Raw genomic sequence first — 115,343 nt, 5'->3', positions numbered from 1 at the left:
GGTGCATAAAGTTTTTTGCTTGGAAGACATATCACTCCTCTATTTTTTCAATAATCACATTATGATTTGTATAAACACATATATCAGCAGCTATCTTCATAGCCTTTTTCGCAATTTCCTCTATTGATATTCCTTTAATGTCAATTAAAGCTCTTGCTGCAGATAGAGCAAAATTTCCCCCAGAGCCAATAGCTGCGATTCCATCTTCAGGTTCAAGAACATCACCTGTTCCCGTAATTACTAATGAAATAGATTTATCTGCAACAATCATCATAGCCTCTAATTTTCTTAGATATTTATCCATTCTCCAGTCTTTTGCAAGTTCAACACATGCCCTCATTAATTGCCCTGGGTGCTTGTCAAGTTTAGATTCTAGTCTTTCAAAGAGAGTAAATGCATCGGCTGTTGCTCCAGCAAAACCGGCAATTACAGAATCACCAGAAAGACGCCTAACTTTTTTTGCTCCGGATTTTATAACAGTGTGGCCCAGTGAAACCTGTCCATCACCTATTACCACTACGCTTTCACCCTTTCTAATTGATAATATAGTAGTGCCATACATTTTACTGTTGTCGTGTTGAATCATTTTTCTATCACTTTAAATAAGAATCTCATTATACTTTAATCTTTAGTCAAATTTACTAAATATGTTCAACTATAGCTTATAATATAATACCTTCCTTATAACATTTAAAGTGCAGATGCAAAACATAATTCACCCAGATTTGGAAAAAAGTATAAATAATTGGTTCGAAGCAAAATTTAATGGCCTTACATCGCCATTTTATAGCTCTATAGATCTTAGAAACTCCAGCTACAAAATTGCCCCAGTGGACGCTAATTTATTTCCTGCAGGATTCAATAACTTAAGTGAAGAATCAAGAACAATGGCAGCAAGATTGATAAAAAGCTACTTTAAAAGACACCAATACAAAAAGGTTCTTATAATACCGGAAAATTATACACGCAATAAAATGTATATAGAAAACGTATTTGTTATAGAGAAAGTACTGCAACTCGCAGGTTTTGAAACTAGAATTGGCCTTTTACATAATGAAGTATACAATTTAATAGAACAGTATGAAACTGTTGTGAAAGAAAACTCTCTGCTAAAGACAACTTCAGGATTTGTGCCTGATGTTATTATACTGAACCGTGATATGACGAGCCACATTCCAGACACGCTGAAAGACGTAAAGCAAGATATAGTACCAAGCCCACTATACGGTTGGCATAGCAGGCAGAAATTTAAGTATTTTGAAATCTATCAAGAATTAGCATCTGAGTTTTGTGGCGAATTTAAAATAGACCCATGGCTAATTTCTGTGCTTACAGAGAGCTGTGATGGAGTTGATTTTGATGATGATTTGTCACTAGGAGCAGTAGCAACTAAAGTTGACCAAATATTATCTCTAGTGCAAAAAAAATATGAGGAATATGAAATAAAAACACAACCTTACGTTTTTATCAAAGCAAGCAATGGCACATATGGGATGGGCATTATAACAGCAACAAGTGGAGAGGAAATATTAAACCTCAATAAAAAAAAGCGTCATAAAATGAAAAAGATAAAAGAAGGAATAGCAATCAATAGCGTTATTATACAAGAAGGTGTACCAACCATTGACATGTTTAAAAGCAGTTCTGCAGAACCGCTAATATACTATATAGGAGATACTCCAACATGTTACTTATACCGATGTAATAGCAGAAAAGATGTATATTCTAGCTTGAATGCCACTGACTGTGAGTTTCATGATGTTAGCCAGGTTGTGGAAGGTAAAATTCTGTCACTTTGGAGTATTGTTAGCAAATTAGCAGTACTAGCGTTGGCAGTAGAAATAAAATCTTTTCACCTCTAACCCTTACATTCCCACAGCGTTACCATCGGGCAGATCATTACCATCATTACCGTGCTGAATATGGTTATGGCCAGCACTATCAAGTTCAGTGGAAGGATCATCATTGACAGGTTGTTGAAACAATTTGTCAAGCTGAACTGCCAGAAATACTGCACTATATATTATGCTAACTGTTACGCTTAAGTTGAAATTATAGATTATACCATTACCTAAGTTTATTGGTATGGTTGCAGTCTCCATTCTTTTTAATATGAAGTTTAACAAACCTAATGACAAAGTTAATGTGCTGATAATAAGGTCCTTCTTACACTCAGCAGACTTTTCAGGATCCTTATTATCTAGGTATTTTCTCCATGAATAATAGTAGCTTATAGGTTCCGAAATAAACAGAAATAGGATCGTTGATGTTAAGTGAATGTGACTTATTACGTCTGCATTACTCCTAGTAAAAAAATGGATGACTTTCAACATCATCAATGCTTCTATGATGCTGCTTGCAAGATTAGCCGATTTACCCACAATTTTTGCCAGCTCTTTTTTACTCTCAGGGTTTCTGTAATCCTTAATTAGATCCTGTAGAGTAAATGCAGAATGGGCAATGTATAGAATAGATGTCGGAAACTTTACTAGTCGAGCAACATTCCGTATAAGAAAGATATTGGATCTATTATTGTCAATGAACTCGCAGCAAAATTGCAGTGAAATCTTACACAATAGGGCTGTTAAACCTGTTGTGATGCAGATTACCTTCCTGAAATCATGATCATAAATATCATGCACCTTTTGTGCGAGTATGTTAGATTTCTTTTTTAGCTTCTTTGACATGAAATAGTTAATAACTTTCTGTTATTCTATCACATAAAATCCTAAAAGAAAAGCCCTATGAATCAGAACTTTAAGGGAGATTTATGCATAAATCAGCCAAGCATTTAATAAACAAAGAATCGGCACTGAGAGTTGGCACACGAAAGTAATATCCATCCTTGATAATTGCTTTATATTCTACATCAAGTTCAACTAGAGTTTCTGAATGCTCAGAAACAAAAGATATAGGTGATAGAACTACAGGTACACCATCAATTTTTGCGCGTAATAGCTCACTTTCAGTGCTTGGCTCTAGCCAGTTTACAGGACCAATCTTACTCTGATAACATATTGACCAATCTAAGTTATTAATAGCTAACTTTTCTACTATTAACTCTACGCTTCTTTCTACCTGTGAAGCGTAAGGGTCGCCTTTTTTAATAATACTAAGAGGTAAGCTATGGGCTGAAAATAGAACTCTTGGTTTACCGATTTTGCTAGCCAATTTATAGTACTTAGCTATCAGATTAGCGTGAGCTTCAATAAAATCTTGGTTATCATAATAACGGTAAATCATTTTTGTATTGCATTTTAGGCCATACCGTTTAGCATTTTTTTGCCAATTCTCGATGGATGACAGAGTTGTGGTAGTTGAATATTGTGGATACAGTGGCAGCAGAATCACTTCATCAGGATCAAACTGTTTTACACTTTCAATAACTTCGTCAGCAAATGGACGCCAATAGCGCATGCAGATGAATACCTTGTGTACATGGTTTCTATTTTCGTTTAATTTTAGTTCTAAAGCATTAGCTTGCATTTTTGTATTCTCTAGAATTGGCGATTTACCTCCAATTTCCTCGTATATTTTTCGTGCAGTATTTTCTCGTTTCGCAGATATAAACTTTGCTAAAAGAAACCGAAAGGGATTCGGTAGATTGATTATTCTCCTGTCATAAAAAAGGTTGAATAAAAAAGGACGGACCGCATTTAGTGAATCAGGCCCGCCAAGATTAAATAAGATAACTGCCTTTTTCACCTACGCACTACTACAACAAGTTACTTCTGGGATGCCTATAAAATTAGCTACACACTCATCAAATTTAGTTATAGGCACTAAATTTCTTACACTGGCATACAATAAGTGGCCTGATCTCTTCAGGTTACTCTTGATGGATGTGAAGTTCCAATCGAAAAATGTATCGACAAAAAGACTTGGTACCGTTTCAAGAAGTTCAACAGCAGCTAAAGATAGCATTATACAACTTTGCAGGACATTCAGAAGAACCTTGAGGGGAAAAAGTAAAACTTTAACGAAAAGAGAGGTGCTACTTGTTTCATCCAGTAGTCGCCCTGAGTTAGGCGAATTATACTCGGTGTGTTTTCTATTTTGATCAAAGATAGGAAATTTTATAGTATCTTTCTTAAATTCCGCGTCTATTTCTTTTCTACTATGGTTAGTGATTTTTTCCATTAACTTCTCACGCAGATGAAAAGTTCTGACAATAAAACATGTGGCAATCATTAAGGCAGCACATAAAAGTGCGCATTGCATGAGGCTCATACTGCCTAGCATAGCTGGCAGTGCAAAACAAACAAGCGGTGCTATGATTGTCATTTCAAGAAATGGAATAGTGTTTCTTTTCATTGCAAAAGCAGCACCTTTTTTTAATTCTGTATTATGATGTAAGCTATATTCCAAAAAGCTTAAAAATGCCAAATTAAAAGTCAAAAATCCTTTTGTTCCACAAAAAATTGATGACTTAAGATTATTTGCTAGTTTTTTACGACAGTAACCCATACAATACCTCCTTGATGGTTTATTCTTAACTATAAATAAAAAACTGCTTTTATCAAATCAAAATTTACAATAAAATAAATCTATAAATATACTATTTTATATAAGGAAATAATATGGCAATTGAGAGAACACTTTCGATATTAAAACCTGATGCAGTAAAAAATAATATTACAGGCAAGATAAATTCATACATTGAAAGCTCTGGGCTCAAAATTATAGCACAAAAAATGATGTTACTGACAAAAAAACAAGCAGAGCTGTTTTATGAAATTCATAAAGATAGGTCTTTTTTTGGGGAATTGGTAGAGTTTATGACTTCTGGTCCTGTGATAGTTCAAGTTTTAGTTGGTGAAAATGCAGTAAGTAAATACAGACAAATCATGGGAGCTACCGATCCAAAGCAGGCAGATAAAGGTACAATCAGGGGTGATTTTGCTGATGACATTAGTGAAAATAGAGTTCACGGCTCAGATAGTCTAGAAAATGCTCGTAAGGAGATAGCTTTCTTTTTTGCTGAATGTGAGTTGGTGTAGTCAACTCAGATTGGCGTCATCCAAGTAGCTGACAACATAGAAACGAAAAAACTTCCTTGACAAACCTCGCCAGCCCCCTTATCATGAAACTGAAGCTATTTATTTATCTTCGCAATCTCTGCAGTGGATTAATGACAAAAAACTTAATGTATTTGGCGTAAATCATGCTTAATTTTTTGCACTATGTGCACCTCATGTCTTTATAAAACTTTTAGGTTTCTACCTATACAAGCCGAAACGCGCTTATAAAGCGTTTAAGACAGTAAAAGACGTCAAATAGACAAGGGAGAACTTGAATACTAGCTACTCTAGGGTTTCTTTGCCTTTTTTTCCGCTCAATAAATTTCTTAACGTTTATAATTTAGGTTGGTGCATTTAAAAGCAGCTAAATTGCTCTTAATCAAGCGTTTTAGAATAAAAAAAACGCCGATATTTTAGTACATAGTAAATAGCCAACCACCACGGGGCTTCTTTTGCCTTTTTTTTCATTTGGTAAATTTCTTAATATTTATAGCTAAAGTAATTTAAAAGTCCGTGAAGGGTGTCATGCCAGTGCTTGACACTGGCATCCAGTTTTCCATATAATCTCATCAAAAATGTTTATTTTCTAGCTACTTTTATACTTATCAACCCAGTATGCTTACTTACAATTAAAATTTTTGGATCCCAGTGTCTGGGCACTGGGATGACAGCTAGCCTGAAAACCGTCATCCCGCTACTTGTTAGCGGCCGAGATACCGCGAATGAATCGCGGTATGACGGTTCGTGGTGGTATGACGGTTAAGTAATTCGTCATCCCGCTACTTGTTAGCGGGATCTAGAGATACCGCGAATGAATCGCGGTATGACGTAGGACTGCTGTCATTCCAGTCTGGAATCTAGTTCTTATTGTACATTTACTTGGTAGAGTTAAATTTCCTGGATCCAAGTAGTCGGCTACTCGGATGACAGGAGAAGGTACTGCCGTCATAAAGGAACCAGTGTCAGCTACTTGGATGATACCTTTTTTCTACTTAGTTTGGGTTATGCAAGAAGTCTATTATAATCAGGCTTTAAGTGTGCGGAAGTAATTTTTTTCGTTAAAGTAAAAAATTTTTTCTATAGCTAATCAAAGTGGATCAAGAGAAACTTACCACTTTCTTTACAAAGGGTTTGATGTTACCATTTGACTGCCTATTCTGAATTTATTGAATGAACGTTAACATAAAGAATCTAGTTCATGCTTTCTCTAAATTGCCAAGTTTAGGGCCATCATCATCACGCAGGTTAGTTATACATTTACTCCAAAACAAAGAAAAAGTTATGCTACCACTTGCATCTTTGATTAAAGAGCTAGCAGATCTTATAATAGAGTGTGAAGTTTGCGGAAATCTAGATACTAAGTCACCTTGTTCTATTTGTACTAACCCAAAACGTGACACTAAGTTACTGTGTGTAGTAGAAGAATTGGGTGATCTATGGGCGTTTGAAAAAGGAAATATATATTCAGGTTTATACCATGTTTTGGGTGGCAGATTGTCTGCGATAAATGGCATAGGTCCAAAAGAACTCAACCTTGATACTATTCTGAAAAGAGTGACAGAGTCTAAAATTGAAGAGATAATTATCGCAATTAATCCGACATTAGAGGGTCAAGTTACTGCACAATATATAATTGAATTGCTAAAAAATTTGGATGTGAAAATATCACGTCTTGCTTGCGGCATACCAATGGGCGGAGAAATTGACTATCTTGATGAAGGAACGCTGAGGATAGCACTTACTTCAAGACAAGAATATGAGTTAAATATAAAATAAGACATGTGCTTAAAAAAACTTATATCGCTAATAACATTCAAAAAGAAAGAAATAGCGCCACCACTTAAAGTGGTGGCTTGGGAAAATGACCGTCTAAACTATAAGCAATTTTCAGGTAAATTTAACAATATAATTAAAACAATTGATCAGTCTTTTACAATAATATCTTTGGAAGGATATGATGGATGGGGCAAGACGTTTTTTTTGAAAGAATGGGTAAAAGAGTTAAAACAGCAAAATGAAATTGCAGCTTATTATAGTGCATGGGATATCAATGCATTGGACCAACCACTGCCTTCTTTTTTAAATTTCCTATTTGAAGATTTATTTGTATCGTATAAAGTAAAAAGAAGTGTTATACAACAGTTCAAGAACATAAACCAAGAGCTATTTTCTCTAAACACACTAGGAAAGCTGATCAGTAAATCTCCACTTGCTATGCTTTCAGTATTTCTTGATGCTGCAAAAGAGGCTGATAAAAAAGACATAGGTTTTGTCTTGAGTGAATTAAGTCTTCTCCAAAGAAGAAAAGAGAGTACTAGAGATTTTAAAACAAAGTTAGCGGATGTGGTTAATAAAATCAGAAAAGACAAAAACATTTATATAATGGTGGATAATCTTGATGTGTGCCGTCCTAAATTCGTTGTCGATTTTTTGGAATCTATAAAGTATATGCTTGATGTGGAGGGGCTGGTTTTCATTATTCCTGTAAGTAAAGATAAGAGTAATGTACAAAGAGCAATCAGCACAATACTTGGACCAAATTTTGACCTAAAATCTTTTACTGATCTCTCTTTACATTTGCCAAAACAACCGATAGAAAAATTTACAAAAGAACTATTTGAAAATATTAAATTACCGAAAAAATCAAAAAGTTTAATTATAGATAACTTTATATTTTATGCAGAAAGCCTCTCATTGTCATTGAAGGAAATACAATACTGCGTAAAAAAAATAAAACTATGTCTCCTGAATTACACAAAGGAAGAGTTACCTGATACGAATTTGTTTTCATTTTTGGTAATACTACAATCGGTAGATATTGACGCATATGAGGAACTAGATTCCTCATGTCAAAGAGCATTGGAAAAAATTGAAAATGAATATAAATCTTTAATTTTAACCCACATAAATGGCCAAGAGGAATGGGAAAAACTTAAAACCTCTCTAGAAACTGCCTTTGCAGAGAAGGAGTCAAAAATTAACAAAGCTATAAAGGATATACTATTTTGAAAAGATACCCTACCTTTGCATATACAAGGATAGGGTAACATTTGATTAACGCCCTTTTACTATGTCATTACCTTGTTCAAACTTTCTGATTAATTCTCTTACATTAACATTAGATAATTTTTTGCCTGCAGATTTGTCATTATGTGAAGCATCAGGTTTACGAAGGTCTTCCTTACTGTTACTCCTAGTAATATTACATCTGACAATATTTGAATTATTAGACTTATCGCTTATATCTGAAATACTACTTTTTTCACTGCATGAAGACGAGTTGCTTGACATATTGTCTAAACTAAAACGCTTTTTACCTTGATAGATTGGATTCCAATCAAGTGGATTATAAGCTTTAGCTTTTTTATCAAGAGTGCTGCTACTAACATCACTGATACCACTATCCCCTGAATCACGGCGTTGTTTGTTAGGAGTGCTATGAATATTGTCTTCCATGAGTTTTCGCATTATTGGGCCAAATGTTCTTCCAAGATTGCTACTCACTGTTTTGTTACTATCATTTGCTTGGAAATGAGATGCATTTTGCTCAAAAATTGCTTTTATTCCAGCAAATCTAGCCTGGGGAGATTTCGGAGGAACAGGTGGGGCAACCATGCCTTTTGAGTTTTCATTTTTAGGAAAAATTTTTGAATTATTTTTTTCTACTGTAGTATTCATTTTTTTACCTCTAAGCCTATTAACTAATAAAAGTATAAACTTAGAGGTATTAATTTTGTAATAACAATGCTAATAGATTACCGAAGTTTCAATAAGCATCACCAGAGGATTCTCTATATAATGCTTAAAAGCATTTAAAAACTTTGCTCCGAGTGCCCCATCAACTGCTCTATGGTCAACAGAGAGCGTTACTGTCATTATTTCTGCTATTTCTATTTTCTCATTCATAACAATTGGTTGTTTTTTAGATGCACCAACTGCCATAATGCAAGATTGCGGCGGATTGATTATAGCACTGAAGGCTTTTATACCAAACATCCCTAAGTTGGAGATAGTAAACCCTCCTCCTTGAAACTCTTCAGGTTTCAATTTTCCAGATCTTGCTCTGCTTACTAAATCTTTCACTTCTTTTGATATAGATAAAATACTCTTTTTATCAGCATTTTTTACTATAGGAGTAATTAGCCCATCTTCAAGTGCCACAGCGATTGAAATATCTATATTTGAATATCTCAGTATTTTATTATCTATCCACGAAGAATTTATATCAGGAAATTTTTTCATGCTGAAAGCTGCAGCTTTTATGATTAGATCATTAATTGTTACTTTATTGTTTTCATCTGCTGAGTTAATCTCGTTTTTTAACGATATTAACTTATCAACCTGGCAGTCTACAGTTAAATAAAAATGTGGAACATTCTGTTTTGATTCAGTCAGGCGCTGTGCTATCACTTGGCGCATGTTGCTTACTTCAACTATGGTATCTTTCTCAGGACTTTCAGTATGTATACCACTGCCTAAAAACTCCAACACATCAGCCTTAATTATGCGACCATATGGTCCTGTACCTTTTAATTGCTGCACATTAACCCCTTCATTTTGAGCTATTTTCTTAGCTAAAGGGCTTATCTTTGTTCTACCTTCTGTTCCTTCCTCTTTTCTAGATCCCAGTGTCAAGCACTGGGATGACATTGGAGGATTGGATGACATTGGAGGGTTGGATGATATTGAAGAGTTGGATGGCACTGAGGGATTGGTTTCAACTTCTTTCTTAGCTTCAATATTGGTGGCAGAAGCTGAAACATAGTTATCGAGTGCACTTTCACCTTCTCCTTCTTCCAGCATTAAAGCTATTGGTTGATTTACAGGCACGCCACTTGTTCCTTCTGTTACTAAAATTTTTGCTATGACTCCTTCATCCACAGATTCAAACTCCATTATGGCTTTATCAGTCTCTATCTCAGCAATTACGTCGCCTACTTCAACTTTATCTTGTTCTTTTTTATGCCACTTTACAATTTTTCCTCCAGTTTTGCTCATTGTCGGTGAAAGAGCAGGCATTAATATTTCTATAGACATTGATTTTGCATTTAAAGATCTATTCAATTTTTAATTTACTCTTTATCTTATGTCAACCTAATCGTGAATTATGATGAATAAGTCTGTTACACTACCCCTCACGTCATCCCAGTGCGTGACACTGGGATCTTGGTTCAGTACTATTATCCTATTGTTTTTATTATTTAGCCATAGCTTGTTTGCTAATAACTTTGTTTCAACAAAATCAAATAAGATCAACATGAGAACGGGGCCAGGGTTTCACTATCCTGTAAAATGGATATACACTTGCAAAAATCTGCCCCTGAAAGTGATAGAAGAGTTTGAGAGTTGGAAAAAGGTCTGTGATATACATGAAGACTGCGGATGGATAAAAGGCAATCTTCTTAGTGATAAGCGCTACGCGATTGTAAAAGAAGATACTTATGGATATCAAAAACAGAGTGTAGACAGCAAGATTACTATGAAAATAGACAAGTTTGTTGTGATGAAGATAGAAAAATGCAACGAAGAATGGTGCTTTCTTTCCACCCCAAAACGCAAAGCATGGGTACAAAAAAAACATATATATGGGGTTGATTAGGTTGACAAAAGATCTGAATTAACACTAGTTTCTGGGCCTTCTGTAGCATGCTCTTCAGATGAAGCAGAGGGTTCTTGAGGCTCTGGAGACTGTACAGGGCTATCACAGAAACTCCTTAACATCTCCTCAGCGGATAAATCTAAAATTTGTACAATAGACTTTTCACTCTGCTCTTTTAGCGATTGATCCATTCTAGAAATCAACTCAGAAAACTCGCTACCTGATTTTTCAGCTTCATTTTTTATTTTACTTTCTATGCTTGCAATATTGCCTTGTTCAATTTCTTCTTTTGTTATGTTGAACGAATTTGCAGCATCTTGATATCCAATCTTGCAATTTCCACAACCAATTATGCAAAAAGCAATAGAATTAGATATTTCGCTTGCAGCCCACTTATGTATAGCGTAAGCCAAATAATTGTCATGGTATTTAATGCTAAATTGTTGTTCTATTAGCTCAGAAATTTTATTCTTTAGAGACATAAAGTACCCTCCTTACATTCGTTATACCTTTTTGTTAAGATACACCATTTACTACATGCTTTACTTTAATTAATTATTAAAACAAGAGCATCATTTCCAGAGCTATATCTTTTTACCCTAACAATTTTTTTTTGAGTTTCTCTATAATTATCTCAATTGTATTCGTGTCAAAATTACCCGTCAAAAAATCCCTAACCTTCCCGAGATCATGTCGATTTTTCATAATTCCTTCAGTAATATCATTGATTATGTTTTTGTCAAATCCCTTTATAATAGGCGTTATCTTCACATACCCTGCAGAGCCTTTACCATAAATTCCTTTGCTTTCATCAATGCAACCACCTGCACCAGGTTTATTGCTTCTCAAACCACTTTTACACTCTATTATTTCATACTTGATTTTACCATTTTCTATATATGCTATTCTATTATCTTCAGTAGACCCCGATTCATTTGTTGTCCTGATTCTTTTTTCTAACTCTAAACTCTCTCCATGAATTACTGTTTCCTTATAACTCTTACCACCGTATACTCTATGCTTACCTCCACCTGCAATGGTGATTAATTCCCTGCAACTCTGTCTGTCTAAACTACACATTTTTATAAACATAGGTCCTCCGTCCTTATCTGAGGAGTGCTGTTCCTGGTTACCTCCTCCCTCTGTACCTTTCACCGTAATTACAGGATAATGAGGATCAACTTTCAGTTTAGCTTTAATATAATCCCCTGGTATTCCTGCTCTACTTTCAGTGGAACATGTAAGAGGTTTGCAGTTAATAGGTGTATCTTTTATATGACCTGCTTCACCACTTCCCCATACTTCTATTTCAACATGGCCAGTTATCTCCATATCAGAATCTCCACTTCCAAAACCATAGGATTCTTCGCTCTTTTTTTCAAATTCTTGTTCCTGATTTTCCAGTTGTTCCTTGATTATCTCTTTTAATTTCTCTTTGAGACCTTCTAAATCGAACCTACACAATTTATCAGCGTAAAAAACCTCTGTTCTGTTTGCTTTAATCAGTTGATCTTTTAATTGTGTACACTTTCGTACTTCATTTTTTTCATCTCTTAATACTTTACCATCCTTATCTTTACAATCCACTTCCTCATACCTTAAGTAGAATGGCTTATCATCTTCATTTTTATTCAAATATTGTTTTGAACGGCTACACTTTCCATCAAAGCAGATGCAACCATCATCACCTTGCTCACATCCTTCTTTATGCTCTACATCCGTCAATTTGTATACTACTTTCAGTCCTTCACCAGATTTTAATTTTTCGTCTATTTTGCTATCTTTCTTCACACAATAACTGCATTCTCCCTTCTTCTGCTCATTTTCATCAGGGAAGAAAACATACTCTTGCTTATTAAATATTATTTTATCCAACCTTTCTTGAGTTTCTTTCAAAGGGTAAACTATTTCCTTGCTTGGAAGATAATAGAACTGATTTGATTCCTTGGAGTAAACAGCATTGTATTTAGTATATCTTGTTCCCATTAATTTTAGTGGTATTATTTTATTTTCTCTTTCAAGAACAAACTCCTCTGGTTCTGGCTGCCATCCAGAAAGACAAAGCATTTTACTGTTAGAATTTCCTTTATACTTTACTTCTATTTCTGGTTGTCCTAAGTTGTTCAATTTGCACTTATTCCCCTGAAACTCTTTACATTCCGTTTCAATATCAGGAACATAGCCATATTCTTTCAGAACTTTAAATTGTTGCGGATTACTTTCTAATATACCTTCTATAATATTATCAATGTAACTTTTTGTGTTACTACTGTCAGTCGTTTTTGCTACTATTGCTGGTTTTACTACTTTTAAAGATAGAAGGCCGATGTTCTTAGTAGAATTAGTGATAACATTGAAAGTACAGACACCATTGCTGTAGACTCCATGTGCTCTATAAGTACAAGTGCTCTCGCTCATCTTCATTTTTATTTCTAGCGTGTTTTCATTTGCTACCTTCACTATCTCAGGCTCTGGAGCAGGTGGTGCCGGGAAACAGCGGACGAACTGTGGATTTTTTTTGTCTATACTTTGAGTTCCATGGTATTCAGCGCAGAGCTGGCCCTTTTTTCTATAGGTTTTGAAGTAATAGCGAGTATCCTTATCTGTAACAGTATATGAGTGATTTGGAATGTTCTCATTATTTGAAACAACGTGTGGAAAACCTAACTCTTTTCTTTCCTCCAGTCCGCTAATTATCACCCCAACTCTTGGATCGAAGTAATCATTGTCTTTATCTGTTATAGGAACAATTCTAACTTGTGGAGGTGACATCGCAAGTTGCTCACAGAATGGAGGAGGGCCAGGTGCAAGTGGTACAGGAGCACATTTTACTGCCGTTTGGTAGCAGGTGTCACAAGCTTTATCCATATCTCCAGGACGAAAAATATTTGCTCCCGAAAACACTTTAGCACCCCACGAAGAAATTCCTGACATACAAGCCCCTTTTTGACTGCAGGCACATATCTTAGGAGAGTTAGCGAATCTTCTTTTTTCCTCATCAGTCACATCATCTGCCCACTCCCATCCAAGACCTTTCGCAATTCCTTCTTTGATTTTTTCACTGTTATCTGTCTTAATTGTTCCATCAGCTAACATTCTATTTCCTTCCCAATCAATGAAAGCTGCAGCAGAAACACCCCCACCTGTACTTTGTGTTCCATATATTTGGCGGCAGGATTCCCCACTTTGCAAGTCATAGCAGTAACTTTTTCCATCATAAGCACATACTCTAATTTTAGGATTAAAATAGCCAACCACTCCTTGATCTTTTATTGCTTTTACCTTAATTTCTTTTACCCAATTGCCACCAGCTATTGCCTCCCACCAAGTATTACTTTCTACAAATGTTGGACAATCAGCATATCCTTGGTACGAAAGACCAAATATCAATAAGAATATCAATAAGAAATTAAGCTTTACATTTCTCATAAAATACCGGTAACCACTCATTAACTTCTTCTCCTTTTTCTTTTATTGCCTCATACATATACTTTATAGTCTCTTTGTTAGCTGAAAGTACATGTATTTCTTGCATATCCTTCAAATCCAGATTTAAGGTTACTAATCCTTTGTACTGTTTTATCAAAAATAAACCTTCTTGTGTTGGCGTCTGCAGAATTATATTCAGCTCCTCTTTCGATAGAGAAAATGCTTTCATGTATAATCTATTTGCATTGACGTTCGGCATCAAGATTCTTGTATCAACATGTTTATCTAAATATTGAGTAAATTTGCTAGCAAATGCGAGATTTAAATTTTCAGTACTTAGGATTACTACAACATTTAGTTCTGTCATTCTTTGCATCCAGTTATCAAACTCTTTCTCTGTAGGAAAAATATTACTTATCTCCCATGCTTCATCCAAAACAAGTATTGCAGGCGAGCCATCACATTTTGCCTCAAAAGAATATAAAAAATAGTAAAGTATCACGGACATACATTCCTTTTTTTTTGTAAGGTTTGCGGTGTTGAGAGATATAATTTTTGTTTCCCAGTCAATATCTGATTCATCACCATCTTGAAATAAGTAAGCAAAGTCACCATCGTCACACCATCTACTTATCTTACCCCCAAGGAGCAAGAGCACCTCAGAAATTTGTGAAATAGAACGTGATTCCTTGGGTATAGCAAATATAGAATCCACAATTTTTCTTATCTTTTCTTCTACGTCCACCAAGCTCGTATCGGCTACCATTCTTCTGATCAGTTCAACCAACATATTGCGATTGGAAGCACTATCTTCAATGTTTAGTGGATTAAATTTTAGGCTTTTGTCCTTATATTTTGGATCGATTATGTAATATTTACCACTCACTGCTTTAGTAAAAATTATTGATTTTCCAGTGTTATCCAATATGACAATTCTTGGGTTAAACTTTCTTGATTCTGATAATAGAAAATTAATGAGTGAAGTTCTGCCTGAATTTGGAGCTCCGAGTATCGTAGTATGGCCATTATTTCTTTTTCCATGAAAATTAAAGAAGTAAGGATTTCCTTTTTTTGAGAAAAAAATCATTACCGCTTCTTTCCACCTTCTTCCTTTTAATGTACCTGACGTAAAATCGTGCAGCATAGCAAAGCTGCAAGCGTATTTTGTTAAGATATTTTTCGGTTGCGTAATAAAAGCAAAATTGCCTGGAAGTTGTGCCCAAAAATGACTTTCCATATGTAAATCAGTTCTAAACATCATGAAGCCAATCAATGACATTATAGAAGATAAATCACTAATACTTTCAGCTAACTTATTCCTATCATCTGCAAATATTGTAAAAATAATTTTCTGTTGGCAGAAGTCTATACTAGAGGTCTTTTCAAGCTCTATTATTTCTTCAATTCCTGAGCTTTTAAGTAAGGTATTATCCTCACTAATTTGCAGCATGTTGATTTGTTTTTTAAATTCTTTTATTGCTTTATTATTACTAGTAAATATCATTATTTCTGTAATGATAAATTCAGATTCAAGCTGCAAGCATCTATCTATATTACCTAAAGAGATTTCCCGGTATTCTTTTATGCTGAAAATAGAGCCAAATTTCTGTTGATTTTCAAATATTGTTTGAAACGTATTGAAACCAAAAGCTATTTTAAAATTTCTAATATATTGCGACAGGTCCCTTTCATGTATTGGATAATCTTTGTGCGTTAATGTAACAATATAGTGGAGAAATTCTATCATTTCAGAATATATTTTACCTTCACTAAACCTTAGACCCAGTTTTTTAGCTCCAAAAGGTTCTAAATCATTTTGAATTAAGTCAGTTATCTTTTGCAACTCCTGATGGCTTTCTTGTAAAGACAACTTATGCTTATTCTTTATTCTATTGAAAAAAAACGAATTATTAGTATGCTTGCCAAAATCGCTAAACAATATTACAATGTATAGTTCATTTATATACTGTAATTTACTATCAGTTAGTTTATTAAACCACGTTGAATGTAGGTTGTCAGAGAAGTCCTCAGTTTTATTCCATTTCAAGCTCAGTTTATTGCGCTTTCTAACGGTATGAATCCAAACGGTAAAATACAGGCTATTAATATTTTTTGATATGCTTTTTCTAATTTCAGTTCTGAGGTCGCTGTAGTTATCAACAGAAGAATAATCTTCTAACTTGATTATTTTTAACAATTCTCCCTGTTTTGTTAGTAAGGTTTCTTCATCGTAGTGACAAGCATAAGGAATAAAATCTAAATCGATGCTTTCTAGTAATGCTAAGTTGTTCTTTTTTTCAAGCTTATGGTTAATTGCTGGTACTTTTAGCTGCATATGCGTATTCAATAAAGATAATTAAAAAAGATAAAAATACTATCTTAATTTTTATCTTTTTTTTCGCTATCGGATTGTAATTTTATATCTTTTGTAAAGTTAAATTTTTCTTTTAAGTAATCTGTTGCTTTTTCTGTGCTACCAAACATTATGACTAACACACCAAACATTATCATAAAAAAGATCAGACCTCTAAACACTATTGCAAGTATCACCGCAGCTATACACAACCCTATGATTGTTGAAGGACTCATATTTTCTACAGTATCTTTAATTGAAAATGAAGAAATAAAATTTTTTACCGTTTCTTGTATACCCTTTAATTCATCACTCGCCGAACTTGCTTCGCTAGAATATGATGCAAAAATGAAACTTAATAAGGCTATAAAAACCAAAACTTTATTCAATTGAATGCGCATCAACTAAACACCTTTTAAACATTCCTCAAATATAACAACTTTTATATCAATAAGCAAGAACTGAATTCACTTATCCACTACAAGTAACACATATTTAATTTTTACCGCTGCGAACATGCTGTAAGCTCTTATCATCAACAAGAGGACTCACATTAATGGATGTTAATTTACTTGATAGGAAGTTTGAATGCAATTCAGCTACTGCTGCTATAGCAAACACTGCAGCCATAGCAAGTAGTCCTGCTCCTATCAATCCTGATGTCATTGCTCCTGCAACAATGCACCCTATTGTGGAGAGAGCACAACCTGCTACAAGTGCAACGTGAAGATTTCTGTTATTGGGTTGTTTTTCAAGTGGAGTATCTTCACCCTTTTTCTTATTCAAAGGAAATTTCTGCACGATTGTAACGGCGTTTTTTCTGTCCCTTTTTTCTTCGGGTTGCATTGAATCTTTTGCCTGGCTGCCTGTCATCTGAGTAGTTTGACTATTTGGATCCATACTTTCTTTTTCTCTGGATCCCAGTGTCACGCACTGGGATGACACCTGTGGCTCTTCTTCTGCAGTCTGCTCTGGTTGCATTTGATTCCCAGTATCTTCTTTTTGTGGATCGTTATTTTCTCCAGCAGAGCTTAATATTGAGCTCATACTGCTCCTTCTACTACTTATTGGTGATTCTAAACTTTCTTCACTCGGTTTGCGTGAACTTACTCCACTATCTGAGCTACTAGCACATACTTCTTCTTTAGTTGGACTTTCTACATTATTTTCTGTCATCCCAGTGCTTGACACTGGGATCTCTTTTTTTATGGAATTAATAGGTTGTTCTTCTATTTTTGAATCTTTATTGCTGCTCCTTTTAATAATCCCTGAAATTATTTCTAATATTTTCCCTCTTCTTGTTGGTGATCTTTGTAATTGTTCTCTTTCATTGTTAGATACTGAAAGCTCGACCTCTAATTTCATTACTTCTGTTTCCAACACTGGAAGAAATTTTTTGGTGTAATAATTATAAGATTCTTCTTGCTCTTTCAGTGATTTTTCTAATTCAATTAATACATTAGGATTAGCCTCTTTCTTGAACAACTCTATGCATTTTTTGATAGTTCTATCTCCATTTTTTTTTGGGCTTTCATGATTATGTGTTTTTTTTGTTACCTTTTTGTATATAGTGTCGTGCAATTGTTGGTTAATATCTTTTTTAGAACTTAGCATAGACTCCTCCATACATAACAAAATGTATAGATACCTCTTTAGCGTTAATTTTACATTAAAACTGGGCAATTATGCCATATTATAAATAATTGCGGCAACTTGCTTATTGGAAGGTCGCTTAACTATTTGCTTTCTGGGCTTTCTACTTCTACAGATTTGCGTTCAATATGATTGTTTGCTTGTTGAACTAATATATCTATCACTTCTTTCACAGGCTTTTCCCTATCAACCATGCCAACACTTTGACCGGCCATTAAAGATCCTGTTTCAACATCTCCTTCAATCACTGCCCTTCTTAAAGCTCCAGCCCAGAACTTTTCTATTTCAAGCTGCCCATCTTCTTTTGAGATCTGTCCCTTTTGGTATTCATCAATAACTTCTTTTTGACGCTTCATGAAGTCATCGCTTGCTTTGTTGGCTATAGCTCTTACAGGAATTACAGGAAAATCAGCACTTATCTGTACAGAAGGTATTGCATTACGTGCGGCCGATTTAATAAACACTTCCTTAAAATTTTTGTGGGCAATTGACTCATTAGTGCAGACAAATAATGTACCTATTTGACAGCCACTTGCTCCCATTTCCAGGTAATTAACTATCATTTCACCTCTTCCTATTCCACCTGCAACAAACACTGGTATTTGTTCATTTTTAAAATGAGGCAATATCTCTTGTGCAAGAACAGAAGTACTAACTGGACCTATATGCCCACCTGCTTCCATTCCTTCTATTATTAATGCATCTACTCCCATTTTTACTAACCTTTTCGCAAGGCTTAATGCTGGTGCAAAGCACATAACTTTAATGCCTGCACCCTTGATTTTTTCTATATTAGGCTTTGTTGGCAGTCCACCGGCAAGCACTATATGGCTCACTTTCGTTTCAATACACACATCTATCAACTCACTCAACTTTGGGTGCATATTAATTAGGTTTACACCAAATGGCTTGTTAGTTAATTTTTGTGTCTCTATGATTTCTTTTTCCAGTAAGTCTGGGAACATTGCACCACATGCAATCACACCAAAACCACCAGCGTTTGAGATTGCTGAGACCAAGTTTCTCTCTGAAACCCAGCTCATAGCACCACCCATTATAGCAAACTCACTGCCAAGAAAATCTGTTCCTTTTTTCCAGAGGCTACTTAACATATAACCTATATCATACGTTTAAAAATGTTTTGTTTATCTATAAATGTGTGTTTTAAGGCGCCAAGTATATGTAAGATTATAAAGAGTACCATAAAATATGCAAGCATCGAATGTAGCTCGTTAGCCGTGTTAGCTAGATCTTTGTTTTGATTAATCAACAAAGGGATATGAAAAAAATATTTGATCTGTTTGCAAGAAGCAGAAGACATGACATAGCCAGATAGTGGCATTAGCACCATTAAAGAATATAAACCAAAGTGTACTGTTTTACTTGCATTGATTACAAACCGAGAAAAATTTGCTGGAAGTGGTGGAACATAAGTAAAGACGCGAAAAAATATGCGTACTATGATTAATCCAAGAATAGTGATACCGCAAGCCTTATGAATAGCGTATATGTTGAACTTAATTTCATTGCTAAGTGGTAAGCTTTTCATATAAAGTCCAGAGCAAAGCATACCGATAATAAAAACAGCAATCAACCAATGGATAACTCTTAAACCTAGGCTATATTTATCGTCTTCCATTTTGATTACCCTAAAGTAGCATTTATATAATAGAAAAACTATTTTTCAATCAAAATTATTAAAGCAATTTAGATTTACTGACAATGTAGCTATACAAATTCGACCCAGCCGGAAGTCAAGGGCACCTAAGCCATAGAAACGGATTAAACGAAAAACTTACTTGACAAACTCCGCCAGCCTCCTTATCATGGTACTGAAGGTATTCAGTTATCTTCATCTGTGCAGATTAAACAGCAAGAAAACAACGTAGTTGGCGTCTTATTTTTAATTTTTTGCACTATGTGCACCTTATGTCTTCACAACATTTCTGGGTTTTTACCTATATAAGCTGAAACGCGCTTATAAGTCGTTTAAGACAGTATAGTACGCCGATTTGCAGGATTAGAGAGTGACAATTAGCTAACACTGGGTTTCTTTTGCCTTTTTTTCTGCTTAGTAAATTTCTTAAACATTTGCAGCATAGGTTAGTTGCAATTAAAAGCAGCTAAATTGCAGCGTTTAAGACTTAAAAAACGCCAATACTGAAAATAGACAATGACTAGGGCTTCTTTTGCCTTTTTTTTCATTTGGTAAATTTCTTAATGTTTATAGCTAAAAGAGCCCAAGAGAGGTGTCATTCCAGTGCCCCTTGTCATTCCAGTGCTTGGCACTGGAATCCAGGAATTTTATTAAGTTGGTGAGCATAAAAATAGCTGTTTTACGTTAAAATACAATGTTTTGATGATTATGGAAAGGCTGGATTCCAGTGTCAAGCACTGGAATGACACCATAGGGGCACTGCCATCATAAAGGAACCAGTGTCAGCTACTTGAATGACATCATAGGGGCGCTGGGATGACACCCTGACAATCGTCATCCCGCTGCTTGTTAGCGGGATCTAGAGATACCGCGAATGAATCGTGGTATGACGGTTCGTGGTGGCATGACGATAAGGTTCCAGTGTCAAGTGTTTGGCATGCAAATTTCCTTAAACGTTCGTAAGCTTAAAACTTTACTTTAGATCAAACTGCTGTATAGTGACTTTATAGCTTCAATTTTGTAATGAATATACCTAGTATAGAAAATTGTGATCTTCACAATAAAGCCGTCTTACTTAGAGTTGACTTCAATGTTCCTATAAAAGATGGAGAAATTCGTGATGTCACTCGTATTTTGAGAGCATTGCCTACTATTCAGTATTTAGTAAATGCGAGTGCAAAGATTATTATTATATCGCATTTCGGACGCCCAAAGGCTAGAGACAATAATCTGTCGCTAAAAAATGTAATTGACACTTTATCGCAGTTACTAAATAAAAAAGTGAAATTCATTGATGATTGCGTTGGTGAAAAAGTGCAAAAAGCAGTGAGTGCTATGGATGCAGGAGATATAATATTACTAGAGAATCTAAGATTTTATAAAGAGGAAGAGCAAAGTGACTCAAATTTTGCCAAACAACTGGCATCTCTAGCGGATATATATGTAAATGATGCATTTTCTTGCTCTCACAGAGCTCACGCTTCTATTTCACGCATTACAGAATTTTTACCTTCTTACGCGGGATTTTGCTTGCAAGATGAGCTAAAGTATCTTGAAAAAGCTGTATCATTTAAAGCTAAACCTATTACTGCGATAGTTGGGGGAGCTAAAATATCAACTAAAATAAAAGTGCTTATGAAGCTAACAGAAAAGGTTGATTACCTAGTTCTAGGTGGTGCAATAGCCAATAATTTTTTGTCATTTAGCAAAGTAAATATAGGGAAATCTTTCTTTCAAAATGGTGTTGACGACCTTCTACATAATATTGTTGAAACAGCAAATAAAAACAATTGCAAAATAGTTGTGCCAGAAGACGTTCTGGTTGCAGTAAACTCTGATTACAGCACTAGTATTTCAAGAAGAACTGAGTCCATTTTGGACGGTGATATAATTTTGGATATCGGACCACAAACTTTGAGTACAATAAGCAGTATAATAGCAAGCAGTAAGACTCTGCTGTGGAATGGACCTATTGGTGTTTTTGAACATTCAGCTTTTGCAAGTGGTACAATAGGGGTAATGAAAATCGTAAGTGACTTAACGCACAAAGGAAAGTTAACCAGCATAATAGGGGGAGGTGATAGTCTATCTGCAATAAGCGCTGCAGGCTTTACCGATAAGGATTTTACATATGTTTCCACTGGTGGAGGAGCATTTTTAGATTGGTTAAGTGGTGATGAAATGCCGGGAGTTGCTGCTCTGCAAAAATGATTAGATTAAAACTTTTTTAAATTGTTTCTTGTAAGCTAGCTTTTTTGTGAACATGATTATGTCGAAGACAGTTAAACTAATTTTGTGTTTAATAATACCAATAATAGGATTTATTTTTTATATTAAGGATCATTATTTTCACACCGGCTATGTAGAAGAAAATGTTGAGGTCAATTTTGAACCATTTTTCAGTTCACAACCAGCCACCGTTTCCAGAATTAACTGACTTCGATAGAGGAGTGTTGAAAGTTTGTGGAGATTGGGGAGCGCATCCAGATAAAGAAGATTTCAAAATTTTACTTAGTTGTCCGCAGCATCAAGAAGTAGTGAAAGAAATATATGATGAGCTTGATCATCAAATTGTCACACCAGATGCGGATTTGGAGCTATTTAAAGATGAACTGGCTAACATTTGGTTTACAAATAGTGGAAGTGAAAAAGAAACTATAGGGTTTGGACATATTTTTTGTGGTGAGCCAAACGATAAACTAGGTGGTATGCATTTTGTAGGTAGATATGTTGAAGCTCAAGAGGATAAATGGGCAGGTGCCCTGCGCAATAAATCAGATATTAAGCCGCCAGTTTATACATTTGGAATGAAATATTTGGGCAAGGATGGAGAAGTAAAAGTTAAGTGTCCAAATGGATATGCATATAACCTTCATGCCGATAATTTCTGCAACTAAGGCGTTTAAGGAATTGGGAAAAGATGGAATGTGCCTGTATAAAATGGAGGATGACAATTATCAATCAGTGTTTGTAAGAAAGAATGATGCTATACTCACGTTCTATCCTGACTTAACACCAAAATGTGATGATAAGAGTACTTATTGTAGTTGCAGTAAGTCTTAATTTCAAAACCAATAGGGTGAACAAATGATAAAAATGCTATAGGGTGTAGCAAATCCAAATGAGTTAAAATTTTGATTAAAGGGTTTTGTGAGTAATAATGAAGAAGGGCATTATTCGTCTAATAAAAGCAATTCAATACTCTTGTGAAGGAATAAAATCAGCTTTTATATCAGAAATTGCGTTCAGACAGGAGTTGCTACTTTTTATAGTATGTGTCTCAATTTTGTTTGTTTTGGATGTAAGTAATCTAGAACGTGCAGTAATGATAAGCAGCCTATTCCTGGTGTTAATTGTGGAAATTGTTAACACTGCTTTTGAAACGACAATTGAGCGTATTTCCAGTGAACAACACATACTTTCAAAAAAGGTGAAAGATCTAGGTAGTGCAGCAGTTTTTCTTTCATTAATTAACTTCCTGATGACATGGATGATAATATTGACAGGTTAATACGAATGTTATTAAGATATGTTGTCAAACTCACCAATTAAAGTTTTTATATCTTGCGGTAAATCAGAGACAAATTCCATGTATTTATTACTTTTTGGGTGGTATAAGCCCAGTGTATAAGCATGTAGTGCTTGTCTATTGAAATTACGAATGAAACTAGAGTTTTTAGCATATTTTGTGCTTTTACTACTATTTTTTCCGTAAACTTGATCACCAACTATGGAATGTCCTATGTGGCTCATGTGGACTCGAATTTGGTGTGTTCTGCCTGTCTCTAGAACACATTTGACTAAGCTTACTTGTCCTATAATTTTCTGCACCAAATAGTGAGTGATTGCTAATTTCCCGGTTGTTTTTGTAACACACATCATTTCTTTATTACCACGCTTTGGAGCAATGTTAGTTTCTATAGTTCCCTGCTGGGAAGATAATGCTCCCCAAACTACTGCTAAATATTCTCGCTTTATTTTACGATTTGATAACAATTCAGACAAAAAACCATGGGCTTCTTCATTTTTTGCAATTACCATTAGCCCACTGGTATCTTTATCGAGTCTATGAACAATTCCTGGTCTTACATCAAGGTAAGCGATAACTGCGTTCAAAAGCGTATCATTGTTTGTCCCAGCACCTGGGTGCACTGTTAATCCACTTTGTTTACTCAGAACTATAATGTCCTCATCTTCATAGACGATATCAAGTTTTATGTCATAATTAGGCTCAATTGATGTGGATATGTCAGGTTGAACGAGATGTACTATATACTCTTCACCTGGTTTTACTATGTGATCATTATTAATTATCGGTATGCCAAGTAATTTCACCTGCTCATTTTGTATCAATCTTTGAGCTTTACTGCGTGATATGTTGCACTTTTCAGCTACGTAGATATCTAGCCTTAATTTCTCTTTATCATTATTAACACTTAAGGTTATTACTGAGTGATCTATAGTGATTTACCCCGCGCCATTTCCCATGCTGCTTGAACATTTGGGTCTGTAAACATTGTTGCGCTAGACTCAATTTGCAGATCACCTTGTTTTTTAATATGGCAAATTGTTTGAGAGCCATCTTTCCAGTGGATCGTAACTTTATTATCAAAATTTCGTAATGTTGCCTCAACCTTTTCTTCTTTATTATCTTTTTCTTCCAGCTTAATAGATTCTAATAAATAATATAGAAAGTCACTTGGTTTGCCGTTGATTTTTTCTTTCCATTCATCTGTTTTTTCTTGTTCAGATTTTTTTTGCTCTAACTTTTCCTTCTTTTGCTGCAGCTTATTTTGTTCTGCTTCCAGCTCTAACTTTCTAACTGTGTCACGTAGTTCTTTGACTTTATTTTCTAATACTAATAATTTATTAGTATTATTTCCATTGTTAGCTTCTAAATCAGGCGTACTTGGTTGAGCTTGCTTCTTTTTTATTTCTTCTAATTCATTCCTTACTACGTTTAATTGCTCCTTCAATTCCGTTTTTTCCTCTTCTGTATCCTCTTTTAACTTTTTTCGCATGCTAAGGAACTCGTTATTATTAGACTGCGTAGTTGATTGAAGCCAGCCTACAAAGCGGCTTGGTTCAAATCGTTCAATCTTATCTTCAGCAATTTTAATAGCATTCTCTAACCTAGAAAAAGTACCTTCAATATCTAGTGAATGTGCTTTTTTTGTCAATTCTTTAGTGTTGTTTAAAACTTCTGAAATTTCTGCATGTAGCCAATCTAAATCTTTTTTGATGTCTTCTCTGATTTTTTTTAGGTGATCAAGCGTTTCTTTAATGTTAATATTTGCAGGCTTTAAAAGACTATTATCAAGTAAATCGCAAGCTTTTTTAAGGTTACTGTCAAATGAGTTGCAAAACGGACTAAGCAGTTCTTTCATTAGAGATATTAGTTCATTTTCCTTTTTACTAAGCTTATTTTCTATTACTGATACAACCATGCCCTTTCCAGACCAGTATGGAAGTAGAAGACCTAAAGAACTGTGTTTTCTAATAGTATGATTTTCATGATCCACGCTATTACTTATTAGATTGCTAAGTGTTGATATGATGCATAAAAGAATAGCGACTAATAAAGCTATTAATATTATTGGAGCATTAATGGATTGTGATATTGCTGAAACTACTATAATAGCACCAAATACATATGATCCTGTAAGCAAGAGAATCCTATTTCTATTTTCTGCTTCTATATCTTCTAGTATTTTTCTCTGCGTCTTAGAAATTGGTAAAACTATTGAAAGCTTTTTCCCCTTTTTATCTAAATTTGTTACAATTTCAATTTTTTTAGCTTCTTGAGCAATCTGGCTGTACTGTTCATCAACTTGATAGTTTCCTATTTTTTTATCTATCTCATTCTCTTTTATTTTTTGTGTATTTATAAAGTTTATAACAGCAGTAAATAAGAGAACTGTAAGAGGAATAAAGGCAAGAGTTGCTGGCGTGAACGCAAACCCAGCAATACTTACTGTAACAGGCTGAATAGAAAAGGCAGTAAATGCTATAAGAATAGCAATGGTACTTGCTATCGATATAGTACCAGAATACTTTCTTATAGAGCTCAAAATTCTACTGGGCTGGTCAGAAAGTTTTCTAAATCCTAAAAAATCAAAATAGTCTTTGAAAGGATCTTGAGTGTCTGTAACCATAACATTTTTCTAGTTTAAACTTATTTAGGTATACATTAACCAAACCTTAAAATCAAGTTTCTTAATTTTTCAACATGTGCCAAGGCCTATTGGAGCGCACTGTATTAATCTTTACGTAACGATTTGTTAACCAAACAGAATGTGTGCCATACGTTTCTAGATCAGCATGTTTAATAATTTTAGCGTTGCAAGCTGAATAGTCGAATTCACTTAATTGAATTATCAGATCAACACTATTACAGTTTCTCAAGATATCTTCTTCCTTATAAGCTAGCAACACTGATTTATTATTTCCTTTATTATATATGCAGCCATAATCGTTACACTTTAGCCTTTTATCTGAGTTATTGTATTTTTTATGATTCAAAATTTGGTTCTGCCCATTTTGCTTCGCCCATGTTTTGACAACAAAGTTCCTATTTTTCCTGGTGAGAGAATATAGTAAGTTATCACTTTCTTTTACAGCAACATTATCAGCATTTATTAGGATGTCGGGGGTTTTATATGCGGTGCTAAAGCAAATACCCAGCACAATAAAGAAAATTCCGAAGAAACGCCAATTTCTTTCCCACAAGCACAGCCACAATAAACCAAGTGTTATTATAATAATTGATGATGCAGGAAAAGTGCGAATGGGAATAACCAAATACTGAAGACTAGCGATAGCGTTTGTTATATACAAAATGCTGTCAATTGGGCGTTCTATAAGTGGCGCTATAATCCATTCAATACCGAAAGGAATCAACAAAACATAGATTATTCCAAGTGGAATAATAATTAATGTAACTATTGGTATAGCAACTAAATTTGTGATAATGCCACTAATTGAAAAATAATTAAAATTGTATATCGTATATGGAACAGTTGCTAAACTTGCTATTACTGAGCTAATCATTATCGACACAAAATATTTCATTATTTTTATTTTGAACAATTTATTAGCATTAATTTGATAACTGGCAACCAGTGCCAAAACAGCAGAAAATGACATCTGAAAGCCAGGCTTTAAAATTGCTTCTGGTTCTATGATAAGTATCACTGCAGCAGCAAACGCAATTGCTATTAACCCTCGATATTTTCTCTCTATCATTATTGCAACGAGTACTAAAATCACCATGATGTAGGCACGCTGAGCAGAAATTTGCATACCGGTAATCAACAAATAAAACGTGGTTGGCAAGATAGTAAGGAATGCAGATATTTTCTTGGTGTTATACTTAAGAGTCAAAGTTTCAGATATTGCGAATAAATTACGAAACACTACAAAAAACAGACCAGCAACGAATGATAAATGCAAACCAGATATGGCAAACAAATGTGCTATACCTGAATCTCGTATCGCGTCCATAGTTTTTTGATCTATGCCATCTTTTTTACCGATCAGTAATGCAGAGATTATATCCGCATGTGGTTTCTTGATATTTTGCTGCAGGTTTTCATAAATGTATTGACGGAAAGATTCTATATATTCTTGAAATTTCCTTGCTTCAGCCTTTTTGTGCAGGGCTATTTTGCTTGTTGCAAAGCCTGTTGCACTTATTTTCTGGTAATATGCTATTCTTGCAAAATCGTATGCATACTCCGAAGGCGCAATCTTTAGAGGGAAGAGTTTTGCTGATAATTTTACTTGATCGCCTATTTTAATGCCTTTTTCCACTTTGGTTCTAACTGATATTCTGATGTTATCTAGAGCTCTATCCGGTGTCATTCCAGCGCGTGACGCTGGAATCCATATCTTTTTTTTCTGGATCCCAGTATCAAGTACTGGGATGACAAAAGGGGGCACTGGGATAACAGGAGAGGATTTTGAGATAGTAGGGGATTTTTCAACAGAAAGCAGAAATTGCTTATATGAGCCCCTGTCGTTAATATCCTTCACTGTGGCAACGATATCTTTTACATATCTCTCTTTATCAAGAATTTGAGTATCAACTAAAGCTGTTCTTAATTTACTAGCTGTAAATCCTATGAGCACTGCAATTAAAGCGATACACAATATCGCGTACCTTTTATACAATATTGCAATCAAAATTAGTGTGGGTAAAAGCAAAAGAAAAATAGATATGCAGCTTGGTTCAAAACTTAGGGAAAAATAGGTTAAAATTCCTGCACACTGAAAAACAGGAAGCCACAGTATCAAGTTATATTTTTCATTATGACGTATATAACTAACTATTATGTCGAGAAAAGTTACAACCATGGGGTGATTTTGTTCTTTTATTTTCTATTATTGTATATATAATAACTAAATAAACAACGACGCGGGATGGAGCAGCTCGGTAGCTCGTCAGGCTCATAACCTGAAGGCCGTAGGTTCAAATCCTACTCCCGCAACCATTTTCCAACTGTGCGAATATTGTGGTTTCGGGTAGAAACTACTTGACACCCTTCGCCAGCCCCCTTATCATGAAACTGAAGCTATATTATTTAACTTCCCAATCTGTGCAGGTTAAAACGACAAGAAGACTTGTATTTGGCGTACTATTGTTTAATTTTTGCACTATGTGCATACTATGTCTTTATAAAAATTTTGGGTTTTTACCCACGTAAGCTGAAAAGCACTTATAAAGCGTTTAAGACATCACCCAACGTCAAATTTTAAAATAAAGAGTGGAATAACTAACTACTCCGGGGATTCTTTGTCTTTTTTTCTGCTTAGTAAATTTTTTAAACATTTAAACTAAGGTGAGTTGCATTTAAAAGCAGCTAAATTGCAGCGTTTAAGACTTAAAAAACGCCAATACTGAAAATAGATAGTAACCGGGGCTTCTTTTGCCTTTTTTTTATTTGGTAAATTTCTTAACGTTTGTAGCTAACATGAACAAACATTTAAGAGTAACTTCTGCTAGTAACACTAATGTGGAAAGTGTTGAGGATAGGCAACAAAAATGCTTATATAAAAAATTATTGCTCAAAACGGGAAAACCATGAACAAAGAGCATAACTAAACTACTAATGACTGCTGAGTGAACTCAATATCCAATATAGACTGCTTAGTCTTTAATACAGGCTCTTTACCACGAATAATGCATTGATAAATAACTGCCAACTCTTTTTTTGAGCATTCTTTTTCTAAGAACCTAAAAGCAGATGCAGCAAGATATTCTCTATTTTCTTCAAATGCTAACCAGTAGCGGTCTTCTTGCTCACATACAAAACCTGTTGTGTTAGAACCAGCAAAAATATCTAAAATAACGTCACCTGGTTGTGTTAGAAACCTAATAAAAAATTGAGGTAATTTAGCAGGGAATCGAGCTGGATGCTCTTTTACACCTAGTTCCTTACATGCAGCAAGATACTGGCTGTTAGACTCTGAATTGGGAATCTGCAAAAGATTTGATGGAATAGCTCCTCCATTATCTTTACCAAAGCTACTACCAATATTATGTCCTGATGGTCGTTCTTTTGGAGTATAATAAGCCTTTGGGTTCTCGATAAGTTTTTTCATGCGACCACTGTATTCCACTAGCACCTTTGTGACATCTGCTTTAGGCCACTCAGTTTTGCTGAACCACCATACTGTATTAACAGAATCTTTTGCTCTGATTTTTCTCTTATTTACCCATTCAATTGGACTTGGCAATTTAGAAGGGTTATACCAATAGAAATCTTCTGCAAGGAAGAAGCCTATATCATCACAGAAATGCATAAGCACTCTAAAATTATATAAACTTCTGGATGGCACGCCTTTTTCATAAGCTCCACCTAGATCAAGTACAAAACTGCCTGTATCTTTGAGTTTGCTATGTACTAATTTTGCAAATTGACCAAGCCAGGCAACATATTCGGCTTGGGATTCATTTCCGTATTCTTTTTTTCTTTGCAAAGCAAACGGTGGACTGGTTATTACAAGATCTAAGCTATTGTCTGGTAATTGCGGCAATAGGTTAAGAGAGTCTCCACAATATGCAGCTCCCCTATCTGTAGTATATGTAGGTTTATTATTAAATTTAAATTTTTCCAATATATGTACCATATGGAAGATACTTATAGTCTGTAGACTTATAATTGTCAACTATTATCTTACAAAGATGACAAAAATAAAAACACAACCTCTGCGATTACTTCTTTCCCAGAATATACGAAGAATAAGAAATATAAAAGGGCTTTCCCAAGAAACTCTTGCTGATTTATGTGAATTACACAGAACATATATAGGCTCCGTTGAACGTGGTGAGAGAAATATCTCTATAGATAATGTTGAGCGCATAGCAGATGCCCTTGGTGTTGAACCTACTGCACTTCTAGATCAGGATCAAGACAGAAAATGTCTGAAAGATATATTTCCTCATATACGGAAGTATCAAGAGTTTGCTGTTAAGCATGGTATAAATGATATCTTTCAGGACAACGGCGGAAAAATCCTACAAGTCTTATTACTAACTGGACTCACTATTCTTCCAGCACGCGAGGGAAATGATGCCATTGATGAGTATGGTAATGAATAATTGCAAAATACCGAAAGGTGGATTGGATATTTGCTATTTATGAAGGAATAGAGCTAAAAGAAATATATAAATTAACGCCGCAAGACCTTGAACCATATTATATTACATGGGAAAAGAAATGGCATGATACTGGTGGTAAAGACATCAATAATCCCAAAATTCCTTTAAAATACGTCAGAGATAAAGGTAAGCTTCTTTATCATTGTGATGAAAGAGTATGTGACCGCCACTAACTTCCTCCATCCCAGGTTGATTTTAAATTGTCCGGAATGCTGTATTATTTAAAATCCTAACATTTAACTCTTTTTTTGATAAACTTGTTTATTTGCTGTTTATTAAAATTTTCACTTCAAAATTTAACCTCACCAAAAGTATAAGAAGCCTGTCTAATGAAAAATTTGCAGTCCTTGACCTTCTATAGCTAACCCAAGAAAGGTTTCCCTATGTCATACCGCCGCGGTATCTCAGCATAGATTCCGCTAACAAGTAGCGGAATGACGAATTTGTTGTTTTTCAAATTATCGGTAAACCTAAGTCACTTTAGCTATAAAATTATAGGTTATTGATATTTTTGCTCTTTTTTATCCTTAATCCAGAATTCGGATTAGTAGGGTGTCATCCAATTCTCAATGGTAAATTAAGAAGGGTCTGCAATAACGAATGTAGCTAGGGATATAATTGTTCCACTTTCCAATCGCTTCCCTCAACAAGGGTGTATCTAAATCTAATATGCTTCCTATATTCACCTTCTTGCCAAAATTCAATTACTTTTGGGATTACGCAAAATCCCACCCAAAAATCAGGACGAGAAACTTGTGTATTGTGAAATTCTTTTTCCTTCAATTTTATAGCTTGCTCAAAATCCTGCCAATCTTTCAGAATGCTCGATTGTTTTGAGCACCATGCGCTAATTTGACTACCCAGCGCTCGAGAAGAGAAGTATTTGTCAGTTCTTTCATCGTTTAGAAGTTTAACCTCTCCTTCAATTCGCACTTGCCTAGCAAATTCTATCCAATGAAACACTAACGCAGCTTTGGGGTTCTCAGTCAATTCTTTCCCTTTTTTACTGTTTACGTTAGTGAAAAACACAAAACCTTCTTTGCTATATTCCTTTAGTAATACCACTCTTGCAGATGGAATACAGTCTTTGCTACAAGTTGCTAGCGTCATTGCAGTTGGTTGTCCACACGGAGAATTAAGTACTGCTTTGTACCACTTTGAAAACAAATCAAATGGATCTTTTTCAAGTGAAAATATCATATCAAAAAATAAAATCTTAATTCTGGCACGCGTTGCAAAAATAAGTGCTACGGCCATTTTGTCGTATAAGTGTTATGATATTATTGCAAATCTTGCAAGGTTTTTGAACTTTACCATATACGTAAAAGTTATTTTGAAAGTATCCAGCAGATCCAGATGGCTGTGCATAATCTTTCAGTGTTGAACCGCCTGCAGCAATTGCATCACTCAGAGTATTTTTTATTTCAGCAGCAAGTTTTTCGCACTCTCTATAGGTCAAGTTTTTTGCTGACCTGAGTGGTGATATACGGGCTCTAAACAAGCTCTCAGAAGCATATATGTTGCCTACGCCAACTATTGATTTATTGTCCATTAACGCTGATTTAATATTCACTTTTTTGTTTTTCAGCAACTCCTGTAAATAGTCTCCACTGAATTCATCCGTGAGGGGCTCTATTCCAAAATCGCTAAAAAAATCCGTTTCTTGTTCTTTATTTAAAACGATAACTAATCCAAATCTTCTTGGGTCATTAAAAATTATTGAAGTATTGTCGGAAAATAAAAATACCACGTGATCGTGCTTATTCCGCATTTGATCGTGGTCAGCATATATAAGCTTTCCGCTCATGCCAAGATGTATGATTACAGCCACACTACCATCTGTATTCCAGATGGTATACTTACCTCTACGCTTGATGTTGCGTATGACTTTGCCCTTTAGCATATCATCAATATTTTTTGTTATTGGGGCACGTAAATTCCAATTATTCACTATAACATTACTGATTTGCTTGTTTTTAATTTTATCAAGCAAAAAATTAGAGATTACTTCCACTTCCGGTAGTTCTGGCATGATACCTCCTTCAAAACTTAAGTTTCTGATGGTAATTTTGTCGTTCTCAAATACATTCGAGTATTCTGCGGTGCTTTCTCCTAAAAATTCCTCACCACAAACGAGTTTTGAAAGGGTTCTCTGTCTACTCTGTTGCTGCTTTTTTCTTTTCAAAATATTTTGCTTTAAAGCTTTCGCTAATCTTTTTTTCTCCTCTTCTTTTTCCTTATTCTTTTTTGTGTTATTCATTATCATAATATATAAACTTGCCGTTGTAGCTCAGGTGGTAGAGTACGTCATTGGTAATGACGAGGTCCCAAGTTCGAGTCTTGGTAACGGCACACTGATTATACTTATAATATTGCATAACTTGTAAGCAAGGCTTAGAAGAAAGTTACAGAGGTAAGTTGTCATGCTTTTTCCATATCCTTTCTACTTTCTTGTTTTTGAGTAGCTCTAATGCTTTACAAAAGTGATACCCTGTTTTACTTGGCACTATAATGTCATCAATGTATCCATATGATGCAGCAAAAAATGGGTTAGCAAATTTTTCTTTATATTCTTTAATTAACGTTTGCTGATCTTTTTCGTGTCGAAATATAATCTCAACTGCACTTTCAGGGCCCATCACAGCTATTTCAGCAGTTGGCCAGGCATAATTTATATCACCTTTTAGATGTTTCGAATTCATAACAATGTATGCACCACCATACGCTTTTCTAGTGATAAGGCTAATTTTCGGCACGGTCGCTTCAGCGTAAGCGTAAAGCAGTTTCGCTCCGTGTTGTATTATATTATTGTATTCTTGATTTGTACCCGGCAAAAATCCTGGAACATCAATAAGTGTGATGATCGGAATGTTAAATGCATCACAAAACCTTACAAACCTCGCAGCTTTTCTTGAAGAATCAATATCCAAACATCCTGCAAGGTGCATAGGTTGATTTGCAACAATACCGACAGTATTTCCTCCAATTCTACCAAAACCAGTTATGATATTACGAGCAAAATCAGGTTTCAGTTCAAAGAAATTCCTTTCATCACAAACTTTTTCAATGAGTTCATACATATCATAAGGAGTATTAGGATTGGTAGGAATTAGAGTGTTTAAGGATTCATCAATGTCGTCAACATCATTACAGATTGGTGCAGATTTTGGTGATTCCTGATTATTTGCTGGTAAGAAAGTAAAGAATTCACGCATTTTTAGCAGCATTTCAACATCATTATTGAATGCAAAATCCGCTACTCCTGTTTTGCTTGTATGAATTTTTGCTCCACCGAGGTCTTCGAAACTTACATCTTCGTAGGTAACCTTTTTTACTACATCTGGCCCGGTTATAAACATATATGAACTGTTTTTCACCATGAAAGTAAAGTCAGTTAATGCTGGGGAATAAACTGCACCTCCTGCACATGGGCCCATAATTAAAGAAATTTGTGGTATAACACCCGATGCATTTACGTTTCTTTGAAAAATTTCTCCATAACCAGCAAGAGAATTTACTCCTTCCTGAATTCTGGCTCCACCAGAATCATTTAGTCCGATAATTGGAACTCTGGCATTAATTGCCATATCCATAATTTTGCATATTTTTTTTGCATGTGACGCACCAAGTGAACCACCAAAGACAGTAAAATCCTGAGAATAAACAAAAACTTTTCTGCCATAAATAGTACCATGACCAATCACTACCCCATCACCTAAAAAATTAGCATTTTGCATGCCAAAATCATTTGCATGATGTTTTACGAATTTATCGTATTCTGCAAAAGAACTTTCATCGAGCAATATACTGAGCCTTTCTCTAGCAGTTAATTTCCCTTTTTCATGTTGTTTGGTAATCCTGTCAGAACCGCCTCCTTTTTCAGCTTCTAGTGCTTTGGTTTTTAGATTTTCTAGTATTTTAAAGTCTTGCATACAATAAAGTAGTTTTCAAATTAGTTGTATACTTTATTAAGTTTACAAACCCTACTAACTATACACATACACTATTGCTATATGCAACAATGTATGTATGATAATTGTTAATGCTCTGGTGATTCATGGTCACTACTTTGAAAATGTTGCAATGTGTCAACACTTTTCATATTAGAAAGAGGTGGACTAACTGCACTGCTTTTTGTTTGTGCAAAACTTTTAGCAGCTTCAACAACCTTGCTTATACGAGGTTCTTTTTCTAGCTCTTTTAGGTACTTTGAGAAGATTTCACAACTTTTGTCATCCATATGTACCATTATTTTACCAAAACTTTCAGCTTTTTCAGAAGATAAAATCATTTCGATCTTTTCATCGCCTACCCTAAAGGTCATTTTTACTTTGCCTTGCATATCATGATATTGCCAGCTTTTTATTCAGATTAGATTATCTCCTTCTCCTATTCGCAATGCACCATATTCTAAGTCCTTAAATTCCGGGGAGTTCATAAATTTTGCAGGAGTGATCACACTTTTTTCTGGACACTGTACATAATAAAATTTATTATCTCTTTCTACTACAATTTCTTTTTTTTTGTCATTTTCAATACTATCACTTACAATTTGTTTTAGACGTGACAAATATTCGCCGCGTTCTTTCAGTATATCTTCTGGCAATAATCTCCGAACTTCTTGGCTCACATCAGTGCCTGTTGAAACTAGATTAAACATTTCTAACATAAGAGGCCGTAGTTTTTCTTTTCCAGTCTCAGTAACATTTTTATCTTGCTCCATGAGGTGGTATAAGATCAGTATCGAATAATCTATTATTGATGACTTTTTTCTCCTTGGAATACATCAACACTAAACATGACCTTGTGCTTTTTTGCATCGTCTATAGATTTTTGAAGTCTCTTTGCTATGTTTTCGATAGCTTCATCATTAGGTAAGTGTTCAGGCAATGGCGTCAACTTAAGGAAAAATATCAGCGATAGTGTATAAAATTTCTCTCTAAATTTTTTATCATTAAATTATCCAAAGAGTGCAAGGGACAGCACTTTTGTTTCTATTTTATTGCAACAAAAAAGTTTAAAATGTGTCTTTTTTAGGTGAGGCATGCAAAAAGGAAAAGATCTTATCTTACAAATTAAAAATGCAATATACTCGAAAACTTTTCAGAAAATCCATTGTGTTGAGTTTTACACGAACAAGAAAACTTCCTTTTTCGACAGTATTTTCTATGATTTTAAAGTTAGTTAAAAAAAGTTTGGGAATAGAATGTGAACTTATGGAGCCATTGACATGTACCCTCAAAGCAAGCTTTTTCTAAAGCAAGGTATAAGATTTGCCATACAGGCTTTCAAGAATTTAAGCATCCAAACAGCCTATCAGGATGAACCTGAGTTGGAGAGGCTATAGACTTATTGCAGCAGATGGTTCTGGTATGAGATTACCCAGCTCTGGGGAAATTGTATCCGAGTTTGAACCAAATGGAACAACAGGCACCATTGGCAATTTGTTTGTTGATTTGTGTACTTCGCTGATTTGTAGTGCTCGTCTTGCAGCTTGGAATATAGGTGAACAAACGTTGGCGGCAGAGCAATTACCCGAAGTTATCACTCAAATGCGTTTATTAAATCAAGAGAAATTATTATTTATCTATGATCGTCTTCAGTAAAATTCATTCAGCAGCATTATGATTTGGAAGTAGATTTTATTTTTCGCTTGCAAAAAAGAAATTATAGTAAGCTATGGGAACGCTGGCGAATTAGATTTTGATTTTATATTAGAAAATGAAAAGCTAAAAAATAAAATGAAAGGACAGAAAGTAAGAGTTATAGTGCTGACATTAGCCAACTGAGAAACAGAGTTTTTGACCGAGACTTTGGAGCAAAGCTTATGTGTTAAGGTGGCACATAGAGGAAACGACTCAAAGTAGGAGCAGAGTTAGAGAATTTTTCTGGAGAGGCTGTATTACAAGAATTTTGGGCAAACTTGGTCATGTGCAATATATTATCGCTTCATATGTGTGATGCACAAGGGCCTTGGAACCCAGATCAAATTACTGAGTATCGTTTAAATTTTTCAGTTTTATTTGGTGTAATGAGGCAGAAACTCTATCAGGTACTTATTGCACCAAAAAACTTTCAAGCCCTTTTTAAGTATACGCGCTAAAGTTAAAATCCGACCGGGACAGCCGCAATAAAGTAGATAAGCCTAAACGCCATCATGTCTTTAGGAGAGTTTGCTAATGAAAGTTCTTAAGTTGACGCCATTGGCTGAACGGATACGGAATGACACCATCCTTTTTTTTGGATTCCAGACTGGAATGACACCTCTGGACACTTCCGTCGTAAAGGAACCAGTGTCAGCTACTCGGATGACACCTTTTTTCTACTTAGTTTGGGTTATGCAAGAAGTCTAATGAAGTGAAAATAAATTTATTTACCAAAATAGAGTTGCCTTGGTCTACAGATCTTAGTTTCTTTATCATTTATCATTTCATACCACTGAGTAACCCAACCAGTGGTTCTTGCAAGTGCAAAAATAGGCGTGAACATATTTGAGGGGATATCAATAGCATCCATTATTATACCTGAGTAAAAATCAACATTTGGATATAACTTACGCACGATAAAATATTCATCCTTTAAAGCTATTTCTTCAAGTTTTTTTGCAATCTTAAGCAGTTCATTGTTTTGTTCTAGTTTACTTAGAACCTCATGGCAAGCGTCTTTTAATATGCGCGCGCGCGGATCATAATTTTTATAAACACGATGTCCAAATCCCATCAATTTAAATGGATCTTTATCATCTTTAGCTTTTTCGATAAATTTATCTATATCTCCACTTTGCTCTATCTCTTTTAGCATATTTATAACTGCCTCATTAGCTCCACCATGTGCTGGTCCCCAAAGTGTAGCAACCCCTGCAGAGAGGCTTGCAAACAGATTAGAACCAGCCGATCCTACCAGTCTGACAGCCGCCGTAGAAGCATTTTGTTCATGATCAGCATGGAGAGTAAATATTTTATCCAAAGCTTTTGCAAAAAGGGCGCTTTTATCATTATCAACAGCATCGCCAAATATCATCTTTAAGAAATTTTCACTGTAACTTAATTCATTGTTAGCATTTATGAATTCCTGATTGTTGATATGCCTATGAATCATTGCAACAATTGCAGGAACTTGCGCTATTGCAGAAATTCCAAAGTCTAGATCTTCACCATTGACATTGTTGCCATGCTTTTCATAGTAAGATGCTGACAAACTTGCAAAACATGCAACTAAAATCGACATAGGGTGGGCAGTTTGTGGAAATGCTTTAATTACATTTGTAATTTGCTCTGATACTTTGGATAATTTTTGTATTTTGAGAAGAAATTTTTTGTGTTGCTCTGAACTGGGTAGTTCACCATAGAGTAATAAATAAATCACAGCAGTAAAGCTATTATTCTCTGCCAAATCAGCTATATTATGTCCCCTATATTTAAGCACTCCTTCATCTCCATCAATAAATGTAATCGAAGAAGAACATGAAGCTGTGGAAACAAACCCCGGATCGTAAGTGAATAATCCTGTTGTCTTATATAAGTCCTTGATATTTAACACGTTAGGACCTGTTGTTCCGCTTAATACAGGTAGCTCGATTTTTAATCCATTACTTAGTTCCAATAGCACTTTTTTATCCATCACTTAAGCTTAAATTTTATACAGAATATACAAACTGAGGAGTATATATTAATACAGTTAACTTTACATTAACCGTATTAAGCGGTCATCAATGCTTTTACTTTTGCATTTAAGCGACTTATTTTACGCGCAGCAGTATTCCTATGAATGACACCTTTATTTACACATTTATGTAAATTGGATTCAGCATTCCGAAATGCCAGAACAACATTTTCTTTGTCGCCAGACTTGATTATATCAACCAAATTTCTAATAGCAGTGCGAGTTTTACTTTTCCGCATCTTATTTATTAAAGTGCGCTTTGCTATTACCTTTATCATTTTTTTAGCACTCTTATGATTTGCCATATATTAATACCTAAAATACTGTACTTTTCTTTTAATTATAAAGCTTTTTTGTTAATTTGCAATATCAGTTTTTTCTGTGGTTAATTTACTACTTCTCTCTTCAATAATCTTTTCTAAACTTTGCAAGAATTCATTTTTGTTTAATCCAGGATATATTGGGGGCAATATTTCTATTACTGCCTTTCCGGGATTCTTTCTCAGAGAAAGTATGCTTTTTGGCCAAAACAAACCAGTGTTTAAAGCAACCGGTAACACAGGAACAGATAATATGCTATATAAAGCAGCAATACCTGGTTGATATTTTATATTTTGGTTTATAGTCGTTCTTGTGCCTTCAGGAAATATTATTATGCCTCTATTTTCTTTTATACGCATTTTTGCTAATTTAATGATATGACGCATAGAACTGATACCATCTGAACGGTTAATAAAAATCATTTTCAGCGCTATAAGATGTAAACCAATGAATGGAATCCATTTCAATTCACGTTTTAAAATAAAAACCGCTTTTCTAAATAGTAGTATAAAAATAAATGTTTCAAATGGAGATTGGTGTTTAGATGCAATGATAAAAGGTTGCTTAGGAATGTTTTCCATTCCCCTCACTTCATATTTAATGCCACATAATAAACGCAGCATGAATAATACAACTCTCACCGAACAGACGAGAAAAATGGTTATTACACACTCAGGAAAGAGAATTACAGGGAGAGTAATTAAAGTATAGAATACTTCCCATAATATAAGAAAGAAATTAAACAACAAACTTGAAATCACAAACTTACATAAACTTATTTTGAATTTAACTTTACTACAAATTAAAAGCAATAAGTTTAATTATTGATCATCTGAGTAATAGGATGCGAATCAGCTAGTTTGTCCTTTAACTTTTCGTTAGCAATATGAGTATATATTTGTGTTGTAGAAAGGTTAGTATGGCCAAGAATTTTCTGTATCAACACAATATTTGCCCCGCTATCCAGTAGATGGGTAGCAAAAGAATGCCTAATCACGTGTGGAGAGATCTTATTTTCATCAACATTGCATTTTCTTGCCAACTCCTTCATTAATTGACCGACCCTCTGCCTTGTAATTGGTTTATTGGGTTTATCACCTGGGAATAGCCAATCGGATTCCTTTTCTTTAGGGATCAGATTATCACGAACTGATAAATAATTTCTAAGGCTCTGTAATGCTTGTTCATTAAAAAGGATTTGCCTCTCTCTACCACTTTTTCCTTTTATTATTATATAGCATTCTTTGTTATTACTGTTTATTAAATGTGACACTTCACATAACTTCATATTAATTAGTTCAGAAACACGCATTCCAGAAGAGTAAAGGATATCTAAAATCGCACATAGCCTTTTACTGCTTATCTCTTTATTCGATTCGCTTGCTGATTTTCTCACTGTGTCCATTAGCAAAAATATTTCTTTGACACTTAAATACTTAGGCAAAGGACGAGAAACTTTTGGATTCTTTAATTCATCATCATTAGCCGGCGCTGGATTAAAATCTATTATTCCGTCATTAAATAGACACTTGTAAAAATTTTTCATAGCGGATATTTTTCTTGATATAGAGCTACTTTTATATTTTTTTTGTGTACATAAAGATTTCACATAATCTTTAATATTGGTTTTGTTTACACCAACCAAGGTAGTACCGCTTTCCAATAAAAATTCTTCAAACTGGTGTAAATCCGAACGATAACTTTCCAGAGTATTTTGTGTAGCGGACCTCTCTGAAGCTAAAGCATCTATGTAATATGTTATGTAAAGATTTTCTTTTTTATTTTGCGACTGTTTATTTTTCATTATCAGCTCCTATATTTATTTCTTTGGCTATAATTTGATTAGAAGTGTTCCCTGTGTTTCTTATGAGAAAATATGAGACAAATAAAGCATTTATCAATAGAGTGAACATCACAAACTTTTGCTTTAACCTTTTTCTTAAATTTAATCTTACTCTTATCATAGTTAAATTATAACGTTAAATCTATAAAAAACACCTTATAAAGTGAGCTCTACTATAAATATAGAATACTTCTTAGCTGTATCTATCTATATTTATTATAACATAACATTGATTATAATTCTAATATGGACAGATAGAGATTTCAATTACGTTAGTGTTATGGGTGTTAATAAATTTTTAATATACACCTTTACAAAAGAAGAAATCAAATGGCATCTTTCTTTAATAAAGTGCTAATAAAAGGAACGGTCACATTCGACCCTATAGATTCATTATCTATCTTCTCTATAATTTTATCAATGCTATAGAAAGAACGTTCTATTCTTGCTAAAATATAATTAATCACTTTTAAATCAATTTTTAACTGTTTATCTGAAAATCGTTTTATTAGCATAATTCTTAATAATTCCTCGCTTGCAGGCAAAATTTTTACGCTGATAGTTGATAATATTCGAGAACTTAAATCTCTTAATTTGAAGTTAAGCTTTTTTGGTGAAATTGAAGAAGTGATTAGCAGCCTCTTGTCGTTTTCTTTCATGTAATTGTAACAATGTAATAACATTGCTTCATCTTTAATGTTTTGTACGTCTTCTAAAATAAAAGCATCGCTATACCTAATCTCGCTTACGAAGTTATTCACATTGATAAAAATTGCATCGTTTATTGATTGCCAAATATGAGCAAGATGAGTTTTACCGGAGCTTTTAGGTCCAAAAAGAATCAGACATTTCCAAGATAAATCATTAACTACCGAATTATACACGTGCTTATTTTCATCTAAGACGATGTAATTTTGCCGACTATAATCAGCTTGATTGTTGTTAAATAAATTTAATTGCACGTTGAACCTCTTACGTAACCTCTTTCTGGTAGTAATTTTTGCGCAGAAATTTACTTACGCTCCTCAAATGTGTCAGGTATTCTGGGCTCATTTCTCCTCTTACCATAAATTGATTATGCAAAAGGTCTGTTAGCCGTTTTTATAAAGCTCACTTTTAAAATATTTATTGATTGCATATTCTACTGATACATTGAACATTGCTATTATTGGAATAAAAAGTAATATACCTATAAATCCAAAATATGAAGCGCATATAGTAATTCCCAGAATAATTACAGTTGGATGTATATGAACTTTTTTTCCTATTAATAAAGGAACTAATATGTTTGAATCTATTAATTGCCCAACACCAAATAATAGCAAAACAGCAGCACTTTCAAACCATCCACTAAATTGAGTGATAGCGCTCAAAAACCCAATAATGGTATATAATAATGGCCCTACGTAAGGTATGAACGTTAACATTCCTGATAAAATTCCAATAACAATAGAGTGTTTCAATCCTATTATGCTCAGGCTTACAGAGTAAAAGATCATCATGACAATACATACATTTACCTGCCCCTTTAGATAATTAGATATAATGAAATCCACTTTGAAAAAATAATCTGCAATTTTTCCCCTGTAAGGAATAGGGATTAATTTATTAGCTTTTTCTATAATTAAAGGCCAATCACGTAATATATAGAAAAACACTACAGGAGTAATCACCATTAATGATACCGTGTTAAAGCTTGAACTTAACACTTGGATTATAAAGTTACTAGCAATATCAAGAGCATTCATGAAATAAGATACATAGTTGCTGTAATTTTCTGCTAGATTTTTAGATAAGTGATCAAATAAGCTATCCTCGATTTTTATATTAAGAAATTCTAATACAGAGGGGATTACTTTAAGCTTTAATGAAGGCACTTTACTCACTAAGAAATTTAATATTGAAGTAATTTGAACATATATAATAGGTAAAACAAATGTTATGACTAGTATAAAAGCTATTAATAAAACAAGTATTATAAAAATTACAGAACATGAACGTGGTATTCTATACTTTTCAAACTTGACTACTAGCGGATTAAACAAATATGCAATAATAATAGATATTAAACATGGAAAAATCATAGGACGCATCAGGAATAACATCCCTATTATAAAAAGCAGTATGAAACAAATAGTTATATGACGTTTTTGCATGTGTTTAGCATAGCTAATTTACTGAAAAATATGCAATTTATTTTTCCTATGTTGAAAGTATTTTACGATTTGTAATACTATCGTTTTTTACTAAAATTTAGTTGTTTAATCCGCAGGCAAAGATAGATTTTGAGCTCTCTAAATATCTCTTTTGCTATTATAATTATGCTAGTTAATAGGGGAAGTAACTTTTATATGATGTCAGAAATTTTATTTTTCGGAAAGAATCTTGGATAGAGAGGAAAGCTTCTACAAAAAGAAATATGTGCGCTAAGAAATACAAAATAGCAGCATTAATAGTTGCAGCGGGAGTAGGCAGTAGATGCAATTCTACGATTCCTAAGCAATATATAAAACTGGCAGGTAAATCTGTTTTATTTCATACAATTAAAAGATTTCTGGCTAACCAATATATAGATTACATCAGAATAGCAATTAATAGAGACCATGAAAGTTTCTATGAGAAAGCTATATCACTAATTACAGACACTAAATTACTAAGCCCTGTATACGGAGGAGAAAACAGGCAAAGTTCAGTTAAACTAGGGCTTGAAAGCTTACAAAAAGTTAACCCAGATTTTGTAGTTATACACGATGCTTGTAGGCCTTTTGTGTCAGATGTTCTGATAGATAACTTGGTTGAATCTATGATTAATGATCAATATACAGGAGTAGTTCCAGCAATAGAAGTTGAAGACACTATGTCATTGGTGAGTAATAGTTTTATTGAATCTACGATTTCAAGAGGAAAGCTCAGAGCCATACAAACCCCTCAAATTTTTAATTTCAAAGAATTATTATCATGCCATCAATCAGTCAAAGAATTTACTGACGATTCATCACTAATGGTAGAGCACAAAAAACATGTTGCGATTATTAAAGGTGAGAAAAGCAATTTTAAGTTAACCACAGAAGAGGATATCAATATGGCAAAGCTTCTTTTTGAAGAGCCAAAATTTCGTGTCGGAGCCGGTTATGATATACATAAGTTCATTAAAGTTCAAAATGGTGCTGAAAGCTTTATAAAAATTTGCGGTGTGAAAATTGAACACAACATGGCAATAGAAGCGCACTCTGATGGTGATGTTGCAATACATGCAATCGTTGATGCAATACTCGGAGCACTGGGATGTGGCGACATAGGAGAGCACTTTCCTCCTAGTTCCTCTGAATGGAAAGATTGCAATTCATCTCACTTTCTTGACTTTGCTGCTAAAAAAGCAAAGGAAAAAGGGTACAGCGTGTCTAATTTAGATATTACTATAGTTTGTGAAGAGCCTAAAATATCGCCTTACAAAGTAGAAATGAAGAAATTCATATCAAAAGCATTAGAAATTGATGATGAATTTGTAAATATCAAAGCAACCACTGCAGAGAAATTAGGTTATATTGGAAGAAATGAAGGAATAGCAGTGCATGCTTCTGTGTTATTGCATACAAACTTTTATTGGGAATAGAAACGAAAAAACTTACTTGACACCCTTCGCCAGTCCCCTTATCATGAAACTGAAGCTATTTATTTATCTTCGCAATCTGTGCAGGTTAATGACAAAAAACTTAGGGTACTTGGTGTCTCATGTTTAATTTTTCGCACTACGTGCATCGCATGTCTTTAAAAATTTTTAGGTTTTTACCTATATAAGCCGAAACGCGCTTACAAAGCGTTTAAGACAGCAAAAAACGTCAAATTGACAAGGGAGAATTTGAATGCTAGCTACTACGGGGTTTCTTTGCCTTTTTTCCTGCTTAGTAAATTTCTTAAACACTTGCGGTGTAGGTTAGTTGCAAGTTAAAAGCAGCTAAATCGCTCTTAATCAAGCGTTTTAGAATAAAAAGAACGCCGATATTTTAGTACATAGTAAATAGCCAACCACCACGGGGCTTCTTTTGCCTTTTTTTCGTTTGGTAAATTTCTTAATATTTATGGCTAAACGACAATCGTCATCCCGCTACTTGTTAGCGGGATCTAGAGATACCGCGGCGGCATGACGTAGGACTGCTGTCATTCAAGTAGCTGACGCTGGAATCCAGCCTTGCTGTAATCTCATCAAGAACGTTGTGTTTTAACATAAGATCAGCCACTTTTATGCTTACCAACTTAATAAAATTCCTGGATCCAAGTAGTCAGGCTACTCGGATGACACCTTCATAAAGTGAAATGAGATCCCGCTAACAAGCAGCGGGATGACGAGAAAGGGGCTACTCGGATGACACCCTCATAAAGTAAAATGAGATCCCGCTAACAAGCAGCGGAATGACGGGAAAAGAGGTGCTGGGATGACACCTTCACAAAGTGAAATGAGATCCCGCTAACAAGCAGCGGGATGACGGGAAAAGAGGTGCTAGAATGACACCGTTTACTATGTAACATCTCATCATATCACAATGTTCGTACAGTTGTGGCGGTATGACGTAGAAAAACTGTTAACTTAAATCTATATTGACATGTCCCATTTTACGCTTATCCCTAACCTCTTTTTTCCCATATATGGTTAAACTAGCTTTTTCGTTGCTCAAATACTTATGAGAATCATATATATCATTACCTATTATATTTTTCGTCATACAAGGAAAGCGTAATACTACTTCCTGCATAGGTAACCCGAATATTATCCTAACTAGCTGTTCAAATTGACTAACGTTACATGCATCCAAGCTCCAGTGGCAAGAATTGTGAGGTCTGGGAGCTAGTTCATTAACTAACAATTCGTTATCTTTAGTAACAAAAAATTCAATAGCCAGAATTCCTATTACATCAAGCGCATTTGCTATTTTCTTTGCAGCTCGTTGTACCTCTTGAGTTAATTTGCTATCTATTTTAGCTGGCACTGTTGAAGTATCAAGTATTCCATCAACGTGGTAATTTTCTGCTATAGGAAAAAAAGCTACTTTACAGTTTTTATCTCTTGCAACGACTATTGAAACCTCTTTCAGTAAATCAACACTTGCTTCAAGAATGTACTCTGTATTCCAATCAAAGGAAGCAAATTGCTTCACTTCAGAATCATTCTCAAGCACATATTGTCCTTTTCCATCGTAACCCATTTCTGTTGTTTTCAGCCTTATTGGATAGCCAAAAGCTCTACTGCTTTTCAGTAGCTCATTATAATTTTGTATACTCTTATAGTTAGCAGTTTTTATACCCAAGTTTTTAATAAAATCCTTTTCTCTCAGTCTGTTCTGCGAAATGTGTAACGCTTTTTTACCCGGATAAAAATTTACATCGATATCAATTGCACTACATGGAATATTTTCAGACTCAATAGTAACTAAATCCACACTCTGTGCAAAAGATTCAAGAGCTTTCTTATCAGAGAAATCTGCTATTGTGAAATCATCAGCAACAGAGCAAGCCGGATCGTCTTTAGCACTGGCAAAAACATGTGTTTTTTGTCCAAGTTTTGTTGCAGCGATAGCAGTCATTTTACCTAATTGTCCACCACCTATTATTCCTATTACTTTTTTGCTAAGCGCATCTGGTTCGTTCATACTATAAATTGATATTTCCTAATTAAAGTATACTTGAAAAATCTATGAAAAAAGCATATAATTAGAATATTATCTTTTTATCATGAATATTCTATAATGATTCTAGAATACACATTGACTACCAACTTTGTTGAAGTTACAGTTTTACCAATTTACATTGAAGAGCAATCCATTCCTTATGAAAATTGCTATGTATGGATGTATAACGTTAAGATAAAAAACAAAAGCCAATCAACTATTCAATTGTTAAGTCGTCATTGGCAAATAATAGATTATAAGGGCAAAGTAAATGAAATTGCCGGAGTTGGTGTTATCGGAGAACAGCCTGTGATAAAATCTGGAGAGGTATTTAAATACACAAGTGGAACATACTTAAATGTACCGTCAGGAATAATGCAGGGTAAGTATGAATTTCTGAATGAAGAAAGCATAAAAGTTTTTGAAGTTATGATACCACCCTTTTCTTTGGATAGTCCATACATCAAAACTAGACCCCATTAACTGTCAAAATAGTTTATTTGTAACCAGACTGCATTCTGTGATTTTTAGCAAAGCACGATCTTTCATTTGAGCTTTCTTCAATTTAAAATAAATACAGAAACTAGCTATCTTCAAAAATATGGTTGAATAATTGTGTGTATAATTATTAATATTTTCAAGCATTTTTGCCATGGCTCTTTCGAAATTTCTCGATCCTCGCAATGATTTGTGTTTCAAAAAAATCTTTGGAACGGAAAAAAATAAGAATATCCTGATCCACTTTTTGAACGATATTTTAGGGTTTACTGAGATAAATGCAATACAAGAAGTTGAGTTTCTTAGCACTATTATGGATCCCGAAGTTGCCTCTGATAAACAAAGTATTGTTGATGTTCTCTGCAAGGATTCTCACGGAAATAGATATATAGCAGAAATGCAGCTCGCTAGAGACAAGGGCTTCGAAAAACGCGCTCAATTATATGCCGCTAAAGCCTACTCAAAACAATTAGATAAATCTGGCAACTACATTGATTTAAAGAAAGTCTTCTTTATTGCTATATCAAATTGTAACTTACTTCCTGAAGAAGTTGATTATATTTCTACTCACAATATACGTGATATAAAAACTAACGGCCATTACTTAAAAGATTTTCAGTTTGTCTTTATTGAGTTGCCTAAATTCGCAAAAAATAAAGTAGAGCAGTTAGAAAGTATAGTAGAAAGGTGGTGTTTCTTTTTTAGTGCGACCTGGAAGGTCATGGTTTTGTGGTGGTTAAATTCCATCTTCCCAGACATCAGGGATAATGTATATCTCACATTTCAAAGAGTGGCAACCTCTGGAATGCAAGCATGAGATAAAAGCAGGTAACACTAAATCTCGTGGTGAATCCCTGCAAACAGAGTTAGATATGATTACGAGAGGAACCTATGTTTGAATTGTCGTCAAAGCATAATATGCGAAAAGAGATTGAATTACGCATAGACCAAAATGGTACGAAGCAAAAAGGGAACTAAAGATTGAAGACTTTAGTTATTGATGTTCCAAGCTTCCGGCAAATAGTAGGAATCTAAGTTTAACGTGAAACGAAGCCATGGAACAGAGTAACCACATAGAAGCTCTTATATTCATTAAAATATAAGTAAGTAGCCAACCACAAGCTGCTATGTGGAAGGATTGTTTAAGAAGCTAATGCCCAAAGTAATATCTGGGATATGCAGACGTAAACACTTTAATTTGGAAGGTAAAGTGGTGAATAGTAGTGAATATGTTATGGACCAGCAAAAAGTTAGGTATGAATGGAATGGAATTCCTTGGCGCAAGCTAAAGAAATCTTCATTTAAGCTACAAAAACGAATTTACCAAGCTTCTAAATGTAATGATATCAAAAAGATGCATAATCTTCAGAGATTATCACTCAAATCAACAAGTGCAAAAACACTCGCTGTTAGGAAAGTAACACAGGACAATAGGGGGAAGAAGACTGCAGGTATTGATGGAAAAGCTAACCTTAATCAAAAAGAAAGATTACAACTATCATATTCTTTAGATATAAAAGAAAAAGCAAAGCCATCAAGACGTGTCTGGATTCCAAAATCTGGTAAGCCATCGGAGCATCGCCCGCTTGGTATACCCACTATATCGTTCGAGCAAAACAAACACTTGTAAAAATGGCTTTAGAACCAGAATGGGAAGCAAAACTTGAGCCAAACACTTATGGTTTTAGACCTGGTAGATCATGTCATGATGCAATTGAAGCCATATTTGATGTGCTCAAACAGAAAACAGCATATGTATTAGATGCTGATATTTCTGGATGCTTTGACAATATTAACCATAATAAATTGCTTGAAAACCACACCAACATTAAAGAAAATCATAAGAGGATGGTTAGGAGCTGGTGTTATGGAAGATGGAAAGCTTCAATCCACAAAACGTGGTACAATTCAAGGAGGGACGATCTCACCGTTGCTAGCTTGTGTTGCATTACACGGATTAGAGCAACATGTCAAAAAAGCATTAACAAACGAACTCTTTCAATGCATGAAAAGAAAATATGGTAGGATATCGCATAGAAACGCGCAAAAGTCTATTAGTGTAATTTTCTACTGTGATGATTTTGTCATCATACATGAAAACGAAGAGATTATTCTTAAAGCAAAAATTTTAGTTGAAGAATGGTTAGAAACCATTGGATTAAAATTAAAGCCCTCTAAAACAAGAGTTTCTCATACATTAAGAACCATTGACGAAACAAAACCAGGATTTGATTTTCTTGGTTTTTCAATAAGACAATATCCAATAAAAGAAAGTAAGAAAGGTTACAAGTTATTAATCAAACCAAGTCGTAATTCTATAAAACAACATACACTAGCTATTAAACATAAGCTCAGAGAAATGCGTGGAGCACCACAAGAGCGGGTGATAAAGGATCTCAATCCAATAAACAGAGGATGGAGTCAATATTACTCCTCGGTAGTTTCATGTAAAATCTTTAGCTCATTGGATAATATTATGCATAGAAAACTCTGGAAGTGGGCAGTTTTTAGGCACCCAAACAAAGGGAGATGCTGGATAAAAAGAAAGTACTTTAAGAAGTATAATAACGAAAACTGGCGCTTTATGACAAGTAACAAGGTACGTCTTACTATACACAGCGATCATGTTATTAAACGACATATCAAAGTGCAAAAAACCAGATCCCCATATGATGGTGATTGGGTATATTGGGGTAAACGTCTGAGAAAAATACCAGATAAGCCACTAGGAGTAATAAAATTATTGAGGTTGCAACAAAGTAAATGCGATAATTGTAGACTATGGTTTAAAAGTGATGATACAATAGAAATACATCACAAAGACCGGAATAGACAAAACAATATGATCACAAACTTATCTTTGTTACATGGACATTGTCACGATGAATTACACAGGAGGTGTGCATGAAAAGCACCAAATTAGAGAGAAGCCGTATGAGGCGCAAAGTCTCACGTACGGTTTTGCAGTCGAGTGAGGAGGGGCGACCTTCTTCACTTAGACAACAATATGCAGATGAAACTACAGATGAAGACCTAAGGAATATAGCAGAAAAATCACCAATAGTAAAGCTAGCATATGATGAGTTAGACAAGTTTTGCTGGAATGAGAAAGATTTAGTAGCATATGAAGAAAGAATAATGGATCTACGTAAGGAAGAAGCCATTCTTGAATACAGACTTGATCTTGCTGAAGAGAAAGGTATACAAAAAGGTATAGAGAAAGGGAAAATTGAAGGGAAAATTGAAGTCGCAAAAGCAATGCTGGCTAATAATGTTGATGTCAACACTATTGTCAAGTTTACTGGCCTTTCTATTAGTGAGATTGAAGAATTAAGTGGAAATCTGTGAACGGTTACGTTTATTTTTTATCCTTATCATCAAGTGTAAATAAGGTTATTGTAGAGATTAAGCCTACTATAACTATTATTAACGAAAATGGGGCAGCTTCTCTATAGCGCTCATCGCTTACAAGTTCATATATTCTAGTTGATATAGTTTCAAAATTAAATGGTCTTATAATAAGTGTTGCTGTGAGCTCTTTGATAGTATCCATAAATACGAGCAAAAATCCCGATAATATACTCTTCTTGATGAGAGGGATATGAACATTCAAACATGTGGAAATAGGTCCATGACCCATGGTATATGCAGTCCACTCAATTTCATTTGGTGTTTTTTTGAGCCCTGACTCTACCGCCTTGAAAGATATAGCAAAAAAACGAAATAAATATGAGTAAATTAAAGCACCGATAGTTCCTACTAAGCTAATTTCCACAACATATTGAGTAATGAAAGAGGATATTCTGCTTAAAAATATTATTATACTAATTGCGATAATTGCATTTGGAATTGCGTAGCCTAAAGAAATGAGACGTGCTACATTATTGATTACCTTATTTTTACGCGCCGTATATCCAATCATTATTGCAATGCTAATTGAGATTAATGCGGTGATAAATGATAAACTAACGCTATTTGCTATTATGTTATAGAATCTTGCTTCGTATATGAAAAACCCCTTCTCTATGCTCCAATATATGAGCGGAATCATTGGCAAAATAAAACCTATTAAGATCGGCAATACACACATAAGATAAGCAAAGATCAACGGCATAGCGCCACTTATACTCCGTTTGTTGTGATAATCTGAATTGGTATTGATTGAAGAGTAGGATATTCCTTTTTTTTGTAGTTTTTTTTCGATAGCTATTAGTGTTGCAACGAAAATCAACTCTGCAACTGCTAAAACAGTAGTTGAATATTTGTCATGCAGTAAAAACCAGGTGCGATATATTCCTGTCGTAAAAGTATCGATAGCAAGAAACTGTGGTGTGCCGAAATCTGTAATTACTTCCATTAGTACCAAAGACAACCCAGCTATAATTGATGGGCGTATGGAGGGTATGATGACAGAAAACAGGCTCTTCAATGAGGAGAACCCAAGTGTTGACGCAATAGTGACTGAGTTACTAACATTCTTTAGACTTGAGCGGACTAACATATAAACGTATGGATATAGGCTGAATCCCATTACTAATATTCCACCACCTTGGGATTTTATTTCAGGAAACCAATAGTCACCTTTGCTCCACTCTAAAATGTCTCTTAATGAGCTCTGCACCGGACCTGAAAACTCTAGTGTATTTACATAGACGAACGCTACTATATATCCAGGAATCGATATTGGAAAGAGCAAAGCAATCTCAAAAATTTTACTTCCAGGAAATGAAAAAAATGTGGTAAGCCAAGCTGGAATTACTCCAAATATGAAGGATATTCCCCCCACTCCTATCATCAAAATTAACGTATTCAGTATATATTCAGGGAAAAGTGTACTGATTACCCATTCGGAATTCGCTGAATCTGTAAATAAGATTGATATTAATGATAATATTGGGCAGACGAATAATATGCTTACTAAAAATAAGAATATATTTTTAAATACTCTTAAAAACATTAATTTGAATCTATATTTTATATTAAAATGTTATATGTAAAAACTGAAGACATCCAGTAATTATAGCTAACCCAAGAAAGGTTTCCCTACGTCATACCGCCCACAACTGTACGAACATTCGTTTGTGAAAGCAGTATGTTAAATGTTATAGCAGGTTTTGCCTCAAACACAAAGGCAGTGCCCAGACTACTTGGATCCAGAAAAATTGATTGTAAACAAACGACTATACAACATTTTCAATAAAATTACAAAAAAGCTGGATCCCAGTGTCAAGCACTGGAATGACAAAAAAAGGAGCACTGGGATGACATCCTCCCTTGTGGAAATTGCTCTCAAATCACAATGTTCGTACAGCTATGGATTCATTCGCGGTATCTCAGCATAGATTCCGCTAACGAGTAGCGGAATGACGGTTTTTCAAATTGTAGGTAAACCCAAGCCACTTTAGCTATAACAGCCGTACTATTGAATATCTTTATAATTTTGTATATCATGTTCTTAGTTGATAAGTGAATAATCATGAGCTTCGTCATTGCAACTTTCTATCACTTTGTAGAACTCTCTAATTATTATGACATGAAAGACGAAATAAAAACTGCATGCGACAACGTTGAATTAAAGGGTACTATACTCCTTGCAGAAGAGGGTATTAATGCGACTATATCTGGTGAAAGAAACGCGATTGATAAAATATTCGATTTTCTACGTTCTGATTATAGGCTAAGGGACCTTACATGGAAAGAGAGTGCAGCAGAATATCAACCATTTAGCAAGATGAAGGTAAAATTAAAAAGAGAAATTGTGAATCTTGGTGTAAGCAATCTTGATATTTCCCTTAGGGGTAAATATGTTGATCCAGAGCATTGGGATGATTTTACTTCTCAACCTGACGTTTTAGTAATAGATACACGAAATGAGTATGAAGTGAAGTTAGGCAAGTTTAAGAATGCAATTAATCCACACACACAATGTTTCCGTGAGTTTCCTCAGTGGACAGAGTCATTTTCTGAGAGTAAAGACCTGAAAGTAGCTATGTACTGCACTGGTGGAATTAGATGCGAAAAATCTACAGCATATATGAAAAGCCTTGGATTTAGTGATGTTTACCATCTTAAAGGTGGCATTCTTTCTTACCTTGAAAAAACTTATAATAAAAATGGTAATTGGGAAGGTGAGTGTTTTGTTTTTGATGATAGAGTTGCTGTTGATAACTCACTTACTCCAAGCAACACAATAAAATGCATATTCTGCTCAAATCAAGTTTCAACTGATAAACTGAAATCAGTTCCACGTGGCCAGGTGGTTTGTTCTGATTGTAAACTTCAGTGTTATAGATATAATAAATAAAACATCATACTGCTGCAGTTGTATGCACGTTGTGATTTGAGAGCAACCTCTACCAGAAAGGGTGTCATGCCAGTGCCCAGACACTGGCATCCAGGTTCTTTTTTTCTAGATTCCAGCGTCACACGCTGGAATGACAAAAAAGCTGATTTTTAACGTAGATAATGGTTATGCAAGAAGTCTACTTCTTGCCCTTAATCAATTCTAAAGCCTTCTTCAAATCTATGCTTTCAATATCTGCACTCTTGCCCAAAGCAACGTTTGTTTTACCGCATTTTATATAGAATCCGTACCTACCGTTGCAGATAAAAACTTCTTTTCCTTTTTCATTAAGCCCGAGAGATTTTAACTCTTTGCGTGGACTGTTTGCAATAATTTGTACAACTTCGCTCAATTCTGTATTCAGCACCTCTTTGGAGCTTTTCTTAAGAGAAAAGTATCTACCATCATAGAAAATATAGTATCCAAATCGTCCAAGGCCTATTTTTACTTCCTTTCCGGTTTCAGGGTGTTCTCCGATTACTTTCGGCAAGGAAAGTAACTGAGTAGCGGTGCTCAGATCAATATCATTAACATTTATATCTTTTGGTATAGAACCCGCCTTTTTCTTTTCTGACTCATTATTAAACTGCAGGTAAAGCCCAAAAGGACCTTTTTTAATTACTACCTCTTGTCCTGTTATATCATCTATACCTAAACTTTTTGGATATTCTGAATTGTCGTTACTGCCCGTAATTTCTTTTGTATGGTTGCATTCAGGATAGTTAGAACATCCAAGGAACACCCCGGCTTTTCCAAAGTTCAATTTCAATATGCCATCAGAGCAAGCAGGACATTTCGTATTCACCTCTTTTTTTCCTTCTTCTGAACAAAACCAATCGATTACCAAATCGTGAATGCCGCTGAAAACTTCATCATGCGTCATTTGCTTAACAGAGTTTACATGACCAAAAAATGGCACCCAAAAGTGGCCTAATTCTTTTTTCCAATCTGCATGTCCATTTGAGATTAAATCAAGCTTTTCTTCCATTTGTGCTGTGAAATCATACTCTACACAACGCTGAAAAAAAGTTTCTAAAAATATAGTAACAATTTTACCACGACTGCTTGGAATAAACCTTTTGCTATCCAATGAAACGTACTCACGATCTTGTAATACCGAAATAATTGTTGCATAAGTTGATGGTCGACCTATACCGATTTCTTCCATTTTTTTTACGATACTTGCTTCACTATAACGAGGTGGCGGTTGAGTGAAATGCTGTTTTGGCTCAACTGAAATCAGCTTGCATGCTTCCCCTTCCTTCATGGCAGGTAGCAGGCCTTCATTTTCGGCTTCTATGTTATCTTGATAGACTCTATAAAAACCATCAAAGAATATACTCGACCCACTTGCTCGCAGAATCACTTTCTGATCAGTAGAACTAATTTCAACTACCACTTGATCAAGGATCGCTGATTCCATTTGACTTGCAATGGTTCTTTTCCAGATTAAATCGTACAATTTAAATTGCTCTGGCGTTAAGTAATCCTTAATACTACCCGGCGTTCTATTGATATCAGTTGGACGAATTGCTTCATGTGCTTCTTGAGCATTTTTGACCTTTTTTACATATTTACGAGGAGACTGCGGTAAATATTTATCACCATATAATGACTTAATTGACCCTCTAATTGAGTTTATAGCCTCATCTGCAATATGAAACCCATCTGTACGCATGTAAGTTATCAACCCTACAGTTTCACCACCAATATCGATACCTTCGTATAAATTTTGCGCTACTCGCATAACATTTTTTACGTTAAAATACAGCTTGTTTACTGCATCTTGCTGAAGACTTGAAGTAATAAACGGAGGAAGCGGGTTTCTCTTAACTTGCTTGCGTTCTACTGTGCTTACAGCATATTGCCTTGACTCAATCTCCCTGACTAAGTTCTTTGCTTCTTCTTCATTCTTAATATCAAATTTTTCTAGCTTTTTATTGTCATAGTGGCTTAGCATAGCAAAAAAAGCCTCATCTTTGCTATTTTGCATTTCTGCCTTTATGCTCCAATACTCCTGTGTTATAAACTTACTAATTTCATCTTCCCGTTCGCATATAAGCTTTAATGCAACAGACTGCACTCGCCCTGCAGACTTGCTCCCCGACAATTTTGTCCACAGCAGTGGTGACAAGCTAAATCCAACTAGATAATCCAAAGCTCTACGTGCTTGTTGTGCACGCACTAAATCCATATTTATTTCACGTGGATTCTTTATTGCTTCTTGAACTGCTCTCTTTGTTATCTCATTAAAGACTACTCTATGAATGTTGCTTTTATCATTGATTGCTTTCTTTTCTTTTAATGTCTCTATCACATGCCAAGCCATTGCTTCCCCTTCTCTGTCTGGGTCTGTTGCAAGATATATATCTGATGTTTTGCTTGCTGCTTTTACTAACTCTTTTATATACTTTTCTGCTTTTTCAATGGTCTCATACTTTATAGCAAAATCATTATCCGGATCGACGGAGCCGTTTTTTGCTGGAAGATCCCTCACATGTCCAAAGGATGCAGCTACTTTGAACTCTTTACTCAAATATTTACCTATTGTCTTTGCTTTCGCAGGTGATTCAACTATTAATAATGCCATATTGTTAATTATTTTAGTACTTAAAGATAATATGTTGAGAAATATACGATGAAAAGTAAAAAAATATTTTAATAGGTCTTGTGAATTTGTAAAAGACAAGAATTAACTGACAGAAGAATTGACGTAGTCAAAACTAATATCAGGCTGTTGTTTAATGCTACTAATATTTTTCTGAAAAGCAATATGTTTACTGTCAAAAAACGTTTGCATAGGTGTTTTGCCATAGCAGTATTTGCCTGAGTGAGGCCTTGTCTCATTGTAAGAACGCAACCAATGATCAACATCGATCTGTAGATCCTCCAAAGAATAGTAGATTTTCTTTCTAAAGATAATATTGTAACACTCATCTTGCATAGTTCTATGGAATCTTTCACATATGCCATTAGTTTGTGGAGAGTTGGCTTTGGTTCTAGAATGATCGATATTTTCGATTCCTAAATATAGCTGATAAGCGTGATTTTCGGGCTTGCCACAATACTCCGTACCCCTATCAGTTAGAATGCGTAATAATGGAATTCTCTGCTCATCAAAAAATGGGATAACTCTATCGTTAAGAAGATCTGCAGCTGTAATAGCTGTTCTGTCCGTGTAAAGTTTAACCATTGCAACTCTGGAATAAGTATCAACAAAAGTTTGCTGATAAATGCGCCCTATGCCTTTGATATTGCCCACATAATAGGTATCTTGAGAACCCAAATAACCTGGATGTTGCGTCTCAATTTCACCATGAGCTTCCCTTTGTTCTTTCACTTTTTCTAAAGCTGCAAGTTGTTCTTCAGTTAAAATGATTCCGTCTTGAGCTACTTTTGCCTCCAGTGCTTTAAGTCTCTTTTTCAAAGTTTCAAGGTCATTTCTTAGCCATACAGATCTTACTCCTCCTTGGGAAATTATTATACCTCTTTTTCTCAGCTCATTTGCAGCTCTTTCTTGTCCATATGCAGGAAATTCTGTAGCTATGCCAATTATTGCTCTTTCTATATCTTCCGAAACTCTGTTTGCTAATAGCGGTTTTTTCTTACTTATTTCATGTAATGCTTCTTCTCCCCCATTTTCATATAACTCCTTGAATCGATAAAATGTATCTCTTGAGTATCCCATCACTTTGCACGCTTGAGACACATTTCCTAATTGTTTTGCTAGCTCTAGTAATCCTAGTTTTGGTTTTAGTATTTTTGTTTGTATTGTACTCATTTCTAACACTCCTTATTTTTATTATTCTTAACTTACTTTTTTAAAGTGTCATATCAAGTCCTGTTTAATACACTTTAGGAGAGTTTGCTAATGAAGGCTCTTAAGTTGACGCCATTGCCTGAACGGATACGCCAATTTTTATGTTCATTTGTAACCGTTTATTATTTTACACCCCAGTCTTTTTCAAATATTGCTAGCCCTTGGTCAGTAAGTGGGTGATTAATTAATTGTCTAAGTACTTTTGCTGGCACAGTAATTGAATCAGCACCAAGCCTTGCAGCTTCTATTACATGCGCTGGGCTTCTCACTGATGCAACAAGAACTTTAGTATCAAAACCGTAATTAGAATATATAGTACATATATCTTCTATTAGCGATAAGCCATCATAGCTTATATCATCAAGGCGACCAACAAAGGGGGAAATAAAACAAGCACCGACCTTAGCGGCAAGCAGTGCTTGTCCAGGAGAAAAACATAATGTGATGTTAACAGGTATTTTATGCTCTGTCCATAACTTTTTACAAGAAATTAATCCTTCATGTATAAGAGGTAATTTGATCACAACATTATCAGCAATTTTTGCTAAATTCAGACCTTCTGTGATCATCTCTTCATGGCTATCTGCAACAACTTCAACACTAACAGGCCCTTTTATAATAGAGCATATTTCACGCACTAAATCCTCGTATTTATCTTTACGCCCGGACTTTGCTATTAAAGAAGGATTAGTTGTTATGCCGTCAATGAACTCCTTTAGTTCTTTAATTTCATTTAAATCAACGCTATCAAGAAAAATTTCCATATTAATCTCCTATAAAAAAAATACCCTTGCAAAATCTTGTCATCCTACCGCTTGACTTACAACTGTATGAACTTCCTGCGTTGTAAACATCAAACGGCCGATAACACAACTGTACAAATATTGAGACATAAGAGTAATTTGTACCAAGAAAAAAGATGTCATCCCAGTGCCCAGACCCCTTAGACAATGTACCATCTTTTGATTTTGTCCATTCTGGGCGGGGTTTTCAAGTTCTTTGATCTTAAATACTACATCTACTTTATCAAGATCAATGTTGACTTCTTTTACTAATGTCCTAATAAGACTACGTTTGGCTTGCCAATCTAGGTCCGATTTAACACTAGAATAAAAGCCCTTTATGCTATTTGTAATAAGATTCATTGGGAATGTTCAAAAAAGTGTGTCAAAGCGCATTTTTAGTTCAACTCAATTTTCAATCTATCTGGAAAGAAAATATCAAGTTGAGACATAGTTAAAGCCCAATTAGGCAGAGCCATAGTCCATTTTTGCTCTACCTTCTTTATAGCACAATATACCTGTTTATACAAGGCATTTGTGCTGGTAAATGAGCCCTTGGTTTTAGTGAATTTTCTGATCTGTCTGTGCAGCCCCTCAATTGGATTTGTGGTGTAAATTAGCCTTCTAACTGGGCTAGAATACTTGAAATAACCAGATAAATTTTCCCAATTGTTCTGCCACGATTTTATAACTAAAGGATACTTTTCTCCCCATTTTTCTTCCAGCTCAAGTAAGTAATTTTCAGCAATTTCTTTACTTGTAGCACGATATATTTTTTTCAAATCATTCATGAAAACTTTCACATCTTTGCTGGATACATATTTTAGTGAATTTCTTATCTGATGCACTATACATAGCTGTACTTCTGCTTTAGGAAACGCACTATTTATAGCTGCAGGAAAGCTTTTTAGCCCATCTACACATGCAATCAGAATATCTTCTACTCCTCTTTCTTTGAGGTCATTTAGCACTCCCAACCAAAAGTTAGCTCCTTCACTTTCAGCCAAATAAAAGCCCAGGACTTCTTTTCTGCCATTTTGGTCTATGCCCAATATATTGTACATACATTTACTTACGCAATGTCCATCCTCTTTGACCTTAAAGAACATCCCATCCATAAATACTATCGGGTATACTGATTGCAGTGGACGACTACGCCATTCATTGATTATAGGCAGTAATTTGTCGGTAATACTTGATATCTCTGCCGCCGATATTTTGTGATCATAAATTTCCTCAACGTGTGACGCTATATCTCTATAGCTCATACCACTGGCAAATGTGCTCAAAATCTTCGTTTCAAGCTCTGGATGTAAGCTTGTTTGCCTTTTTTTGACTATTTGCGGCTCAAAACTTCCTTCTCTATCCCTTGGCGTCAAAAGTTCAAATGAACCGGCACTTGTCCGTAAAGTCTTTCCATTTCTGCCATTTCTTCGATTATTCTCTTCACTTTCAGCTAATAAGTGGTTTTCTATTTCACCTTCCAAACTTGCTTCCAGCAGCTTTTTTATAAATGGTGTTAATGCTCCCTCCCTTCCTGTCAACGGTCTTCCTTCTCGTATAGACGACAGGATATTTGTTTCCAACTCTTTATAATCTACCAATCCGTTAGTTCTGTTTACTACTTTCTGACTCATTGTCACACCTCCATTTTTTTATATCAATTTATTACTTTTTTTTCGGTTTGACACACTTTTTTGAACATTCCCCCATTCTTTCAAAAAAGATTTGAATTTTACAAGAACAGTTTTCCTCCTGGCACACTTGATGGTAGCGGTAATCCTATAACTGATAAATACATACGAAACTCCCTATTAAATAGCATGAAGAGAAAAGGTGATGTGTTCAACTTCTGGATCGATAGAGAATCTGGGGAATTAAAGAAGTATGATGCAGTAGAAGGCTTTGACAGTGCTGTAAAACTTAAGTGGAGTGAAGGAGTAGAGTATTTTTATAATCATTTAAAAGAAGAAGATAAGGAAAAGAAACTTACAGAAGCTATTATTGCTCTGTCCCGCGTTCAATCTGTTGAGAAAGATGCTCCTATTTTAGATTTTTGTGTAAATAAGATAGTCGATAAAGATACTCTTTTACAGAAATTATTGCAGAAAGATAAGGGAGTATATGCTCTTCTTGCTGAATTAATAGAGTCATGTTTTTTTGATACGGTTCATGATTTGGTACAGTGCTGGTGTTATGAGGAAGCTTCAGCACGAGGTGATCATTCAAAGGAAATACTCTCACAGGATGAGTATGACCTCCTTCTTTACTCACTTTCAAATGTAATGTTGAAAAATCCTGAATCAAATGTTCAAGCTAGATCTCTTATTATGAAGATTTGGAAATGTGACTGCTTTATTGAATACAGAAAGATTTCTGTTAATATTTCTAATTGTATAGTTCCTATACAGGACATGCTTGCAGGGTTAATAATTAACTGGAAACGAGAAGACATTTATAAGTCTGATGAGGAAAAAGAAATAGAGAAAAAAGAAATACTAGATATAATGTTATTTGCTAAAAATAGCTTTCCTGAAAGATTTGAGTTCTTTAAGGGAAGGATAATAAAAAGTCTTAGATTATCTGGTAGAGAAGGTAAAAGAGTAAATGTAGATTACGGTCTGTTTGCGGAAGAATTATTCTCTGAGTTAGAGAAAACAATTTTACCACCTGTAGGTGATGGTCCTTGGAATAATTTACGGTCACGATCTAAAGCTCATGGTAGTAAGAAAACAACTTTGCCAGTTGATGATGTTCCACAGTCTGAGCTTGGAACTCCTAGTGTAAGTGGTGTTTCTTCTTATAAGAAAAAAAGCGTCTTTACGCTTAGTGGTAATAAGTAATCCACTTATGAACTCTTGGTGTTTCTGGTCGTAGTAAATAAGGGGTATTTTGTATGAGTAATGGTGATGGATTTATTAGGAGTTTGGTGGATGGAGATCTTGAAGGATTCAGACAAGGATTTGAATCTTTTTTAGATCAATGTCCATCTTTCTTGTATCATGTGAGTGCAGGTCGTTTCCTTCCTGTATTCTTTTTTAGTATGTTTTCTACTGCACATGATGCTAATATCTTAAATGAAAATGAGAGAGTGTATTTTCGTTTTGATAATCATGGTATTGATACAGGTGGTAGAAATAGAAATACAGGAAATCTAAAAGTCGCTGTTTATCGTGACGGACAGCAAGTTGTCAGATGCTACAGTATTTCTGATCGTCCTAATAGTGATGGGTTGAGGTTCAGTACAAGGGAGAGAAATGCTCTAGTGCGAGAGATTAGACGGCAAAATCCAAATTTAAGGGAAGAAGACTTAAATTTTGAGCAATACAAAGTATGCATGCATGGAAAGGGCAAGAGTCAGGGAGAGGCAATTGCAACAGTATTCGAGGTGATTCGTGAAAAGGATTTTAGAGATAAATTTGCCAAGTATTCAGCATCTGAGATTAGTCTTCTTAGACAACTCTTAGGAGATCACGGATTGACAATTCAGGAAATAAAAGGAAGACAACTCAATTACAATCAGCTCAGACAACTTGATAGATCAGTCAAGTTTGCACAGGTAGCACAAGGTCAACAAAGGATTGACAACTTTATGGGAATACTAGCAAATAACCAAAGACAAAATGTAGAACGTAGAATGCACAGGGAAGTTTTGCCATACATCACTGACATCTATGATAATTGCAGACAAGCGCTAGAAAATAATATTGAAAATCGCAGTCAAAAATTTGAGAGTCACGGGTTTTTATTAGGTTTTTTAGCAAATTTTAGTCATCGCTACACAATAGGCATCGATCTTGACTTATCTCCTAGAAACTCACATGTTGCTTTTCTTGTACGTCATCAAGCAGAAAGAGAAAATATTCCTATTGTTATTAATCTTGCTATATTTGACACACCGTCAGATGTTGCATTAAACTGTGCCATAGGCTACGCTGGAAGGTTACACAATTCTTCATTTATACCTATTCATACCACATCAGAGCATACTGTTTGTGTTGGATTAAATTTTAATTTAAATCTAGATCCTTTTAGTGTTGATACAGTAGGGCTTCAACAGGATAGATTTCCTTTAGTACAAAGATTGTTTGAGTATATAGAAGATGAAGAGGTTGGAGAGAATATTAGAGATTTCTTGCTTCAACATCTTCCTGGTGAAATACCAAGAAATGCAGATAATTATAACAGAGTATTTGATTGTATAACTGGTTTTACTTTTGGAAGTAGTGCTTTTGATATACACCCTTTACAACTAGAAGGTGTAGAGGAAGATGAAGTACATATAATAAAGCACACATTTATACATGGTGACCCCAATTTAAGAAAGCGCGCATTGACTATGGTCTTTCATGCTGAAGGTTCTGATATAGTTATACTCCATATTAGAGCTCACGATGCACAACAACAAGGAGCAATCAATTTAGAAAATCTTAATATTAATGGAAATAATGTTCATGTATGGGAAGTTTCATGCACACTTAATGACCAATTTGAGCTAGATATTGATCAACCAAATGACCTTGGTTTATATCACGATTACCAAAATAATAATGCAAATAATTTTCTTGATGGTGATCTTGTACAAGTACCTAATGCTGAAAATGTACATGGTATTTCAGAAAGGGTTATGAATGATGGCTGGAAAAATGTAGGTCAGCATAGAGGATTATTTCAAGAGATCTCTGGAGCATTGATGCCACTTAGGGATGCAATAAATGTTAATAGTGAGGATAAGTTTCGTTCTATACTACATGGTACATTTTATGCTAGTGACGATCCTGATAAAGTGCTTGCTATGTATAAAATTGGTCAAACATATAGTTTGAAAAGGAGGCAGGAAGAAGAAGGAGAAAGGGTAATGCTCACAAGAATTACAGAACAGAGATTAGACCTTTTATTATTAAGACAATCTACGGAGAATGCTCCAGATACTCACCCGATTGTATATGTATTAGGATTTGCTGATAATGCAGAAGAAGTAGCACAAAAGGAGAATAACGCAAAAGATCGAATAAAAGAACTTATGAACAAGCAAAGGGGATATTTGCCTATTACTCCTGGAAATGAGGTGGTTTTATCTTCTGCTGTATTTAATGCAGGTGCACAGAGAGTAGAAGATCTTATATCTATTCCACAAGAACTATATATACATAGGCTTGACCGCAGTACTAGAGGATTAGTGGGACCTGAAAGTGTTATTGATGAAAATCCACCAGAGGGTCTATTATCAGATCAGACTCGTGAAAATTTCAGGCGCTTTTACACGGAAAGAAAACCAGGACAGAACTCTATTTTTTTGCTTGATATAGATGATAATCTGCACGTTCCATTTAGTTACTTGCAAGGTACTAGAGCACAGGTAATAGAAACATTAAAGTCAAGAATAAGGGGAGGTGATAATTCCATTCCTACAGCACAAGAGATAAGAAGACAAATAAGAGATATTCTTGGAAATCAAGGGATAGAAGTAAATGATCTACTTACACTAGAATTTGCGACGAGAAATGAACATTATGATTACTGGCTTCAACAAATTGATATAGCTCACGCTGGAAGATTGCGATATCAGCTTCGTACTGAAGGTAATCACACTTTTGAAGTAGCTAATTTGGCAAGGAATGACGGTAACGAGCACATTGTTAGAGTATTAAATCAATTTAGGGAAAATGAAGAACAACAGCGTTTAACTTTAATCATTACTTTAAATAATACTCATTAGGTTACACTAGTGATTGAACGTCAAAATGGGAACTATGTTGGGTACTATGCTGATTCAACTGCTACTGCTGTTCCAGGTGGTATTACTGATATCATTCAAAATAACTTAGGAAATAATATCAGGATTAATAATGTTTCTGTTAGTCAGCAAACAGATGGTTGGAATTGTGGTTTATGGGCATTAGAAAATGCTAGTGATATTAATCGAGTTCTAAACGAAAATCCTGTTGGGCAAGTGCAGAATATCATAAATATAATACGCGATTTTCTTGGAAGAGGCCACCCAAACAGAGATAGAAATTACTTTCAGAACATAAGAGTGGGCATTTCACAATTATTCAGGAATGATCCGGGATTTCAAGATGTGCAATTGCAAGCATACATTCAAAATAGAGAACAAATTGATCCATTACTACGTACTTATCTAGAATTAGGATATCACAGAGTAGGAGGAGGGTATGGATTAGTAGAAGCACCTATATCGCTTGGTGTTAGTGATTCCAGTAATTTTGGTGACCTGCCACAGTCGAGTTTAGAAGGTCCTGAAGCTAGTCGTGTTTCTGACCTTAGCAAAGGTAAAGGCGGTAAGTAGAGGTAATCGGTAGATGAAAGGAGTGTAACAAAAACCTTATGCATCAAGTAAAGATTGTGAGCAAATTTAAAGAAGTTAAGGTGGGTAACCTGTTTTTTTCTACTTGCAGCAATGTTTCAAAAAGTATATGTGTCGAGTTGGGTAAAGTTGAAGGAGGTTCTTAAATGAGCAACTATTAATTTGGTAGTGTATAACATTAATAAATTTAAATGATGCAACCATTTCCAGCAACAAAAATCAGCTAGCGTGAGAAGATTTTTTCTTGGAATCGCGTGGTCTACCGCTTGTTCTGTGCGAACTTTATCTTTATAATAATTCTACTATACCACAAAACTAGCTATATTAGCCTACTTTCACCATATTTAAATATGAACTAATTTACCTAATTTTGTTGCAAAAATTTCACACTTTTATTTTCACAACGCCGCTTTTATTTAAATTGTTCTCACGAAGGTAGGTACTTTTTTGCGATTTTGGAAGGAGTAAATAATTAAAATTTTTGTGGTGCTAAATTAGATACTTTTTTAAAATGTTCTACCAAGGGAATGTTCAAAAAAGTGTGTCAAACCGAAAAAAAAGTAATAAATTGATATAAAAAAATGGAGGTGTGACAATGAGTCAGAAAGTAGTAAACAGAACTAACGGATTGGTAGATTATAAAGAGTTGGAAACAAATATCCTGTCGTCTATACGAGAAGGAAGACCGTTGACAGGAAGGGAGGGAGCATTAACACCATTTATAAAAAAGCTGCTGGAAGCAAGTTTGGAAGGTGAAATAGAAAACCACTTATTAGCTGAAAGTGAAGAGAATAATCGAAGAAATGGGAGAAATGGAAAGACTTTACGGACAAGTGCCGGTTCATTTGAATTTTTGACGCCAAGGGATAGAGAAGGAAGTTTTGAGCCGCAAATAGTCAAAAAAAGGCAAACAAGCTTACATCCAGAGCTTGAAACGAAGATTTTGAGCACATTTGCCAGTGGTATGAGCTATAGAGATATAGCGTCACACGTTGAGGAAATTTATGATCACAAAATATCGGCGGCAGAGATATCAAGTATTACCGACAAATTACTGCCTATAATCAATGAATGGCGTAGTCGTCCACTGCAATCAGTATACCCGATAGTATTTATGGATGGGATGTTCTTTAAGGTCAAAGAGGATGGACATTGCGTAAGTAAATGTATGTACAATATATTGGGCATAGACCAAAATGGCAGAAAAGAAGTCCTGGGCTTTTATTTGGCTGAAAGTGAAGGAGCTAACTTTTGGTTGGGAGTGCTAAATGACCTCAAAGAAAGAGGAGTAGAAGATATTCTGATTGCATGTGTAGATGGGCTAAAAAGCTTTCCTGCAGCTATAAATAGTGCGTTTCCTAAAGCAGAAGTACAGCTATGTATAGTGCATCAGATAAGAAATTCACTAAAATATGTATCCAGCAAAGATGTGAAAGTTTTCATGAATGATTTGAAAAAAATATATCGTGCTACAAGTAAAGAAATTGCTGAAAATTACTTACTTGAGCTGGAAGAAAAATGGGGAGAAAAGTATCCTTTAGTTATAAAATCGTGGCAGAACAATTGGGAAAATTTATCTGGTTATTTCAAGTATTCTAGCCCAGTTAGAAGGCTAATTTACACCACAAATCCAATTGAGGGGCTGCACAGACAGATCAGAAAATTCACTAAAACCAAGGGCTCATTTACCAGCACAAATGCCTTGTATAAACAGGTATATTGTGCTATAAAGAAGGTAGAGCAAAAATGGACTATGGCTCTGCCTAATTGGGCTTTAACTATGTCTCAACTTGATATTTTCTTTCCAGATAGATTGAAAATTGAGTTGAACTAAAAATGCGCTTTGACACACTTTTTTGAACATTCCCAAGAATGGATGAATTTTATCCACTACACAGTAACTACAAGCCATCTCATATTTGCGAAGTGGATTATCTATTCCACCTATTTTCTCTTCAGTAAACCTTTGACCTAAAGCAGCATTATCCAACCTTACACCTGACCAGCAACCTTCATCTTGGAATACATTGTGCAAAAACTTCAACTTATCACCCTTAAAGTATTTTATGTGCTCCATAAAGTTATCTTGAAGGACTCCCACCCATCTCTTGATAGCTGACTTCCTCCCGGCAGCAACTGTTGGATCTGGATGTTTAATAGCTTCCTGTAATTTTTTGGACATCGTAGCCCGAAGCTCTTTCTGTGTTGGCATTAACCCCTCCTATTAAGTATTTATATAAAAAAGGCATTGTACAGACATTAGAATGGATTGCAATATTAAAATTACTAGAATAGAGGGTTTAATAAAAAAAACGTTATGGCTAAAACTTCTTTTCTTGAATTTTCTCAATATAATCAACAGAAAACCCTGTTATTTCAGCAATAACATCAATAGAAACACCCGCCTTGAGTGAATTTTTAGCCACAGCTATTTTAGCCTGTTTTTCGCCCTCTTCTCTGCTTTTTTCATGTCCGATTTGGATGGCTTCTTTATTTATGAGCTATATTAGCTGTGGTATTGTGTAGCAGATTATCCAACCTGGTGCTTCTCTACCTTTTTCCCACTTAGCAAACCTCATCTTTTCTTTTAGGTAATATTCTCTATAGGCTTCTATTGGATTACTACATTTATATCGATCAGGTAACGCTTGTGTAAAAATTTGTATATCAGCTGATTGAAAAATTAGCAAATCCTTATTATTATCACACCAATCTATAACTTCTTCGGATTTATGCGTTCTTTTGTATCGCAAGCTATACTCTATGCACAATTCTTTTCCATGCTTTATCAACCAATTAAAGTTTCCTTTTGAGTGTCTAGCCCATAGAGAACAAGGGTGGTTTTTGTGAGTAAGTTTATATGGAACTTCTATATTCTGGTCTGTGATGCTGACTAAAGGATTTGGCACTTTTAATGCTATTGAAAAAACATTACTTAATAACTGAGCAGTTTCTAATGGCATTTTTACTATATGCTTATCACATAACATTTGTGCCGCAATTGCTGGGTTTTCATCTAGTACAAAGATGTTCATCTAGACACCCAAAGATAGAATTAGCTTAAGTCTTTGACTTCGTTAACTGTAAGACCAGTAGTTTGAGCTATTATATCGATAGAAACCCCTGCTTTAAGTAGGTTTTTTGCGACTTCAATTTCCCTTTCTTTTCTGCCTTTTTCATGACCGATTTGGATGCCTTCTTCTCTGCCTTCTTCTCTGCCTTTTTCAGTAGCATCATCAAGTTTTTGAGCGAGGACAGCCTGTTCATCAAGAATACGTTTTATTTCCTGTTCATAGGCAATAAATTCTTTTTCTGACCAGTTAAATCTATTTAGCTCTTCATAGGCCTTTTTAATTATTACATCACTACCTATTATTTTTTCCAGCTCTTCTTCACTAGTCTCATCTGCATATCGAAAAAAATAAACCCATTTTTCAACTATATTTTCCAACTGATCTTCCTTATTCTTTGGAAATTTTGGCAACTCAATAAATATAAAATAGAAATCTTTTAGATCATGCTCATTAGTGTCTTCATCTCGAATAGTATGCTTTGATTTGTACTCAGATTTATTAGGAAACAGTACACAATCTGCTATAGCAATGAAGATAATTTCCTTAAGGTTATGATACTGGTCACCTTTATCAGCTTGCCTTGAGTAAGCTTTAGCAGCATAGTATTGAGCACGTTTTTCAAATCCTTTAGTTTTAGCGACCTGCATCTCGCAAATGTATTGAGCACCTGTAGAATCTCTACAGAGAACATCAACAATACTTTGCTTTTTAGCGGCGATATCAGGGTCTTGAATAGTACTTAAAAACTCTATATCATTTATTTCATTTTTACCAGTAAAGCCAAGAATATCATTGAGGAAGTGAATAAGGATATCTTTATTTTTTTCAGTACCGAAGATACGCTTAAACGATACATCATTTTTGGGATCAAGAAACTTCGAAAAAGCCATAAGACGTTAACCTAAAAAGCATTAATAATTATACACAATTCTGAAGAAATGTTCAAGTTTTTTATTTTTTTAAGTTTTGAATGCGTTGATGAAAAAAAATGTCTCCCATAGATGGCTTTAGAATGCTACTACGCACCTTAGAGGTTTTGGGGTAGATCTTTTTATAACCCACTCATAAAGCGCCTAAAAACCCCGGCAAATGAATTCATGAGCTATAAAGAGCTTTAAAAACACTTATTTTTGGTGCAAGGGCCTAACAAAAGTGCGAGCGTAAGCCTACCATTAGCTCTCACACCTTTCATAATAAAGAGCTTGAAGTCAACATTTTCATGGTAAATTTATGCTCACCTGTGTAATAATGTGTAGTTTATTTCTGTTAGCGGCATGGCAAAACGTACTACTATCTCCATAAGATACGAAATAGCGCAGAATGTAAGAAGCTGGATATTAAAGCGAAAATATACCCAAAAAGATTTAGCAAATAAAACAGGTATAGAATACTATACGCTGCTAAGGTATGTAAAAGGAAAATGTGGCATTCCAACTGAAAAGTTAAAACGTATAGCAAAGGCATTGTCAGTTCCTATTAGTAATCTACTTCCTCCACCAAGAGAAGACAGTTGTTTTGATAAAGATAAGGCGCAAGAGACGTACGATTTCATGGGAAAATACATGAAAACAAAGGGGAGAGGACCGCGCAAGGCAATTAATGCATTAACCAAATTTATTCGAGCTCAAGAGGAAAGTGATGTAAAAGCAGCAAGAATAAGAATGGCAAAAAATATGCTCGAGTTAGAATTTGATGCTGATATTATCTACCAAGCAACAGGCTTATCAATAGATGAATATGATAACAAAGAGCTAGTTGTCTGTAAGCGTCACAAGGAAGGACAAGAGATGAAGAAATGGAGGATAATAAGGGAATATACTCAAGAGGAATTGGCAAAAGAGCTCGGTGTAGCGCATTCACAAATACATAACTATGAACAAGGAAAGAGTACCTTTTTGAGCGAGGTGGCATGTAAAGCAGCAGAAATATTATCAGTGGATGATAAAGATCTGATAACGGAAGAAGATTACTATGAAGACGAGGAAGCGGAAAATGAGCTATTAAGTTTGACGAGAGAATTCAAAAGAATTGATAATCAGGAATCAAGAGATGAACTGAACATACTAATAGGATTTTTATCCCAAAGAAAGCAGATTTACAAAGAAAAGATCGACAAAGCAGAAGGGATAAAAGTAGCAAATAATCTACTTATACTAGGTATTTCTGTTGATGCTATTTCTTCAATCACTGGCTTATCTAGTGAGAACCAATCCTGAGCTTATTTTTTAAGAGTACGAATACAAAGTGATATCGCTTAAAGAAACCAATAATTATTAATATCTTCTATCTTTTCATAAAAAAAATAAACAAAAAAAATCGAAAAAATTGACTTGACTCCCGCCAAAATAGATGGCTTTATGCCAAAGCTACTAAAAAAGTAGCAGTAAACATTTAAATTTTATAAGAAACTAATTCAAGGTAAATTTTATGAATAATAAGAATAAAGACGAAAATGAATTTATAGAAGAAATAAAGAGAGTAAAACAAAGCGGAGGAGAGGCTCTACTAACGTGAATTCTGGATTAAAGGAGAATAGAAAAGGCAAGAAAACAGGGTAAACTCAGCAGTTATAAAAAAATAGATGAGGTTACCCATGGAAGATATAACAAAACTGTTTTGTTTGGTCGATGATTTTTGCAGAGATATAGAGAAAAATTTTGCAGATAAACTACTGCCAAATGGTAAAAAACCCACAAGAACAACGGAAATTGAGCACTCCGAAATCATGACAATAATCCTGCTATATCAACAATCTCCGTGTAAAAATTTCAAAACTTTCTATCTACATTACCTAACGTTGCTCTACAAATCAGAGTTTCCAAAGTTACCTTCATATACCAGGTTTGTTGCTCTAAAGCCTAGGGTTTTGTGGCATTTAGCAATGTTGTTGCATTGGCTTTGTGGACAGTCAGAAAACACTGGAATTTCATATATAGACACAACTCCCATTGCAGTTTGTCATGCAAAAAGAATATCCAAAAACAAAGTTTTTGCTGGAATTGCAAAATTAAGCAAGAGCACTTACGGCTGGTTTTTTGGTTTCAAATTACATATGGTAATCAATGAAAATGGTGAAATTTATGCACTTACGCTCACAAAAGGCAATGTTGATGATAGGATACCTGTGCCAAATCTGACGGAAAAATTAATCGGCCTTTTGTTTGGTGACAAAGGTTATATTGCAAAAGAGCTTTTTCAGAAGCTGTTTGACCGAGGTTTGAAACTTGTTACCAACGTGAAAAAAGGTATGAAAAATACATTGATTTCGCTAAATGAGAAGATTTTACTGAGAAAAAGGTCTATCATTGAGACTGTTTTTGGTTACCTAAAAAATAGACTAGAAATTGAACACACTCGCCATAGATCCCCTGTTAATTTTTTGGTTCATATCTTTTCTACTCTCATTTCCTATTCCATCAAATCCAAAAAGCCTTCTATTTCCTATTCTTTCTTCCTTCCTTAATCCAGAATTCGCGTTTATACATGACCTAAACGTGTTATCGAAGCTTAGTTATTTTTAATTGATTCAATAATTAGGTCAAGTTAAAATTCATAGTAGTCGATAAAAATTTGTATTGGAGTAGGCGTTATGGGTAGAAAAAATAAGCAAAGGGAAAATCTCACACCATTACCTTTGGCAAACAAGGTACAACCTGGTCCTCGAAGATCAGGTGGTGTTTGTGAATCTGATCAGATGAAAGGGAAAGGGAAAGGGAAAGATAAGAGTAAGAACAGGAATTTGGAACCGGAATTTGGTATACCTAATACGGGTAGTCTTCATGAATTAGTTGGTACACCTGATAGTACTCGTAGTTTTTGTATTTCAATTGGCACACCTGATGAAGTAAGGATGGATGAGCTTCAGTGGGATAATTACCATCTAGGCTCTACTAATGTAAATCAAGATCTAAAGTTGGGTCAGAAAAATCAAAAAGAGATCTCAACAACTTTCTCCCAGATTAATGAGAGTACTGGCTTGAACATAGTGCAAGAGACATCGGCACCATTAGAGAGTAAAAAAGGTGCTACAATAAATGTACAGTTAGATGGACAAAACAACAATAAAATTTTAGTAGTACCAGATGAGTGGGTAAAAGATTACAAAGAGAACAGTAACAGTCCATTAGGTAGTAATAAAACACCATTATCAGAAGATAAAAGTGATACTTCTAGTAGTATTCAAGAAACCACGTTTGCTAGAGAAAATCATAATGCTACAATAACGCTAAGTAAAGAAGATTTAAACCTGAGTATCAGTAACAATTTTGATATTAATAACTTTAATTCCCTCCACCAGAACAAGAAAAGTGGTAATAATTCAGATACCGAATTTATTGATAGTGATGGTTCAGGTCAGAAAAAAGTTAATAATGGAGCTGAAATATTTTTAGTATCAAAAGAAAATGCATCAAGTCCTATTTTAAGCAAAGAAAGTTTTGTTACTGCTGAAAATGAAAGTGAAACATATAAAAGTTCTGATGATAGTATTTTAACAGATTCAGATAGTATTTATACTCACGATGATCAGCAAGATTTTTCATTACGAAATGAACAGAGTAGTAGAAAAGAAGTTTCAAAAGACACTTTAGTGAAATTGGATGAAGAAAATAAAAGTATTGAAATAACTAACACAGATAACTTAGAAGCATCGAAGCACAATGAAGATGATAGTAATCAATTATTAAATAGCAGTGAACCACCGATTTCAGCGAGTAGCACTCCTGGCAATTCACCAAAAGAGGTAAGTAGGGAGAGTATAGATAGTAAATCATCAAGAATTCTTCAAAAAATCTGTTTTAGTGCTATAGATACAAGTGAAGGTAAAGAATTAGTCTACAAAACTTCAAGCTATAATCAATCGCAGAAAAATTCTAAAGGAAAGAAGGTCTCTTTATGTCTTACAGCATTGTCATGTGCTGTTTTTTTTGGATCACTGACTTCTTCATTTTTAGGAAAGCCTCTTATCTCTGATCAGAAAGGTAATCTCATATTATTGGCAATTTTGGGTGCCGCTTTTGTCATTTTAGGTTCTATTACCCTAGTTCTATATTGTTGTCCTCAAGCTAAAGAAAACAAGCCACTTGATACATTAGATCAAGTTAGCATAGATGATGCTAAAATCAAGATATTGTCATCATAAATTTGTGTAACCATTCACCGAAATACAAGGGATTTATAAAGTTAGGATAAGAGTACAGTTTGTAAAAGGATAACAGGATATGAAGGTATAATTTAGCAAAAATTAGAGACATTATATAGAATTTAAAATGCGAACTTGGAGCTTGTTAATCTTATCGTTTCTAATATTAAGTAATAGTTTTGTATATGCCAATAGAACAGTAATATCTTCGTGTGATGAAATACCTTCAGGTTATAGGGGCAAAATTTTTAAAATTAAGACTGATTATCCTGCTGAACCAAGTAATAAAGAAAGGCAGTGGGAATACATATCGTTTAAAGATGAACCACAGGAATACGCCTATACAATTTTAAAGTATATATATGATGGGAATATCGATTGTGATTTTGATTTACATTGTAATAAGATTGCTAATTGGTATCATGCACCATGGATGCATTATGGAGTAAATGGTAGAGAATTTGTTAATGGTTTAACGAGAGAAAGATCCTTTAAGCCAGGTGAATTACATAATGATCAAAAATCCATGATACAAAATTGGGCAATTTCTATTATTAATGAGCAAGGAGCATATACATATGGACAGGTATGGAAAGATATAAACAATCCTGATATTACCAAAGGGAAATTCTTAGATGGTACAGTAAGCACAAAATTAGTATTTACAGAAGCAACGGATGAGAATATTCCAACTCTTAAAAACAGTATTACTTGGACTGGTTACATAAATCATTCTGAGAAAGGAACTCCAAAAGTATTTAAGGAACTGAGGTTATTTCAAATTGATTTTTTAGTTAAAGATAAGAGGTCAGAAGAAACAGGATGGGTTGCAGGTACGTTTATTTATGATTATAAGATGAACAATAAGAATCCATGGTTTAATATGAAATTATTAGGAGTTGCATGGGGTAATGATTCTAATTATTTTACATCAGATTACATAATTGGGAAAAGGTTATTGGAGTGTTGGATAAATCCTGATGTGATAAAAGGTTCTTTAGGATATTTAGGTAGGCTTAATGGTCCAATAGATAATAAAAAATCTTCGTGTTTGTCATGTCATAGTACAGCACAGTATCCCGAAAAATCTACATCAGTACCATCCAAACAAGCAACAGAAGCAGAAATAAAGTACTGGTTTAGAAATTTAAAGGAAGAATCATTTGATGAAGGAGCATTTAATTTTGATTATTCCAAGCAGTTAAGCCATGGGATTAGAAACTACTATAGTGCTAAAGAAGAGAATGATTCAATTGGATGTAACAATTTTAATTATAAAGATGCCGCTAAAATAAGTTGAGAAGAAATGCCTGACTTTAGAGTCACGAAAGATTTGTTTATTTACTCTTTCCAAAATCGCAAAAAAGTACATATATTCGTGAGAACAAGCCGCGTAAAAATAGGTTTGTAAAAATAAAAGCACAAAATTGTTGCAACAAAGTTAGGCAAATTGGTTCGTATATAAACGTGGTAGAAGTAGGCTATTATAGCTAATCTTGTTGTATAGCAAAGTTACTATAAATAAAAGTTTGCACAGGTTACGCGGTAGACCAATCGATTCCAAGAAAACTTCTTCTCACGGGTTGCGATCCTAGTTGCCGGAAATGGTTGAGTTGCTTGATTTTTTAATATCACTTATTAATAAATTAGTAACAATGCATTAAGGAGTGCTATTGCAAAAATGTTTTGGTGACTGTATAATTTAAAAGATAGGTTGTTAATATTGGGTGAAGTGTATGTACAATTCACAAAATTTAAAAGATCAAAACTGTGATCAGCTAGAGTTTGGTTCCGAATCCAACCAAATCACTAGAGTTCCTATTTCAATTTTCACACAGATAAGAGGAAGAAAAAAAGAAGAACACAAAATGCTCCTAGAGAAATTAAGAAAAGAATTCCCTGATGGCTTCAAGATAGGAGCTGCTGCAGGTAGGGGAGATTGCTTTTTTGATTCTGTTGCACAAAGGTTGAATGAACTAAAAAATAAGGGTCAAGTTACAAGTAGTAAAAATTTCAATGCAAAGTTATTGCGAGAGGATTGTGCAAACTATGCTAAACAATATGAATTTGATGTAAGTAGCTGGGTTTATAGAGGAGTAATGAATGATAATCAATCGAAGCATAGCAGTAATCAGTACCTCCATTTCAGTGACTACCTAGAAAAGATTAAAGCCATGTCTCAAGAATTAGGTTCTTTTGACCCTATCTGGGGAAGGCCAGAAATTGAAGGCAGGATGATTGCTAATAAGTACGATGTAGAGCTTTATTTCTATGGAATCAGTGAAGCAATTAGTGGTGAGGATATTCAAAAGATTATAGTCACTAAAATAACATCAAATGATGGTGATCCAGAAGTTTTTATGGAAGGGGAGGATCTTGATAAGTTAAAGATAAATTGTAATGAGAAATTTGTTGGAATAGTGAATTACAGAAACCATTTTGTACCGCTGCTTAACAACATCGAAAAAGATATTGAGAAAAATGAAGAAGTTCCTAAAGAAGAAGTTTATGGTATGGAATGCATGATTCAGGAGAATATCCCTAAGCAAGACATGTCTCAGATTACAACATTCCACAGTAGGGATTCTAACAGTAGAGAGTTAGATTCTAATCACAAAAGGACTACTGTAGTAGAGCCAGAAACAGATACTAATCAAACTGCCACAGAAATCAACAAACAAAAAACTGGATGGAAAGAAAGTAAGAAGCTTTTTTACACTTCATTAAAGAATGATGCTATTGGAATTATGATTACAGGATTATTAATTGCTGCTACCATAGTGGTTCCATCTATAGTTGGTGCGGTAATTTTTGGTGCTGTTGCTGCTTTATGTGCAGTGACTACCGTGTTGCATATAAAAAATTCTACATTGCCAAGTTACAGAAAAATAGAAGAACCAGAAGTTGAAGCTCATGGCCAAAGGGAATTGTTTCCTAGCTCAAGAAATTAAAAAACAGTCTAAAAATAAAATACCATAACATACATAGAAATTGCTTGAACTACTAATTTGACCTGATAACATATTGGAAATTGAACATAGTTGGGTTTTTACGTAATAATTAGTAAGGAGTGGTATGCTTGAGGTGGAACATCCAATAGATTACTTAAAAAAAGAAAAAACTGGTTCAGAAACATTGGAAGGAGCACAACATGTAAAGCAGATAGCTTCGCAACGGAATACTCTCCGCTTCAAACGTTCAGATGATAATCCAAAGTTACCAGAAAATTTTAAGGTAGAACAGGCAATTGGTGGTGGAGATTGTTTCTTTGATTCAGTTGCGAAAGGTCTTAAACAACTGAAGCCCGATATGGAATTCACAGTAGAATCTTTATGTAAAGTTTGTAAGGATCTTGCTGTAGGTAATCAACAGTTAAAGAGTAAAATTATTAAGGATGCTAAGAATCGTCATGATCCAACAACAATTGCTCCTGATAATAGTGTTAGCGATGATGAACTTTGGGATGCTTATTTAGCTAGCATTGAATATGCTAGTGAAGATATAAAGAAAATGAAAGTTGATAACCCAAGTTTATATCAATCATTAACTAGCTCAAAGTATGGAAGCGCACTAAAGGTGCCTATATGGGGAAGACCTGATATTGAAGGTGTATTAATTTGTAAAGAATATAATATAAAATTACACGTTGTTGAAAAACATATTGTAGAAGGGCAAGAGGTTTGGCTACATCAAATCATAGATAGCGAAGGTTCTAGGTCTGTAGATGATATAAGTTATAATGAGGAAAACACTATACACCTAATAAATAGGGGTAATGCACATTTCCAGCCAATATTGAGTATACAAAGGATCCAGCACAAACAACAATCTCCTGATCCTTCTGACTACGATGATGAGATAACACCTGAAGAGGAGTTGATTAATACTGTAAGGAGTACTAACTCAGAAGAAGAAAAGCTAATAAAGATCGAAAGACTTTTTGAAAAAGAACCGAAACCAAATATCAATTTTCAAGGCAAAGATAATGATACACCTTTGCATATTGTTGTTCGCAAAAAGGAATTAAAAGTTATTGAATGGCTTGTGAAGAATGGGGCAAGAATTGATATCAACAATAATAGAAATAGAAGCCCAATGGATATTGCTAAACGTCATGGTGGGCAAGATATTGTGCGAATATTGGAATCAAGTGTTCAATCAAGTCAACAAGTTCCTATTGAAGAGCAACCATCAATTCAGCAACAACTTCAACAAAAAAGAACTAGAGCTGATTCTGAAGAAGATAAATCAGAAGATAGTAATAAAAGGCCAAGAACTTCTTTTCAAGCAGTAGAACGGGAACCTAGAGGAGCAAAAAGGACACAGAATGGTCAAGAAGCACCAAGCAAAAAAGTAAAACCTTCGTCTCAAGAATATACTAAATCTGGATTAGTACATACCTTACATGGTGATATTTATCAGTTAAAGTTATTAATGCTGTTTGTGAAAAGAGGATTAGGTAGAGGGTATCTTTTTAAATTAGCAACGGAAATGGATACAGCAGAAAAGTTTGATGATTTGGTTTTTCAATATGAAAAGAATAACGCAGATGGAATAGAAGAAAAGGTAGGGAGGTTTTTGCAAGCTAAGCATAAACAAGATGAGAGTAAAACGATCTCTGTTAATGATCTGCTTACACAAACAAAAACAAAAGGAGAATTTAGTCTACAAAAATACTTTATTTCTTACCGTAAAATCAAACAAAATCGAGAGTTTGAGAGTAATCAATCAGCAGATAAAACTAGTAAAGATTTTGTTATTTGTACAAATATTGGTTTTAAATTTGGTGATAAAAAATGTGATCTAAAGCTAAGTGAAGACATCTTTGATAAGAAAATAGATGAAAATGATATCTTAAACACTGAACTTTATCGATTTAAGGACAATTTTACCGGAAAGGAGCAGATAGTTTTAGTATTAAAAAACGCTCCTGATTTAGTTAAGTTAGCAAAAAAGCTTGCTGAGTGTGTGTTAGATGATAAATTTATAAGCGATGATAGGTCTAACAATGATCCAGAAGGCAATCTTTTTAAATCATATCAAAGTGCGTTGATAGACAAAGTTATTGATAAAGAAAGTCACAAACTAAGTGTTGATTTTGTGAAAGGACAGCAACTGTCTTTAGAGACTAAAAATCTTCGAGTTGCTTTTGAAAAAGTATTTAATGATCGGAGAAAGTCTTTTAATTTAGATGATAATCCTACTATCTCTAATTTAGAAGGCTTTACTAAGGAATTTGCTAAGCTAATATTAGAAAATCAAAGTGTTAAAGCTGTTAAAGTTAAGAAAGGAAAGCGTGTTATAAAGGACGATTTTGATAAGTTAGCTGGGTATGTATTAATAAAAAAAGATGGCAAGATAAAGTTTAGCACAGCATTTTTAAATAATGATGAATTGCCAGGTAATTTAAATATTTTTAGAAAAGGTTTACGAAATGAGCTTACGGATCTTAACCTTGATCAATACTGGTTTGAAACTTATAAAGACTTCAAAACTTGTGAGGAAACATATGTAGATAAGGATAATTTTTGGGAAAAAATAAAAGAAAAAGAATTAAAGTTGTTTAAGGATTTTGGAAAGCTAGATACCAATCTCCAATCTACAGAAAAATTTGTAGAAAAATTTGTTTCTTTGCTAGAAGAAAGTGAATCCAAAGAAAATCGAGTTGTAAAAATACGAAGAGAAAACAAGATTATTAGCGAAAATATCGATAAATTAGCTCAACATGTACTGATTGAGGAAAACGAAGGAATAAAATTTAATCAAAGGATTTTCGATGGTGGATATGATAACAGTAAATTGCCAAGTAATTTAAATAATTTTGTCGAGCAATTAAGAAAAAAGCTTAGTTTTGATTTTAACGTACTTAAAGAGTATAAATTTTATATCAGTAACTTTCCTAAAGTTAACTTGCCAAGTGATAGTATCAATAAAATAGAAGAGGACATAAAAGATTTTTTAAAGCACTTAAAATTTGCAGTTAATCAGCCTAATGAAGTTGAGCTTGGCGAAATTATTAAAGATGAGCTGGGTAAAGAATTTAACAGCATTGATAGGAAAAATGTTTATAGTAGGTTCTTAGAGAAAATGCTGGATTGGATGAAAGACAAAGAAGGAAAGTTTTTCACACATGAGGAAGGAAAAGCTTTTTTTGAAGAAATAAAGAAAGAAATTTTTGGGTCAATCTGGTTTGATGTGAAAGATCCAGTGAGATTATTTACTGGAAGAGAGAAGGAATTAAATAATCTACATAAAGCAGTACAGCGTAATTCCAAAGGTACTGTTATCTCACAAATGACTTCCATTAGTGGTTTGGGAGGAATAGGCAAAAGTGAACTGGCTAGGAAATATGCTACAAAATACAGTTGGAAATATGACGGTAATGTTATATGGATTAACGCTGAAAATTTTAAGAGTATGGAAAGTTCTTTTTGGAAGTTAGCAAAAGATAATAGATTAGGTGTTCCAATAAAAGATAGAGATGAGGAAGACAAGACTACAGAGTCTATAGTTAAAGAAATATACCAATTCTTTGCAAAGAGGAAAAGTTTGTTTATTTTTGATAATGCAGAAAAAAATAATGACTTGAATAAATTTTTACCACTTCATAATTTACCACCTGATGCTAACAAGCCTTACATTTTAATTACTTCTCGTGATAGAGAGTGGGAAGATGGAATAGAAACGGTTGAAGTAGATAAATTAGAGCTGGAAGATGCAATAGAGTTTGTCAAGAAAGGGCTAGATATATCTGAAGAGGATGACTCACAAAACCAAGAGATAAAAAGTTTAGTAGAAGAGAAACTACAGTGTTTCCCTTTAGCTATACAACAAGCAATCGCATATATTAAAGACCAGAGAGTAACGGGAGAATTTACAATCGCTAATTACTTAGAAAAATATGAAGAAAAAAGAAAAGAGCTGCTTGAATCTGATTTATTTAAAGGAATTGACAATGATTATGAGCGAACAACTTTTACAACTTGGCAAATTACAATTGATAAAATAGCTAGTAATGAACAATATGGGAAATTGGCTTTAGAAATTCTGAATACTATAGCTTACTTTGCACCTGAAAATATCAATAGAGAAATATTTTTAAATTTAGCAGAAGGTAATGAAGAGCAGTTGAAATCAGCTGTGCGCTTACTTGTGAAATACTCAATGGTAAATGGTGAGCAAAAGCAAAGTGTGTTAAATATCCACAGATTAGTACAAGAAGTAACAAGGTTGCAGTTAAAAGAAGAGAGAAAAGAAAAGGAAGTTTTAAGGGAAGCTTTAAAATTAATAGAACATATAAATGATAGCAGTCACGTTGTATCTGTATGGAGCTATGTAAGTCAATATAATCAGTTAATTAATGATTTTATTGATTCTAGTTATTCTACTTACTTTACTTACAGTAAAAATACTATTAGTAAAAGTAGTATCTTACATTTAATAGCTAAAAATGGTGATGCAAAAACTATTGAAAATATATTAACAAGAATAGATCCAAAGAAATTAAGCATAATTATTAATGATAGGGACCAATTTAACAGGACTCCTCTGCACGTTGCTGCTGCAAGGGATGATCTAGGTATAGTCGAACATTTGGTAAAGAACGGTGCTGATGTTAATGCTATTGACAATAGTGGCTGGACTCCTATTCAAATGCCAGCTGCCTCTAATCAATTAGAGATAGTAGAATGTCTAGTTAAAAATAATGCTAATGTTAATATTCCGGACAGTTATGGAATAACTCCTCTTGATAGAGCTGTTGAAAAGAGTAGTTTTAAAGTAGTAAAATATCTAGCTGAAAATGGTGCTAATATCAATATTCCCGACAAAGATAAAAGAACTCCTCTTGATAGAGCTGTTGAAAAGAGTAGTCCAGAGATAGTAGAATATCTAGCGAAGAGAAGAGGTATTAATATTGATGCCCCGCACAAGGGCTGCACTCTTCTTCAAAGGGCTGCTGATCTGGATAGGTGGGATATAGTAAAATTTCTATTAGAAAAAAGAGATAATCCGAAGGTTAAGTGGAGCGATGACCCGAATCTTCCTCAAAAAGCTGCTCGTGCTGAAAAGTGGGGTATAGTGAAGTTTCTACTTGGAATGGGCGCTGGTATTGATGATACAGACAGCGAGGGTAAGACTCTTCTATACATTGCTGCTGAAAAGGATAATTTAAAATTAGTAAAAAAACTAATCGAAAAAGGCGCTGATGTTAATAGTCAAAAAGGGAAGGATGGGCCTCTGCACATTGCTGCTGCAAAAGGTCATTTAGATGTGGTAAAAACTCTAGCAGACGCAAAATCTCTAGGTAAAGGAAAGGAAGTAGGTATTAATGCTAAGGGCAGCAAAGGTAGGACTCCTGTTTACAGAGCTGTTGAAGGTGGCCACATAGAAATAGTAAAATATCTTGTAGGTAAAAAAGGTGCTCGATTTAAGAAGCGGGGTGACGATGGTTCTCCATTGCTTCTTGCTGCTAAGAAAGGTAAGCTGGAGATAGTAAAATTTTTTTTAAGAGAAACATTCACTAAGAAGAGCAAAGGAGGTTATCTGGACAAAAAAGGTAAGTGGCAGAAAACAGCTGGTAAGTTTGCAAGAGTAGGAAATAGTGATGTGAGTGAATGGGCTGAATCAATTGCAAGGCTCAATGAAGAAAGTTACTCAGAGATATTAACAGTTATTAAGGAAATTAAAGAAAAATTACAAGAAGAAAATAGCGTGAACTTAAGTGAATTTGAAAAATTAGAACGTAAGCTTAACTCTCGATCATGCTTACCAAGTACAAGTGTATTTAGTAGAAGAAGAAGAGAAGTGAGTGCTGAAAAGTGTTTATTCACCTGGGAAGATGTAGATGAATTCAATTTAGAAAAAGACGAGAACAGAGATTTTGGTAAAATTAAGGTAGATAGTGCAAAGTTTCTTGATTATATCAAAGACCTACCAGAAGAAAAGCTTAGTCAATTAATTGGGTTAGTAGACCAAGTTGAAATTACAGGTAAATCTCAGAGTTTAATTAATAAGCTAATCTGTAACCAAAAAACCATGAATTATCTGAGTAGGGTAGAAAAAATCTCAGGTATGACCATGCACGGAATGATGGCTAAGAATATATTAGCTGACTTTTTAAACGATAATTATCAAGGGGTAGCAGTTAACGTGGGTTTTATTTCCGGTGGCCAAGGATTTGCTAAAGTTGCTGAAGCTGCATCTCTTAAGGGACTAGAATTAGCCTCGGGAGGAAAGTTTTTACTTAGTAGATCTTTAAAAGCAGCATCACCTTTTCTTGCTCGTGGAACTTCAGCCTTTATTGTCTATGATTTAATAAATCAGGTAAAAGAATATAAAAATGGCACTGAAGAAGCACTGATTGGCACAGTAGGAGATGGTATTTACTTAGGCGTTGATGCTGCAGAGATTGGCATAGAAGTTGCTGAAGGTTTTGAATTATTAGAAGGAGTTTCATCTGTTACTGGACCTATTGGGGCAACGATTGGAGCTGTAGTGTTTGTTGGCACCGATATTTATATGGCAGTGAGAAGAGTTGATAAAATTGATGAATTTATTCACTTAACTGGGAGTGAAAAGTTTATTGAAGGATTGCGTGCATTTATAGGTATGGAACCTCGGCAATACATAGAAGAGTTAATGGAAGAAAAGCAGCTTAATAATCAGCTGGTTAATCAAGGACTTGAGTATTTACAGCAGCATAGTGATATTAAAAGGTATATTTTTCCAACTGGAAAACAAGTTACAGATTCTTGCTTACAAGTACCATATGATGCAATCGAATGTATTAGGCGTGGTGGATTGGACGGCAAGTGGTGCTTTGCCACACAAACAGTAACAAAATATTATCAAGAATGTGCAACCAAGTTTCAAGTAGATTTGAATAATGAAGTACTACTTGATAGCAAAATACCTGATATAAAATGGAGCAGAGCAAGACCAGATGACCCAAATGGTGGAGAGTTATTTTGTTTACCACAAGGAGATTATGAACCTGCTCCAAGTTATGGGTCCTATTTTTGTGAAAGTGCAATGGGGGTAAATGATTTAAATAGAAATAAAACTGGAAATTATACTCTTATTAATTTAGGAGAAGGTGATGATCATGCGAAAGGATTTGCAAATAGTCCTAATATCTTTGTAGTAAATGATGGATTCAAAAAATATTACGGTGGTAATAAAGATGATATATTCATTTTACAGGGAAGTGCTATAAAAGGGTACTTATCTGGAGAAGCTGGAATTAATACTTTGGATCTTACATCATTTGCTCGAGAAGAAGAGAGTATGAATGTGAGATTAGATATAGGTAGGGTTGAAGATTACGATCAGAATAATTCTCTTGGAATAAGTAGAATAAATAGATTCTTAGGTAGAAAAGATAAAGCAGATAAAGTATTTATTACATGCAATAGTGATACTAGTAATATTAAGTTTATAGATGGGCAAGATGGTAGTGAAAGGTTTAAAGATCAAATAGAAATATACGATGAAAATTGTGGCTATGAAATGCAGATAGTGATAAGGCCTAATACTGTTATACATAATCGAGCATTAGAGGGAAACTTTCATTATACTGTACCATATGGGCTTGGTAGTGCTAAAGTTGATTTTATTTATTCTTCTGAAGATTTGAATGTAAATAATACTTTTACATTTGAATATGAACCAGTTGAGATAAAAAATATTAATGTAAGAAATATCAATGTACTAAATAAGACTTCACATGTAATTACATTCAATTTTGCACCAATGTCGAATAAAGAATTTAATATAACAATTTCTGGTGCATTCAATCCTTCTTATAGATTAGGCAGCGGTAGTGAAATAAAAGTAGGAAATAAAGGTAACCTATATATGCTGCAGAATACTAATGAAGCTGTTGATGAAATTATAAAGGCTTACTTACCTGTAGCAAATCGACTCAGTAAGATGTCATTCCTTATACAATCACTAGCAAATAATGAAACGGTGGTGATAGGAAGTGGTAATTATGAGGTAATACACAACAATCCACTACATAAAAGTCATCTGGTTGGCAATGGTGGTGAAAACATATATGTGATTGATTCTACAGATAAGAAAATTGATAGACTTCCTGAAGTAGTGATTTACGATCTTGATGTAGAAAGTTCAGTAGATACAATTGACTTGAGAAATTTAGTGCAACAAGCAAAAGGTAAGTTATCGAATAAAGAAAGTTTTGAATTAAAAATTATAAAATTAGCAAATGATTTATTATTAAAAGGAGAAATAACTGAATTAAAGAAAAGAGAAGAATCATTGGCAAGTGGAATGAAAAAGTATGAGTATTTTACTGTAAGGCTAAAAGATGGGGTGAATTTGTATAACAAGACTCATGTAATTGTGAATAATGTTCCAATGGGAATAGACTTTGATAACAATGAGTGGAGTTTAAAACCATTACCTTTAGTGTTTGAAAGAGATAAAGAAATTATTATCGTAACCAGTCAAGATATAGAGGCAAACACTGAACTAATAACAGCAAAAAGAGCAGGAAACTATAAGTTTGTGCGTGAAAATGGTAATGATCTAGTAATAACTAATGCTTTTGACTATAATGTTGCTAAGAATGATCTATGCACAATAGTACTGAGTAAGTTTTATGAAACACCTAAAATGGCAACACTATCTATCAAGTTTGCTGATAAGGAAATAAACCTAAAAGATCATCAGGAGAAAATAAGTACTGCAAGGGATATAAATGTTGTAAAAAAAGAATATAAGGATCAAGTCTATAGTGATGTTTTCCATTACACAGGAAGTAAAGTAAGTCCGGAAGTGATGTTATCTGATCAACCTATGGGTCACAAGCATAGACACGAACATAGTAGACAGCAAACACGTCATCGTCGTCACCATCATAATAAGCAGGATTTATCACATGCAGTCGGAGAATTAAGTAATCAAGGTAATATAGCAGTAAGTAGTAGTACAAGGCTATCTTCACGTATAAATGATTTGTTTGGCTGGATAAAAAGCTCTATAGGTGGATTATTTAATTCTAAAGCTACTTCAGCTGAGGAAAGGCCGAAGACTACAAGTTCAATTTCACAAGTTGATGCAAAAATAGATGTGAATAGTACAATAATGTTACTTGATTTATTGATGAGAAAAGTTACAGGACAAAAATATATTTCTACGGTAGAGCAGCCGGTACCTTTGTTAGAAGCAAGAGGTTATGCGTTAAATATTACAGAGAGATTTGAGAAAGTAGTAGAGCAAGCTGCAAAGGGTAGCAAAATATCAATGCACCGGTCAAATATTGATTTTATGGAAATGGAGAAAGAGATTACTGGAAAAGTTATAGGTGGTAAATTTAATGAGATTGCAGGGGTTTTAAGTTCATATGTAGAGAAAGCATGCCCTGGTAGAGAAGCAGGATGTCCTGGTAAGTTAAGTTCGAAGAAATTTGACAAGTTTATAGCGCAATTTAATAAGGGGCTGGATGTTGTACTAAACCAATCAATACAACAGATATTACACAATGGAGATGGTACATTAGAAGTTGGTGGTGCAAAAAAACAGCAAATGGGGAATGTTCAAAAAAGTGTGTCAAAGCGCATTTTTAGTTCAACTCAATTTTCAATCTATCTGGAAAGAAAATATCAAGTTGAGACATAGTTAAAGCCCAATTAGGCAGAGCCATAGTCCATTTTTGCTCTACCTTCTTTATAGCACAATATACCTGTTTATACAAGGCATTTGTGCTGGTAAATGAGCCCTTGGTTTTAGTGAATTTTCTGATCTGTCTGTGCAGCCCCTCAATTGGATTTGTGGTGTAAATTAGCCTTCTAACTGGGCTAGAATACTTGAAATAACCAGATAAATTTTCCCAATTGTTCTGCCACGATTTTATAACTAAAGGATACTTTTCTCCCCATTTTTCTTCCAGCTCAAGTAAGTAATTTTCAGCAATTTCTTTACTTGTAGCACGATATATTTTTTTCAAATCATTCATGAAAACTTTCACATCTTTGCTGGATACATATTTTAGTGAATTTCTTATCTGATGCACTATACATAGCTGTACTTCTGCTTTAGGAAACGCACTATTTATAGCTGCAGGAAAGCTTTTTAGCCCATCTACACATGCAATCAGAATATCTTCTACTCCTCTTTCTTTGAGGTCATTTAGCACTCCCAACCAAAAGTTAGCTCCTTCACTTTCAGCCAAATAAAAGCCCAGGACTTCTTTTCTGCCATTTTGGTCTATGCCCAATATATTGTACATACATTTACTTACGCAATGTCCATCCTCTTTGACCTTAAAGAACATCCCATCCATAAATACTATCGGGTATACTGATTGCAGTGGACGACTACGCCATTCATTGATTATAGGCAGTAATTTGTCGGTAATACTTGATATCTCTGCCGCCGATATTTTGTGATCATAAATTTCCTCAACGTGTGACGCTATATCTCTATAGCTCATACCACTGGCAAATGTGCTCAAAATCTTCGTTTCAAGCTCTGGATGTAAGCTTGTTTGCCTTTTTTTGACTATTTGCGGCTCAAAACTTCCTTCTCTATCCCTTGGCGTCAAAAGTTCAAATGAACCGGCACTTGTCCGTAAAGTCTTTCCATTTCTCCCATTTCTTCGATTATTCTCTTCACTTTCAGCTAATAAGTGGTTTTCTATTTCACCTTCCAAACTTGCTTCCAGCAGCTTTTTTATAAATGGTGTTAATGCTCCCTCCCTTCCTGTCAACGGTCTTCCTTCTCGTATAGACGACAGGATATTTGTTTCCAACTCTTTATAATCTACCAATCCGTTAGTTCTGTTTACTACTTTCTGACTCATTGTCACACCTCCATTTTTTTATATCAATTTATTACTTTTTTTTCGGTTTGACACACTTTTTTGAACATTCCCGTTTTGGATTTTGCTTTGCGTTGTGTGATAGCTTTCTTTAGTGTCTTGACTGCGATAAAATTGATACTGAAAACACATGCAGAAGTTATTGCAAGTGCTGGAAAAGGGGTCAAATTGAACATTGGTAAAATTGCTACAATCGTTCCAGCTGTGAGTAAAAATGCTAACTTCTTGCTTCCAATGATCTTGTTTTTCTTAGCTTTTATCGGATTTAGGCTTTTTAGCTTACCTTTTAGCTTTTTGAGACCATTTTTGAACATTTTTCCCCTTTTTGAATCCTTCTCTACGTGTTTAGTTTTGAATACTTTTATTTTCCACTTGTTATCTTTTTCGATATTTTCTGCTTTAGAGGTTAATTCAACTTTTTTCTGCCATAGCGTAGGTTTCATCACAATTTCAGGGCTTAGCGGTTTCGGCTTATCGTTAGCTTCTTGAACTTTTTTATGTTTTTTCGGCAAAGCTATATTCTTTAAGCCCTTTTTCGCTTTTTTATATAAGTTCTTTATCTTGCTTGGCATTTTTACGTGAATTAAGAACCTGTCTTGAAAGGGAATAAAGAAAAGAGTATGATGAGGTAAGCAAAAAATAGGAGGGTAAATTGTATCCAAGTGATATAAGTGACAAGGAATGGGAAATTTTAGAGCCCTATGTTGCACAAGGAGCGATAGGACGACCAAGAAAACATAACATCAGAACAATTATTAATGCAATAAGGTATATAATGAGGGGTGGTTGCCAGTGGAGAATGCTACCAAAGGATTTTCCCCCATGGAAAACGGTGTATGACTATTTTATCAGGTGGCGTAATAATGGAAAATTGAAAAAAATACATGACATGCTAGTAAAAGAGGTAAGAAAAATGGTTGGTAAAAATGAAACACCTTCAGTAGGTATAATTGACAGTCAATCAGTGAAAACGACTCAAAAAGGGGATCAAGAGGATATGATGCCGGTAAAAAAATAAAGGGTAGAAAACGCCATATTATTGTAGATACACTAGGTCTTGTAATTACTGCAGAGGTACACAGCGCAAGCATTCAGGATCGTGATGGTGCTACCAATCTTTTTATTCAAGCTAAATGCAAAGCTCCAACATTACGTAAGTTTTTTGCTGATCAAGGATACAAAGGTAAATTACAAAATCGATGTTTGTTGGAAACTGGATGTTTGCTAACGATTACCAAGAAATTGGTTGATACAGGATTTCAGGTTATTCCTAAACGTTGGATTGTAGAACGAACCTTTGCTTGGCTTTCCAATTTTAGACGCATGAGCAAGGATTACGAGCATTCTCCTCTTACTTCAAAAAACAATATCTTATTTAATATGATTACTTCTATGCTTACTAAATTAGCTGCTTAACTCCTTTCAAGACAGGTTCTTAGAACCTGTCTTGAAAGGGAATAAAGAAAAGAGTATGATGAGGTAAGCAAAAAATAGGAGGGTAAATTGTATCCAAGTGATATAAGTGACAAGGAATGGGAAATTTTAGAGCCCTATGTTGCACAAGGAGCGATAGGACGACCAAGAAAACATAACATCAGAACAATTATTAATGCAATAAGGTATATAATGAGGGGTGGTTGCCAGTGGAGAATGCTACCAAAGGATTTTCCCCCATGGAAAACGGTGTATGACTATTTTATCAGGTGGCGTAATAATGGAAAATTGAAAAAAATACATGACATGCTAGTAAAAGAGGTAAGAAAAATGGTTGGTAAAAATGAAACACCTTCAGTAGGTATAATTGACAGTCAATCAGTGAAAACGACTCAAAAAGGGGATCAAGAGGATATGATGCCGGTAAAAAAATAAAGGGTAGAAAACGCCATATTATTGTAGATACACTAGGTCTTGTAATTACTGCAGAGGTACACAGCGCAAGCATTCAGGATCGTGATGGTGCTACCAATCTTTTTATTCAAGCTAAATGCAAAGCTCCAACATTACGTAAGTTTTTTGCTGATCAAGGATACAAAGGTAAATTACAAAATCGATGTTTGTTGGAAACTGGATGTTTGCTAACGATTACCAAGAAATTGGTTGATACAGGATTTCAGGTTATTCCTAAACGTTGGATTGTAGAACGAACCTTTGCTTGGCTTTCCAATTTTAGACGCATGAGCAAGGATTACGAGCATTCTCCTCTTACTTCAAAAAACAATATCTTATTTAATATGATTACTTCTATGCTTACTAAATTAGCTGCTTAACTCCTTTCAAGACAGGTTCTAAGATACGATATCGCAGAATTTATCTATTAATTCCTGGTTGTCCTCTATCATTGTATTTGCCTCTTGCTGCAGATATTTAATATTTTTGAATGTAATATTATCCATCTCAGCTGATGCTACTTTCAGTTGTGATTGTATTCTTATATATTTGTCGCCTATTACTTGATCGAGCTGATAGTTTATTGCATCTAAACTTGAAGCAAACATCACATGTAGTAGTGGTTTTATCCACCCTATTCTTCCAAATCTCCTTGAATTAGCATACTTTATACTTCTATTTGTTCTTCCAGTACCTATTGATACCAGTACAATATCATCATTTGGAAACAACCTCTTGCCACTTGCATATGCACAAGCAGCTGGATTATTGGCAAATACCCCGCCATCGACTAATATTCGTTCTGTCTGGTTAATTTTTAGACGTTTTGGTATGAAATAGGTTGGTGCAGCTGTTGTAGCTCTGAGCGCGTCTTTTAGTTTAATAAAGTTTCTGTCTTCTCTCCAGCTTTTGAAGAAAAATGGGCAATTATTGTGAATGTCATAACTGGTAAGCAGTAGATTACTTGAAACATCAGCAATAGTACTTTTGCCGAAGTATTTATCGAGAATGAATTCTATGTTTTTATATGAGTATTGAGCACCATTTAGCCAAGAAGCGATTGACCTTCTCCAGAATGATGATTCAAAGATATATGGTCCATACTTTTCGTAGAGTTCAACTAAATCGTTAGCTGAGTATTTTTGTGTACATAAACCTGCTGCAACAATCCCACCTGTTGAGGTTCCTGCCATAAGATCAAAGATTTCAGCAATCGGTTTCTTTGCTCTCTTTTCTATTTCTGCTAATATTATGGCCGGTATGATGCCTCTTATGCCTCCGCCGTCAACGGATAAGATATACTTTGTCATTGTGAAACTTAGTTATTATTTTTGTTTGTGAATGGCTTCAAGTTCATTGACTTCTTGAGTGAGGTTTTTCACTCTCTCTTCAAGTCGATAGACTATTTCTATTAGTCCTTGGTTTTTTTCTATAAATTTATCATGGATGTGCACCCGTAAATCGAGCTTGGCCAACCACCAGATTACTGCTACGGTTTGGATTAACATGGTAATAATTACCGTAATTGGGATTTTTTGATTTTGCATGTTTATATTGCCGATAATAGCTTATTTTCGGATTTATTCTGATCCTCTGCTTCTGCAAGTAGCTTAATGATTTCCCTGTAAGGTTTATCTTTATTGTGCCGTGATCTTAGTACAGCTACATCTCTTGGATTTTTTCCATCTGTGTCTCTAATGTTAGGGTTTGCGCCTTTTTCTAACAAAAGTTTAATTATCTCTAGGTTACCTTTGTATGAAGCTGCATGTAATGCTGTCCATTTTTCATATTTTGCTGTGTTTATATCAGCTCCTTTCTCTATTAGAAATTTAACAACCTCCAAACATCCTGCACCGGATGCATAATGTAATGCTGTTAATTCGGGAATCTGTGTATTAATATCTAATAGATTATTTGCTGAAAACTTCACAATTTCTAAGTTACAATTTTCAGATGCAATCCGCAGTATTGTTTTATAATTGTCTGTAGCTTTTGCTTTCATATAGCAACAGGTAATAATAACACATACTACTGTTACTATAAACCACCAAAAGTGTAGCTTATTTCTTGAGTCTCTATTCATATTCAATACTTTTTTCAACATTAAACATTTGTTTTACTGATTTCCCCTTAACGTTTACTGATAGATGCTGATAATGCAGTGCGATAACCTGAACTATCTAACACATGCTCTGCTCTGTCAATTAAATATTCACCGTCTATATCTTGATGAAACCCTAACAAGCTAAGTTTCGCCTCTGCAAATAGTTCTGGATTACCAGGCATAGTGATATCCAACACTGCATTATTTCGCTTGAGTTGTTTAATTTTAGCATTTGCTGCACTTAGTGCTGATTCTGCATTCGAATAAAGCGTTTGTATAATATAACTTGGACTACCAGAGCCAACTGTTTCTGATATAGTTTCACCTTTTTCATAGCTATGCCATTTTGCAATCACTGAGTTGTACCTGCTTACGGTAAAATGCACTTTCCAATTTATCGTGTCTTGAGGTCTAATAGCTGTTGTTCCTAAAGCTTTTCCAGTTGCCGATTTTGCTTTGCCTTTTGGAATAAAAAGTATATATCCGCCAGCTAGCTTTGCCATTGCTTCACGCTCTGTTGCGATCTTTGTTAACAGACTTATATCACTTTCTTCTATTTGGTTAATATGTGGAATCAACACACTTGCAAATTCTTCTGCAACTCTGCATCCATATCCGTGCTTTTCTGCTATTTCCTTAACCAAGTTACCCAGAGTAATTTGATGCCATTCTTTTGATACTTTCTCCTTTAATGATAGTCTTAAATTTGTTGCATGAGCCTTTATTAGTAAGGTTTTAGGTGGACTCTGCACCGTAATTTCATTAACTGTATATATACCCATAGGTACTACTCCTGTTTCTTTGTATCCTAAAGCAATTTTCAGCTCCTTTGGAACCTTTATGTTATCATCCCTGTAATCGACACATATTTCAGCCACATCTTCTATAGTCCCTGATTCATCAGTAACATGCATTGACACCAAGCGATTTTTTGCTAATTCATACCCTTCAATGATAAACTCTGGTTGCATCTTATCCCCAAATCTTTAAGACTGATTTCTGTAGAGGTTTCTCAATTATAGGCAGCTTAATTTTCAGTCCTGCTGGTAAAAAGCTTCCATATTCCGCAAGTCCAGGGTTTTCTTCTAATACTATTTCTACTGCTCCCGAAGTAAATCCGTAGTGTTCCCAGCAAATATAGTCCAACATGTCCTTCTCTTTTGTCGAGTAATATATAGTCATGAATAGCGCCTCAAACTTAAATTAAATTCAACTTTTTTTGGCAACCCGCAAGGGAAAAATGACGTTAGCTTTTCTTCAAAACGAGTAATTACAAATCGTCCCAAAATATTTCCCATGCCATCAACTAAAGTGCGGGGTATTTGATTTGCTTCTGCTTCTTTCATATTCTTTAATTCACTTAAATTATTAAGATAAATAACCCCTTCTAGGTCTATATTTTCTGCTCCTCGGCCAATGTTCTGTAGTAACTGCTTGCCAATACACTCAACCACACTCCAACGCTTCTCTTTGCTATACTTTAACCCTAGTTATGGATTAGCCAACAAAGAAAGGAGTAGAAATAGAGGGCTTTTTGGATTTCATGGAGTAGGAAATGAGGGTAGAAAAAATATGGACCAAAAAATTTATTGGTGATCTATGGCGAGTGTGCTCGATTTCAAATTTATTCTTGAGGTAATCAAAAACTGTTTCGATAATCGATCTCTTCCGTAGCAAGATCTTTTCTTTCAGCGAAATTAGTACGTTTTTCATCCCTTTTTTCACTTTAGTAACAAGTTTCAAGCCTCTATTAAGCATCTCCTGGAAAAGCTCTTTTTTGATATAACCCTTGTCACCAAACAATAGCCCAACTAGTCTTTTTGTCAAATTTGGCACAGGTTTCCGATCGTCAACATTGCCTTTGTTGAGAGTAAGTGATTGAATTTCGCCTACTTGATTAATCACCAGATGCAATTTAAAGCCAAAAAACCATCCATAAGTAGTCTTTCCTAGCTTTGCTAATCCCTTAAAAACCTTATTTCTTGAAATCCTTTTGGGATGGCAAACTGCTATTGAAGTGGCATCTATGTATGAAATTCCGGTCATTTTTGCTTGCTCGCAGAACCATTGTAAAAGTAATGCCAAGTACCACAGAACTCTAGGTTTTAACGCAATAAATCTATGATAAGAAGGTAGCTTTGGAAACTCGGATTTGTAGAGTGATTGAAGATAATAAAGGTAAAAAGCCTTAAAATTTTCACATCGAGACTGGTGGTAGAGAAGAATTATTGTAATGATCTCTGAATGCTTAATTTTTCCTACTCTGGTAAGTTTTTTACTCCTTGGCAGAAGTTTATCTGCAAAATTTTCATCGACTCCATTGCAAAAATCATCGACTATACAAAAGATTTCTGTTACTTTTTCTTTCATGGGTACCTCCTATTTAAAATCAATATTAAATATCTTGGAGTTTACCCTTTTTTCCTATCCTCAGCTCCCTTTTTATCTGTTTTTAATCCATAACTAGGGTTCATAATCCTTACTCATACGTCTAAAATTGGAGAGCCAAGCAAAGGTTCTCTCAACAATCCAACGTTTGGGAATAACCTGAAATCCTGTATCAACTATTTTCTTGGTAATCGTCAATAAACATCCAGTTTCCAATAAGCAGAGGTTTTGCAATTTACCTGTGTATCCTTGATCAGCAAAAAACTTATGTAATGTTGGAGCTTTGCATTTGGCTTGAACAAAAAGATTTAGTGCACCATCACGATCCTGAATGCTTGCACTTTGTACTTCAGCAGCAATTACAAGACCTACAGTATCTACAACGATGTGGCGCTTTCTACCCTTTACTTTCTTGCCAGCATCATATCCTCTGGATCCCCTTTTTGAGTAGTTTTTACTGATTGGCTATCTATTATTCCCACTGATGGTGTTTCATTCTTACCAATTATCTTTCTTATTTTTTTAACTAGAAAATCGTGAATTTCTTTCCATATTCCACTTTTTTTCAAGCGCGAATCACAACTATACAAGGTTTTCCATGGTGGAAAATCTTTAGGTAGTTGTCTCCATTGACATCCTGTTCTCATCACATAGCGGATTGCGTTAATAATCGTTCTAATATTATGTTTTCTTGGTCTACCGGTCTTTTTAGGTTCAAAATATAGCTCTATTATCTTCCATTCTTTGTCACTTATATCGCTTGGGTACATTTAAAATATATCTTATAACACACTTCTTAACTCCTTTCTACTTAGTTTGAAGACAGGCTCTAAGGTTGATAATTACTCCTTCAAAACCAAAAATTCCGCTTCCCTGCATCATTCCACGAATTGTTAAAGCTACTGAATTCCCATAGATTAAACCAAAGAGCCTGAAGAGTTCTTTGTCATACTCAGCAAAAGTAAAATCAGCTTCAAGCTTCTCCATGCCCATGTCAATATTTATTGGAATATCCATACCACCAGCTCTATATTCTTCAGTTTTTATGGTAAGTTTTGGCAGGGTGATTTCATCTATTTTTCCTGCATAACCCCGGCCATCTACGAATACATTAAAATTCTTTAAAATCTTCGGTAACATTTTTCTCCCCTTTTTATAATATTGTACCACTCACAAGATGTGACCTGAAAGTAATCTGTTCTGCTGGATATGGTGGTGTAAACTCAAAGTCAAAATATACTTTTCCGCTTGCGATGTTTGCTGGTGTGTTTAATTCTGAAGTTGCGTAACATTTTCCGCTGATAATAGCTCCTTGGGCTTTTAAATTGGCCAAATAAGAATTCACCCCCTCAATTATATCATCTATATAAGTTTTGGTAATATTTCGATCAACTGCCCATAAATGAGCTCGAAGTAAACTATCGTTAATTAAATCTGCAGTACGCCTCACTGATAGAAAAGCCCATTTCGAGTCGCTTGAACATGTTCTATTGCCCCAAAGCCTATAGCCATTTTGATGAATTATCGTTGTTACTTCATTTTCATTTAAATGGTTTGCTCTACAATTTGTATTACCGAGCGTAAAATCAATAGGCCTGCTTGTTCCAACAATACCATTTATCTCTTTGTTTGAAGGCGAATGCCAAAATCCTTGTTCGCTATCTACTTTTGCTATTAAACCAGCTACAAATGGGCTAGATGGCAAAGTTTCTTCTTTTCCTTCAATAAATACCTTAACCCACGGATCAACAACATAAACTCTTGAGCTGCCTACACTTTTTCTCCATTTTATTACTTCTTCATCATTAGTATTTGGCCCATCTGCTACTATTATGCTTCTCAGCTTTTCTGCTATAGAAATTAATGCTGCAACTACTGGATTTTTGCCATCTTCTGGTAGTTGGTGAGTAAAATAGGGAACAATGAGTATTCTTGGCGCAACATGAACTATACTTTCACTGCTGAGGAATGCTTGAATTCCTTGATATTCTCCAGTCTCTTCATCAACTCCACCAATGATATTTGCAGTTGTTTCTTCTTCCTTCAACTTTAGATCAATATTTTTACTTTCCTCAACTCTAATTACTATAACTGTTGCACCAATCTGGGAAAATATTCCATTTATTGCAGAAGGTAAACTGCCACTCTTTCCGAGCTTTGCTGCTTCCTTTAAGCTTCCTGCAACTAACACTGGTTTATTTAGCGGAAATTTTTGCTCATCTGCTTCAGGTGCAGTACCAATTACACCTATCACTGATGATTTAGCTGTACGTACTGTCTTTGCTCCTGAGGTTACCTCAATAACATTTACGCCATGTAAAAATTCTTCAGCCATTTCTTTGTATTTTTTTCCTGAAATCATCTAGCAAAGTCTGTAGCTCATTTTCACTTTCGGCTTCTTCAATCTTTCTTTTGGCTAAATCTTCAAGCTCTTCACATTTAATTATTGCTTTTACTGCTTTTTTCACTTTTTCCTCAATTATTCTTGCCATTTCAATAACCGTAATACCACGGACTTTTGCTAAAGGTTCTATAATTTCTTTATCCTTTTCATCTATAGATTCTGGTGCTGCTAGAATGCTTTTTGCGGCTTCCGCTTGAATCTCATAAGATTTAGCTTTTTGGTGAGAATGACCTGCATATTGGTGAGTATGATTATCATAATAGAAACGCATACTATCAAATGCACAAAGCTTCGCATTATCCAGTAACTCCTTTTGTATATCTTCTTTAGTACGCTGAGCAATTTTTCCTCCTTCTGTTAAACAATAGCTTTTTTGCCAATCAAAATCTTCTGGTGCTTCATACCAATCATTTTCAGTTGGCTTGCTTTCAAGTGTTGTTGTTTCTACTTGTTTATCATTTTCAAATCTAATGTAGATAGACATTCTTTGTTACCTCCAGAGTTCATAAGTTTCAGATAACCCAGGACATTGCCAAGCTTTTAGCGTTCTCTCTACATCTATTTCAAGCCCCGTGGTTAGAAAATTGCTACGTATGTTATATATTCCCCACTGGATAAATTGACCATAGTTGTATACATAATTTGATGCAAGCATACCTTGACTGACTTGTGTTCTGGAACATAGGTAAGATGATGTGTAAAGTAATATTGCAACTGTTTTTCCTGCTGGAATTTCTACATTGCCAGATCCGGCCAATTTGCTATTAGAGCTCGTGTATTGGTAAACATTTTTCCATATTATTTTCGAAATTATTGATTTACTAGCATTGGTATTATCTGGTGTTCCCACAGATAATCCTGCACCCCCATACTCCGTACTAGAGTATGATGATCCAACAAATTCTATTGTTTTATTTATGTTCACATTCGTTGTATTTTTTATAAATACTACTCCAAGTGCAGCATATGGGTAATAGTATATCTCATCATAACTACCCGAAAAACTTTTTGTGCATAACTCTCCGTAAATAAATGTTCCTTTACTTCCCTCTATAAAACTTAGTTGTCTTGGCCGATAAAAACTAACGTAATCTGTATCGTATGTATGGCTACCTGCTAGTAATTGCAACATATAGTCTGTTTTTGTTATATCACTGCTCCACTTTCCAAGCTCTGTTGTAAAAGTTCCGTGGCCAAAGTAATTATTTTTTCTGCCAAGTACACCAAACAAGAAAGGTAATGACCCTGGTTCAACCATATTCCTCTTTTTCACTTCTCTCATAATTGATGAACTGCTAGGCACATCATTGATGGAGTTAAATTTGGTTGTCAGTGTTTTTAGTTGGTCTTCCCTGGTTTTTATTTCCTTCATGATCGATGAACCACCTGGCACATCATTAACAGCACGAAAGTTATCCACTAAACCTTTAAGACCATCTTTATGATCATTGCCAACACTATTTATTGCCGCAATATTGGTATTTTTACGAGTATCAAGTAGCGATATATGTGAATCTGATGATGCTTTTAAAGTGTTTAAGGAACTATCCCTAAGCTTGTTGATTTCACTTACAGATTCTGTTTTTGCTACAGTTATCGCCGATATAGAGCTTGCTTTATTGCTGTTTATGTCACTTAAGTGTTTTTTTGCACTATCAAGAAGTTCTTTTAGCTTACCATCTGTCATCTGTACAATTTCAGAAACCGAACTTTTGTCGACTATCAATTCCAATGCTTTAGCAAGATATGCTAATTGATCTGGTGTACTATTTGCTGCTAAATCCTTAAGCCTTCCTTGTAGTACATCAATTATTTCTTTTATTGTGGTCATTTGCACAACGTTGGAAATAGTTTTTTTATCTATTATTAATTCCAGCGATTTTGCAAGATATGCCAATTGATCAGGTGTACTATTTGCTGCTAAATCCTTTATCCTTTGGTGTAATGCTTCTATTGCTTCCTTCATTCCCAAAAATTCAAAAAAGTTTCAAATCTAAATCGTTCAAAATTATTTTTAAGTTCATCTTCTCTTTCACTCATATCTTCATCTATCTTTTCTATGGCTCTGCGTATACGTACTACATCTTCTACAGCTATGTTCTCTGGATGCGGCAAAGGATATCCGTGCCTCGTTTCATCATTTGGCATTTTTTTTATGTTATAACAATCCGCAAGTTTTTTACCTTTGGACGATAGGCAACCGTTCCACTTAAAACCAATTTTATCCTTGTCTCATTACCATTAAAATTTGATAGCACGTGAGTTCTTTCCACCCAGTTGTCTCCAATAGGTTTTCCTACTGTTAAATCTACTAATTGCCATTCTCCCACGTTTTTCTCTACATAAGTTTTAACGTCTGTAGTGCCGGGTATCAGCGCATCATAGGTAATTGTTATCTTAGTGTTGGATCCTGCTGTAATGCTCCTCGTGACATAATCTCCGGACGCTGAAATATTTCCTAAAACTAGCTGTAATCCTGGGTAGAGAACTGGACTTCTTTTTTTCCCACCTTTTAGGCTTGCTTTTACCGTTAATTCCCCATTTATTCTTTCGCGCAGTGCAAGCGGCAAATTATCAGATAAAAAGTTTTCTTCTCCTTTCTCATCTGTTAAGATAAATTCTATATTGGTATCAAAACCTACTTTTTCTACGTTGGTTAGAGCAATTAAGTCTGATGTATTATTTGCAGTAACTTTTCCCAGATCAATAATGTGAGAATTTTCAGTGAACTTCGCTGCTAAAAGCCTAAAAGTTAGATCTAAATTTTGATGTGGTGTCCAAGTACTTGCATTGCTTGATGAAAGTAATACTCCTACTTGATATGGCTGACTCGTTACCCAGCGGCTATTTACTGCATCATATTTGCCAAGTTCTGCTATTTTTACTGCAGTATCTGCATCATCAGTGAGTAGCACTATTGCATACTCTTGTCCTGCATGGCAAAACACTGGTAACCACTCTATACGTGTTGCTGTGCCATCTATCTTTATATCTTTTGGCTCAATATAACTTTCAGCAATGACAGTCTGCGAGGGCATTCCCACTGCTGTTTCTCTAATCTGCACAACAACACGTTTTTTGCCTTTATTTACAAACCATAGCTCCACGCCTCCTATGTGCCTACTTTCATTTAGAGTAAATGTTTGCGCTAAAGGATCAACTCTTCTTGCTGCGATAACTCTTCTTCTTTCCTCTATGGTAATTGTTTTTTTACCAGTATACGTTGCTTCTCCATAACTGCCTTTATCACCGAAGAACTGCACTAACTTAGTCCCAGCAGGAATGTTTCTTGGTACAGTAAATCTTCCTTTTATTTTTCCTCTGTTATCAGCAATAAATGTTGCGATCATGTTTTTCTTTCAAATATTTTCTATGCTTGAGGTTGAATAAAAATTCCATCAAACTTTAATTCCTTAAGCTTTTCACCAGTTGCAAAACCTTCAATCTCAAAATTTTGAGTTGCTTCTCGCATAAATTCAGTTTCGTATGAGGTACTTGACAGCAGCTCTGTTGTTTCTTTAACATTAAATACTCTGGTTACTGGACTTTTCCAATTCGTGGTAACCTCCGTCCAGTGATCGATGTTCTTGGTGATTGTAACTTTTGCCGGTACTGGATCAAATGCCTGATATGGATTAATTTTTTCACTTTTAGTCTGTAAAAGCTGCTCCAGTACCGGCTCAAGTTTATATGGCAATAAATAAGGTTCTTCACCTCTTTCAACATCAATAATTTCTACGTTTATCGGTAAAATTAGTTCCTTGTTTACTATCGCTGCAGACTGAACAATTCCTTGATCGCGCATATCATCATCAAAGAATGGATCTACAAATACTCCTTTTTTTGCTGTTGGATCCCTTGAATTTGCATCATTACGTAGACGTTCCTCTGCAATAAGTAGCATAAGATCATTTATGCCCCTTTTCATTGCTTCAAGCTCATTCATTGGTACAGCATGGATAGCATTATTCATTACTTTCACCTTTTCCCCATCTTTCCACGTCTGATGAATGTAGCAGAGTAAAAGTTGTCCGCTAGGTGCTTTTGGCATTGATGGTTTCCAAGGGTGGGCAATTCCTTTTATTCTCCTTACTACCCCTTTTGCGTCTATGGTGATTAAATCATAACGGGGCATTTTCCAGGTATAATCAACTAAAACCAAACTATTATCAACTGCTCCCCTTACTTTACATCCTTGTTCATTTATATCTTCAGGGTTCACATGAGTGCGAAAGCGGTAGGTTATTTGATAACTACTCCCAGGTGCTGGTTCTTTGCCCGGTAATGACCAATCAATGTTTCCTGCGTTTAGTTTATAATCTGCACTATTTTCATAAATAACGTCTCCTTGCTTTATCTGAATAATCTCAAGTACCGCAGAGTCAGGTATCGGATCAACAGCTCCAGAGTATGAACCATGAGTAACGGCAAATGTTTTTTGAACAGTTATATCTACTTTTTTGATTTCACTTATTGGAAAATCATTAACTTTTAGTTCCATTACTCTTTGGCTATTTGGCTGAAAAGTATGTGGTTCTGATTCAACTGATTTTATATCTGGATCTTCATCAAAAGAAACACGAATACTATGAGGTAACTCAATTTCATAACCATCAACATGAGCTTTGCCCTCATTAATCACAAATATTTCTTTTTTACCCTTTTTTACCCCTTCTTCTCCCTTTTCTTCTTTGTGGAGGAACATCACTTCTAGCCCATTTACGACGTAGGAACCATTTGCCTCTTTGTCATAACGAGCAAGCGCTGTGGTTACTATGTTTGCTTGTGGTGGCGGTGAATGCTCTATTAATACTCCGTTTTCAATGTTGTAAATTGGATAAAATTCTCCATCAGTAGAAAAAGTGGGAGAAACATTCTCTGCTTGATAACCCCAAATGGTGGAAACTTTAAGTCTTGCTGCCCCTACTTCTTGATAATTACGTGTACCAACTGCAGGATCACGAAGATTCTCATCCTCTAATTCTGTAATAGTGGATAGGGCGAAAAAAACACCGATGCGAACTGTGGTATTCAGTGGAATAATAAATCTTTTTCCCCCTACTTTTCTCACCGCTCCACGAAGATAGATTTTTCCCGATTCAAGTGTGACTTCGCCGGTTTCCCCATCTATGATACAATTGCTTCCTGTTATAACATCACCATCACGAAATATCGCATCTCCTATGCCTTTGAGCTTGAAAAGAGCATACTCTTGAGTCTCGTTTAATTCTGCTGACTGTAAACCCCTTCCTGCCAGGAATAAGCTTTTTTCGTACTCTTTGTCAGGATCAAAGCGATTGTAATAGCCGTTTAAACTCATGTTACTTCCAATTGACTTCAGCCTTATAAGGGATTATCACCGTAATCTCCTCTATTTTATTCGCATTAGTTGCTTTAATGACCCAATCATTCTCCAGCTGAGTTACAGTGACTTTATGAGTATCCTTATCCCAACCGTTATTACCCAGTTTTATATTTACCTCACTCCCATCTGCTATTTTTGGTACGAGATAAACACCGTTTAAATCAATTTCTGGATTTTTGATTCGAGTCGAAAAAGAGGGTTTAAACTTAAACTCTCCTGATTGTTTAAATCTTTGCCACTTTTCTTGATCTACCTCACTTAACTTCACTGCCAACATGTCGTAATAGTACTTTAGCTTCGGCAGAGCTTTTACTTTGTTACTTAACTCTTTTCCTCCGTTAAATGCAGTATAATCAAGATGTATAATCACATCAGAAACTTTTTCAGTATTTTGTAGCTCTAAAATCCAATCAGATACCGCCCCTGTACCTTCAAATGGTAGATAACGTTCATCATTGAAGTTTAATTCGAATAATCCACTATCTTCTTGGTTTCCTTTTGATATTGCTATCTGCTGATTTGTATTACAGTTTACTCTTAATGATTGATTATCACTGAGTTCATTATTTTCATCGAGTAATGACCTTATTGCCTCAATCTCAGGTTTCAGTACTACTCTGTTGGCTGTTTGTTGCAATGTAGCATGAATATCCTGATAAGGAGCAACTTCTGCTTTAATAGTAATTCTTATACTTTTAATCTTACGACAATAATGACCTGGAAAATCAAGATCAAACATTTTTTCTGTTAATGCAAACTTACAGCTTCCTTGAGTTTTTAACTCATTGATTGCAATAGGACTTAGAGGTATTGTTTTAGTAATCTCCAGAGCTCTTTCATTATTATCAAGATACTCTTTGGCCATTTGCTCAAGAGCAAACTTCAAGCTATGACCTGCAAGTAATCCTTCTTTTAAGCTGTTCCAAGAGCTTGCTGTAACAAATACTCTATCGTTATTCAACTCATACTGATAAGTTTTTTCCACCTGTTTTACCATCTCTAAAGCCATCTTATAAGCTTGGAAATATATTATTGCTATTTGCCCTTTCATCCAGTCATAGAGCTCTTTACTTGTAAATTTACTTTCGAAGAATTCTCTTTTTTCCTGGTTTTGCTTGATTGACTCTTTATGTACTTTTAATTCTTGCTCAGCAATGGTTTGATTAATTTGATTTGCCTCTATTGTGTGGTTGATCTGCTTCACATCACAGGCAGCTAATTTTTTCTGTAGATCCCAATCTTCAGCACGTCTTTGATAACTTGCTATGATATTGGATAATTCTGCACCTTCTTTCTTAATATCTGCTAGAGTAGTCAGAAAATCTGCTCCTGTTTGTGTAGAAAAGCCAGGTTTAGCACCACCAAAAGAAAAACCAAATACTGTAGGTATCCAATGTGCTAATGCTGCAGCTCCAAATATACCACAAGCTCCAAGTCTTGTTGAAGTTGCTTCAGAATATGATAAGATTCCTTTCACTTCATGGTATGAACGTCCAGCATTGATTAAACTTTCATAATGCGATTCACGCTCCTCAGCATTATTTAAACTTGCACTCAGTGCATCTTTTTCTTTCTTTAAGGCTTCTATGGTCTTTTCTTTAACCGATGAGATTAAATTACTGATTATTCCTTCTTGTTTGTTGTAAAGAATAGTCAGTGACTCAGCGTCTCTCTTTTCCAGAACATCAAGTAATTCTGAGCCAAATTCTATCACCGTTTCAACTATCGATTTTGCATAACTTACCATTTTACTGAAGCGATAATGTGGTATTAGCTTCACCTCTGGTAGTGCTAGAGAATAACTGCCAGTTGCTGCTGCTAATTGCTTAGGATTAAGTGGTGGTTGAAATAAAGGTAATACTGCTTTTTTTCCTCTAACATCTAAACAATGTCTTATTTTATATAAGCGATCTTCAACTTTATCCCATAGACCAATAAAGCTCTTATTTTCAGGTGTGCAGAAGTAATTGCTGTATTTGATAAGATCATGAGCTTCATCAGATTGAACTGCGAGTTGTGAACCAGCTGGTAGTTCTGTTTCCATTTTCAATAAATCATGGTCTTTTAATTCACTGAAGGATTGAGGTTGAACTGAAAAATTTCCTTTTTTAATAGGTTTTGGGCCAAGTAAATCCCAAGCTCTGATATACAGCATCGTAGCTTGATTTAATGCTTCCCAAGATCCCTTAGCAAAGAGCATATCTCCCCAATCAATGAGGTTATCTATGTAGGAGATGATGATATACTTTTCAAATGCAGTGGTACGTTGTTTTGCAATGGTGTATGGGTCAAATGGATCAATTGCCAGTTCTTCAGCAGTTTGAGTATCATTTATCGACTCAACGATATTATCACTGTTATGCTTTTCAAAAGGCAAAAACTGCCATTCTTTATTATTATTGGTAGGGTTAAAGATATATTGATACCATTTCCTTGCTGTAGCAAAGTCCTGTTCTTTGTGCAAGTGCCAAGCAACCAGCATTGGAATATGGAAAAATATTTCCCATAGATAAAGGCCATAAGCGCCACTGAAGTCCAAAGTATCACTTGGACGATGAGAGATACTATCTGTTGGATTAAATCTTGAAAATGGAAGTTGTTCTATTTTCTGTGACTTTAGAGTTAAAATACTTTTTGGCCCACCAGCATAAGCTTTTTGACGTAAATGGCGAACATTGCCGGTGATGTTTAACCTCGTAAAAGAGAATTTTATATCTTGAAAGTTAGATTTTTGGCTTTTACCATCATATTCAAACTCAAGCTTATTTTCACTTTTGTTTATCTTGTAAGTTGATTGCTCACTAATTGCAGGTAGATCGTAATCTTTAGGTAAAACCAAAAACGACTCACGAATATTTTCACGCTCTAAGTTACCTTCAACAATAAGCCATCCAGGTTTATTGATTACTTGTTGCGATAGGGATTTTTTAAAATTACCTAATAATGCTAATTGTTTTGAGGGATCGTTTTCATATAAAAGTTTAGCATTACCTTCTTTATTGGTAATATTGGTCTCAAAGATGTTTTTGGTTTCTTGTAAACTAAGTTGATAACTATTCTCGATTACATCGTAAGATGGACACTGAATTCTGTCTCCTATTAAATGCTTGACTGCATTACCATATCCTTCAGAGCCGATTAGTGTTACTTTATTACCTTGAATAATATGGCTACACCATTTTTCCATAGGAGTTTTAATCACTTTCCATGTATTGATTTCATTATCATAAATATCTATATTTCCCAAATTGCTAAAGAAAATAACTTTGTTTCCTGCTACTGCTGCTTCTACATCTTTTCGTACATTGCTTGTAGTGTGAGTTGACCAATTTCCGTAATCTTCCTGATCTTCGTAAATATCGACCTGTGCACTGTCCTCACATCCAAAGAAGATAGCCTTATTGCCTACTATTGCTACTACTGAAGTTTTTCGTGCTTTAGTTGTAGTATGAGTTGACCATTTCCTAGTTTTATCATCATAAATATCTATGTTTCGAAAATATCCGCCTTCACCTGTATAACCCCCGAAGAAAATAGCTTTCTTACCAACTACTGCTACTGCCGGATAGTATCGTGCAACACTAGTAGTATGACTTGACCAACTTCTAGTTTCATCATCGTATATATCTATTTTTGAGGACGGTACCTTTATGTGACCACCGAAGAAAATAGCTTTCTTGCCAACCACTGCTGCTGTTACATTTGTTCGTGCAACACTTACAGTCTTGGTCATCCAACTTCCTTTCTCACTATCATAAATATCAACTTGTGCAGAGCGTTGACCATTACTTTTATTACCGCAAAAGAAAATAGCCTTATTGCCTACTACCGCTACTGATACATGTTCTCTTGCTTCGCTTGCAGTATGGGTAGTCCAACTTCCTCTTTCACTATCATAAATATCTACTTGTGCAGAGTTTTGACCACCACTTATCTTACCCCCAAAGAAAATGGCTTTTTTACCAACTACTGCTACTGTTACGTCACATCTTGCAACACTCACGGTATGAGTTGTCCACTTGTTTGCATCAGTTTTCCCATCATCATAAATATCTACTTGTGAGGAAGGTGAATTATAGTCTTTATAACCCCCAAAGAAAATAGCACTTTTTCCTGCTACTGCAACTGCTACATTATATCTTGCAACACTTACAGTATGAGTGCTGAAGGTCTTATTTTCATCATTGTAAATCTCTACTTGTGGGCTTTGGCCTACGAAGAAAATAACTTTGTTACCAACTATAGCTCTTGTGTCATATTGTGAGATACCCTTTTTATTTAATTTAACAGTATCATGTAAATAAGTAAAATCATTAATAAACTTTCCTTTCTGATTTTCACTAGCAACTAAATCTTCATCAAGAGTAAATAAATTAGATGAAGGTTTATTATCATCAAATTTTGTTTTACCAATAACAATGACTATTCGTCTCTCATTTCCATCCTTTTCTTTTAGATAAAAAGCTGCTACTTTCTTCCAGTATAATTCTTTTGCTTCATCAACTGGATCTATTTTAATATCACTTGCAAGCTTCTGTGGTGCTGTCCAACTTCCGCTTGGTTTTTGAAAGATGTAATTAATCGTTGCATCGATTCTTTTTTCGTTATTTTCACTTTTTTCAATTTGTTGCACCCAAAATATAAATAATCTGTTGAATGCATGTATTGGGGTTATTGTTTCAACTGGAATCGATGCCTCTACTTTCTCCCACGCAGTCCAGTAAAGTATCTTTTGGTTTTCTTCATCAAATATTGCTGTGCGGTAATAATAATCATAGGGTTGAGCAAGGGTGCGACCAATAACATATAAAGTATTTTTTCCTTCTACTTTTTCATAACAACTATCAACTATTTTTAAACTAGTTACTTGCTCAAAATCTTCAAAATACTTCATGTATGCATCACTTACTCCTTCATCGGTGATATTTCCTTGCATGAGCGTGTTTTGTAGTTTCTTATACTCTGGAGTAACAATTTTACGTAATGTTGGATTTAAGTAGTTTTCTGGATATAATTTTATCTTATTGCTTGCTTCCCACTCCCGATAACTGGACAGCCATTTCCATTTTTCTTCAGTGAATTTCTCATCAACCTTTATATCTTCTTCTATCATAGCGCGATGAATGTATAGCTGAACACTATTTAGTGCTGCTTTAATCGGCGAAATCTTTGAACATTCACTCATTTCAACATCTATCAGCAAGAATCCATAGAGATCCCTCATGTTTTTCAGGTCTTGATTGATATGTATCATGTACCTTGCGAGAATATCCCGCTTTTCTCTTGCTAAATATCCTTCGTCTTCTTCAGTAATGAGCTCCAAATCTCGAGCAACATCAGTGTATTTTTTCCACTCATCATTTCCACTTACTTTTAAATTATATAAATCCTTGAGCTTTAGTAGAACTTTGACGTTAATACCAGCTATATCCATGAGAGGTTTAATCTTCATCAGAGAGCCTACTGGATCTTGCTTCTCAAAACATGGCCTAAATATTTTGACCTCTTTAATAGCTTCTAGCGTATCTTGATTCCAACCAGTTAGCTGAACCATTTTTTCTATTATTTTGTCACTTTTGTAGTCATTTCCATATAGCCAGCTTATGTATTCTGGCAACTTAGAATATAATCCCTTTAGTGTTCTATAGTTTGCTAAAGTCTTGATCTGCTCAATTGACCAGGTTTCTTGTCCTCCATATGCACTCTTGTAATTTGCAATACTCTCTACTTCAAATTTTAATGTTGTAAATACATCTATATTATGAAGAAACTTTTCTAAAAATCCTCTGTCTGAAAATGATTGCGGATTCTCTGGATCAGCAGTAAATGTATAAATAGCATCTAGTATTTCAGGTTGAATATTACCTACAAACTTATACACCTCGTTATAGAAACTTTGCTGATCTTTTACTCCTTGTACTGAATTGTGCAATTGTTCTGCAAGTTGCTTGCTTGAGGCAGGATCAATCAATCTGCGTATTTGCTCTGTCGTAATTGCATGTTTTGTTAGCCAATCATTAAACTCAACTACATTGTCTTGATTTACTCCTTCTATCTTTAATTGTGATAAGAGCTCTGCTATTGGTATGTTTACTAATCTTGCAAGCAGAACTTGTTTGTATACTTTTAAAATTTTTTCTCCGAATACCTCTTGATCATTGTGGTAGTTAATCAAAGCAGTTAATTCATTACTGTTTACTTCTAAAATATTTTGCAATGCGCTATAATTACTTGCTGTAGCAGCTAGATCTTTGAGGCTTTTTTGACTTAAAAGTGCTTTAAATTCTGGTAGACTGTCAATTTTACTTGATACACTCTCTGGTAAACTATCAGCATACAATGCAAATATCTTAGCTAAAGGTTGCTTAAATCTTTCTTGTAGATTTTTAATCTTTGCTATTTTTTTCTGATCAATTTTACTCCCATTTAGTGCTTGAGTTAATTCAGCAAATGACCAATCAAGTTTGTTTGCTAAACGAATGAAGCGATGTAGAAAGCTCAGTGCTTGATTATCAAGATTATTTATAGTTTGTTCTGTAATAGTAAGTTTTTTTGCACCTTTATAGCTATCAAGTAATGGTTGAAGCTTATCATGCTCTATACCTGTTTGTGCAATGAATTTATCAACATTTTTCAATTGATCTATTTTCCCGTCTTTTATTCCATATACCTCTTTTAAATAAGCTTCTGTCTTATTATCAGACGTAGTTACTTCGTATTCTTCTGGAGAAAGACTCAAAAATTCTGCATCAGTGTCAGCATTTTCAATCAGTATTTTATATATCTCTGCTAAGCTTGTCTTATGCTTCTTAAGGTAAGCACGTATACTCATTAGCGGAAAATTTGCTGGAAGATTAAAAGGATATTTGGCAGTTGCAAGCTTACATAGGACATCATCTTCTTTAAGCGTAAGTTTTAGATTTTTCTCCATTATTTCATTGACAATTTCAAGATATAGCTTTTCCTTGTTGGTATTGTCGCAATCGAGTTTAATATCGTAGAGATCAGGACGACGTTTTTTAAGTAATTTAGGTGGCTGCTCATATTTATCAACTATTTCCAATAATTTAACCAGATAAGCTGCAGGACTAAGTACCGATTGGCAACTTTCACATTGATTGTAATCGTCGGTATTAAAGATTTTTGGTATTTGCATTTTTTCTCCTATAAATTTTCAATGTATGTTGCAGCAGCGTTGAGCTCGATAATGAGGCTCAGAGATGTTCCTAGCGTTTGCCATGTAAATTGAGATAAATTTCTTTCTAGCTGTAGCTTTTTGGTAGATATCCCGTGCTGTACTCTCTGAAAATGTATCTTTTACTGCTTCGACAAATCTATCTTCGAATAAGTCAGTAATTTTAAACACTGAGTCATATAAGAAGTTTTCATCGTCTTTAAAACTCAGTAGCTGCTCAGCAGTGGAATCATCAAGTCCCATCTTCTGTAAACGAATAAGCGCATCATTTGTCATTTCTTTTTTTCCTTTCATAAATTTTTTAAAATGTTACTACAAAGGCAAATGTTTCCCGGGTTGCTGCAGTTCTGATAAGTGGTACGGTGTGTTCTAAAACTAATAAGATTCCAGGATTTTCCACGTCTTTTGGTTCAAAATATCTTTGTCCTCTAGGTAACCCTTCTTTTACTTTAGTACCAACCATAACCCCTAATTCCCTTATCACTTGATTTGCTGCGTCCGTGAAATCGAAAGTAAATTTAAGATAGAGATTATTAGTTGGTACATTTGAGGGCCTAAACCTTCCAGAAGGGGTCAAAAGCTCTCCATTCTCATCACCTGTGCAGAAGAGCACTTCGTTCGCAGTACGTCTGCCAAGCTCATTGAGCAGTTTTTCAGAAGTTATCAGCTCTGGTGGTGTGCTTTCACTATATTCTACAGTAACTGCACTATTTGCCCTGATAGAGCTATTTCCCGTACGTTTAATTACACCAGTACTGCTATCAACTATATAATCTATACTTGGCTGATAAGTTGTTTGTCCTGTAAAAACCCTTACATCTTTAATAGTATGGTGATTTAGAGCTATTTCACCCTCAATAAAAACTTTTTCGACCTGATGGCTACTTTCCCAATTGGCATCACCACTACCCCAAGCAAGATGTATAACTTGCTCTTTTATGCTGGCTGCTATTGCTGCTCTTCCTGATTGTGTAAGAATTGACACCTGTGATGAGTTTGAAAGGCTTATATAATATATATTCAGGATTTGGAAAATTTTTGTCCAAAAAAAATGAATTTTTGCCTAATTTTTTGTTGCAGTATTATTTAAAAATCGAACTGTATTATTCTCGAAAAAAAACAATAGAATATCAATAGGTTAAAAATTGCATCTGTATTATTTATTTTTGCTCCTGTCCTACAAAGTGCACCTATAAGTTCTCATCCTTAAAGCATTAATTGTTTTAGGGAAAAGTTATGAAACTAAAAACTGCCATAGTTGTTCAAAATATACGGTATCAAGCTAAGAGATTAAAACTTTTTGAATGCTTTGCTCATGAAACTCATGAAGATCTTGAGCAAGAACTTTTCTGTGAAATTTGGACTTATCTTGATAGATATGATGAAAGTAAAGGTAGCTTTAACACTTTTGTAGCAAGATTAACTGAACGTCGTGCCAATAACTTATTGGAGAAACAACTATGTATTAAACGCAACATTAATAACTACGTCAATATTGAGAAAACAGAAGCTTTTGAAGATGAAGTAGCAAAACGTACTGATGTAGATTACATGATTTCAACGCTACCAAGAAAGATGCAAAAGATATGCGAACAACTCAAGTACTTTAACTTATATGAAGTTGCTAAGATGAACAACATATCAAGAACTACTTTAAATACTATGGTAAGAAAAATACGTATAAAACTCTCTTCCATCTACTACAAGAGCAAAAAGAAAAATTGAACATAAATTCTACCTTTCCTGAATATATAACATATACCATTGAGGTGAATAAATGACTTTTAAAATTTTAAACAATAATGAAAGATTGAAAACAACTACAGGCATAAAAGTAGTAATTTTTGGTCCTTACGGTATTGGTAAAACCAGCCTCTTAAAGACTATAAGTGAACCAACACTATGTCTTGACTTTGAAGCAGGTCTGCTTGCTGTTCAAGATTGGCAGGGAGATTCAATTAGTGTTCGTACTTGGAATCAAGCTCGGGATATTGCCTGCCTAATTGGTGGTCCAAACCCTGCGCTGAAATCTGACCAAGCATACAGTCAAAAACACCATGAACATGTATCTGGCAAGTATAAAGATCTTCTTTCTGAGACTTCTAAATACCGATGCATCTTTGTAGATAGTATAACCGTTGCTTCACGTTTATGTCTTTTATGGGCAAGGATGCAACCTGAGTGTTTTTCTGATAGATCGGGAAAAGAAGACAAAAGAGCTGCTTATGGGTTACTTGCTCAAGAGATGATGGCTTGGCTCAATCAGTTTCAACATATCAGAGATAAAGACATCATCATAGTTGGCACATTAGGTCAATATCTCGATGACTGCAATCGTCCAACTTGGCTACCTCAATGTGAAGGAGCTAAAACTGCTAGTGAGATTCCAGGTATTGTTGATGAGGTGATCAGCATGGTTGGAATTAAGAAAGATAATGGCACAGAAGTACGTTCATTTATCTGTCAGACTATTAATACTTGGGGATACCCAGCTAAAGATCGAAGTGGCTGCCTGAATATGGTTGAAGAACCACATTTGGGTAAATTACTTGCGAAAATTAAAGCCAAAACTTTGGCTCCTATTGCTTAATTAAAAATTGGAGAATAATTATTATGGAACAAAGCTTTTTCAATATCGGTCAAAAAATTCCCTTTTTCAGTGTGAAAGAATATTTGAATGATCAATCGCCAATACCAGAAGATATAATCGCACCAAGGATTCTAACTAAAAGAGGTCTATTGGTACTGGGTGGCCCACCTAAGATTGGCAAGAGTGATTTTCTTATTTCCTGGTTGATTCACATGGCTGCCGGAGTTTCATTTCTCAGTATGACTCCTAGTCGTCCTATGAAAATTTTCTACATGCAAACTGAAATTGAGTATGAATACATGAAAGAGCGTTTACAGCAACTGACATTCGACCAAGAACTTTTGGATATAGCTGCCAATAACTTAATTATCACGCCAAGAGTGCAATTATCTTTCAGCAGTGAAGAAATAGATGAGATCAAAAGCACCGTTAAAGAGCGTTTCAAACCTGATATTATTGCAATTGATCCTCTTCGTAACATTTTTAACTCAAGTGAATATGGTAATGAAAATGACAACAGCGCTATGCTATTCTTTTTGCAAAAAACGCTTGAAAGACTGAGGAACATTATTAATCCAGATGCAGGTATAATCCTTACCCACCACACAAAAAAACTATCCAAAAAGATGCTGGAAGAAGATCCATTTCAAGGCCTAAGCGGTGCTGGATCTTTACGTGGATTTTATAGCACTGGCATGGTGATGTTTGCTCATGATGAAGAAAGCACTACCCGTCAAATAGTGTTTGAGCTGCGAAATGGTGAACGTGTGGCAAGCAAGCTTGTCGATAAGATAAATGGTCGTTGGAAACTTGTAGACCAATGGAGTTGATTCTTTTTTTTACTTAATTTATAGGGAACAATATGCTAACAGATTTTTTAACTGATTTTAATACTGCAAAATTACAGAGTAATTTAATACCAAAAGGTACAATAGTCAAGGTAAAAATGGCAATTAAACCAGGAGGTTATGAAAATTGGTTCACGAAAAGCTACACTACTGGCAGCATCTATTTAAACGTTGAATTTACTGTCACTGAAGGTCCATATGCAAAACGCAAGATTTTTCAAGTAATTGGTATTAAAAGTGGCAAAGCAAGAGTTGAAGGAGAAGATACTTGGGGAGAATCTGGTCGTTCTATGCTTAGAAGTATTTTGGAGTCAGCACGGAACATTCATTCAAATGACACTTCAGAAAAAGCAGCTATTGCTAGAAAAGTCAACTCTATAGCTGACTTTAACGGGGTAGAGTTTACTGCAAAAGTTGGTATTGAAGCTGATCGGTATGGAGAAAAGAACAAGATTGCTACGGTTATTACTCCAGAACAATCTGAAGTTGATTGGTTGCCATTTTGAAGTACGACGAAGAGAAGCTCTGGATTGCTGTAATTGAGAGAGCTATCAAAGATGCAGCAGGAAAAAATCTAGAGCTAAAGAAAGAAGCAATTAAATGGTTTGATTCAGAGTCTTTTGAAACTGTTTGTGAGCTAGCTAATCTCAGCTCTAAACGTATGAAAAGTATGTATGGGGGTTTTATGCAGAGAAAGGAAATAAAAGGATTATTGATTGATAATATTAAGGAGTGTGTACCTTACCTAATTCCAAGCGGTAATTTTTATCGAGAGAGGACTTATGTTGGCAACTGTGACGGGGATATGATTACAGTTAAAATAGTGGGTAAAGAAGCTGGAAATTGGCATAATTTTACTAAAGGAATTAGTGGTGATATCATTGATCTTTGGACTTTAGTGAAAGGTGATATAAATTCCGCTAAGAAGTGGTTAAATACTAAAGAAAACACAACAAAACATAAAATTACATCGTTTTCAGCAAGGCATTACTTGAATGATAAATCACCAATGCCAAAAGATATAATAGGCCCAAGAATTCTAACTCCAAGTGGTCTTTTGGTCATAGGTGGAACTCCAAAAATAGGAAAAAGTAATTTTCTACTTTCCATGTTAGTACATTTAGCTGCTGGAGTATCATTTCTTGGTATGAAGCCTGCAAAGCCACTTAAGATATTCTATCTACAGAATGAAATGGAATATGATTACATAAGAGAGCGCTTACAGAAGCTAAGAATCAGCAAGAAAATCCTTGATGAAGGAACAGAAAACTTAGTTATTACTAAAAAAGTACAGTTAACTTTGAATGTGGAAAAAATAAAGGAAATTATGTCGGAAAATCTCGATGTAAAAACAGTTGATCTTATAGTAATAGACTCTGTTTTTGATTATAGGAGTATGATCTCTTTTCTGCAAAATAGTATTGATGAACTACGCTCTATAACTAATCCTACGGCTGGAGTAATAGTTACACATTACACAAAAAAAGTGTCAACAACCACGTTAAAAAAGAATCCATTTCAAGCATTGAGTGGTGCTAATGTTTTAAGAAGTTTATATACATCTGGAGTAATGATATTTAGGCCAGAAAGGAATACTCTGCAATTGATGTACGAACTTAAAAACGGCAAACCAATACCAACAAAATTCATAAACATGGTTAACGGACGCTGGATAGCCACAGCTTAACCAAATTTCTAAACTTTAAATATATTGGAGATTTTATGGGTATCTATTGTGATTTTAATACTGCAGCTCCACGAAAAAATGCACCGTTAGTAGAAAAAGAACAACTTAAAGCTCAGCTTCTGTTAAATATCAGATCATGCCTTTCATATCTATTACCAAGAGGAACTTTTCGTGGTGATAAGTTTTATGTAGGCAATGTACAAGGTGATAAAGGAAAGAGTCTAGTAGTAGAATTAAGTGGTAGTGAAGCTGGCCTATGGCATGATTTTGCAACAGGAGAAGGTGGTGACATTATCGACCTTTGGGCGGGAGTAAATAGAAAAAGTACAAGAATAGAGTTTCCTGAAGTAATGGCTTCTATAGCTGAGTGGCTTGGTCATTTCAAAACTTCAAGTAGTCCAACTGCATATTGGGATTATTACGGTGAAAACGGCCAAGCTATTGTTAGAATCTATCGTTACGATGATGATAATGGGAAGCGATATCTTCCTTTTGATATAAAAAAGTCCGACTTTGGTGCACCGAAGATAAGGCCACTCTATAATATTCCAGGTATTTTGAAGTCCGATAAAGTTATTCTTGTTGAAGGAGAAAAATGTGCAGAAGCGCTGATAGAGAAAGGAATAACTGCAACAACAGCAATGTCTGGAGCAAATGCACCTATTGAAAAAACAGATTGGACTCCACTTAAAGGTAAACACATTATTATATGGCCAGATAATGATGAAGCAGGTAAGAAATACGCTGAAAAATCTGCTATGAAACTTACTTGTCTTGGAGTTGAAGAACTTTGCATTTTGGAAATACCTAAAGATAAACCAAAGGGTTGGGACGCTGCTGATTGCGTGAAAGAAGGTGTAAATGTTAAAGAGTTCATCCTTAGTACAAAAAAGGCTCCTTCAAAAAAATCGTTGAGAATAGATACCAGAGCTTGGGCTAATATTGCTCCAGAAAGAGAATGGATTGTTAAAGATTGGCTTCCTATTGGAAGTGTTACGGCTCTCTACGGTGATGGTGGTATGGGAAAGTCTCTACTTGCTCAACAACTAATGACAGCAGCGAGCACAGGTAAATCTTGGTTGGGAATGGAAATTGAGCAGATGAAGACATATGGTGTATTTTGTGAAGATGATACAGAAGAGCTGTGGCGAAGACAGTGTGCTATAAATAGATTATATCAGTTAGATATGGAATCCTGTGACTTTCATGATAATATTGGCTTTTTATCGAGAGTGTGGAAAGATAATCTACTCATGATATTTGATAACAAAGATATAGGTAAATTAACTCATTGCTTTGAAGAATTACTTGAAGATATTAAATTGTTTCAACCAAAGCTAGTAGTTTTAGATACAGCAGCAGACTTATTTGGTGGCAATGAAAACAATCGCTCTCATGTGAGACAATTTATTCAAAGTTGTTGTGGAAAAATAGTGAAAGTAATAAAAGGAGCTGTATTATTATGTGCTCATCCTTCTGATTCAGGAATAATACGTAAAACAGGTACAGGTGGTTCAACTGCGTGGAATAATACAGTAAGATCTCGTTGGTACTTGTCAAAGCCAGATAAAGCTGATGCTTCTGGTAATGAACGAGTACTTTGCCGTAAGAAGTCAAATTATTCTGCATCTAACGAAGAAAAGATTTCATTTTATTGGCATAACGGTGCGTTTGTACAATCTGATGATACATTAAATTCAGAAAGAATAGTAAGGTCTAGCTATAATACTAAATTGGATTTAGAACGTCTAAGAAGATGTGATATAATTTTAGAGTTAATCTCTAATGAAGCGTATAGAGGAGAAGTATATACTGCATCTAGCTTTGCAAAGTGTTTTGAAGGAAAGTTCGGACTTGGTAGTGATCGTAGCATTCGTGAAAGAATTAGTAATCTTGCAATGATAGGTCATATAAAATTTTTCAAGAAGTGTGATGAATATGGATTATCAAACACAAGATCGAAGCATGGTTACCTATGTGTAAAAGACATGGAGCTAAAAATTGCTGAAAATCAGTATGTATTGGTAAAACCAGATTACTATCTTGTACCAAACAATGGAGCGACTCTACCTGTGGAAAATAGGGATGTATGGGTCTTACATAACTCTGAGAAATAATATGGGAAAGATAATATACAATGTTAATTATTATTAGTATAATGAAAATATAATGTTACTCAATCTTCATTATAGATAACATCTATAGGAAAGCTAAAGAAGCAAATAGCCTCTTTATAGATAGCAAACGAATTAGGGGTCTGAAACAAAAATTTTTTGGAAGTAAATACCCATTCAACAAAATAGCAAAGTAAATACAAATGCTAAAAAGATAATTATAGAACAGATATAAACATGTCTGGCAAGCCTTTTAAAAATATCTGAAAATTTGAATATAGTAGGACTAAGGAATTAAAGAGAGGAGAGAAAATACTATTTCAATGAGCTGCTTGAGAAAGATCAGGACCTAGGAGCACAGATTATACCAAAAATTTCCAAATTATTATCTTTTACCAAATGCAGTTAACAGCTAAAAACCAAGAAATGTATAACATTGCAAAAGGAGATAGTAGAATTATATATTAAGTTGGCAAGATGGCAAGTTGGCAAACTGAAGAATCTGCCATTCTACCAACTTAAAATTGATAAAAATATAAGAAAATCAGTAGCTTAGAAAAAGTAATAAGTTGGTAGAATGGCAGAAAGTTGCCAACTTGAAATATGTTCCAAAGTTCCCTTCTATGGCTGATTTGAGCAAGTTGGCAGAATGGCAGATTCCTTTATATATATAATATATTACATATTAGTAGTATGTAATATATCTATTGTGATTATTAGCACAGAAGCAGTTGAAGAAAAATTCATCTTGATAACAGTCTATTTTTTTAATTCCTATTTTTAATGCTTTTTAGAGTAATTATACCACTTGGTGGACCCAAATTTATAGGTTTAACCCAAAGAACTCTTGTAAACTACATTAAAAACCCAATGAGGGGCATGTGTAGCTTAACTCAATAGAAAACCTTGTGCAGCCATATCACGTTTTATTTTAGCTGTAAAGACTTAAGAAAAAACAAAAGCCTGAAAGAGACAAAAAACATACCTTATCTACAATAGGTGAATACTGTTTTTAGCAGGCTTGCATGGTGCCATTTTGGAAATCTCAACGAGTGAATCTTCTTTG

89 protein-coding genes, 2 tRNA genes and 8 pseudogenes (1 of these 99 cut by a window edge) are annotated in these 115,343 nt (G+C 34.7%); 38 read left to right on the top strand and 61 right to left on the bottom strand.

Going from position 1 to position 115,343, the window contains the following annotated elements:
- Together hslU and hslV are read right to left on the bottom strand one after the other, a co-directional pair.
- A protein-coding gene (gene hslU, locus OPR49_RS01320) for an ATP-dependent protease ATPase subunit HslU (protein WP_265027224.1) crosses the window boundary here: on the bottom strand, nucleotides 1–30 show its 5' portion. It extends 1,461 nt beyond the left edge of the window; only the first 30 of its 1,491 coding nucleotides appear in the window; it begins with the start codon at nucleotides 28–30; its stop codon lies beyond the left edge, outside the window.
- 1 nt (nucleotide 31) lies between these two features.
- Nucleotides 32–586 carry an ATP-dependent protease subunit HslV gene (gene hslV, locus OPR49_RS01315; RefSeq protein ID WP_265027223.1) on the bottom strand — a complete coding sequence of 185 codons (555 nt, stop codon included), beginning with the start codon at nucleotides 584–586 and terminating at the stop codon, nucleotides 32–34.
- Between the two features lie 115 nt (nucleotides 587–701).
- On the opposite strand from hslV, the gene gshA reads away from it, so the two are divergent.
- On the top strand, nucleotides 702–1,862 hold the full coding sequence (gene gshA, locus OPR49_RS01310) for a glutamate--cysteine ligase (RefSeq protein ID WP_265027222.1): 1,161 nt from the start codon (nucleotides 702–704) through the stop codon (nucleotides 1,860–1,862).
- A gap of 3 nt (nucleotides 1,863–1,865) precedes the next feature.
- Here gshA and OPR49_RS01305 read toward each other — a convergent pair whose 3' ends face one another.
- The 3 genes from OPR49_RS01305 to OPR49_RS01295 form a co-directional block, all read right to left on the bottom strand.
- Nucleotides 1,866–2,687, bottom strand: coding sequence for a hypothetical protein (locus OPR49_RS01305; RefSeq protein ID WP_265027221.1), 822 nt, complete (start codon nucleotides 2,685–2,687; stop codon nucleotides 1,866–1,868).
- A gap of 70 nt (nucleotides 2,688–2,757) precedes the next feature.
- A complete protein-coding gene (gene hemH / locus OPR49_RS01300; RefSeq protein ID WP_265027220.1) occupies nucleotides 2,758–3,705 on the bottom strand; it encodes a ferrochelatase in 948 nt (315 codons plus the stop codon).
- Nucleotides 3,706–4,467, bottom strand: a complete 762-nt coding sequence (locus tag OPR49_RS01295; RefSeq protein WP_265027219.1) for a hypothetical protein — start codon at nucleotides 4,465–4,467, stop codon at nucleotides 3,706–3,708.
- A gap of 113 nt (nucleotides 4,468–4,580) precedes the next feature.
- Between OPR49_RS01295 and ndk the strand changes: the two genes are divergently transcribed.
- The 3 genes from ndk (at nucleotide 4,581) to OPR49_RS01280 (ending at nucleotide 8,030) form a co-directional block, all read left to right on the top strand.
- Nucleotides 4,581–5,000, top strand: a complete 420-nt coding sequence (gene ndk / locus OPR49_RS01290; RefSeq protein WP_265027218.1) for a nucleoside-diphosphate kinase — start codon at nucleotides 4,581–4,583, stop codon at nucleotides 4,998–5,000.
- 1,191 nt (nucleotides 5,001–6,191) lie between these two features.
- Nucleotides 6,192–6,797, top strand: coding sequence for a recombination mediator RecR (gene recR / locus OPR49_RS01285; protein WP_010963080.1), 606 nt, complete (start codon nucleotides 6,192–6,194; stop codon nucleotides 6,795–6,797).
- Between the two features lie 3 nt (nucleotides 6,798–6,800).
- Nucleotides 6,801–8,030, top strand: coding sequence for a KAP family P-loop NTPase fold protein (locus OPR49_RS01280; protein ID WP_265027217.1), 1,230 nt, complete (start codon nucleotides 6,801–6,803; stop codon nucleotides 8,028–8,030).
- Between the two features lie 45 nt (nucleotides 8,031–8,075).
- On the opposite strand, the gene OPR49_RS01275 is transcribed toward OPR49_RS01280, so the two are convergent.
- Together OPR49_RS01275 and OPR49_RS01270 are read right to left on the bottom strand one after the other, a co-directional pair.
- Nucleotides 8,076–8,699 (bottom strand): hypothetical protein, encoded by a 624-nt coding sequence (locus tag OPR49_RS01275; protein ID WP_265027216.1) that lies wholly within the window; start codon nucleotides 8,697–8,699, stop codon nucleotides 8,076–8,078.
- A gap of 69 nt (nucleotides 8,700–8,768) precedes the next feature.
- Nucleotides 8,769–10,058 (bottom strand): pyruvate dehydrogenase complex dihydrolipoamide acetyltransferase, encoded by a 1,290-nt coding sequence (locus OPR49_RS01270; RefSeq protein ID WP_265027493.1) that lies wholly within the window; start codon nucleotides 10,056–10,058, stop codon nucleotides 8,769–8,771.
- A 70-nt stretch (nucleotides 10,059–10,128) separates the two neighbouring features.
- Between OPR49_RS01270 and OPR49_RS01265 the strand changes: the two genes are divergently transcribed.
- A complete protein-coding gene (locus OPR49_RS01265) occupies nucleotides 10,129–10,620 on the top strand; it encodes an SH3 domain-containing protein (RefSeq protein WP_265027215.1) in 492 nt (163 codons plus the stop codon).
- On the opposite strand, the gene OPR49_RS01260 is transcribed toward OPR49_RS01265, so the two are convergent.
- The 7 genes from OPR49_RS01260 to OPR49_RS01230 all read right to left on the bottom strand — a co-directional run bounded on the left by OPR49_RS01260 (nucleotide 10,617) and on the right by OPR49_RS01230 (nucleotide 19,694).
- Nucleotides 10,617–11,102 (bottom strand): WBM0748 family T4SS-associated protein, encoded by a 486-nt coding sequence (locus OPR49_RS01260; protein ID WP_265027214.1) that lies wholly within the window; start codon nucleotides 11,100–11,102, stop codon nucleotides 10,617–10,619. The two genes, OPR49_RS01265 and OPR49_RS01260, sit on opposite strands and share 4 nt — an antisense overlap.
- A 112-nt stretch (nucleotides 11,103–11,214) precedes the next feature.
- A complete protein-coding gene (locus tag OPR49_RS01255; RefSeq protein ID WP_406833422.1) occupies nucleotides 11,215–14,070 on the bottom strand; it encodes a hypothetical protein in 2,856 nt (951 codons plus the stop codon).
- Nucleotides 14,030–16,384 (bottom strand): VirB4 family type IV secretion/conjugal transfer ATPase, encoded by a 2,355-nt coding sequence (locus tag OPR49_RS01250; RefSeq protein WP_265027212.1) that lies wholly within the window; start codon nucleotides 16,382–16,384, stop codon nucleotides 14,030–14,032. The genes OPR49_RS01255 and OPR49_RS01250 overlap by 41 nt, the downstream gene beginning before the upstream one ends.
- Before the next feature lie 44 nt (nucleotides 16,385–16,428).
- Nucleotides 16,429–16,803, bottom strand: a complete 375-nt coding sequence (locus tag OPR49_RS01245) for a hypothetical protein (RefSeq protein ID WP_265027491.1) — start codon at nucleotides 16,801–16,803, stop codon at nucleotides 16,429–16,431.
- A gap of 94 nt (nucleotides 16,804–16,897) precedes the next feature.
- A complete protein-coding gene (locus OPR49_RS01240) occupies nucleotides 16,898–18,016 on the bottom strand; it encodes a hypothetical protein (protein WP_265027211.1) in 1,119 nt (372 codons plus the stop codon).
- Between the two features lie 122 nt (nucleotides 18,017–18,138).
- Nucleotides 18,139–19,167, bottom strand: coding sequence for an NAD(P)H-dependent flavin oxidoreductase (locus tag OPR49_RS01235; RefSeq protein ID WP_265027210.1), 1,029 nt, complete (start codon nucleotides 19,165–19,167; stop codon nucleotides 18,139–18,141).
- Nucleotides 19,168–19,172: 5 nt separating this feature from the next.
- Nucleotides 19,173–19,694, bottom strand: coding sequence for a cytochrome b (locus tag OPR49_RS01230; protein WP_265027209.1), 522 nt, complete (start codon nucleotides 19,692–19,694; stop codon nucleotides 19,173–19,175).
- Nucleotides 19,695–20,735: 1,041 nt separating this feature from the next.
- Between OPR49_RS01230 and OPR49_RS01225 the strand changes: the two genes are divergently transcribed.
- The 3 genes and pseudogenes from OPR49_RS01225 to OPR49_RS01210 all read left to right on the top strand — a co-directional run bounded on the left by OPR49_RS01225 (nucleotide 20,736) and on the right by OPR49_RS01210 (nucleotide 23,223).
- On the top strand, nucleotides 20,736–21,923 hold the full coding sequence (locus OPR49_RS01225) for a phosphoglycerate kinase (RefSeq protein WP_265027208.1): 1,188 nt from the start codon (nucleotides 20,736–20,738) through the stop codon (nucleotides 21,921–21,923).
- Between the two features lie 58 nt (nucleotides 21,924–21,981).
- Nucleotides 21,982–22,775, top strand: a pseudogene (locus OPR49_RS07745) (EndoU domain-containing protein).
- Nucleotides 22,776–22,872: 97 nt separating this feature from the next.
- The gene (locus OPR49_RS01210) at nucleotides 22,873–23,223 is read left to right on the top strand and encodes a diacylglycerol kinase (RefSeq protein WP_064125199.1); all 351 of its coding nucleotides are present in this window, start codon (nucleotides 22,873–22,875) and stop codon (nucleotides 23,221–23,223) included.
- An 11-nt stretch (nucleotides 23,224–23,234) separates the two neighbouring features.
- Here the strand turns inward: OPR49_RS01210 and OPR49_RS01205 are convergent, their stop codons facing one another.
- The 3 genes from OPR49_RS01205 to OPR49_RS01195 form a co-directional block, all read right to left on the bottom strand.
- On the bottom strand, nucleotides 23,235–24,179 hold the full coding sequence (locus OPR49_RS01205; RefSeq protein ID WP_264339015.1) for an RluA family pseudouridine synthase: 945 nt from the start codon (nucleotides 24,177–24,179) through the stop codon (nucleotides 23,235–23,237).
- Nucleotides 24,170–25,867: a hypothetical protein gene (locus tag OPR49_RS01200; protein WP_265027205.1), complete on the bottom strand. Its 1,698-nt coding sequence runs from the start codon at nucleotides 25,865–25,867 to the stop codon at nucleotides 24,170–24,172. Before OPR49_RS01200 ends, OPR49_RS01205 begins: the two co-directional genes overlap by 10 nt.
- A gap of 61 nt (nucleotides 25,868–25,928) precedes the next feature.
- The gene (locus OPR49_RS01195; RefSeq protein WP_265027204.1) at nucleotides 25,929–28,067 is read right to left on the bottom strand and encodes a ComEC/Rec2 family competence protein; all 2,139 of its coding nucleotides are present in this window, start codon (nucleotides 28,065–28,067) and stop codon (nucleotides 25,929–25,931) included.
- Nucleotides 28,068–28,127: 60 nt separating this feature from the next.
- Between OPR49_RS01195 and OPR49_RS01190 the strand changes: the two genes are divergently transcribed.
- Nucleotides 28,128–28,204: transfer RNA gene (locus tag OPR49_RS01190), tRNA-Met, on the top strand.
- A gap of 607 nt (nucleotides 28,205–28,811) precedes the next feature.
- Here OPR49_RS01190 and OPR49_RS01185 read toward each other — a convergent pair.
- On the bottom strand, nucleotides 28,812–29,882 hold the full coding sequence (locus tag OPR49_RS01185; RefSeq protein WP_265027203.1) for a DNA-methyltransferase: 1,071 nt from the start codon (nucleotides 29,880–29,882) through the stop codon (nucleotides 28,812–28,814).
- Nucleotides 29,883–29,898: 16 nt separating this feature from the next.
- On the opposite strand from OPR49_RS01185, the pseudogene OPR49_RS07475 reads away from it, so the two are divergent.
- Nucleotides 29,899–30,548: pseudogene (locus tag OPR49_RS07475) on the top strand (helix-turn-helix domain-containing protein).
- A 433-nt stretch (nucleotides 30,549–30,981) separates the two neighbouring features.
- On the opposite strand, the gene pdxH reads toward OPR49_RS07475, so the two are convergent.
- Both pdxH and mutM read right to left on the bottom strand, forming a co-directional pair.
- The gene (pdxH, locus tag OPR49_RS01170; RefSeq protein WP_265027200.1) at nucleotides 30,982–31,575 is read right to left on the bottom strand and encodes a pyridoxamine 5'-phosphate oxidase; all 594 of its coding nucleotides are present in this window, start codon (nucleotides 31,573–31,575) and stop codon (nucleotides 30,982–30,984) included.
- 16 nt (nucleotides 31,576–31,591) lie between these two features.
- A complete protein-coding gene (mutM, locus tag OPR49_RS01165) occupies nucleotides 31,592–32,407 on the bottom strand; it encodes a bifunctional DNA-formamidopyrimidine glycosylase/DNA-(apurinic or apyrimidinic site) lyase (RefSeq protein ID WP_010963068.1) in 816 nt (271 codons plus the stop codon).
- A 247-nt stretch (nucleotides 32,408–32,654) separates the two neighbouring features.
- Here mutM and OPR49_RS01160 point away from each other — a divergent pair.
- Nucleotides 32,655–32,727 (top strand) — tRNA-Thr (locus OPR49_RS01160).
- A 53-nt stretch (nucleotides 32,728–32,780) separates the two neighbouring features.
- Here the strand turns inward: OPR49_RS01160 and OPR49_RS01155 are convergent.
- From OPR49_RS01155 to OPR49_RS01140, 4 genes are all read right to left on the bottom strand, one after another.
- Nucleotides 32,781–34,307 carry an acyl-CoA carboxylase subunit beta gene (locus OPR49_RS01155; protein WP_265027199.1) on the bottom strand — a complete coding sequence of 509 codons (1,527 nt, stop codon included), beginning with the start codon at nucleotides 34,305–34,307 and terminating at the stop codon, nucleotides 32,781–32,783.
- A 107-nt stretch (nucleotides 34,308–34,414) separates the two neighbouring features.
- Nucleotides 34,415–34,717 (bottom strand): hypothetical protein, encoded by a 303-nt coding sequence (locus tag OPR49_RS01150; protein WP_265027198.1) that lies wholly within the window; start codon nucleotides 34,715–34,717, stop codon nucleotides 34,415–34,417.
- Nucleotides 34,718–34,741: 24 nt separating this feature from the next.
- Nucleotides 34,742–35,044: a hypothetical protein gene (locus tag OPR49_RS01145; protein WP_265027197.1), complete on the bottom strand. Its 303-nt coding sequence runs from the start codon at nucleotides 35,042–35,044 to the stop codon at nucleotides 34,742–34,744.
- Nucleotides 35,045–35,130: 86 nt separating this feature from the next.
- Nucleotides 35,131–35,265, bottom strand: coding sequence for a hypothetical protein (locus OPR49_RS01140; RefSeq protein ID WP_255324782.1), 135 nt, complete (start codon nucleotides 35,263–35,265; stop codon nucleotides 35,131–35,133).
- Between the two features lie 154 nt (nucleotides 35,266–35,419).
- On the opposite strand from OPR49_RS01140, the pseudogene OPR49_RS01135 reads away from it, so the two are divergent.
- Nucleotides 35,420–36,555: pseudogene (locus OPR49_RS01135) on the top strand (transposase).
- A 189-nt stretch (nucleotides 36,556–36,744) separates the two neighbouring features.
- On the opposite strand, the gene OPR49_RS01130 reads toward OPR49_RS01135, so the two are convergent.
- The 6 genes from OPR49_RS01130 to OPR49_RS01105 all read right to left on the bottom strand — a co-directional run bounded on the left by OPR49_RS01130 (nucleotide 36,745) and on the right by OPR49_RS01105 (nucleotide 42,357).
- Nucleotides 36,745–37,995 carry a citrate synthase gene (locus tag OPR49_RS01130; RefSeq protein ID WP_265027196.1) on the bottom strand — a complete coding sequence of 417 codons (1,251 nt, stop codon included), beginning with the start codon at nucleotides 37,993–37,995 and terminating at the stop codon, nucleotides 36,745–36,747.
- A gap of 77 nt (nucleotides 37,996–38,072) precedes the next feature.
- Complete coding sequence (gene rpsT / locus OPR49_RS01125) at nucleotides 38,073–38,342, bottom strand: 30S ribosomal protein S20 (protein ID WP_010081981.1); 270 nt, start codon at nucleotides 38,340–38,342, stop codon at nucleotides 38,073–38,075.
- A 51-nt stretch (nucleotides 38,343–38,393) separates the two neighbouring features.
- Nucleotides 38,394–39,119: a lysophospholipid acyltransferase family protein gene (locus OPR49_RS01120; RefSeq protein WP_320157603.1), complete on the bottom strand. Its 726-nt coding sequence runs from the start codon at nucleotides 39,117–39,119 to the stop codon at nucleotides 38,394–38,396.
- A gap of 56 nt (nucleotides 39,120–39,175) precedes the next feature.
- A complete protein-coding gene (locus tag OPR49_RS01115; RefSeq protein WP_265027194.1) occupies nucleotides 39,176–40,162 on the bottom strand; it encodes a tyrosine recombinase in 987 nt (328 codons plus the stop codon).
- A 365-nt stretch (nucleotides 40,163–40,527) separates the two neighbouring features.
- Nucleotides 40,528–41,163 carry a DnaA ATPase domain-containing protein gene (locus OPR49_RS01110; RefSeq protein WP_265027193.1) on the bottom strand — a complete coding sequence of 212 codons (636 nt, stop codon included), beginning with the start codon at nucleotides 41,161–41,163 and terminating at the stop codon, nucleotides 40,528–40,530.
- 129 nt (nucleotides 41,164–41,292) lie between these two features.
- On the bottom strand, nucleotides 41,293–42,357 hold the full coding sequence (locus OPR49_RS01105; protein WP_265027192.1) for an AI-2E family transporter: 1,065 nt from the start codon (nucleotides 42,355–42,357) through the stop codon (nucleotides 41,293–41,295).
- A 263-nt stretch (nucleotides 42,358–42,620) separates the two neighbouring features.
- On the opposite strand from OPR49_RS01105, the gene OPR49_RS01100 reads away from it, so the two are divergent.
- A complete protein-coding gene (locus OPR49_RS01100; RefSeq protein ID WP_265027191.1) occupies nucleotides 42,621–43,814 on the top strand; it encodes a bifunctional 2-C-methyl-D-erythritol 4-phosphate cytidylyltransferase/2-C-methyl-D-erythritol 2,4-cyclodiphosphate synthase in 1,194 nt (397 codons plus the stop codon).
- Between the two features lie 967 nt (nucleotides 43,815–44,781).
- Here the strand turns inward: OPR49_RS01100 and OPR49_RS01095 are convergent.
- A complete protein-coding gene (locus OPR49_RS01095; protein ID WP_265027190.1) occupies nucleotides 44,782–45,846 on the bottom strand; it encodes a 5-(carboxyamino)imidazole ribonucleotide synthase in 1,065 nt (354 codons plus the stop codon).
- A gap of 99 nt (nucleotides 45,847–45,945) precedes the next feature.
- Between OPR49_RS01095 and apaG the strand changes: the two genes are divergently transcribed.
- From apaG to OPR49_RS01070, 6 genes and pseudogenes are all read left to right on the top strand, one after another.
- Complete coding sequence (apaG, locus tag OPR49_RS01090; RefSeq protein ID WP_179951370.1) at nucleotides 45,946–46,347, top strand: Co2+/Mg2+ efflux protein ApaG; 402 nt, start codon at nucleotides 45,946–45,948, stop codon at nucleotides 46,345–46,347.
- Nucleotides 46,348–46,516: 169 nt separating this feature from the next.
- Nucleotides 46,517–47,065: pseudogene (locus OPR49_RS01085) on the top strand (Rpn family recombination-promoting nuclease/putative transposase); the annotation flags it as partial.
- Between the two features lie 450 nt (nucleotides 47,066–47,515).
- Nucleotides 47,516–47,992, top strand: coding sequence for a reverse transcriptase N-terminal domain-containing protein (locus tag OPR49_RS01080; protein ID WP_265027189.1), 477 nt, complete (start codon nucleotides 47,516–47,518; stop codon nucleotides 47,990–47,992).
- A 2-nt stretch (nucleotides 47,993–47,994) separates the two neighbouring features.
- Nucleotides 47,995–48,204 (top strand): annotated as a pseudogene (locus tag OPR49_RS07530) (reverse transcriptase/maturase family protein); the annotation flags it as partial.
- A 25-nt stretch (nucleotides 48,205–48,229) separates the two neighbouring features.
- Nucleotides 48,230–49,270 (top strand): group II intron maturase-specific domain-containing protein, encoded by a 1,041-nt coding sequence (locus tag OPR49_RS01075; protein WP_265027188.1) that lies wholly within the window; start codon nucleotides 48,230–48,232, stop codon nucleotides 49,268–49,270.
- Between the two features lie 95 nt (nucleotides 49,271–49,365).
- Nucleotides 49,366–49,710: pseudogene (locus OPR49_RS01070) on the top strand (Rpn family recombination-promoting nuclease/putative transposase); the annotation flags it as partial.
- Between the two features lie 10 nt (nucleotides 49,711–49,720).
- Here OPR49_RS01070 and OPR49_RS01065 read toward each other — a convergent pair.
- The gene (locus OPR49_RS01065) at nucleotides 49,721–51,319 is read right to left on the bottom strand and encodes an ABC transporter permease (RefSeq protein WP_265027186.1); all 1,599 of its coding nucleotides are present in this window, start codon (nucleotides 51,317–51,319) and stop codon (nucleotides 49,721–49,723) included.
- 519 nt (nucleotides 51,320–51,838) lie between these two features.
- Here OPR49_RS01065 and trhO point away from each other — a divergent pair.
- On the top strand, nucleotides 51,839–52,666 hold the full coding sequence (gene trhO / locus OPR49_RS01060; protein WP_265027185.1) for an oxygen-dependent tRNA uridine(34) hydroxylase TrhO: 828 nt from the start codon (nucleotides 51,839–51,841) through the stop codon (nucleotides 52,664–52,666).
- 178 nt (nucleotides 52,667–52,844) lie between these two features.
- Here the strand turns inward: trhO and topA are convergent, their stop codons facing one another.
- From topA to OPR49_RS01040, 4 genes are all read right to left on the bottom strand, one after another.
- Nucleotides 52,845–55,295 (bottom strand): type I DNA topoisomerase, encoded by a 2,451-nt coding sequence (gene topA / locus OPR49_RS01055; RefSeq protein ID WP_265027184.1) that lies wholly within the window; start codon nucleotides 55,293–55,295, stop codon nucleotides 52,845–52,847.
- A gap of 102 nt (nucleotides 55,296–55,397) precedes the next feature.
- The gene (locus OPR49_RS01050; protein WP_265027486.1) at nucleotides 55,398–56,486 is read right to left on the bottom strand and encodes an IS481 family transposase; all 1,089 of its coding nucleotides are present in this window, start codon (nucleotides 56,484–56,486) and stop codon (nucleotides 55,398–55,400) included.
- Nucleotides 56,487–56,647: 161 nt separating this feature from the next.
- A complete protein-coding gene (gene fsa, locus OPR49_RS01045) occupies nucleotides 56,648–57,289 on the bottom strand; it encodes a fructose-6-phosphate aldolase (RefSeq protein ID WP_155968460.1) in 642 nt (213 codons plus the stop codon).
- 416 nt (nucleotides 57,290–57,705) lie between these two features.
- Nucleotides 57,706–58,944 carry an IS256 family transposase gene (locus tag OPR49_RS01040; RefSeq protein WP_265026724.1) on the bottom strand — a complete coding sequence of 413 codons (1,239 nt, stop codon included), beginning with the start codon at nucleotides 58,942–58,944 and terminating at the stop codon, nucleotides 57,706–57,708.
- Between the two features lie 60 nt (nucleotides 58,945–59,004).
- Between OPR49_RS01040 and OPR49_RS01035 the strand changes: the two genes are divergently transcribed.
- The 4 genes from OPR49_RS01035 to OPR49_RS01025 all read left to right on the top strand — a co-directional run bounded on the left by OPR49_RS01035 (nucleotide 59,005) and on the right by OPR49_RS01025 (nucleotide 65,469).
- Entirely contained in the window at nucleotides 59,005–60,150 is a 1,146-nt protein-coding gene (locus OPR49_RS01035; protein ID WP_320157602.1) for a cytoplasmic incompatibility factor CifA, read from the top strand.
- Between the two features lie 53 nt (nucleotides 60,151–60,203).
- Nucleotides 60,204–63,026, top strand: coding sequence for a cytoplasmic incompatibility factor CifB (locus OPR49_RS01030; RefSeq protein WP_320157601.1), 2,823 nt, complete (start codon nucleotides 60,204–60,206; stop codon nucleotides 63,024–63,026).
- A 9-nt stretch (nucleotides 63,027–63,035) separates the two neighbouring features.
- Nucleotides 63,036–63,617 (top strand): hypothetical protein, encoded by a 582-nt coding sequence (locus OPR49_RS07470; protein ID WP_319803100.1) that lies wholly within the window; start codon nucleotides 63,036–63,038, stop codon nucleotides 63,615–63,617.
- Nucleotides 63,618–64,230: 613 nt separating this feature from the next.
- On the top strand, nucleotides 64,231–65,469 hold the full coding sequence (locus tag OPR49_RS01025; RefSeq protein WP_265027183.1) for an IS256 family transposase: 1,239 nt from the start codon (nucleotides 64,231–64,233) through the stop codon (nucleotides 65,467–65,469).
- Here OPR49_RS01025 and OPR49_RS01020 read toward each other — a convergent pair.
- The 4 genes and pseudogenes from OPR49_RS01020 to OPR49_RS01010 all read right to left on the bottom strand — a co-directional run bounded on the left by OPR49_RS01020 (nucleotide 65,410) and on the right by OPR49_RS01010 (nucleotide 67,599).
- Nucleotides 65,410–65,847, bottom strand: a complete 438-nt coding sequence (locus OPR49_RS01020; protein WP_320157600.1) for a hypothetical protein — start codon at nucleotides 65,845–65,847, stop codon at nucleotides 65,410–65,412. The two genes, OPR49_RS01025 and OPR49_RS01020, sit on opposite strands and share 60 nt — an antisense overlap.
- 109 nt (nucleotides 65,848–65,956) lie before the next feature.
- Nucleotides 65,957–66,127: pseudogene (locus tag OPR49_RS07740) on the bottom strand (pyrimidine dimer DNA glycosylase/endonuclease V); the annotation flags it as partial.
- A 9-nt stretch (nucleotides 66,128–66,136) separates the two neighbouring features.
- The gene (locus OPR49_RS01015) at nucleotides 66,137–66,670 is read right to left on the bottom strand and encodes a pyrimidine dimer DNA glycosylase/endonuclease V (RefSeq protein ID WP_253307348.1); all 534 of its coding nucleotides are present in this window, start codon (nucleotides 66,668–66,670) and stop codon (nucleotides 66,137–66,139) included.
- Nucleotides 66,671–66,690: 20 nt separating this feature from the next.
- Nucleotides 66,691–67,599, bottom strand: a complete 909-nt coding sequence (locus OPR49_RS01010; protein ID WP_264688169.1) for an Rpn family recombination-promoting nuclease/putative transposase — start codon at nucleotides 67,597–67,599, stop codon at nucleotides 66,691–66,693.
- Between the two features lie 384 nt (nucleotides 67,600–67,983).
- Here OPR49_RS01010 and wmk point away from each other — a divergent pair, with 384 nt between their 5' ends.
- The 6 genes from wmk (at nucleotide 67,984) to OPR49_RS00980 (ending at nucleotide 84,494) form a co-directional block, all read left to right on the top strand.
- Entirely contained in the window at nucleotides 67,984–68,925 is a 942-nt protein-coding gene (gene wmk / locus OPR49_RS01005) for a WO male-killing family protein Wmk (RefSeq protein WP_265027182.1), read from the top strand.
- A gap of 377 nt (nucleotides 68,926–69,302) precedes the next feature.
- Nucleotides 69,303–70,172: an IS982 family transposase gene (locus tag OPR49_RS01000; RefSeq protein WP_458694421.1), complete on the top strand. Its 870-nt coding sequence runs from the start codon at nucleotides 69,303–69,305 to the stop codon at nucleotides 70,170–70,172.
- A gap of 126 nt (nucleotides 70,173–70,298) precedes the next feature.
- Nucleotides 70,299–71,849: a hypothetical protein gene (locus tag OPR49_RS00995; RefSeq protein WP_265026897.1), complete on the top strand. Its 1,551-nt coding sequence runs from the start codon at nucleotides 70,299–70,301 to the stop codon at nucleotides 71,847–71,849.
- A gap of 127 nt (nucleotides 71,850–71,976) precedes the next feature.
- Nucleotides 71,977–73,149: a hypothetical protein gene (locus tag OPR49_RS00990; protein ID WP_265026896.1), complete on the top strand. Its 1,173-nt coding sequence runs from the start codon at nucleotides 71,977–71,979 to the stop codon at nucleotides 73,147–73,149.
- A 436-nt stretch (nucleotides 73,150–73,585) separates the two neighbouring features.
- Complete coding sequence (locus tag OPR49_RS00985; RefSeq protein WP_265026895.1) at nucleotides 73,586–74,800, top strand: OTU domain-containing protein; 1,215 nt, start codon at nucleotides 73,586–73,588, stop codon at nucleotides 74,798–74,800.
- Nucleotides 74,801–74,924: 124 nt separating this feature from the next.
- Nucleotides 74,925–84,494 (top strand): ankyrin repeat domain-containing protein, encoded by a 9,570-nt coding sequence (locus tag OPR49_RS00980; RefSeq protein WP_265027181.1) that lies wholly within the window; start codon nucleotides 74,925–74,927, stop codon nucleotides 84,492–84,494.
- On the opposite strand, the gene OPR49_RS00975 is transcribed toward OPR49_RS00980, so the two are convergent.
- Complete coding sequence (locus tag OPR49_RS00975; protein WP_265026724.1) at nucleotides 84,439–85,677, bottom strand: IS256 family transposase; 1,239 nt, start codon at nucleotides 85,675–85,677, stop codon at nucleotides 84,439–84,441. The genes OPR49_RS00980 and OPR49_RS00975 overlap by 56 nt on opposite strands.
- A gap of 23 nt (nucleotides 85,678–85,700) precedes the next feature.
- Nucleotides 85,701–86,267: a hypothetical protein gene (locus tag OPR49_RS00970; RefSeq protein WP_265027180.1), complete on the bottom strand. Its 567-nt coding sequence runs from the start codon at nucleotides 86,265–86,267 to the stop codon at nucleotides 85,701–85,703.
- 80 nt (nucleotides 86,268–86,347) lie between these two features.
- On the opposite strand from OPR49_RS00970, the gene OPR49_RS00965 reads away from it, so the two are divergent.
- Together OPR49_RS00965 and OPR49_RS00960 are read left to right on the top strand one after the other, a co-directional pair.
- Nucleotides 86,348–87,111, top strand: a protein-coding gene (locus tag OPR49_RS00965; RefSeq protein WP_156518237.1) for an IS5 family transposase whose coding sequence is annotated in 2 segments (ribosomal slippage) — nucleotides 86,348–86,702 and nucleotides 86,702–87,111 — 765 coding nt in all. Because the reading frame shifts where the segments join, the coding sequence is not laid out codon by codon here.
- An 87-nt stretch (nucleotides 87,112–87,198) separates the two neighbouring features.
- Nucleotides 87,199–87,962, top strand: a protein-coding gene (locus OPR49_RS00960) for an IS5 family transposase (protein ID WP_156518237.1) whose coding sequence is annotated in 2 segments (ribosomal slippage) — nucleotides 87,199–87,553 and nucleotides 87,553–87,962 — 765 coding nt in all. Because the reading frame shifts where the segments join, the coding sequence is not laid out codon by codon here.
- An 18-nt stretch (nucleotides 87,963–87,980) separates the two neighbouring features.
- Here the strand turns inward: OPR49_RS00960 and OPR49_RS00955 are convergent.
- The 19 genes and pseudogenes from OPR49_RS00955 to OPR49_RS00870 form a co-directional block, all read right to left on the bottom strand.
- Nucleotides 87,981–88,892 (bottom strand): patatin-like phospholipase family protein, encoded by a 912-nt coding sequence (locus OPR49_RS00955; protein WP_265027179.1) that lies wholly within the window; start codon nucleotides 88,890–88,892, stop codon nucleotides 87,981–87,983.
- A gap of 15 nt (nucleotides 88,893–88,907) precedes the next feature.
- Nucleotides 88,908–89,129 carry a hypothetical protein gene (locus OPR49_RS00950; protein WP_265026768.1) on the bottom strand — a complete coding sequence of 74 codons (222 nt, stop codon included), beginning with the start codon at nucleotides 89,127–89,129 and terminating at the stop codon, nucleotides 88,908–88,910.
- 2 nt (nucleotides 89,130–89,131) lie between these two features.
- Complete coding sequence (locus tag OPR49_RS00945; RefSeq protein WP_265027178.1) at nucleotides 89,132–89,665, bottom strand: ankyrin repeat domain-containing protein; 534 nt, start codon at nucleotides 89,663–89,665, stop codon at nucleotides 89,132–89,134.
- A gap of 47 nt (nucleotides 89,666–89,712) precedes the next feature.
- Complete coding sequence (locus OPR49_RS00940; protein WP_265027177.1) at nucleotides 89,713–90,657, bottom strand: contractile injection system protein, VgrG/Pvc8 family; 945 nt, start codon at nucleotides 90,655–90,657, stop codon at nucleotides 89,713–89,715.
- A gap of 1 nt (nucleotide 90,658) precedes the next feature.
- Nucleotides 90,659–90,868, bottom strand: a complete 210-nt coding sequence (locus OPR49_RS00935; protein ID WP_265027176.1) for a tail protein X — start codon at nucleotides 90,866–90,868, stop codon at nucleotides 90,659–90,661.
- Nucleotides 90,865–91,140 (bottom strand): phage tail protein, encoded by a 276-nt coding sequence (locus OPR49_RS00930; RefSeq protein WP_406833421.1) that lies wholly within the window; start codon nucleotides 91,138–91,140, stop codon nucleotides 90,865–90,867. Before OPR49_RS00930 ends, OPR49_RS00935 begins: the two co-directional genes overlap by 4 nt.
- Before the next feature lie 43 nt (nucleotides 91,141–91,183).
- Nucleotides 91,184–92,056 carry an IS982 family transposase gene (locus OPR49_RS00925; RefSeq protein WP_265027175.1) on the bottom strand — a complete coding sequence of 291 codons (873 nt, stop codon included), beginning with the start codon at nucleotides 92,054–92,056 and terminating at the stop codon, nucleotides 91,184–91,186.
- Between the two features lie 93 nt (nucleotides 92,057–92,149).
- Nucleotides 92,150–92,461: a transposase gene (locus OPR49_RS07525; protein WP_406833429.1), complete on the bottom strand. Its 312-nt coding sequence runs from the start codon at nucleotides 92,459–92,461 to the stop codon at nucleotides 92,150–92,152.
- Between the two features lie 17 nt (nucleotides 92,462–92,478).
- On the bottom strand, nucleotides 92,479–92,844 hold the full coding sequence (locus OPR49_RS00920; RefSeq protein ID WP_265027174.1) for a transposase: 366 nt from the start codon (nucleotides 92,842–92,844) through the stop codon (nucleotides 92,479–92,481).
- Between the two features lie 58 nt (nucleotides 92,845–92,902).
- A pseudogene (locus OPR49_RS00915) lies at nucleotides 92,903–93,214 on the bottom strand (phage major tail tube protein); the annotation flags it as partial.
- A gap of 13 nt (nucleotides 93,215–93,227) precedes the next feature.
- Nucleotides 93,228–94,409: a phage tail sheath subtilisin-like domain-containing protein gene (locus OPR49_RS00910; RefSeq protein WP_265027490.1), complete on the bottom strand. Its 1,182-nt coding sequence runs from the start codon at nucleotides 94,407–94,409 to the stop codon at nucleotides 93,228–93,230.
- On the bottom strand, nucleotides 94,402–94,962 hold the full coding sequence (locus tag OPR49_RS00905; RefSeq protein ID WP_065095397.1) for a hypothetical protein: 561 nt from the start codon (nucleotides 94,960–94,962) through the stop codon (nucleotides 94,402–94,404). Before OPR49_RS00905 ends, OPR49_RS00910 begins: the two co-directional genes overlap by 8 nt.
- Before the next feature lie 6 nt (nucleotides 94,963–94,968).
- A complete protein-coding gene (locus tag OPR49_RS00900) occupies nucleotides 94,969–96,444 on the bottom strand; it encodes a hypothetical protein (protein ID WP_265027172.1) in 1,476 nt (491 codons plus the stop codon).
- Nucleotides 96,441–96,626: a hypothetical protein gene (locus OPR49_RS00895; RefSeq protein ID WP_264328512.1), complete on the bottom strand. Its 186-nt coding sequence runs from the start codon at nucleotides 96,624–96,626 to the stop codon at nucleotides 96,441–96,443. The genes OPR49_RS00900 and OPR49_RS00895 overlap by 4 nt, the downstream gene beginning before the upstream one ends.
- A 5-nt stretch (nucleotides 96,627–96,631) precedes the next feature.
- Nucleotides 96,632–97,828 (bottom strand): hypothetical protein, encoded by a 1,197-nt coding sequence (locus tag OPR49_RS00890; protein ID WP_265027171.1) that lies wholly within the window; start codon nucleotides 97,826–97,828, stop codon nucleotides 96,632–96,634.
- A gap of 20 nt (nucleotides 97,829–97,848) precedes the next feature.
- Nucleotides 97,849–99,798, bottom strand: coding sequence for a DUF4815 domain-containing protein (locus OPR49_RS00885; RefSeq protein ID WP_265027170.1), 1,950 nt, complete (start codon nucleotides 99,796–99,798; stop codon nucleotides 97,849–97,851).
- A gap of 1 nt (nucleotide 99,799) precedes the next feature.
- Nucleotides 99,800–106,999: a Tc toxin subunit A-related protein gene (locus tag OPR49_RS00880; protein WP_265027169.1), complete on the bottom strand. Its 7,200-nt coding sequence runs from the start codon at nucleotides 106,997–106,999 to the stop codon at nucleotides 99,800–99,802.
- A gap of 18 nt (nucleotides 107,000–107,017) precedes the next feature.
- A complete protein-coding gene (locus OPR49_RS00875; RefSeq protein WP_265027168.1) occupies nucleotides 107,018–107,314 on the bottom strand; it encodes a hypothetical protein in 297 nt (98 codons plus the stop codon).
- Nucleotides 107,315–107,339: 25 nt separating this feature from the next.
- Complete coding sequence (locus OPR49_RS00870) at nucleotides 107,340–108,023, bottom strand: hypothetical protein (protein ID WP_265027167.1); 684 nt, start codon at nucleotides 108,021–108,023, stop codon at nucleotides 107,340–107,342.
- Between the two features lie 251 nt (nucleotides 108,024–108,274).
- Here OPR49_RS00870 and OPR49_RS00865 point away from each other — a divergent pair, with 251 nt between their 5' ends.
- Genes OPR49_RS00865 through OPR49_RS00840 form a run of 6 tightly spaced genes read left to right on the top strand, consistent with a single transcriptional unit; the run spans nucleotide 108,275 to nucleotide 114,280 of the window.
- Nucleotides 108,275–108,763 (top strand): sigma-70 family RNA polymerase sigma factor, encoded by a 489-nt coding sequence (locus OPR49_RS00865; protein ID WP_065095315.1) that lies wholly within the window; start codon nucleotides 108,275–108,277, stop codon nucleotides 108,761–108,763.
- 52 nt (nucleotides 108,764–108,815) lie between these two features.
- Nucleotides 108,816–109,628, top strand: a complete 813-nt coding sequence (locus tag OPR49_RS00860; protein WP_065095314.1) for an ATP-binding protein — start codon at nucleotides 108,816–108,818, stop codon at nucleotides 109,626–109,628.
- A gap of 23 nt (nucleotides 109,629–109,651) precedes the next feature.
- The gene (locus OPR49_RS00855) at nucleotides 109,652–110,458 is read left to right on the top strand and encodes an AAA family ATPase (RefSeq protein WP_065095313.1); all 807 of its coding nucleotides are present in this window, start codon (nucleotides 109,652–109,654) and stop codon (nucleotides 110,456–110,458) included.
- A gap of 32 nt (nucleotides 110,459–110,490) precedes the next feature.
- Complete coding sequence (locus OPR49_RS00850) at nucleotides 110,491–110,982, top strand: hypothetical protein (RefSeq protein ID WP_065095312.1); 492 nt, start codon at nucleotides 110,491–110,493, stop codon at nucleotides 110,980–110,982.
- Nucleotides 110,979–112,163: a helicase RepA family protein gene (locus OPR49_RS00845; RefSeq protein WP_265027166.1), complete on the top strand. Its 1,185-nt coding sequence runs from the start codon at nucleotides 110,979–110,981 to the stop codon at nucleotides 112,161–112,163. Before OPR49_RS00850 ends, OPR49_RS00845 begins: the two co-directional genes overlap by 4 nt.
- Before the next feature lie 35 nt (nucleotides 112,164–112,198).
- Complete coding sequence (locus tag OPR49_RS00840; RefSeq protein ID WP_265027165.1) at nucleotides 112,199–114,280, top strand: AAA family ATPase; 2,082 nt, start codon at nucleotides 112,199–112,201, stop codon at nucleotides 114,278–114,280.
- Nucleotides 114,281–115,343: the final 1,063 nt, after the last annotated feature.

The sequence above is a fragment of the Wolbachia endosymbiont (group A) of Bombylius major genome (assembly GCF_947251895.1).
Lineage (GTDB): Bacteria > Pseudomonadota > Alphaproteobacteria > Rickettsiales > Anaplasmataceae > Wolbachia > Wolbachia pipientis.
Note: the sequence above shows the minus strand (reverse complement) of the source record. Positions and strands in the feature narration are given on the sequence as shown.

Excerpts from the sequence above, each read along its gene's own strand:
- hslV (WP_265027223.1), bottom strand. The coding sequence starts at position 586 with ATGATTCAACACGACAACAGTAAAATGTATGGCACTACTATATTATCA.
- gshA (WP_265027222.1), top strand. The coding sequence starts at position 702 with ATGCAAAACATAATTCACCCAGATTTGGAAAAAAGTATAAATAATTGG.
- OPR49_RS01305 (WP_265027221.1), bottom strand. The coding sequence starts at position 2,687 with ATGTCAAAGAAGCTAAAAAAGAAATCTAACATACTCGCACAAAAGGTG.
- OPR49_RS01295 (WP_265027219.1), bottom strand. The coding sequence starts at position 4,467 with ATGGGTTACTGTCGTAAAAAACTAGCAAATAATCTTAAGTCATCAATT.
- ndk (WP_265027218.1), top strand. The coding sequence starts at position 4,581 with ATGGCAATTGAGAGAACACTTTCGATATTAAAACCTGATGCAGTAAAA.
- recR (WP_010963080.1), top strand. The coding sequence starts at position 6,192 with ATGAACGTTAACATAAAGAATCTAGTTCATGCTTTCTCTAAATTGCCA.
- OPR49_RS01280 (WP_265027217.1), top strand. The coding sequence starts at position 6,801 with ATGTGCTTAAAAAAACTTATATCGCTAATAACATTCAAAAAGAAAGAA.
- OPR49_RS01275 (WP_265027216.1), bottom strand. The coding sequence starts at position 8,699 with ATGAATACTACAGTAGAAAAAAATAATTCAAAAATTTTTCCTAAAAAT.
- OPR49_RS01270 (WP_265027493.1), bottom strand. The coding sequence starts at position 10,058 with ATGTCTATAGAAATATTAATGCCTGCTCTTTCACCGACAATGAGCAAA.
- OPR49_RS01265 (WP_265027215.1), top strand. The coding sequence starts at position 10,129 with ATGATGAATAAGTCTGTTACACTACCCCTCACGTCATCCCAGTGCGTG.
- OPR49_RS01260 (WP_265027214.1), bottom strand. The coding sequence starts at position 11,102 with ATGTCTCTAAAGAATAAAATTTCTGAGCTAATAGAACAACAATTTAGC.
- OPR49_RS01255 (WP_406833422.1), bottom strand. The coding sequence starts at position 14,070 with ATGAGTGGTTACCGGTATTTTATGAGAAATGTAAAGCTTAATTTCTTA.
- OPR49_RS01250 (WP_265027212.1), bottom strand. The coding sequence starts at position 16,384 with ATGCAGCTAAAAGTACCAGCAATTAACCATAAGCTTGAAAAAAAGAAC.
- OPR49_RS01245 (WP_265027491.1), bottom strand. The coding sequence starts at position 16,803 with ATGCGCATTCAATTGAATAAAGTTTTGGTTTTTATAGCCTTATTAAGT.
- OPR49_RS01240 (WP_265027211.1), bottom strand. The coding sequence starts at position 18,016 with ATGCTAAGTTCTAAAAAAGATATTAACCAACAATTGCACGACACTATA.
- OPR49_RS01235 (WP_265027210.1), bottom strand. The coding sequence starts at position 19,167 with ATGTTAAGTAGCCTCTGGAAAAAAGGAACAGATTTTCTTGGCAGTGAG.
- OPR49_RS01230 (WP_265027209.1), bottom strand. The coding sequence starts at position 19,694 with ATGGAAGACGATAAATATAGCCTAGGTTTAAGAGTTATCCATTGGTTG.
- OPR49_RS01225 (WP_265027208.1), top strand. The coding sequence starts at position 20,736 with ATGAATATACCTAGTATAGAAAATTGTGATCTTCACAATAAAGCCGTC.
- OPR49_RS01210 (WP_064125199.1), top strand. The coding sequence starts at position 22,873 with ATGAAGAAGGGCATTATTCGTCTAATAAAAGCAATTCAATACTCTTGT.
- OPR49_RS01200 (WP_265027205.1), bottom strand. The coding sequence starts at position 25,867 with ATGGTTACAGACACTCAAGATCCTTTCAAAGACTATTTTGATTTTTTA.
- OPR49_RS01195 (WP_265027204.1), bottom strand. The coding sequence starts at position 28,067 with ATGGTTGTAACTTTTCTCGACATAATAGTTAGTTATATACGTCATAAT.
- pdxH (WP_265027200.1), bottom strand. The coding sequence starts at position 31,575 with ATGATATTTTCACTTGAAAAAGATCCATTTGATTTGTTTTCAAAGTGG.
- mutM (WP_010963068.1), bottom strand. The coding sequence starts at position 32,407 with ATGCCAGAACTACCGGAAGTGGAAGTAATCTCTAATTTTTTGCTTGAT.
- OPR49_RS01155 (WP_265027199.1), bottom strand. The coding sequence starts at position 34,307 with ATGCAAGACTTTAAAATACTAGAAAATCTAAAAACCAAAGCACTAGAA.
- OPR49_RS01150 (WP_265027198.1), bottom strand. The coding sequence starts at position 34,717 with ATGCAAGGCAAAGTAAAAATGACCTTTAGGGTAGGCGATGAAAAGATC.
- OPR49_RS01145 (WP_265027197.1), bottom strand. The coding sequence starts at position 35,044 with ATGTTAGAAATGTTTAATCTAGTTTCAACAGGCACTGATGTGAGCCAA.
- OPR49_RS01130 (WP_265027196.1), bottom strand. The coding sequence starts at position 37,995 with ATGGATAAAAAAGTGCTATTGGAACTAAGTAATGGATTAAAAATCGAG.
- rpsT (WP_010081981.1), bottom strand. The coding sequence starts at position 38,342 with ATGGCAAATCATAAGAGTGCTAAAAAAATGATAAAGGTAATAGCAAAG.
- OPR49_RS01115 (WP_265027194.1), bottom strand. The coding sequence starts at position 40,162 with ATGAAAAATAAACAGTCGCAAAATAAAAAAGAAAATCTTTACATAACA.
- OPR49_RS01105 (WP_265027192.1), bottom strand. The coding sequence starts at position 42,357 with ATGCAAAAACGTCATATAACTATTTGTTTCATACTGCTTTTTATAATA.
- OPR49_RS01100 (WP_265027191.1), top strand. The coding sequence starts at position 42,621 with ATGTGCGCTAAGAAATACAAAATAGCAGCATTAATAGTTGCAGCGGGA.
- OPR49_RS01095 (WP_265027190.1), bottom strand. The coding sequence starts at position 45,846 with ATGAACGAACCAGATGCGCTTAGCAAAAAAGTAATAGGAATAATAGGT.
- OPR49_RS01080 (WP_265027189.1), top strand. The coding sequence starts at position 47,516 with ATGCCCAAAGTAATATCTGGGATATGCAGACGTAAACACTTTAATTTG.
- OPR49_RS01075 (WP_265027188.1), top strand. The coding sequence starts at position 48,230 with ATGGAAGATGGAAAGCTTCAATCCACAAAACGTGGTACAATTCAAGGA.
- OPR49_RS01065 (WP_265027186.1), bottom strand. The coding sequence starts at position 51,319 with ATGTTTTTAAGAGTATTTAAAAATATATTCTTATTTTTAGTAAGCATA.
- trhO (WP_265027185.1), top strand. The coding sequence starts at position 51,839 with ATGAGCTTCGTCATTGCAACTTTCTATCACTTTGTAGAACTCTCTAAT.
- topA (WP_265027184.1), bottom strand. The coding sequence starts at position 55,295 with ATGGCATTATTAATAGTTGAATCACCTGCGAAAGCAAAGACAATAGGT.
- OPR49_RS01050 (WP_265027486.1), bottom strand. The coding sequence starts at position 56,486 with ATGAGTACAATACAAACAAAAATACTAAAACCAAAACTAGGATTACTA.
- fsa (WP_155968460.1), bottom strand. The coding sequence starts at position 57,289 with ATGGAAATTTTTCTTGATAGCGTTGATTTAAATGAAATTAAAGAACTA.
- OPR49_RS01040 (WP_265026724.1), bottom strand. The coding sequence starts at position 58,944 with ATGAGTCAGAAAGTAGTAAACAGAACTAACGGATTGGTAGATTATAAA.
- OPR49_RS01030 (WP_320157601.1), top strand. The coding sequence starts at position 60,204 with ATGAGTAATGGTGATGGATTTATTAGGAGTTTGGTGGATGGAGATCTT.
- OPR49_RS01025 (WP_265027183.1), top strand. The coding sequence starts at position 64,231 with ATGAGTCAGAAAGTAGTAAACAGAACTAACGGATTGGTAGATTATAAA.
- OPR49_RS01020 (WP_320157600.1), bottom strand. The coding sequence starts at position 65,847 with ATGCCAACACAGAAAGAGCTTCGGGCTACGATGTCCAAAAAATTACAG.
- OPR49_RS01015 (WP_253307348.1), bottom strand. The coding sequence starts at position 66,670 with ATGAACATCTTTGTACTAGATGAAAACCCAGCAATTGCGGCACAAATG.
- OPR49_RS01010 (WP_264688169.1), bottom strand. The coding sequence starts at position 67,599 with ATGGCTTTTTCGAAGTTTCTTGATCCCAAAAATGATGTATCGTTTAAG.
- wmk (WP_265027182.1), top strand. The coding sequence starts at position 67,984 with ATGGCAAAACGTACTACTATCTCCATAAGATACGAAATAGCGCAGAAT.
- OPR49_RS01000 (WP_458694421.1), top strand. The coding sequence starts at position 69,303 with ATGGAAGATATAACAAAACTGTTTTGTTTGGTCGATGATTTTTGCAGA.
- OPR49_RS00995 (WP_265026897.1), top strand. The coding sequence starts at position 70,299 with ATGGGTAGAAAAAATAAGCAAAGGGAAAATCTCACACCATTACCTTTG.
- OPR49_RS00990 (WP_265026896.1), top strand. The coding sequence starts at position 71,977 with ATGCGAACTTGGAGCTTGTTAATCTTATCGTTTCTAATATTAAGTAAT.
- OPR49_RS00985 (WP_265026895.1), top strand. The coding sequence starts at position 73,586 with ATGTACAATTCACAAAATTTAAAAGATCAAAACTGTGATCAGCTAGAG.
- OPR49_RS00980 (WP_265027181.1), top strand. The coding sequence starts at position 74,925 with ATGCTTGAGGTGGAACATCCAATAGATTACTTAAAAAAAGAAAAAACT.
- OPR49_RS00975 (WP_265026724.1), bottom strand. The coding sequence starts at position 85,677 with ATGAGTCAGAAAGTAGTAAACAGAACTAACGGATTGGTAGATTATAAA.
- OPR49_RS00970 (WP_265027180.1), bottom strand. The coding sequence starts at position 86,267 with ATGCCAAGCAAGATAAAGAACTTATATAAAAAAGCGAAAAAGGGCTTA.
- OPR49_RS00955 (WP_265027179.1), bottom strand. The coding sequence starts at position 88,892 with ATGACAAAGTATATCTTATCCGTTGACGGCGGAGGCATAAGAGGCATC.
- OPR49_RS00950 (WP_265026768.1), bottom strand. The coding sequence starts at position 89,129 with ATGCAAAATCAAAAAATCCCAATTACGGTAATTATTACCATGTTAATC.
- OPR49_RS00945 (WP_265027178.1), bottom strand. The coding sequence starts at position 89,665 with ATGAATAGAGACTCAAGAAATAAGCTACACTTTTGGTGGTTTATAGTA.
- OPR49_RS00940 (WP_265027177.1), bottom strand. The coding sequence starts at position 90,657 with ATGCAACCAGAGTTTATCATTGAAGGGTATGAATTAGCAAAAAATCGC.
- OPR49_RS00935 (WP_265027176.1), bottom strand. The coding sequence starts at position 90,868 with ATGACTATATATTACTCGACAAAAGAGAAGGACATGTTGGACTATATT.
- OPR49_RS00925 (WP_265027175.1), bottom strand. The coding sequence starts at position 92,056 with ATGAAAGAAAAAGTAACAGAAATCTTTTGTATAGTCGATGATTTTTGC.
- OPR49_RS00920 (WP_265027174.1), bottom strand. The coding sequence starts at position 92,844 with ATGTACCCAAGCGATATAAGTGACAAAGAATGGAAGATAATAGAGCTA.
- OPR49_RS00910 (WP_265027490.1), bottom strand. The coding sequence starts at position 94,409 with ATGGCTGAAGAATTTTTACATGGCGTAAATGTTATTGAGGTAACCTCA.
- OPR49_RS00905 (WP_065095397.1), bottom strand. The coding sequence starts at position 94,962 with ATGTCTATCTACATTAGATTTGAAAATGATAAACAAGTAGAAACAACA.
- OPR49_RS00900 (WP_265027172.1), bottom strand. The coding sequence starts at position 96,444 with ATGAAGGAAGCAATAGAAGCATTACACCAAAGGATAAAGGATTTAGCA.
- OPR49_RS00895 (WP_264328512.1), bottom strand. The coding sequence starts at position 96,626 with ATGCCAAATGATGAAACGAGGCACGGATATCCTTTGCCGCATCCAGAG.
- OPR49_RS00890 (WP_265027171.1), bottom strand. The coding sequence starts at position 97,828 with ATGATCGCAACATTTATTGCTGATAACAGAGGAAAAATAAAAGGAAGA.
- OPR49_RS00885 (WP_265027170.1), bottom strand. The coding sequence starts at position 99,798 with ATGAGTTTAAACGGCTATTACAATCGCTTTGATCCTGACAAAGAGTAC.
- OPR49_RS00880 (WP_265027169.1), bottom strand. The coding sequence starts at position 106,999 with ATGCAAATACCAAAAATCTTTAATACCGACGATTACAATCAATGTGAA.
- OPR49_RS00875 (WP_265027168.1), bottom strand. The coding sequence starts at position 107,314 with ATGACAAATGATGCGCTTATTCGTTTACAGAAGATGGGACTTGATGAT.
- OPR49_RS00865 (WP_065095315.1), top strand. The coding sequence starts at position 108,275 with ATGAAACTAAAAACTGCCATAGTTGTTCAAAATATACGGTATCAAGCT.
- OPR49_RS00860 (WP_065095314.1), top strand. The coding sequence starts at position 108,816 with ATGACTTTTAAAATTTTAAACAATAATGAAAGATTGAAAACAACTACA.
- OPR49_RS00855 (WP_065095313.1), top strand. The coding sequence starts at position 109,652 with ATGGAACAAAGCTTTTTCAATATCGGTCAAAAAATTCCCTTTTTCAGT.
- OPR49_RS00850 (WP_065095312.1), top strand. The coding sequence starts at position 110,491 with ATGCTAACAGATTTTTTAACTGATTTTAATACTGCAAAATTACAGAGT.
- OPR49_RS00840 (WP_265027165.1), top strand. The coding sequence starts at position 112,199 with ATGGGTATCTATTGTGATTTTAATACTGCAGCTCCACGAAAAAATGCA.